The organism is Hymenobacter sp. BT559, assembly GCF_017571525.1.
GTDB lineage: Bacteria > Bacteroidota > Bacteroidia > Cytophagales > Hymenobacteraceae > Hymenobacter > Hymenobacter ginsengisoli.
In genome coordinates this window covers 115344-230686 of record NZ_JAGETY010000008.1, presented here as the reverse complement: position 1 = coordinate 230686, position 115343 = coordinate 115344, and the positions used below count along the sequence as shown (strand labels likewise).

Sequence of the window (115343 nt, the reverse complement as noted above, 5' to 3'; positions counted from 1 at the left end):
CGGTAGAGGATGCGGCCCGCCTGCTAGAGGTAATGGCTGGCCCCGATGGTTATGACAGCACAGCCAGCCAGGAGACTGTGCCCGCCTACAGCGAACTGCTCACCCCCGCCCCGCAATACCGTATTGGGTACATTGCCAACGCCATCGACCGGCCCGGCTTGCAGCCCGAGGTGCACGCTGCCTTAGAAGATACCCTAGCCACGCTACGCAGCCAGGGCCACGTAGTGGAGCCGGTTGAGTTTCCGATGCTGGAGGAGATGATTCCGACCTACTACATCCTCACCACGGCCGAAGCCAGCTCCAACCTTTCGCGCTTCGATGGGGTGAAGTACGGCTACCGCGCGCCCGATGTAACGGACCTCGAATCGCTGTATAAAAAAACCCGCGCCCAAGGCTTTGGGCCTGAAGTACAGCGCCGCATTATGCTGGGCACCTTCGTGTTGAGCGCTAGCTACTACGACGCCTACTATACCAAAGCACAACGCGTGCGCCGGCTTATCAAGGAGAAGACCGACGAGCTGCTGCGGCAATATGACTTCCTGGTGCTACCCACTACGCCCACCACAGCATTTAAGATTGGTGAGAAGCAAGACCCGGTGAGCATGTACCTGGCGGATATTTTTACGGTTCAGGCTTCGCTGGCCGGGGTACCGGCTATCTCTATTCCGGCCGGGGTTGACAATGAAGGCTTGCCAATTGGCTTGCAGATACTAAGTGGGGCTTTCCGGGAAGCTGATTTACTGGCTTTTGCCGGCTCGCTCACCGCCGTAGAGGCCGCCAATTAGGTTAGCCAGCGGCTTTAGTAAAGATGCAGGGGCGCAACAGTGCCGGCCAGTAGGCCGTACTGTTGCGCCCCTAGCGTTTGGTTAGGTAGTTCAGTAATTGTCATTTACCTTAGCCCTATGAAAGCTTTGCACCAACTGCCCGCGCCCGCCCCTAGCCCGCGCAAGCCGCGCCTCACGCGGCGGCTTTTAGTGCTAGCCCTCACGCTGGGGGCCGTGCCGGCAGTGGCGCAGCGAGTGCACCACCGCCATGAGGCAGCCCCGGCCCCACCGCCTTCCACGCTTATTCCGGGCGATACCATTCGGCAGGTGGTAGACCTACCGCCCGCCACGCTCGACTCGCTGGCGGCCGAGCCGCTGGAGGAGCCGGCTGTGGATTCGGCCCGCCTGGTATGGCTGCAAACGCCCGCCACGCTCTACGAAACGGTGAACGACCGCATGGGCTGCATCGAAACCCAGGCACCGCATCAGTTTAATGCGGCGGTGCTGGCTTATGTGCGGCTGTTTACGGAGCGGCAGCGCGGCTACACGCAACGTGTGCTGGAACGTGAGCAGTTTTACTTCCCAACGTTCGAAAAATACCTGGCGCAGTATAACTTACCGCTAGAGCTTAAGTATTTATCAGTCGTTGAGTCGGCCCTCATACCTACGGCCAAGTCGCCGGTGGGTGCAGTGGGCTTGTGGCAGTTTATGCCACCCACGGCCAACGACCTGCGCCTGAAGCGCGACGAGTGGGTGGATGAGCGCATGCACCCCGAAAAAGCCACCGAAGCCGCCTGCAAGCACCTACGCTACCTCTACGGCGTGTTTCACGACTGGGAGCTGGTGCTGGCGGCCTACAACTGGGGGGCGGGCAATATGCAGCGCGTGATGCGCAAAACCGGCAAGCGCAACTTCTGGGACCTCTACCCGCACCTGCCGGCCGAAACCCGCAACTACGTGCCCACCTTCACGGCAATTATGTACGCCATGAAGTACGCCAACGAGCACAGTCTCAATGACCAAACACTGCGCTACCAACGCTATGAGCCGCTCGATACGCTAAGCCTGCGCGGCCAGGCCCTCGACCTGCGCCGCCTCAGCCGCGCCCTGGGCTACGAAGATTCGCTTACGCTGGGCCGCTACAACCCCGAGGTGCGCCACGGCGGCCTGCCTGCCGGCTACCGGCCCTACGTGCTGCGCTACCCCAGCGCCGCCCGCGAGCACCTCGGTGATGTTGACCGGGCCACGCTGCTAGCCTACTGTCAGCCGCTGAATGAGCTGCCGCAGCCGCTGCCCACTCGCGTGGCTCGCTTAGCGGGCACTACGCCCTGGCCGAGCCACGATGAGCTAGCAGCCACTACGGGCCCGCGCGCCGAAGCCAGTGAGGCGGCCCCACGCCACCGCCGGGTTTACTACACGGTGCGCCGCGGCCAAACGGTAGCCAGCGTGGCCGAAAAGTTTGACGTGAGCCCTAGCCAGGTGCGCCGCTGGAATGAGCTGCCCAAGCACGCCACCCTACGCCCGGGCCGCGAGCTGGTTGTATTCGTGCCGCTGCCCCGGGCCGAGGCGCCAACTCCTGTAGCGGCTACTTCGTTGCCGGCGACTCCTCGCCGCATAGCGCCCGTAGATAGCGCTACCCAGACGCTGGCCGCTGCCAATGCCCGCTACGCGCGTGAGGCGCAAGCCCTCGCGCAGCGTGAAGCAGCGCAGGCTAAAGAGTTGCTACGGGCTCAAAAGCTACAGGCAGCCCGCATCGCGGCGCAGCAGCAACAGGCTATTTTCCGGGCAGCGGCGCTAGCCAAAGCGGCCGCGGCACAAGAGAAGGCCCAACGCTTAGCTGCTGAGGCCGCTGCTCGCCCCGCACCTACTACCGAGGCTAGCGAGGTTTTAGCCAGCGCTGATACGCTAACCCCGCCCGCTCCTACTCGCCGCAGCCGGGGCAAAGCGCTGGCGATAGCTTCCCACGAAGCTAGCACTCCCGACGTGGCTTCAACAGCCAAACCAGAGCCTAATGCAGCTTCGAAGACAGAGCTATACACCGTGCGGCCAGGCGATGACCTCACGCATATAGCGCGGACGCACAGCGTCACGGTAGCCCAGTTGCGCGAATGGAACCAGCTGCCTTCCGAAACGGTGCAAGCCGGGCAACACCTGCGCTTCAGCGGCTCGGCGGCCCTAGCGGTGGCTAGCCGCCCGGCACCCGGGGGCGCCACCGAGCGGCCCGAGCCACACCTCAGCACGCACACGGTGCAGGCCGGCGACACACTCTACAATATCTCGCGCCGCTTTAAAGTAAGCGTGCAGGAGCTGCGCCGCCTCAACCACCTCACTTCCGATGATGTGAAGCTGGGGCAGAAGCTGGTAGTGCAGGCCAGCTAGCCCCACTGCGGCGAGTCTGGCTGCTCTGATAAAGCTGGCAGCCACGCTGACACTACTAATTGGCTAGCCAATAGCATTTTACTTTAGCGAAGAGCTAAACCGGGCGGGCATGGGCGCCGGCAATCCGGCATTTTAGCCGGAACTTGCGGCCTCGTGCCCGATACTCTTTGCCCATTCCCATGCTCAAAATCAACCGAGAAGATGCCCTAGCCTACCACGAGCAAAGCCCGCAGGGCAAGATTGAGGTAGTGCCCACCAAGCCCGTCAGCACCCAGCTCGACCTGGCGCTGGCCTACTCGCCGGGCGTGGCCGAGCCCTGCAAGGAAATCGCCCAAAATCCCGACGACGTGTATAAATATACCGCCAAGGGCAACCTGGTGGCCGTTATCTCGAACGGCACGGCGGTGCTGGGGCTGGGCAACATCGGCCCCGCCGCCAGCAAGCCCGTGATGGAAGGCAAGGGGGTGCTGTTCAAGAAGTTCGCGGGCATCGACGTATTCGATATCGAAATCGACGCCACTGACCCCGACGAGTTTATTCGCATTGTGAAGGCGTTGGAGCCCACCTTCGGCGGCATCAACCTGGAAGATATCAAGGCACCCGAGTGCTTTCGTATCGAAACGGAGCTGCGCGAGAAGATGAACATCCCGCTGATGCACGACGACCAGCACGGCACGGCCATCATCTCGTCGGCCGCCCTGCTCAATGCCCTCGAAGTAGTGGGCAAGCGCATCGAAGACATTAAGCTGGTGGTGAGCGGCGCGGGCGCGGCGGCCATTTCATGCCTGCGGCTCTACGTGGCGCTAGGGCTGAAGAAAGAGAATGTGGTAGTCTTTGACAAAGACGGAGTTATCAACGCCCAGCGTACCAACCTAGCGTCCATTCAGATGCAGTTTGCCACCGAGCGTACCATTACCACGCTCGACGAGGCGATGGAAGGCGCCGACGTGTTTCTGGGCCTTTCGGCGGCCAAGGTGCTGCCGGCCGGCCTGTTGCTGCGCATGGCCAATGACCCCATCGTATTTGCGCTGGCCAACCCCGAGCCTGAAATCAGCTACGAGCTGGCCACCAGCACCCGGCCCGACCTGATTATGGCCACCGGCCGGTCGGACCATCCCAACCAGGTGAACAACGTGCTGGGCTTCCCCTACATTTTTCGGGGCGCGCTCGATGTGCGGGCTACCGAGATAAATGAGGCGATGAAGCTGGCCGCCGTGCGTGCGCTGGCCGAGCTGAGCAAAGAGCCCGTGCCCGACATCGTGAACAACGCCTACGGCGACAACACGCTGGCTTTCGGGCGCACCTACCTCATTCCTAAGCCGCTAGACCCCCGCCTCATTACCAGCCTCTCGCCGGCGGTAGCCAAGGCCGCTATGGAGAGCGGCGTGGCCCGCCGCCACATCACCGACTGGGTGGCCTACGAAGATGAGCTGCGCGCCCGCCTGGGCCTCGACCAGAAGCTGATGAACCGCATCACCTCGGCCGCGCGCCAGAGCCCGCGCCGGGTAGTGTTTGCCGAGGCCGATAACTACAAGGTTCTCAAGGCCGCGCAGCTTGTGCGCGATGAGGGCATTGCCTTCCCCATTCTGCTAGGGCAGCACGCCAAGATTCAGGCCATCGCCCAGGCCAATAACCTCGACCTAGAAGGCTGCGAGATTCTTGACATTCTAAAGGACGACGAGGGCCGCAACCGCTACGCCCAGCTGCTGTACCAGAAGCGTCAGCGCCGGGGTATCACGCTCTACGAGGGCAAGCGCCTGCTGCGCGAGCGCAACTACTACGCGGCCATGATGGTCGAAACCGGCGCCGCCGATGCCTGCATCACGGGCCTGACCAAGGACTATGGCAAGAGCCTCATTCCGAGCCTGCAGGTAATTGGGCCGGCCGAGGGCGTGCGCCGGGTGTCGTCGATGTACATCATTCAGACTAAGAAAGGGCCGTATTTCTTTGCCGATACTACCGTGAACATCGACCCCACGGCCGAGGAAATGGTGGAGATTATCGGTCTCACCGCTAGGGCCGTGCGCTTCTTCGATTCGGAGCCCCGGGTGGCCGTTATCAGCTACTCCAACTTCGGCTCCAACTCGGGGCCGCTGCCCGAAAAAACCCGCCGCGCCACCGAGCTGGCCAAGCAGCGCTACCCCGACCTGCTCATCGACGGCGAGATGCAGGCCAACGTGGCCCTGAACCTGCAGCTGCTGCAAGACAACTACGGCTTCTCGCCCCTGGCCGAGAAGGGCGCTAACACGCTGATTTTCCCCAACGTAGAGTCGGGCAACATTGCCTACAAAGTGATGCAGGAACTAGGCGGCGCCGAGGTAATCGGGCCGGTGCTGATGGGCATGCGCAAGCCGGTACATATTCTACAGCTCGGCGCTAGCGTGCGCGACATCGTGAACATGACCGCCATTGCGGTAGTGGACGCCCAGCGCGACGGCAAGGCGCTGTAGCTGCGGAGCTTGAAGGATGAAGTTTGAATGTTATTTTTGAAGAATTGAATGTGGCGGGCAAACAGCCGGAGCACCGTATCAGGATGCTCCGGTTGTTTGCCCACCCAACCTTCAACTAACGTGGGCTAGCCACTATTGGGCCAGCTGGTTTTCTATCTTCAGCCTATCTCTCCACATGATTGCCTACCTCGACGGTAAACTCGCTTATAAAGACCCCACCCAAGCCATTATCGACACCGGCGGCGTGGGCTACGAAGTAAAGATTTCGCTTGCCACCTACTCCAAGCTGCCCGGCGAAAACGACAAGGTGAAGGTGTACACTTACCAGCACATCAAGGAAGACGGGCAGACGCTCTACGGCTTTCTGGACCCCAACGAGAAGGCGCTGTTTCTGCACCTGATATCGGTGTCGGGCATCGGGCCGGGCACGGGCATCAACATGGTGAGCAGCATGGGCGTGGGCGAAATCCGCCAGGCCATCGTGAACGAAGATGTGCGCGCCATTCAGAGCATTAAGGGCGTGGGGCCCAAAACGGCCCAGCGCGTGATACTCGACCTGCGCGATAAGCTGCGCAAAGACGAGCTGCTGGCCAAAGCCGGGGTAGACACCGTGCCGCTAGCCCGCCAGCACAATACGCAGCGCCAGGAAGCGTTGCAGGCATTAGTCATGCTGGGTTTTGCCCGCGCCGCTGCTGAGAAAAATCTCGACCAGATTCAGCAGAAGCACGGCCAGGACCTGAGCGTGGAAGAGCTCATCAAGTTTGCGCTAAAGTCGCACTAGGGGCTGGCGGGGCTGCGATGCCTCACCGCTGCCTGTATGTGCAACGAAATGAGTTGCTGCTTTCTCCTCGTTTAAACTCCGGCCCCACTTTCGGGCGGCGGCCGCACCTGCTATCTGCTTGAAGTCTCTACTGTCTGCTGGTTCTAAACTCGCTACGCCGGGCACACTGCTGGCGGCGGCCGTGGTGTCGTCGGTGCTGCTGGCGGCCGTGTGGGCGCCGGCCGGCGCGGCGGGTCGCCGCTACCCGGCCGCGTGGTCTACGTGGGTGAGTCGGCTAGGGTTGACTATGCAGGGCCTGCCCACCCAGACCGTGCCCGGCGATACGGGGCGCTACCAGCCCAGCCGCCGGCCGCGCCTGCGCACCGTGCGCGACCGTGCCGGCAGCCGCTTTGGGCAGCGTGGGCGCCGCTCGCCGCTCATTTTGCCGCTGCCCAAAAACGTGCAGCTGCAAGTGACGCCTACCGGTGACAGCCTCAAGAGCTACGACGTGCGCGAAACGGTGGGCTCGCAGATTGACTACCGCGACCCCACCAGCATTTCGCAGGAAGAGCTGCTGAAGTTTCAGGAGCGCCAGGCCATCACCGACTACTACCGCCAGAAGGCGATGGGCGGCGTGGCCGGGGCGCCCGCCGCACCGGGCTCGCCGCAGGCCCAGCGCCTCATTCCAAAAATCTACCTCGGCCCCATTGCCGACCGCATTTTTGGCGGTTCCTACATCGATATCCGGCCGGCGGGCTCGCTCACGCTCAAGGCGGGGGCCAAGTTCAACGTGAACCGCAACCCGGCCCTGACGCTGCGCCAGCAGAGCGTGGGCGACTTCATTTTCGAGCAAAACATGAACCTGAGTTTGAGCGGCCAGGTCGGCACCAAGCTCAAGCTCACGTTCAACTACGATACCAAGGCGGCGTTCGACTTCGACAACCAGATGAAGTTTGACTACGCCGGCCAGCCCACCGACATCCTGCGCAAGCTGGACCTGGGCAACGTGAGCATGCCACTGAACAACTCGTTGATAACGGGCGGCTCTAACTTGTTCGGCATCAAGACCCAGCTGCAATTTGGCCGGCTAGGGGTCACGGCGGTGGCCGCCACACTGCGCGGCTCGCAAGACGAGGTGCGCGTGCAAAACGGTGCCCAGAGCCGCACTTTCGAGCTTAAGGCCAGCCAGTATGAAAAGGACCGGCACTACTTCCTGAGCCAGTTTTTCCGTGACCGCTACGACCAGGCCCTGCAGGGCCTGCCCACGGTGAAGAGCGGCTTCGAGATTCGGCGTCTCGAAGTGTGGGTGACGAACGACAACCGCACCACCGCCGACCTACGCAACGTGGTGGCCCTGCAAGACCTGGCCGAGCCGCGTAAGGAGCGCGTATACCGCCCGCAGTTTTACAACCAGGCTAGCCAGGCCACCGCGGCAACGGCCCCGCGCAACCAGGCCAACTTCCTCTACCAGACTCTGACGGCTGGCGGAGCTGCCGCCCGCGATAACCTGCAGGTAGAGAGCTTCCTGAGCAACTTATCAACGCCAGCACCCAACGGCCAGGTGTCGCTCATCAAAAACCTCGACTACGAGCGCCTGCGCGCCCGCAAACTGCAGCCTAACGAGTACACCTTCAACGCCCAGCTAGGCTACGTAAACCTGAATACGGCCCTGCTGCCCGACCAGGTGCTGGCCGTGAGCTATGAGTATCTCTACAACGGCAAGCCGTACACAGTAGGCGAAACCCAGACCGAGTACGCGGGTGCCCAGCCCGACCAGGTTATCTTCCTGAAGATGCTGAAGGCCACCAACCCCGGCGTGGGCACGGCCGACCCCGGCGTGAACCCGGCCAACCCTAACCTGCTGACCCACAACACGCCGACCTGGGATTTGATGATGAAAAACATCTATCCCCTGAACACCTCGCAGGTAAACCGCGACAATTTCCAGCTCCAGATTATCTACAAGGACGACATCACGGGCGTCGACCTGATTTCGCTAAAGGAAGGCGTCCGGATTCAGAATGTTCCACTTATTCAAGTGCTGGGGCTGGACCGGGTGAATGCCAACAACGACCGCAACGCCGACGGCAACTTCGACTATTTCCCCGGCATTACCATTGACCCCGAGCTGGGCAAAATTATTTTCCCCAATGTGCAGCCGTTTGGCTCGTACCTGCGGACGCAGTTTGATACGCTGAATGCCGACCCAACCATCGCGGCGGCTGAGCGGCGGCGCGCCCAGCAGTACGTGTACCAGGCGCTCTACAACCAGACCCAGAGCGACGCCCAGCAGCAGCAAACCAAGGATAAGTTTTTCCTGCGCGGGCGCTACCAGGGCGTGAGCACCGACGAGATAAACCTGCCCGGCATCGGGGTGGCGCAGGGCTCGGTGAAGGTGTACGCGGGTAGCACGCTGCTTACCGAGGGGGTTGACTACCAGGTTTTTTATGACCAGGCCAAGGTTAAGATTCTCAATCCGGCCTACCTCAACTCGGCCAATGAGTTGCGGGTGCAGTTTGAGAAAAACGCCCTGGTGCAGGTGCAGCCGCGCAAGCTGCTGGGCACCCGCCTCGACTACGCGCTCAGCAAAGACGTGCTGCTAGGGGCCACGGCCATGCACATCCTGGAAAACCAGGCGCCGGGCATCAACCGCGTAAATATTGGCGATGAGCCGGCCAACAATACCATCCTGGGGGCCGACCTGAGCCTGCGTAAGGACAGCCGCGTGCTCACCAAGCTCGTGGACGCCCTGCCCTTCGTGTCGACCAAGGAAACCTCGACGGTGGCCTTCACCGGCGAGGTGGCCAAGCTCATCGCGGGGCAGTCGCAGCTGGGGCGCGGCGAAAACGGCGTGAGCTACCTCGACGACTTTGAGAATGCCCGCACGCCCTACACGCTGGGGGGGCTAGCCGCCGTGCCGGCCTGGCGCCTGGCGGCCACGCCATCGCCCTTCGCAGGCAGCCTCACCGATGGGCTGGTCAATGGCTACCGCCGCGCCAAGCTGGCCTGGTACACCATCGACCAGAGCTACTACACCAATGGTCCCAATGTACCGGCGGGCATTGCCGCCAGCACCCTAGCCAACCACTACGTGCGGGGGGTGCCGCGTAACGAAGTGTTCCCGAACCGCGACCTCGGCGCGACGGGCAACGGCTTCGAGTACACCTTTGACATGGCTTACTTCCCGAATGAGCGCGGGCCATACAACTACACGCCTAATATTCAGCCGGGAGGGAAATTATTTTCGACAGGGCAGGGCTTGCCAGACGGCAATTTTGGCGGTATCTCGCGGGGCATCACGTTTGATACTGACTTCGATAACTCGAACGTGGAGTATTTGGAGTTCTGGCTGATGGACCCGTTTCTGAAAGTCACGAACCCCAATGCGGCGGCTTCGCGGGTGAATATTACAGACCAGGATGGCAACGACCAGGCCACCACCACCGGCGGCAACCTGGTACTGAACCTGGGCAACATCAGCGAAGACGTGCTACGCGACCAGGGCCAGCACGAGTTTGAGAACGGCCTGCCCGTGCCGGGCGGCCCGCCGGGCACAACGTCGCCTACTCCCTTTGGCGTCGTTACCAATCAGCAGTTTTTGCTGGATGCCTTTAATGCGACGCCCGGCGCCCGGGCCAGCCAGGACATCGGCCTCGACGGCCTAGCCGACCCCGACGAGCAGGTGTTTTTCAACCGTATTCCGGGCTACGGTGCGCTGGCCGACCCGTCGAACGATGACTTCCGCCACCACCTCGACCCTAGCTACGACGCGGCCAATGTGCAGATACTGGGCCGCTACAAGAACTACGACAACTACGAGGGCAACTCGCCCGAGAACTCGCAGCTCAGCTCCTCGGCTTACCCCGACAAGGAGGATTTGAACCGCGACAACGTCATTCAGACTACCGAGCAGTACTACGAGTACACGATGCCGCTGCAGCCGGGCCAGCTCAACGTGGGCGGCAGCAGCTACATCACCGATAAGGTAACCAACACGGTGAACGGCGACCAAGTGACATGGTACCAGTTCCGGATACCTATTCGGCAGCCTTCGCGCATTCAGGGTAATGGCGGCCAGCCGTTTGGCTTCAAGAACATCCGCTTTATGCGCCTGTACATGACGGGCTGGCGGCAGCCGGTGGTGCTGCGCATGGTGCAGCCGCAGTTTGTGGCCAACCAGTGGCGCCAGTACCTGAGCCGCATCGCCGACCCCAAGATTCAGGTGCCGGGCATTGGCACGGCTACCGACGCCGATGCCTTCAGCATTGCCACGGTGAGCATTGAGGAGAACGGGCCTTCGGCCGCCACGCCCACCGGCGCCATTCCGTATATCGTGCCGCCAAATATTACTCGCGATGTGGAGTACGGCTCCACGGCCGTGTCGCGCCAGCAAAACGAGCAGAGCCTGCGCCTGGCCGTGACCCGGCTGCGCGACGGCTATGGCAAGGCAGCTTACAAAAATCTGACTACCAACCTGCTGCGCTACAAGCGTCTGCGTATGTACTTCCACGCCGAGGCCAACAGCACCACCAAGCTGAGCGATGGCGACGTGCGGGGCTTTATCCGCATCGGCACCGACTACAGCCAGAACTACTACGAGTACTCGCTCCCGCTGAAAGTGACCCAGCCCGGGGCTACGCAACAGACCGATGTATGGCCCGATGTCAACAACGTGGATGTGGCCATGCAGGACTTCATCGATGCCAAAGCCGCCCGCAACCTGGATATGGCCAACGGCGTGCCCGGCGTGAGCTACACGGCGCCGTACACCTACAAGAAGGTTTACACCAACGGGGCTACCATCGTAATCATGGGTAACCCCGACTTTTCGCAGGTGCAGGGCAGCATGATAGGCGTGCTGAACCCGGCCGCCACCAACGTAGGCGCTGACACCGATGCCAGCGATAAGAGCGTAACTATCTGGGCCGACGAGTTCCGGGTCTTCGATTTCGACAACCAGGGCGGCTGGGCCGCCAACGCCCGCCTGAACGTGAAGCTGGCCGACCTGGCTAACATCACGGCCACGGGCTCGTTTATCGGGGTGGGCTTTGGCGGCTTGCAAGACAAAGCGCAGCAGCGCTCGACCAGCGACGTGCTGCGCGGCGACCTGAATGCCACCGTGGCCGCCGACAAGCTGCTGCCCCCGCAGCTGCATCTGCGGGTGCCGGTGCTGGTGCAGGCCGGCCGCCAGACCATCACGCCCCAGTATGACCCGCTAGACCCCGATACCAAGCTGGAGCAGAGCCTGCTGAAATTCAAGAACAGCGCCGACGCTACTGCCTACAAAAACCTGGTGGTAGACCGCACTACTACCCGTAGCGTGTCGGTGCTGAATGTGCGCAAGGAGCGCGCCCCGACCCAGACGAAAGTGCACCCCTGGGACGTGGAAAACCTGGCCGTGAGCTACGCCATCACCGAGCGCCTGCACACCGACATTAATACGCAGCGCGACTACACGCAGTCGTACACCGCCGCGCTGGCTTACATCTACCAGACCACTCCGCGCAACTACACCCCCCTAGCTAGCTGGAAGACGCTGGATAACCCCTACCTCAAGATTTTCCAGCAGGTCAACTTCACGCCGTTGCCCTCGCGCTTTTCGTTCCGCACCGACCTCGACCGGCGCTACAACGAGCGCTTTTTGCAGCGCGTGACCGAGCCCGGCCAATTGCCTACCACGGCGGGCATCGCGGGCGTGTTTTACAAGTCGTTCTACATCAACCGTATTTACGACCTGAGCTGGGCATTTACCAAGGCGCTGACCCTGGACTATACGGCTACCAACCGGGGCGTGATTGACGAAGGCGCGGGCCAAAGCATCGGCGACAGCCAAACGGCCCTGGACAACCGGGCCACGCAGTGGAGCAACCTGAAGCGCGGCGGCCGCACCACCAACTTCAACCAGAACATCGCCCTCGCTTACCGCCTGCCGCTCGACAAATTTCCGCTTACCGACTGGCTTTCGGCCGACACGCGCTACACGGCGCACTACACCTGGCAGGCGGCCTCTACGGCCTTGGGCATCCGCACACTGGCTAACCCTACCATCGCTGGCGATACCACCACGGTATTGGCTAACCTGGGCAATACTATCCAGAACAACCGCGAAATCAGCGCCAACGGCAAGATTGATTTGGTGAAGCTCTACAACAAAGTGCGCTTCCTGAACATCATCAACAACGCCCAGCCGGCTACCCCGCCGCGCCCCGCCCAGCCCGACCCCAACAACCCCAACGCCGCCCCCACCCGCCCCCAGCCTACTGCGCCCGATACGGCCCGCAAGGACCCGCTGCGCTTCGTGAAGGCCGTGCTGCGGGCCGTGATGACCGCGCGCAGCCTCAACTTCACGTATTCGCAGTCGAGCGGCACGCTGCTACCGGGCTACCTGCCGGCCACCAAATACCTAGGGCTCGACAACCGGTTTGGGGGGCTGTCACCGGGCATTCCGTTCATTCTTGGGCAGCAGTACACCACCGGCGAACTGTATAATCTGGCTAGCTCGAATGGCTGGTACACCGACCAAAGCCAGTACCTGAACACGCCGCTCTCTAACATTCTTACCGAAAACCTGACGGCCCGCACCACGCTCGAACCCTTCCGGGGCTTTAACATTCAACTTGACCTGGTGCGGCAGAAGGTGCGCAATAACGAGGCGTATTACCGCCGTGCCATCGACACGGCTAGCGTGGCCTATCTGAATAATGGCACCCTAACCCCATTCGGCGACGGCCGCCTCGCCAATACCCAGGCGCTGGGCACCGGCTCCTACACCGTGAGCACGATTACGGTGCAGACGCTCTTCGGCGACCTGGGGGCCAACGGCGAAACCAGCAAGGCCTTCGACCGCTTTGTGGCCAACCGCGCTATTGTGCAGCAGCGCCTGCAAGCCGCCAACCCCTCAGATTACCGCCAGGTGACAAGCACCATCGGCGGGGTGCCTACGACTATCAACCAGGCTACTCGTCTCTACAGCTATAACTCGCAGGATGTGCTGCTCCAGAGCTTCCTCGACGCTTACCACGGCAAGTCGTCGGATGGCTACACGGCCAAGGAGTTCAACCCCTTCTCCGTTATTCCGCTGCCCAACTGGATTATTCAGTACAACGGGCTAGCCGACCTGCCGGGCTTCCGCAACGTCTTCCGCTCGTTCTCGCTCAACCACGTGTACTCGTCAAAATACAACCTCGGCGGCTACACCACCTCCACGCTCTACGAGAGCGAGCCCGAGTTTGGGCCTGCCAGCTCTGTCAAAGTGCCGTTTGCCGTTAATGCCACGGGGCAGTACGTGCCTTACTACGTGATAGGGCAGGTAAGCATTATCGAGAGCATGGCCCCGCTGCTAGGCGTGCGCTTCCAGACGGTGAACAACGTGACCGGCAACGTGCAGTACAACACCGCCCGCGCCGTGGCCCTGAACATCACCAACGCCCAGATAACCGAGCTGCGCACTACCGAGTTGGTGATTGGGGTGGGGTATGCGGCTACGGGCTTCAAGCTGCCCTTCCGGGTGGGCGGCGAGCAAAAGGTGCTTAAGAATAACCTTAATGTGCGCCTCAACCTCAGCATCCGCGACAATGCTACCATCCAGCGCAGCATTCTGGGCTCGGTAGACCCCATTCCGGCCACCCCCACTACCCCGGCCACAGCCACCACACCGCTGATACCGGGCAGCGCCGCCGTGGCCGGCGACCCCGGCACGCCCACCAGCCAGATTACCAATGGCTCGCTGCAGATGCAGCTGAGCCCCACGGTCGACTACCTGCTGAATGCCCGCCTGAACCTGCAATTCTACTTCACCCAGAACATCACCCAGCCCCGCGTGAGCAATGCCTTCCGCAATGCCACTACCGAGGGCGGCATTCAGCTGCGCTATAGCCTGCAATAAGCCCGGCCGGGCTAGCGGGGCCTCTGCCGCCTCCGCCGTACTTTTGCCGGCAGTCAGTTTTCCTTCTTCTCCCCTACTCCATGAATATCCCTGCCACGCTGCACTACACCAAAGACCACGAGTGGATTAGCCTCGATGGTGACACGGCCACCATCGGCATCACCGACCACGCGCAGCGCGAGCTCGGCGATATCGTGTATGTGGACATCGATACTGTAGATAAGGACATTGCCCAGCACGACGTATTTGGCACCGTAGAAGCCGTAAAAACGGTTTCCGACCTGTTCAGCCCCATCAGCGGCACCGTGCTCGAAGTAAACCCCAAGCTGGCCGACGCCCCTGAAACGGTAAACTCGGACCCCTACGGCGACGGCTGGATTATTAAAATGAAAGTAGCCAACCAGGGCGAAGTAGCTGGCTTGCTCTCGGCCGAGGCCTACGGCGAGTTGGTGGGCGCCTAGCCCCTAGCGCGGCTCTTAGTACTTACTCGCATTCTCCTGTACAGAACGTCATGCTTCGCCCTGCGCAGCATGACGTTTTTTTTCTTCCTTTTCGTATGAAAGCCATCGTCCTACGCCTGGCCGGCCCGCTTACCTTGCTGTGGATGGCGGTCATGCTGGGGCTTACGCTCACGCCAGCCAAGGATATGCCGCGCACCCCCGAGTGGCAGCTATTGTCCTTCGACACAGCGGCTCATGCGGGCGTGTTTGCGGTGCTGGCAGGGCTGGCCTGGCTGTGGGCGCGGCCGCACCGACGCCACCCGGCCAGCATGGTTTTGCTAGGCAGCATTGCCTTCGGCGCCCTCATCGAAGTGCTGCAATACGCCATGCAGCTCGGCCGCCACGCCGAGTGGACCGACCTGCTAAGCGACACTATTGGGGCGGCCCTGGTGCTGGCCGGGGCTAGCCTGGCCGGGCGCCGGCGCGGGCTGGGCACCAGCGCAGGGCTAGCCCTGCTGCTACTGCTGCCCGGCCACGCGTCGGCCCAAGCAGCATCTACCGGCCCCGACCTGGCCCGCGCGCGGCGCACCATCGTGGAGCTCGCCTCCGAGAAAATGCACGGCCGGGGCTACGTGCAGCAAGGCGAGCACCAGGCAGCCGCCTACCTGCGTGGCCGCCTCCAGCAATTGGGCCTAGCCCCTCTGGCCCCCGACTACACCCAGCCGTTTACGCTGGACGTAAATACCTTTCCGGGAAAGATGGCCTTGACCGTAGCCGGAGAGCGCCTGCTACCCGGGCGCGATTTTATTGCGGCCCCGGCATCGGCGGCACAGCCACGCGCGCAGCACTATCGGTTAGAGCCGCTCGATACGCTGGTTTTCAGTGATACGACCATCGTGCGCCGCTACCTAGCCGGTTTGCGCGGCGTTATTCCCGGCGCTAAGGTCACTCCCTGGGTTACCGGCTACCTGCCCAGTGCCTGGGTGCTGCGCGCACGCGATGAGGCCCGGCTACCCACGCTGCCGCTGGCCCTGCAGCAGCTTCTCGCCGAAAGCGGCCCCCGGCTGGTGCTGATGCCCAAGCTCACGGCCTCACTCGCCAGCGCGAAAGCTGCCCAGGTGCGGCTGGAAGTCCTGGCGAGCCGTTGGGCCCAGCTCCCATCCGCTACCACGGCTACGATTCAGCTCGACGCCCGGCTCCGGCGCAGCTACCAAACCCAAAACCTGGCCGCTATGATAAAGGGGACTGCTCAACCCGACAGCTTCCTGGTGGTGTCGGCCCACTACGACCATCTGGGCATGATGGGCCGCACCACCTACTTTCCCGGCGCCAACGACAATGCCAGCGGTGTGGCCCTGCTACTGGAGCTGGCTGCCCACTATGCCCGCCCCGAAAACCGGCCCGCCTGCTCGGTTGTGTTTCTGCTTTTTGGGGCCGAGGAGGCGGGACTGGTGGGCTCCAGCTACTTTGTGCGGCACCCACTCGTGCCGTTGGCCAGCATCAAATTTTTGCTTAATCTCGACCTGCTGGGCACCGGTGAGGAAGGCGCCACCGTCGTCAATGGCCGGGTCTACGAACACGCTTTCACCCGCCTCACGGCTCTCAACGACGCCCATCACTACCTGCCGCGCCTCACCGCCCGCGGCCGCGCCGCCAATTCCGACCACTTTCCTTTTTCTGAAGCTGGCGTGCCCGCTTTCTTCCTGTACACGCGCGGCGGCAGCCAGGCTTATCACGACGTAAACGACCGTCCGGCCGCACTTTCGCTGGCCGGCTTTGCCGGCGCCTTCGGACTGGCCCGCGATTTTCTGGATGGCCTGGGCGCCCGCTAGCCCTCCGCAAACGGCAGTAAACACGGAGAGCCCCGGCTTAGTAGCCGGGGCTCTCCGTGTTTACTGCCGTTTGGACAGCTTATAGTTATTTATCGTCTACTAAATAAAACACCTGATATTGTAACTGATTTACGAGCGGAATACCCTTCTTAGCCGTTGGCTTTCAGGGAATTCAGGATTTTCTTGGCCAGGGGCTCCCACTCCGGCTTCTGGCGGTCGGCGCAGTTGAAGGTGCAAATGAGCAGCTTTCCCTGCACATCGGTGAAGAACACAAGCGTGTATACCTCGTGGCCCATCTCAGGCTTCATAAATTCGAGGTAGCCCACTTTGCGGGTACCTACTTCCTTCACGCCTTCGCCAAACCAGGTGGTTTTGCTGTATTGCTTGTGGTAAGCTTTAGCGAAGGTGGTTTCGTACACCGTTACCATATCCTGGTCGGCGTCGTTGTCCGAGTAATTAAAGGCCAGCGACACGAGGTTATTGTTCGTGAATACTACGCTGGGGCGGCTGCTGGCGTGGGCATACGCAAAATCCATCTGCTGCTCGGTCATTACCTCAAACCCCTTGGGAATGAGCACCTCCACGCGCTCGCTGAGCACACGCTTTTTTATCAGCTCAATCTCGGCGGCGGGGCGGGCGGCCATCAGCACGCTAGCGCAGCTGGTTAGCAGGAAGAGTACGAGTGTCTTCATGAGAAAATGCTAATTGTTATCGACCTGTAAGAAGTAATTGTCTTGTTTCGGGAACTAAGTTACATACAAAATGCAAACAATGTTCCGAAAACGTTTTAAGAGATTTTAGCAAGGTATCCTGCAGTAATTCAACCTTAGCAATTGTTTTAATCGCCTAACCTTTAGTTATTTATTACCCATATCTTAAAGCCATGTTTAGCACTTATAGCTAGAATATAGGTAAAAAATATTTTTTCTTTCGGCGAAAAATACAAATATGCCCAAGAATGGTACAGGACTTTTTGCGTTTTATTTACGGGGCTAGTGCTAATCTCGGATTGCGCTAAAGGATATTATTTAGTTGTTCTTTGATTTTTTCTAGCTCCTCTTTCATCCCTACTACTAGGTGCTGTACGGTAGCGTCATTGGCTTTCGACCCTATCGTATTGATTTCGCGGCCGATTTCCTGGGCCAGAAAGCCCAGCTTTTTGCCCACGGCCTCGTCGGGCTGGCGGGTGGCCAGCTCAAAATAATCGAGGTGAGCGGCTAAGCGTACCTTTTCCTCCGCAATGTCGAGTTTTTCGATGTAGTAAAGCACTTCCTGCTCGAAGCGCGTTTCGCTAAACTGCTCGTGCTGAGTGAGCTCGGCCAAGTGAGCGGCCAGCCGCTGGCGCACGTGGGCAATGCGCTGGGGGTCGTGCAGCTCCACGGCCGCCAGCTGCTGCCGAATGGTGTTGACGTAGCCCAGAATTTCCTGCTGTAGGGTCTGGCCCTCATCTTGCCGAAACTGCTGCATGGCGGCCAGCGCCTCAGTAAGCAGCGGCTGCAGCTCGGCCCAGGTGGGCTCGTCGGCGCCGGCCTCGGCCTGGCTGGCCTGGGCCGCCTCGGCAGCGGTGGGCACCACGCCGGGCAGGCGCAGGGCGGCCAGCAGCGTTTCCTCGCCCGCATTGATACCTAGTGAGTTAGCCACGGCTTGCAGCTCGTGGTAGGCGGCCAGCAGCGCTTCGCGGTTGAGGGTGGGGGCGGCGCTGGTGCCAGCCGGCCGGCTGAAATCGAAGTTAAAATTGACCTTGCCACGTAGCAGGGCCTTGGTGATTTGCTGACGGATTTCAACTTCGTGAGCTTGCAGAAAGCGGGGCAGGCGCAGCGTTAGGTCGAGAGTTTTGGAATTGAGCGAGCGCAGCTCGGCTGTGGCGGTGTAGCGGTCCGTATCGCGGTGGGCTTGGCCAAAGCCGGTCATGGAAAGCAGCATATAATCGAGGGGATGCGCCGCGCGGCAGCTAAAGGTGGACACAAAATTAGCCCCTGGCAAGTCGGCTTGGCGCTGGCTAGGGCCCTTTTTCGAGTAGTTTGGCGTTTAGCCATCTGTATTACTCGCTGACCTTGACTGATTAGGCGTTGAATTTTTGGCTCTGGCTTTTAGCGTGAGACTAGGCCTTGTTTCCAGCCTTGTGTTACGGCAACGTTACGGCCGCGCTTTATTACCAATGATTTGATAACTAAGAAGCTAGCCGGGGGGTAAAAATGCCGGGGGACCTTTGCGTTTGCATTGGCTTAACCCCCTTACTATGCGCACACTTACTAGTAACCGGACCGCGCTGCGGCTGGCAATTTTATTCTTTCTCTTGCTGCTGGGTCGGCTAGCTTCGGCCCAGGTCACGACTTCGGCGCTCGGCGGCAAAATCATTTCGGATAAAAACGAAGACCTGATTGGCGTGACGGTAGTGGCTACCCACGTGCCCACCGGCAGCAAGCGTGGCACCGCCACCGAGCCCGATGGCCGTTTCACCATCCCCAACTTGGCGCCCGGCGGACCTTATACTGTAACGGTAACCTACGTGGGCTATAAGGAGCAGACCATCAACAACGTATTCCTGACCCTGGGCAACACGACCCGCCTCAACTTTGTGCTGGCGGCCGAGGCCCAGGCCCTGAATGAGGTAGTGGTAGTAGGCAATACCCAGGCCACCAAAACCGGCGCCGGCACCAACGTGGGCCGTGAGGCTTTGCAGCAGCTGCCCACCATCTCGCGCAGTATCCAAGACTTTACCCGCCTCGACCCACGCAACTCGAATAACTCGTTTGCAGGCAGCTCGTTCCGCTACAATAATATTACCCTTGATGGCGCCGTAAACAACGACGCTATTGGATTTTCGCCCTCGCTAGGGGGCCAGGGCGGCACCAGCGGCCTGCCCGGCGGCTCGGCCCGCTCCAACCCGATTTCGCTCGATGCCATCCAGGAAATTCAGGCTTCGGTGGCACCCTACGATGTGAAGCTGGGCAACTTTACGGGCGGCTCGATTAACGCCGTAACGCGCTCGGGCACCAACGATTTCCACGGCTCGGTGTATGGCTACGGCCGCAACCAGGCCATCACGGGCAAGAGCATTGATGGCACGGATTCGAAAATCGGCTCTTCGTACCACGACTACCAGACGGGCTTCCGCCTGGGTGGGCCGATTATCAAGAACAAGCTGTTCTTCTTTACCAACGCCGAGATTGCGCGCCGCACCGAGCCGCAGTTTTACGCCGCTGGCACGCCCGGCTCGCCGGTGACGCTGGACCTGGCCCAGCAGATTACCAGCAAGCTCAACAACTATACTACCCGCAACGCCGATGGCACGCTGAGCACGGCCAACTACAGCGTGGGCGACTACGGCGACTATAATATCTACGCCAACAGCAACAAGATTTTTGGCCGCCTCGACTACAACCTCGACGACAAGACGAGCATTGCACTGCGCCACAACTTCATCAAGTCGGAGGCTACCAACCTGGAGCGCTCGGGCAGCTTGTTCAAGTTTGGCTCGCAGGACTTCCTGCAAACCAACGTGCAGAACTCGACGGTGCTGGAAGTGAAGTCGAACTTTTCGAGCCGCTTCGCTAACAACCTCATCCTGGGCTACACCAACATTCACGACTACCGCAACCTGCTCGGGGGCCAGGGCAACCTCTACCCCTCGGTGCAGATAAACAACGTGAGCACCGACCCAACTAAGAACTACGGCGGCGGCTCGAACCAGATTCTGCTAGGGTCGGACCGCGAGGCCAGCATCTTCAACACCCGCCAGAAGACGTTTGAATTGACCGACAACTTCACGTTCTACACCGGCGCGCACGCCCTGACCCTAGGTACGCACAACGAGTTTTACCACATTGACTATGGCTTCATCAACTCCTGGAACGGCCGCATCGAGTACAACAGCCCCAGCGACTTTTTGAACGACCTGCCGAGCCGCATCCGCGGTACTTATAACAACGGCACGGTGGGCAACAACTCGTATGACTACAACTACAACAACCCTTCGGCGGCGTTCAACATCAACTTCTTCAGCGGCTACCTGCAGGATGAATGGTCGGTAAACGACCGCCTGAAAGTGACGCCCGGCATCCGCTTCGACATTGCCTCGCTGCCCACCAAGCCGGCGCTGAACTCGGGCCTGGTGAACAACCCCACCAACGACGCCCGCACCCTGAACCAGACGTACTCGCACACGGCTTGGCAGGACCTCAACAATGGCTATCTGGGCCAGGTGCAGATTTCGCCCCGGCTAGGGTTCAACTACGATGTGCAGGGCGATGGCTTGGTAGTGGTGCGTGGTGGTACGGGCGTGTTTACCGGCCGGGTGCCCTTCGCCTGGTTTGGCTATGCCTACTACAACAACGGCGTGAATTTCAACTCGGTGGACTTGAACAACGTGCAAACCACGGCGGCCACGGCCGGCAAGTACTACCTCAGCCAGAACCCCGACAATATCTACGCCCAGCTGCCGGCCTCGGCCCGCAGCACCACCGAGGTGAACCTAGTGGACAACAACTTCAAGATGCCGCAAGTGTGGCGCTCGAACCTGGCCGTCGATTTTAAGCTGCCTACCGGCACCCGCTTCTCGGTAGAGGCTTTGTACACGAAGACCATCCAGGACGTGAAGTTCCAGAACATCAACCTGGCGGATAACGCGACTTACCTGGCTCAAGGGCCGACGTTTAGCCCGCGCTACGCAGCTGCTCCGTTTGGCACTAAGGTAAACGGCGGCTTCTCCAACGCCTTTTTGCTCACCAATACTCAGCAGGGCTACCGCTACCAGCTCACCGGCTCGGTGGGCCAGACGGTGAACAATCTGATTGACGCCAACGTGGCCTATACCTACGGCAAGAGCTACGACATCAGCAACGGCATCCGCAACTCGCCCCAGAGCAACTGGGAGCTGAACCCGGCCCTGAACATCAACGACCCGGGCCTGGCTTACTCCAACTTCGACCTGCGCCACCGCGTGGTGGCCAGCCTCAACCTGCACAAGACCTTCGCCCAGCGCTTTACGGGCTACTTCACCTCGGTGCTGACCTACCAGAGCGGCGCGCCTTATACCTGGGTGTACAACAACAACTTCCTGGGCAACGGCCAGCAGAATGTGCAGCTCGCCTTCATCCCCGGCTCGGCTTCGGACATCACGCTCGTGTCGCGGGCCAATAGCAACTCGCCCTACACGGTGGAGGCTAGCGGTGCCCAGTACGCGGCTCTCAACAGCTTCATCAGCAACGACCCCTACCTGAGCACTCGCCGCGGCCAATATGCCGAGCGCAACGGCGCCCGCACCCCCTGGAACAACCAGGCCGACGTGCGCTTTATGCTGGAAACCAAGCTGGGCAAGCTCGACGCCGACGCTACGGGCGCTGTTCCCTCGGCGCACACCATCCAGATTTCGTTTGACATCGTGAACGTGGGCAACCTGCTGAACAGCAGCTGGGGCCGTCAGTACTTCGTGCCCAACACGTTTAACTCGACCCTGGGCACCGGCCTCACGCAAGTGGCTTATGCTGATGCCAATGGCAACGTTTCGAACACCTACAGCGCCGGCCAGTACAACCGCCCGGCTTTCACCTTCGGCACGCCGGCTACCTACTCTATCGACCAGCTGGCCTCGCGCTGGCAGGGCCAGCTAGGGGTGCGCTACTCCTTCTAAAACAAGCTTAGCTACGCCTACCCAAAGCCGGCTGCCTCCTCAGGCAGCCGGCTTTCTGTTTAAGTACGCTGTGAATTCTTTGCTTACGCAGCGGTGTAGCGACGCCGCCTTGCGCCTTGTCGAGGCAAGAGGCTGCCCCGCGATGCAAATGACGAGACCCTAGCCCGGGGCGCGGCGGGCCAGCCACAGCTGCCCGGCCAGCCCCAGCCCCAGCAGGCCCGCCCCGGTCAGCAGCACGCTGCGCTCGGGCAGGCTGGCGGCCAGCAGTGCGTGCAGCGCTCCTAACCCCAACGCAGCCCCAAGCGCCTGCCCGACCCATGCCCGCCACGGCAGCAGCTGATACCAGGGTGCCCCTAGCAGCCGGGCCGTGTGCCGCAGGTAGTAGCCCGCTTGCCAATAAGTGCTGCTGACAAAAGCCAGCGCCACACCCGCCAGCCCCAGCAGCCGGTACAAGGGAAACATCAGCCCCAGCGCCAGCGCCAAATCGAGGAGCGCACCGCGTGTGATGATGCGCCCCTGGCCCTTGTGCTGCAAAAGGGCCGTGAAGTTGTAGGCCCGCAGCGGCACTACCAGCGAGGCAACCACAAACAGCGGCACCGCCGCATCGTAGCGGTGCGCAAACACCACCCCAAACAGCTCGCGCCGAAAAAACAGCAGAAAGAAAAACAACGGGAATACCAGCCGGCCCAACAGCTCGCCCGCCGCCCGCAGCAGGGCTAGCCGGTCGGCCTCGGTGCGCCGGGGCTCGCCAAAGTGCAGCAGCAGCGTGCTGCCCGCCGCCCCCAGTAGCAGCGGCAAAAAGGGAATATCAATGGTGCCATTGAAGTATAAGGCAAACAGCGCGGCCGGCAGCAGGAAGTTGAGCGCCAGCTTATCGGCCCACCGAAAGAGCACCTGCACCACGTCGTTGAGGGCCGTGTGTGCCCACAGGCTGCCAACCGAGGCTAGCGGCATGGCCACCGATGGAGCCTGCGCCGCCTGCGCCCGGCCCGTAAGGCCCGCCAGCGCCGCCAGGCGCAGGCCGCTGCCCACCAGCAGCCACGCCATAAGCTGCGGGCTGCTCAGGTGGTGGCCCACCAGCAGGGCGTGGCCAGCCACAAACCAGGCAGCATAGCCCCCACTCACCAGCGCCAGGGGCCGAAGCTGCCGCTGCCCCAGCACACAGGCTTCGAGTACGGCAATGGGCACATTAAGCAGCAGAAAAAGCCCCGCCGGCCCAGCCCCAAACGGTGCGCCGCGCCCCGTTTGCAGCCCGGCAAACAGCGCCGCCACCAGCAGCACCCACCCCACTAGCCCCGCTAGCTGCCAAGGCCGAACCCCTCGCGCCAGCCCCCGCACCTGAGCTGGCGCGTAGGTGAGCACCAGCGTGGGCAGGCCCAGGCAGGCCACCACGTGCAGTACCTGCCACTGCACCCAGAAGCTTTGGTAGCGCCCGTAGTAGGCCGGGCTGGTGGCGCGGGCCAGCCACACCAGCGCCACCACGCTGGCCAGCGTGGGCAGCAGCCGCACCAAGAAAATGGCCGCGCTAGTGCCGAGCAGCGTGCCGCGCGTAGGCGCTTCGGGCGTGGGCGTCACAGTCGTCGCGGTTTAGTTCTCGGAGCAGCCTGGCGGGGTTGCCGGCCAGCACGCAGTAGCCGGCCGGAAAGCTGCGCGTGACCACGGCCCCCGCTCCTACCACCGTAAAATCGCCCAGCTCGACGCCCGGCAGCACCACGGCGCCCATGCCGAGCCAGCAAAAATGGCCGATGCGCAGCGGCGGCGCGGCTAGCTGCCGGGCATTGTTCACGGGGTCGTGGTTGGCCGAAAGTAGCCCCACCTGCGGGCCAATGTTGGTAAAATCGCCTACTTCCACCCCATTATCAGCGTTGATGTACACGCCCGGCGAGTCGCCCGGAAACGACCCTAGCCCCGCCCGCAGCCGGGCCGGCGTTCGAATGGTGGCCGTATGGTGCACGGCCCAGCGCACACCCGCATTCTGGCGCAGCACTTTGCGAAACAGCCCGTCGAGCACGTAGAAGCTCAGCGGCACGTCGGGCCGCAGCCCCAGCACCTTCTTCACCCGTATTGATAGCCCGTTCGTCATGCTGCGTAGGGCTCGCGCCCGGCCGCCACCCGGTGGCCACAGCCCAAACTTAGCACGCGCCGGCGCTGCCGGGCGGGCCTAGCCCGCCTGGGCGGCTGGGGACCGTAGTTTTGTGGCAATGAATTTTCTCCGCTCGCTGCTCGAAGCGGCCGTTGTGATGGTCGTGCTGCTGGGCCTGGCCCGCTGGGCGCTGGGCGTTTTTGGTAAGAAGGCCACCTTATATCGGGCCACGCCCACCCGGCAGCTGGCGCAGCTCACATGGCCGCTGCTGGCAGTGGGCACCGGGCTAGCGGCCGCCGGCCCCGGCCTGGTAGCGCCCACAGCCTTCGAGCGCTGGCTGGCCTGGGCGCTGCTGCTGGCGGTGCTGGCGCTGGCGGCACCAGCGCTGCTGCTGCACCTGCGCTACTACACCCTCAACGCGGCTACTACGCTCATTTTCAACCCACTGGAAGGCCGCCTGCAAGTAACCCTCGACGAGGTGCTGGCCTATGACCCCGCCCGCCAGGGCTGGCCCGGCCCCGGCCCGGTAGAGTGGAGCCGCTGCCGCTGGCCCGGCGTATTCTGGCGGCGCTACGAATACCTACGCCTGCCGCTGCCGCAGGGCGACATTATCCTCACGAGCCTTGTGCTGCCCGATATGCACCTGCTGGTGCGCTACCTACGCCATTTTGGCGTAGAAGTGCACGAGCGCCGCCGCGCCTGGGCGTGGATTTAATATTCAGTGAATAGTTGGTAGTGAACAGTGAATCGTTTCTTTAGCAACTACCAACTGCTCCCCATTAACTGTATACTGTTCATTACCAATCGTTTGCTACTAATTTTTCACTGCTCACTATCAACTGTTCACTGAAAAAAATGCCCCTTCTGCACTACCTCGACCAGGGTGACCCTAGCGCCCGGTCGCTCGTCATTTTGCACGGCCTCTTCGGCACCCTCGACAACTGGCAGACCCTAGCCCGGCGCTGGGCCGAGGAGGCTGGCCTGCGCGTGGTGTCCGTCGATATGCGCAATCACGGGCGCTCGTTTCACTCGCCCGAGCACAGCTACGCCCTCATGGCCCAGGATGTGCTGGCCCTCTTCGACCACCTGGCCCTCGACCCCAGCCGCCTCACGCTGCTCGGCCACAGCATGGGCGGCAAGGTGGCCATGACCCTGGCCCTGGGCTACCCCGAGCGGCTGGCTCAGCTTATCGTGGCCGACATCGCGCCGCGCTTCTCCAACATGGAGCACCAGGACGATATTATCGCCGGCTTGCAGGCCGTGGACCTGAGCGCCATCCAGACGCGGCAGCAGGCCGAGGCGGCGCTGGCCCGCACCATTCCGCAGCCGGGCGTGCGGCAGTTTTTGCTCAAGAACCTGTACCGGCGCGAAGACAACTCCTTTGCCTGGCGCATCAACCTGCCCGCGCTGGTTGAGAACCTGGCCGCCGTGGGCGAAGAAATCACTGCGGCGCAGCCATTTATTAAGCCTACGCTGTTCTTGCGCGGCGGCAAGTCAGACTATATCACGCCCGAAGACAAGCTGACCGGCATTCCGGTGCTGTTTCCCAACTCGCAGGTAGTGACCGTGCCCGACGCCGGCCACTGGTTGCACGCCGAAAAGCCCGAGGAGGTATTTGGGCTGGTCAAAAACTTTGTATTGATGTAGCGCGGACTTTCAGTCCGCCTCCTCCATCGTCAAACGCGGACTAAAAGTCCGCGCTACTATCATGCTTTACCTCCTTCCTACCCCGCTGGCCGAGGGCACGGCGCCGCAGGTGCTGCCGCCGCAGGTAGTGGCGGCCGTGGCCCGGCTGCCCTACTTTCTGGTCGAAAACCTGCGCACTGCCCGCCGCTTCGTGAAAGAAGTGGCCCCGCACCGCGTCATCGAGGATATTCGCTTTGTGCTCATCGACAAAGACAGCACGGCCGCCCAGGTAAAAGCTGCGCTGGAGCCCTTGGTGAAGGAGAGAATCGAAGCCGGCGTGCTCTCCGAGGCGGGCTGCCCGGGCATCGCCGACCCTGGCGCGGCCCTGGCCCAGGAGGCGCACCGGCTGGGGCTAGCGGTGCGGCCACAGGTGGGGCCGTCGAGCATCTTACTGGCCCTCATGGGCTCAGGGCTGAATGGGCAGCGATTTGCCTTTCACGGGTACTTGCCCATCGAAAAGGCCGCCCGCATCACGGCTCTCAAAACCCTGGAAAAGGAGGCTAGCCAGCGCGACCAAAGCCAGCTGTTTATCGAAACGCCCTACCGCAACGACCAGCTGCTGGCCGACTTACTTACCCACCTCGGGCCTGGCACGCGCCTGTGCGTGGCCGCCGACCTCACCGCGCCCACCGAGTACCTACGCACGCTGGCCGTGGCCGACTGGCGCCGGCTGGCCGAGCTACCCAAGCTGCACAAGCGCCCGGCCGTGTTTGCGCTGGGCCGCTAGGCTACCTTCCCCAGCCAGGCTTCGGCATCGGCTTGGTCGTCGAAGAGGCGGTAGCTGAGGCTGGCGGCTTTGGCTTCGAGCACCAGCTGCGAGCTAGTGAGGCGCGCAAACACATCATGCGGCAGCAGCACGGCCCCGTGAAACGTGGTGCCGCGCGTGAGCCAGTGGTCCCGTATCCAGTCGCTCTCTTCGGGGCTATAGGGCTGCATGTTGCGCTGGTCGGCCAGCACCCGGTTCCAGCGGCGCTGGGTTAGCAGCTGCGCCAGCTGGGCCAGCAGGCCCTGCAAATCGGGCAGCTGGCGCGGGCCGGGCTGGTACTCCACCACCGCGTAGCCGTGCGGGTGCTCGAGCAAGCGGGCCACAGCATTCTGAAAATAAACGAGGTGCGCGGGCGAGGCGGCTGGCATGAGGCAGCGACAGAAGGTGTACTGGCCTCACCTACTGCCCGCGCCGCCAGATGGTTGCAGCGCCACCGTGAAGGCCGTGCGCCCGCTAGCCCCTGTTTCGAGCCGAAAAGCCCAACCGTGGGCCAGTAAAATATCGCGTACCAGTACTAAACCAATGCCCTGCCCGCCCGGCTTGGTGCTGAAAAAAGGCGTAAATAAGCGCTGGCTCACGGCGGGGCTAAGCGGCGGGCCATCGTTTTCGAGGGTAAGCGTGGGCGGCTGGGCGGTGGTACGCACCCACACGTTGCCCCCGCCCGGCCCGATGGCTTCGAGGGCATTCTTGGCCACGTTGAGCAGGGCCTGGGCCAGCTGCTGCGAGTCGGCGGGCACCAGCAGCGGGCCTTCGCTGGCCAGCTCCCAGTGCCAGGCCACGCCCTGAGCGGCGCTTTGGGGGGCTAGCAGGCGGCCGAGGTCGCGCAGCAGCGCGTGCACATCGGTGGCGTGCGGGGCGGGCGGCGGCAGTCGCACCAGCCGGGCGTAGCGCCCGATAAAGTCGGCCAGCTGGGTATTGCGGGCAATACTCACGGCGAGGCCCTGCTGGTAGTCGGCGCGGTCGTCGGGGGCTAGCTGCGGGGCGTAGTGCTGAAAGCTGCCCAGCAGCGAGTTGACGGCCCCAATGGAGTTATTGACCTCGTGCGACATCAGCCGGATGAGCTGCTCGTAGGTTTGCCTTTCCTGCTGGCGCAGCTCCTCCGTGAGCTCTTCCAGCACCACAAAGCGCCGCTGAAAGCCCCGGTCGAGAAAGTGCGCGGCGGCCGCGCGGTAGAGCTGGCCGCCCGGCAGCCGCACGGCCTGGGCTTGGCCGCCCGCCAGGCCCGCCAGCAAAGCTCCCCAGGGCGCGGGCAGGCCAGCCACCGGCTGCCCCACAAGCGCGGCGGCCGGCTGGCCCAGGGCGCGGGCCGCGGCCGCGTTGGCGCTGGCTATCTCATTAGCAAAGCTGAGAATGAGCACGCCGGCCGGCGAGGCGCCGATGAGGCGCTCGAGTAGCACGGCTTGCTCGTGCTGGCTCACCCGCTCCTGGCGCAGGGCGTCGAGCATCTGATTATACACGCCGATAAGGCGGTCGAGCTCGGGCTGGCCTACGGGCTTGAATTTCAGGTTAAAATCCTGGGCGGCCAGCGCGTCCGTACCCGCCTCGATGAGGCGCACCGGCTGCATCAGGCCCCGGTAGAGGCGCCAGGTGAGGAACGCGCTCGCCACAATCGTGCCCTCGCAGGCGATAAAAAGCACCGGCTGGCTGGTGCGCACCTGCGCCGCCAGGGCAATAAGCACGGCATACAGCGGCAGCAGAAACAGCAGGAGCCGAAAGCGGATGGTCATTTAGTAGGTCCAGACGCACCCCTGCGTCTCGTCGTTGAAAGAGGCCACCTAGCGAAGCAGACGACGAGACGCAGGGATGCGTCGCTATCTCCGTCTTGGTTATTGTTCACTATTGTACGGAATGCCAAACTTATCGAGCCGGCGGTAGAGCGCGCCGCGGCTCAGGCCCAGGGCCCGGGCCACGCGGCTGAGGTTGCCCTGGTAGTGGGCCACACTCTGGCGTATCATCTGCTCCTCGAGGGCTTCGAGGGTCATTGAGCCGGGGGCGGGCAGTTCGGCGGGGCTAGCGGCCGGGCGGGCGGCACCAGCGCCGGCCGGCACCTGAAAGTCGGCCGGCGTAAGCTCGTCGTGAGGCGTGGTGAGCACGGTGCGCTCCACCAGGTTTTTGAGCTCGCGGATGTTGCCGGGCAGCGGCTGCTCTTGCAGCCAGTGGGCGGCGGCCGGGCCTAGCCGTAGGCCGGGGCGCTGGTAGGCAGCTTGCAGCTGGGCCACGAAGTGCCGGGCCAGGGCCGGAATATCGGCGGGCCGCTCGCGCAGGGCGGGCAGGCGCAAGGTGATGAGATTGAGGCGGTAAAAGAGGTCTTCGCGAAAGCGGCCCTGGGCTACCAGCTCGGCCAGGTTTTTATTGGTGGCGGCCACCACGCGCAGGTCGAGGCGGCGGGGGCGGCTGTCGCCAAGCACCTCATAGGTGCGGTCTTGCAACACGCGCAGCAATTTTACCTGGCTGGCCAGTTCCAGCTCGCCGATTTCGTCGAGAAAGATGGTGCCGCCGTTGGCCAGCTCGAAGCGGCCCACGCGGTCGGCCCGGGCATCGGTGAAGGCGCCGCGCCGGTGGCCAAACATCTCGCTTTCAAACAGCGACGACGAAATGCCGCCCAGGTTCACCTTCACAAACGGCTGGCCGCGCCGCTTGCTGTTCTGGTGCAGGGCCTCGGCAATGAGCTCCTTGCCGGTGCCGCTTTCGCCTTCTATCAGCACCGAGGCATCGGTGGCGGCCACCTGGCCCACCTGGCGCAACACAGCCAGCAGGCTCGGGTCGTCGCCCACGATGTTGCCGAAGGCAAATTGCTTGTTGAGCGCCGCCCGCCCGGCGGGGCCCACCGAGGCCGCAGGCGCGTGCAGCTGCAAAAGCGTGCCGATGGTTTGAAGCAGCGCTTCATTCTGCCAGGGCTTGGTGATGAACTCGGCGGCGCCGGCCTTCATGCCGGCCACGGCCAGCGCAATGCTGCCCCAGCCCGTGAGTAGTACCACCGGCACCTGCGGCGCCAGCGCCTTGAGCTGCGCCAGCAGGGCTAGCCCGTCGGCCCCAGTGGTAGTGGCCGAGAAGTTCATGTCGAGCAAGATGAGGCGCGGAACCTCGGCGCGCACGGCGGCCAGCGCCTCGGCGGGGCCGGGCACGGCGCGCGTGGCGTAGCCGGCCTGCTTCAGCAGCAGCTGCAGGGAGGTGCGTACCGCCAGGTCATCGTCGACGAGGAGAATCATGTAAGCAGAAAATTACTTCTGTTTGTTTTTAAGCAGAACGTCATGCTGAGCTTGCCGAAGCATCTCTGTCGCGCCGCATGGATTAGTACCCTAGCGGCGCTGCAGAGATGCTTCGGCAAGCTCAGCATGACGTTCTGTTTTAATTCATAACTTAAGCACCCACCCTAGCGGCTGCTGATGGTGCCGCCGCCGCTCACGTTTTTAGTCACTTCGGGCGAGCCGTAGTACTTAATGCTGCTGCCGCCGCTGGCCTCGGCCATTAGCACTTCCTTCACGGCTAGCTTGATGACGCTGCCGCTGCTGGCCTCAATCTGGGCGCGGTTGGTGAGCAGCTTTTCGCCATTGAATACCGAGCCGCTCGTGATTTTGAGGTCGAAGCGCGGGGCCTGGCCGATGAGGTCGATGACGCTGCCGCCGTTCTGGCGCACGATGAGCACGCCCACGTTAAGGTCGGCCCGCACCGTAGCGCCGGACGAGATGTCGAGCTGAAAATCGGGGGTGGCGAAAGGGCCGCTGGCCGTGACGGCCGCGCCGCTGCTGGCCGCCAGCATGTGCAGCTGGTCGGCCGTGACGGCCACGCGCAGGTGGCGGTCACGGCGGGCCTTCTTCGAGTTGCTGTCGCGCTCGTCGGGGTTGTCGTAATGAATCCCCAACACCCCATCGCGCACCGTAGTCAGGATGTGCTCGCGCTGGTCGAGGGTGGTGGCGCTCACCTCCACCCGCTGGGTGTGGCCGGCCGTGAGCGTCAGCTCGATGCCCGTGCCCACGTTGATGGCGTTAAATTTTTCGAGCGGCCGCACCTGTGGGCCATTGGCCACCGGGGCGGTAGTGGTTTCGGTTTGAGCCAGGGCGGGCGCCAGGGCCAGCAGCCACAGCACGGCGGGCAGCAGGTAGTTTTTCATTAATTAAGAAAGGAAAGGCTATCAGGAGCGATGGATGGGCAAAGAAAGCCATGCCGACGATAGGAAGCAGAACCTCGCTCCCCTAGCCAAGCGCCACTAGCCAGCCAACGGCCGCAAGAGCACACCAGCTCGACCGAAATAGTACGGTCTACCGGGGGGCGCACAAGTACATTTTATTCGCCTCTGAATCCCAGATGGTAGTAAACTGGCTCAGGAAAGCATAGCCGACGGTAAGCAGGTTAGGCTCCTCTGTATAGCCCAGCGCTTTGTCCATAGCCGCATTGCGGGTAGAGGCGACATTCAGCGCGTGTAAATCTAGCTTGACGCCTCGCCCAAAATCGACCTGCCGGATGGTACAGAGGCTATCCGCGTCGTAGACTGGCAGCGGCACCAGCAGCTTTTTAGCCAGCAGCGCTTGGCGCACGGCTTTAGGAAGATAGAGCTGCCCCTGCTGCCCCGTATCGAAGCCACATAAAAAGCTGTAGCCCCCGATATTCACCCTCGCCACCACGTTGCCGGGGCGCCGCCGGGTTTCGATATCTAATACGGCTACTACATGCTCGCCGCGCAGAAAATCCTGGCTGGCCCGGCGGGCGGCCGTTTGCTTGTAGCAGGTGAGGCGGCGTTGGGTATAGTCGAGCTTGAGGATGTAGCCCGCGGTGTAGCCAAAGCCAATTTGCCCGATGCAATCGGGGGTAATACCTTCCAAAAAGTCCAGCGAGTTTCCTTCCACGCCGGGCAGCTTGGCGTAACGGAGGCCATTACTGAGCTGCATGCTGGCAATGGTATCGTACTGCGAGCGCGTATATGTCTGGCCGCTTCCTACTGAGCCGTGCCCCATTGACCGGCCAGCGGGCAGCTTTAGCAAATGACTGTTCAAACTAAGCGTGCCGGCGTTTCCAGTATCATACATCAACTTACCCGCCTGCCCATTTACCGACCCCTCAATGAATGGAAAGGCATCAATGAGGCGCAGTGGAAACGTTTGGATGTCGCCACTCAATCGAAAGCTAGCAGCTGGGACTGGTGACTGCGGGGGCGTAAAACCTACCCCTAAAACGCTGCCTAGCAGCAAGCACAGGCTTTTTTTGAACAACATGAATGATAAATTAGAATGCTAGCGGCCGCTTACGCTGCCGCCGCTGCTGGTGCGCTTGGTGAGCTGCGGCGAGCCCTTGTAGCTGATGCTGCCGCCGCTGCTGGCCTGGGCCACGAGGTCGTCTTTTACAGCCACGCGCACCGAGCTGCCGCTGCTGGCTTCGGCCCGGCAGCGCTCGGTTTGCAGGTCGGCCGCGTCGAAGCTGGCGCCGCTGCTGCTTTGCACATCGAGGCTAGTGGCGTGGCCGCTGAGGCTAGCGGTGCTGCCGCTGCTCTGGCGCACGGTGAGGGTGCGGGTGTCGAGGCCGGCCTTTACGGTGGCGCCCGACGATACATCGAGCTGAAACTCGGCGGCGTCGAAGTCGCCCGAGGTGTGCACCGACGAGCCGCTGCCCGCCGTGAGCGCCGTGAGCTGGTCGGCCGTCACGGCCACGCGCAGGTGCTTGTTGGTGCGGTCGTAGTTGTTGTGGCGGTTGTCATCGTTTTTGTAGCGCAACGTCAGCACCCCGTCGTTCACGGTGGTTTCGATGCGGTCGCGGTACTCATCGGTGGCGGCGCTCACCTCCACGCGCTGGCTGTGGCCGGCAGTCAGGCTTAGGTCGATGCCCGTACCCACGTTGATGGCATGAAAGGCTGGCACGTTGCGGGTTTGGGTGCTCTGGGCCAGGGCGGGGGCTAGCGAAGCGAGCGACAGCAGGGCGGGAAGCAGCAGGTTTTTCATGGCAAAAGAAGGAAAAAAGGAAATGGCGGTTTTGGTTGGATTCGCGGCGGATACCGGGCTAGCGGAGCGTTCGTTACGGGTAGCAACGGAAATAATTTAAGGCGCCTAACTAGCTGGCTGCCCGACCAGATGCCGCAAAGGTGAATTGGGTTGCCGGCAGCTGCCAGAATATTATCCCAACGGCTGCTACCCTTACTTCAACACTTGGCTGGCCGGCTTCGGCTACTCTTCGCGCAAGGCCACGGCGGGCTGAATGCGGGCCGCCAGCTGGCTCGGATAGAGTGCGCAGCCGGCCGCCAATGCGTAGAGGCCCACCGCCGCCAGCCCCATGGCCGCGAGGTATACCCCCGGCTTCACATCGAGCACGCCCAGCAGCGGAAACTGTGCCGCCACCACTAGCCCCAGCACCAGCCCGAAGGTGGTAAGCACTAGTATCTCGCCCAGCACCTGCCCGCTGATGGCCGCCCCGCTAGCCCCCAGCGCCCGGCGCACGCCCAGCTCGCTCCGGCGCTGATTGATGTTGAGCCAGAGCACGCCAAAGAGCCCGAGCGCCACGTTCACGAGCAGAAACACGCACACCACCCCAAGCACGATGGGCAGCGTGAGCAGCAGCTTGAGCTGCGTGAGGCGCTGTTCGGGCAGGCTCACGATAGAGCTGGCCCAGCCGCCGCTGGTGGTGCGAATGTCGTCTTGCAGGCGTTTTTCGAGGGCCGCCCCGCTGCCGGGCTGCACCCGCACCAGCAGGTCGAAAAGCGCCCTGGCCGTGTCCTGGGGGCTTACGTAGCTAAAATAACCGGGCTGGGGCTCGCTCAGCTCGCCCCCGGCGCGGTAAGGACCGGTCACGCCCACCACCTCATATTCCTTGTCCTTGTCTCCTTCAGATGTGCTGTGGATGGCTTTGCCCAGCGCTGACTCGCCGCCCGGAAACAGCTTCGCCTGCGCTAGCTCGGTGATAATGATGGGGCGGCGGTGACCAGCCGCCTCATCGCGGCGGTCGAACCAGCGGCCGGCTACCAGGCGCAGGCCCAGCACATCGCGCAGCTCGGGGCCCGCATCGTAAATGTCGCCGTACACCTTTGGATTGTTGGCACCAGCAGTGTACTCCGTCGTGTTGTTGCTGAACGCAAACGGGGTATTGTCTACGCTGCGTGAGGCCGTGACCACGCCCGGCGTGGCCCGCAGGCGCGCCAGCACGCGCTGCAGCGTGGCATACTGCTCGGCCCGCGGCTGGTTGCCGGGGTTCATATCAATCTCCCACACGTGCTCGTACTCGAAGCCGAGCGGCGCGCGGTAGTTGCTCCACAGGTATACTCCCGTGCTGCCCACTGCAAAGAGCACCACAAAGGCCAGAAAAATCTCCAGAACGAGCAGGCCATTGGCCCGCTTGCGGTTCCACATCAGGGTAAACAGGTGGCGTATCATGGTCCGGTAAGTAAAAGCGAGTAAGAAGGCGTGGCTAGCTACCCGTGTCGCCCTTTAGGGCCCGCACGGCATGTAGCTTCGATATTTTGTAGGCGGGGTACGCCCCCGACAGCACCCCAAAAAACAGCACGATGCCCAGCGCGACGCCAAACACCCGCTCATTTAGCCCCAGGTGCGCATAGGGCAGGAAATGGCTGCTATTGATGAGGGCCAGCACGCCCGCCGCCAGGGCTAGCCCCAGCACGCCACCCAACAGCGTCAGAAAAATATTTTCGACCAGAAACTGCCCCACCAGCCGCCCCGCCGTGGCGCCGAAGGCCTTGCGCACCCCTATTTCGGAGGCCCGCTCCAAGGTGCGGCTCACGTTAATATTGACCAGGTTGAGGGCAGGCAGCAACAAGAATAGCAACCCTAGCCCCAGCCCCATCTGCGTAAAACGCCCCACGCCGCCCTCGGCCGCCCCCTCATTGGTGAAGCGCGACGTGAGCGACGCCAGCACGGTGTGGGCATACGACTCGGTTTTGGCGAAGCGCTTGGGGTCGGGCACGGGCACGTGGGCCATCACCTGCTGGTACTCATCCTTGATGCGGTCCACATCGGCGGGCGAGCGCGCCAGCAAAATGGCCTGGTAGCGGCCGATGTATTCGGGGTTGCGGAGGTTGTCGGTGGTAGTGGTGATGGGTAGCCACACATCAGCATAGGAGTTAATGCGTGAAATGGCCACGTCGGCCACCACACCCACTACTTGGTACGGCACAGCATCGAGCACCACTTGGTGGCCCACTGCGCCGGCCACACTGCCAAAGTAGCGCCGGGCCGTGGTTTCGTTGAGCACGGCCACGTGAGCCGCATCGTGCACCTCGCGTGGGTTGTAAGGCCGGCCCGCCACGAAGTCAAAGTCAAGTACTTGCCAAAACTCGCCATCCGTGAATTTGCGGTCCAGCTTCAGGGTCTGGTTACCCACGTAGGCCACTACAGTGCTGAAGTTGCCCAGGCTGAGCGACACTTTCTCAGGGGTTTTCAGCGGGCGCACGTGCTGGTCGAGAAAAGCGTAGCCCATATTGCCGTTGCTAAGTCCGCCGTCGCGATACACGAGCTTCATACGCGTCACAAATAACAATCTATCTGTGCGCAATTCGGGCTGGTGCGGCCCCACCGTGTAGTCGAACAAGGCATACACCACCAGCAGTATCATCAGCGTGAAGCTGATGCCAAACAAGCTGATGGCGGTGAAGAACTTGCGCCGCAGCAAGACCTTCCAGGCGATTTTGAGATAAGAGAGGAGCATGATTTTCTAAGAATTAAGCCACCTGGCGGCCGTCGAAAAACCGGATGAGGCGCTGGGTCTTCAGGGCCTGCTGCTCGTCGTGGGTCACCATCACGAGGGTGGTGCCCTGGTCGCGGTTGAGGCCTAGTAGCAAATCCATTATCTCCTCCCCCATCACCGAGTCGAGGTTGCCGGTAGGCTCATCAGCCAAGATGATTTCGGGCCGGCCGGCCAGTGCGCGGGCAATGGCCACCCGCTGCCGCTGCCCACCCGAGAGCTGCGCCGGAAAGTGATTGGTGCGGGCATTGAGGCCCACCTGGTCGAGGGCCGCCAGGGCCCGCTTGCGGCGCTCGGCGCCACTAACGCCCGGACGGTAGAGCAGCGGCAGCTCCACGTTGTCGCGCACCGAGAGGTCGTTTATCAGGTGGTAGCTCTGAAAAACGAAGCCGATTTTGTGGTTGCGCAGCCCGGCCAGCTCTTTGTCAGAATAAGAAGTCACCGGCCGGCCATCAATCTCAATGGTGCCGCTGCTGGGCTCGTCGAGCAGGCCCATGAGGCTGAGCAAAGTTGATTTGCCGCAACCGCTAGGCCCCATCACCGACACAAATTCACCCCGAGCTATGCTGAGGTTGACTTCGCTGAGGGCGATGGTTTCGATGGTCTTGGTCTGGTAGACCTTTTCAATATTGGCCAGCCGGATAACGGGCGGCGTAGCGCCCGCAGGCGCAGTGAGGGGCGAATTGATGGGCGAAGGCTGCATGAGAAAGAAGTAGAAAAGGCGAGAAAAAAGCTACTCAGCCGCTAGGGCCTGCTGGGTTTCAAAATCAAATAAAGTGAGTCCGCGCAGGCTATAGTAAGCTACCCAGCCGGCGCGCAAGGCCAGGATGTAGCTGCGCCGCGCCACGTCCTTGGCCGCCGAGGCCAGGGTGAGGTCGGTGAGGCTGAGGCGGCCGGCCTCGTAAGTAGCGCGGGTGATGGCGTAGCGGCGCTGGGCTATGGTGTCGGCGCGGGCGGCCAGGCGCGCTTGGCTGGCCAGGGCCGGCACCTGGCGGGCCTGCGTAAGCACGGTTTGCTCGAAGCTGCGCTCGTCTTGGGTCACAGCGGCCTGAGTTTGGTCGCGGGCCAGCTCGGCGGTGCGCACCGTGGCGCGGCGCCGACCCCAGTCCACGAGTGGCAGCGAAAACGCTAGGGCCACCTGCTGCTGGTTTTGCAAGGCAGCGTAGCTATCGAGCAAGTAGGGCGCCTGATTTACGTAGCCGAAGTTGGCCGTGAGCGTGGCCAAAAAGCCGGTGGTTCCGCGCGCCTGGGCTACGTCGCGGGCCGCTTGCAGCTGCCGCCGGGCAAAGGCCAGCACGGCCGCCCGGTGCTGCCGGGCTTGGGCCAACGCCTCGGCGGGCACCACCGGCGGAGCTGGCGCGGCAGTAGGCACGGCCAGGGCCGGTGCGACGCTGGTTTCGGGGCTGGGCAGGGCACAGTAGGTGCGCAGGCTTACGGTGGCGGTTTCGGCATCGAGCAGCGCCTGGGTCTGGGCCTGCTGGGCATTGAGCAGGTTAAGCTCGAGCTGCAGCAGGTCGCTTTGGGAGAGGCGGCCCAGCGCGTATTTCTCGCGGCCCACGCGCAGCAGCTCGGCGGCGGCCTGGGCGTTTTGGCCCGCTACGGCGGCATTCACCTGCTGCAAGAGCACGTCGAAATACAGCTCCGTGACGCGCTGGGCAATGGCTTCGCGGTCTTCGAGGTACTGGCGCTGGCTTTCCTGATACAGCAGCGGCGCGATGCGACGGCCCCATTTCAGGCCATTGAAGTACCCTAGCGGCTGGGTCAGGCCCAGGGTAAAGGGCTGGTTATTGTAGCGCTTCTCGGTGCGAATAAAATCGTCGAAGCGCTGCACCTGCGAGCCAACCACTACCTGCCCGCCGGTAAGACCGATGTTTTGGGTCAAATTCACCGCTAGGGTCGAATTATTGTAACGCACCGACTGAAAAGCCGTGGTGCCATCGGGCTGCACCACCGGAATAATGGCCCGGCTGAAGCTTGGCACCACCCCTTGCAGCGCCAGCTGGGGCCGGTAGCTGGCCTGGTAGGCGCGGTAGGCCCAGTAGCCGCCCTCGCGGGCTGCGCGAGCCTGTTGGCTCGCCGCCGAGCTCGCCAGCGTTTGCTGAATGAGCGCGGGCAGGGTCAGCGCCTCCTGGGCGGCGGCGGGCAGGGCTAGCCAACTTCCGAGCAATAAAAATCCGTAACGCAGCGCTTTCATAGTTACTGGCTAATGGCTAGGGCCGGCGTGTCGGCGAAGGTTTTGGTGTCCGATACAATGATTTCGTCGCCGGGCTGTAAGCCGCTCAGCACCTGCACGTAGTCGGTGTTGCTGTCGCCGAAGCGCACCACCCGGCGCACGGCCCGGCCGCCGGCCAGCACAAACGCCGGCTGCTCCTGCCCGCCCTGGTAGAAGGGACCATTCTTGACACGCAGCACGCCCCGGTGAGCGCGGGTCACCACAAATACATCGGCACGCAGATTGGCGCGCAGGGCCGGGTAGTGGTCGTTGGCCAGGGTAGCGTAGAAGGTCACCACGCCCTTATCCACAGCAGGGCTGATGCTGGCTACGGTGCCGGGCAGGTCGGTGCCGGGGCCTAGCCGCACGCGCACCGCATCGCCGGGGTGCAGCTGGTCGGCGTAGGCATCGCTAATGGTGGCGCGCACCCGGTAACGGCTGAGGTCGGCTACCCGGGCCAGGGCATCGCCGGCCTGCACGGTGGCGCCCAGGTTGTCATTGACCCAGGTAAGCACGCCCGGCAGCTGGCTGCTGATGTCGGCCTGGCGCAGCTTGGCGGCCTGCTCGGCTATGCTGCGCTGCTGCATCGACACGGTGTAGCCCAGCTCGCGGCGGTCGGCGGCGCTGGACTGGCGCTGGTTGCTGAGCTGCTGGCGCAGGCGCTGGGCTTCGAGGCGGGCGGTGCGCAGGTTGAGCTCGGCCTGGCGCACGGCCTCGGCCGTGCCGCCGCCTATTTCGAGCAGATGCTGCTCGTCGCGCAGGGCCGATTGCAGGCTGCTCACTTTCAGGTCCTGGGCCTGCTGCTGGGCTTGCAGGTCGGTGAGGCTGCGAGCCAGGGCTAGCCCCAGCTGAGCGTTTTTGTTCTGGTTACGCAGCTGCTCGTCGTCTAGCTTGGCCAGCGTCGAAGCGGCCAGGTCTTTGTCGAGCTCCACAATGGTTTGGCCGGGCTGCACCCGGGCACCCACCGCCAGCGCCACCCGCCGCACCGTGCTTTGAATGGGGCTAGTGATGACTACCTCACGGCCCGGAATAACCGTACCGGCCGCCGTGAGCGTGGCATCCACATCGCCGGTTTCGACCGGGGCAGTGAGGATATCGACGCGCCGCAGGCTAGGCTGAATGAGGCTGCGCAGGCCCAGCGCAGCCGCCAGCAGCGCGACCAATGCGCCAACACCCAGCAGCCAGTAGCGAAGCTGGCGACGGTGCTGCGTAGCGGGGGAGATAACTCTGTCCATTGGTGGGCAGCTAGGGGGTAAGTTCCTACTACCTAAGCCAAGGCCCGTGCCATTTAAATAATCATTTGATTGTCAGATTTTTATTTAAAAATTACTAGTTAATGCACTGGCGAAACCTGTCCATTTCTGAACACCCTGCCCACGGCCGAACACCACCCCCGTATTTATACCTAGCATCTTTATGCTATTGCGCGCTGCCTGCTTCACGCCTGACCTTTGCCGGCACAATCACACTCTTTCTTTGCTATGTACAAGCTTACCTTCTTACTGCGGAGTGCCGCGCTGCTCGGCTTGCTGGCGGCAGCTCGCTACACATAGCGGGCTGCTGCCTCGGGCTTAGGTTCGGGGCTCACTCGGCACTCACTGCTTCATTGCCTTCCTTCTGCGGCGCGCTGCCGCGAAAGGGGGGCATTGTTGCTTCACCGGCGGCCGCCACGCCGCGCTGGCCCAGCACCCGGCCCGCCGTGCGCCACAAGATGCGCAGGTCGAGCGCCAGGCTTTCGTGGTCCACGTACCAATTATCCAGCTCAAATTTTTCTTCCCAGCTGATGGCGTTGCGGCCATTCACCTGGGCCCAGCCCGTAAGGCCGGGGCGCACCAAATGGCGGCGCGCCTGCCGGGGCGAATACAGCGGCAGGTACTGTGGCAGCAGCGGCCGGGGGCCCACCAGGCTCATATCACCGCGCACGATGTTCCAGAGCTGGGGCAGCTCATCGAGCGAGGTAGCGCGCAGCCAGCGGCCTAGCGGCGGCAGGCGCTGGGCATCGGGCAGCAGTTCGCCGGTAGCCGGGTCGCGGGCAGCGGTCATGGTTTGCAGCTTAAAGAGCGTGAAAAGCTGCCCGCCCAAGCCCGGCCGCGGCTGCCGAAACAGCCAAGGGCCGCCATTCTGGCCAGCGGCCAGTGCGGCACCCAGCGCCAGCAGCGGCGCCGTGAGCACCGCCAGGGGCAGGGCCACGGCCAGGTCGAGCAGGCGCTTGCCAGGGTACATAACAGCAGTGAGCAGTGAATAATGAACAGTGAGCAGTTCAGCCTGGAGCCAATAGCCTGCTTTTCTTTGCGCGAAGAAAAAGGGTATCCGGCCGACAGTCAAGTTGCTCACTGTTCATTATTCACTGCTCACTGTGCTTTCCTTCCCCAACGCCAAGCTCAACCTGGGCCTCTACGTGACGGCCAAGCGGCCCGACGGCTACCACGCGCTCGAAACCGTGTTTGTGCCCCTACCCTGGGCCGATGTGCTCGAAGTGCTGCCCGCCCCCAAAGGCCAGTTAGCCTCCGACCTCTTGCTCACCGGCCGGCCCATTCCCGGCGAGGTAGCTACCAACTTGTGTCTCAAGTCATACCAGCTGCTGAAAACTGATTTTCCCGCCTTGCCCGCCGTGCAAATGCAGCTGCACAAAATCGTGCCCATTGGTGCGGGCCTAGGCGGCGGCTCGGCCGATGCAGCGTTTGCCCTGCGCTCCCTAAACGACCTTTTCGGGTTGAATCTGACCACCGAACAGCTCGAAAGCTACGCCCGCCAGCTAGGGGCCGATTGCGCGTTTTTTATCCAAAACACGCCCCGGCTAGCCCTGGAAAAGGGCGACATATTCGAGCCCATCAACTTGAATTTGACCGGCACGGCTTGCATAGTCGTGTATCCGGGGCTGCACATCAGCACGGCGCAGGCCTTTGCGGGCATTGTGCCGCAGGCGCCGGCCCAGCCACTACGCGCGGCGCTGGCCGAGCCGATGGCCAGCTGGCGCACCACAGTCTTCAATGATTTCGAAAAATCGCTGGCCCCCACCTATCCGGTCCTGGCCGAACTAAAGCAGCAGCTTTATGCTGCCGGCGCTGCCTACGCTAGCCTTTCGGGCTCGGGCTCAGCAGTGTATGGCTTATTTCCGGGGCTAGCGGAGGCGCCGGCCTTGGCGTGGCCTAGCGAGTACCTGGTGTGGCGGGGTATGTTGTAAGATGCGGAACTGGCCCGTGCCCTAGGCAATGACATCTACTGCTTGCTTTCGGGCGCGGCGCTGGTTCCACTGGTCGAGCACCGGATGCACCAGCACACTGGCCAGGATGAGAATGGTGCCGATATAAAACCCACTCGACATTTTCTCCTGCCCAAAGCCCGGCACGCCCAGTACGAACATAATCTGCGCCAGCACGATGCCGTAAACGGGCTCCAAATTAATAGTCAGATTTACGACAAAAGCCGAGATACGCTTCATCAGCTCAACCGACGAGGAGAACGCGTACACCGTGCATACGCCAGCCAGCAGCAACAGCCAGAGCCAGTCGAGGCCGTGCCAGGCTAGCTGCAAACCCTGGCCGTGGGTGAAGTAGTTGCTGTAAATGGGGAAGAACAGCACGATGCTCACGCAGGCCCCCAGCATCTCATAAAACGTGAGCCGCACCGGCGCGTGGCGCTTCACCAACTGCGAGTTGAGCACGCTGAATAGCGCCGACAAGCCCGCCGACGCCACCGCCACCAGCAAGCCGGTAAGCTGCGTAAACTCGGCCTGCGAGATGAGGTAGAGGCCCAGCATGGCCAGCAGCCCCAGCCCCACCTCGTAGGGCCGCACGCGCCGCCACAGCAGCAGCGGCTCGAGCAGCGACGTCCAGAGCGCCAGCGTGGCTAGCCCCGCCAAGCACACACTAACGGAGGAAAGGCGCGCGGCCAGGAAAAACGTAATCCAGTGCGCCGCTACCAGCGCGCCCACGCCCAGCAGCTTCAACGCCTCGGCGGGCGCCACGCGCCAGCCCGTGCGCCGCGCCAGCAGCAAGCCCGCTAGCCCTGTGCTGGCCAGCAGCGTGCGCCAAAACACCAGCTCGACCGGCGGCACCGTGAGCAGCTTGCCCAAAATGGCCGTGAAGCCCCATAACAGGACGATGAAATGCAGCTTAAGGTAGTCTTTTAACATACTTCTGTCATGCTGAGCTTGCGAAGCATCTTATCACGTTCGCGTCGCTCGGGTTCGTAGTGCTGACGAAGGCAGCCGTGATAAGACGCGTCCTTCGTCAGCATGACAAACGGGTATTTTTTACTTTGGCACTACCCGATACAGGAAAAGCCCGATGACCGTGAACACCATGCCCGGCACCCAGGCCGCCAGCATGGGCGGCACCGAGCCCACCGAAGCCAGGTTGCGCGAGAGCATCACGAAAATGATGAAAATGAAGGCCAGCACGAAGCCCAGCGCGATTTGGCCGCCCACGCCGGCGCGGCTCTTGCGCGCGCTCAGTACCACCCCGATAAGCGTTAGAATGATGGTATCGAAGGGGTAAGCGTAGCGCTCGTACTTCACGCTCAGGTACTGCGCGGTGTCGGAGGCACCCCGAAATATCTTTTCCTTAATCAGCTCGTTGAGCTCGGGCGAAGTCAGGGTTTCGGCCAGGCGGTAGGTGCTGGCAAAGTCCTTGGGGTAGAGGTTGAGCGTGGTATCGCGCGGCGGAATAGTTTGCAGCGTTTCGCCGGTCTGGCCGTGAAAGGTGCGCACGGTCTGCTGCGTCAGCTTCCAGGCCTGCTTGGTCGAGTCCCAGGTAATGGCATCGGCCGTGAGGCGGCGGTGCAGAATGGTGCTGTCGATGGTTTCGAGCGCAAAATGGTAGCCCACGTTGTGGTCGGCGTCGTAGCTCTCCAGATAAGCATAAGTGCGCGGCCCGATTTTGACGTGAATGTTGCGGCCCTCGTATTTCCAGGGCTCCTGCACCACTCCATTCTCAAATTTCACTATCTGCTTAGTTCCCTTAGGGATAACCCAACTGATGAGCCCAAATGTGAACACCGCGATAATGCCGGCCCCTGCGGTGTAGGGCAGCAGCAGCCGCTCGAAGCTCATGCCGCTGGCCAGCATGGCCACCAGCTCGGTGCGCGCCGCCAGCCGCGAGGTCACGAACACCACCGCAATGAAGATGGTAATCGGGGCTAGCAGGTTGGCAAAATACGGAAACAGGAAGATGTAATAGTGCGTGAAAACATACCAGAACGAGAGACTATGGTGCAAAAAGTCGTCGTTCTTTTCCGTGTAGTCAATCACGCATATCACCGACACGAGCATGATGACCGTGAAGAAAAACGCGGTCAAAAACTTGCCAATGATGTATTTATCGAGAATTTTCATTCGGCTACCCAAATTTTCGGCGCAAAAAATCGTTTGTCCTTGCGAGCGCAACGAAGTGGAGCGCGGCAATCTTTCCTTGTCAGCTGCTTTATTCGCCAGGCTCCGTCAAATCCTTCCAGTAAGGATTATTCGCATTAATCAGTGCCAACTTCTTAGGCCGCGAACCAGCTTTCTGTTGCTTCTCACGTTCAATGGCAGCCATAATGCTAGGTGATTCTTCGAAATACATCAGCTTATCTACTTTGTACTTCTTTGTAAACCCTTCGTGCACAGCAGCCTTATGTTCGGCTACACGGCGCATCAGGTCGTTAGTTACTCCGATATAGAGTACGGTGTGGTTTTGGTTGGTGAGGATGTAGACATAGTAGACTTTCATGCGAGCGTCGTTTTTACACGAAGGAAAGATTGCCGCGCTCCACTTCGTTGCGCTCGCAAGGACAGGATATATTGTGCCGTCAGCCGGCTAGCCCTGCTTACAACCGCCGCATCAGCTTTTCCACCATCACCGCTTTCCACGCCGCAAACGTGCCGGCCACAATTTGCTTGCGGGCTTCTTTCACCAGCCACAGGTAAAAAGTGAGGTTATGCTGCGAGGCAATCTGGGCACCTAGTATTTCCTTCGAGTGAATGAGGTGGCGCAGATACGCCTTGCTGTAAAACGTGCTTACGTGCCCCCCTAGCGCTTCATCGATGGGCGAAAAGTCGTCGGCCCATTTCTTACTGCCCACATTGATAATGCCCTGCGTCGTAAAAAGCATGCCGTTGCGGGCGTTGCGGGTCGGCATCACGCAGTCGAACATATCGACCCCTAGCGCAATGTTTTCCAATATGTTAGCAGGCGTACCCACGCCCATGAGGTAGCGCGGCTTGTCTTTGGGCAGGATGTCGCAGACCAGCTCGGTCATCTCGTACATGAGCTCGGCGGGCTCGCCCACGCTCAGGCCGCCGATGGCGTTGCCGGCGCGGCCCTGCTCGGCAATGAACTCGGCCGACTGCTTGCGCAAATCCTTGAAAGTGCTGCCCTGCACAATAGGGAAAAGATTTTGCTCGTAGCCGTAGAGCGGCTCGGTGCTGTCGAGGCGCTGAATGCAGCGTTTGAGCCAGCGGTGCGTCATATCCAGCGAGCGGCGGGCATAGTCGTACTCACAGGGCCAGGGCGTGCACTCATCAAATGCCATGATGATATCGGCCCCGATGCGGCGCTGAATATCCATCACGCCTTCGGGCGAAAACAGGTGCTTACTCCCGTCGATGTGCGAGCGGAAGGTTACACCCTCTTCCTTAATCTTGCGGGTGCCGCTGAGCGAAAATACCTGGTAGCCGCCACTGTCGGTGAGGATGGGCCGGTCCCAGCCGTTGAATTTGTGCAGGCCGCCGGCGGCTTGCAGCACGTCGAGGCCCGGGCGCAGGTAGAGGTGGTAGGTATTGCCGAGGATAATCTGGGCCTGCACGTCCTGCTTCAGCTCGCGCTGGCCTACAGCCTTCACGGTGCCGGCCGTGCCGACGGGCATAAAAATGGGCGTTTCGATGGCGCCGTGGGCCGTGGTGAGGTGGCCGGCGCGGGCTTTGGTGCCGGAGTCGTGGGCTAGTACGTCAAACTTCATTCTGCCAAAATTACCGCCGGCTTACCTTTGCGGACTAGTCCCGTGTTGTTACCTCCGCTCCCGCATCTGCCTCCGGCCCTTCTGTTAGTACCCCTGCTGCTGGTGCAAGGGTGGTTTTGGGGTCGTTATTTTCGGCCTTTCGCGCGCCGGCCCGCCGAAACCGAGGCTAGCGAGCCCGGCCCCGACGCCGAGCCGGTGTCGCTTATCGTGTGTACCCACAATGAGTTAGAGAACCTGCGCGAGCTGGTGCCGCTGCTCCTGAGCCAGGACTACCCCGCCGGCTTCGAGCTCGTGCTCATCGACGACCGTAGCCAGGACGACACCTACCTCTACGCCCAGCAGCTGAGCCAATATTACCCCGGCCGCTTTCGGCTCGTGACGGTGAGCCACACGCCCGCCGGCTTTGCCCCCAAGAAATATGCCCTCACGCTGGGCATTAAAGCGGCCCGCTACGAGCGCCTGCTCTTCACTGACGCCGACTGCCGGCCTGTCAGCCTCGACTGGCTGCGCCTGATGCAGCGGGGCTTTGCCCAAAAAAATGGCGCCGATATCGTGCTAGGGTTCTCCGGCTACGCCGAGGCGCCGGGCCTGCTCAACCAGCTTATTCGCTACGAAACGCTGCTTACCGGCGCCCAATACCTGAGCTTTGCCTGGGCCGGCCGGCCTTATATGGGCGTGGGCCGTAACCTGGCCTATACCCGCGCTACCTTCAACAGTACCAAGGGTTTTGCCAGCCACATCCGCCGCCTGAGCGGCGACGACGACCTGCTGGTGCAAGACGCAGTGGCGGCCGGTGCCCGCGCCGCCGTGGTGGCCGACTACGAGGCCCAGACCTTGAGCCAGCCCGCCGAAACCTGGGGCGCGTGGTGGCGCCAAAAGCGGCGGCACCTCTCGGCAGGCAGCCGCTACCGGGCCGCCGACCGCCGCCGAATCGGCCTTTTTATGGGCAGCAACGCACTTTTTTACGTCCTGACACCCGCCGTTCTGGCAGTTGGATGGAATCGCGAAAACTTGGTATCTTTGGGAATAATCTGGTTGGCGCGAACATTGTTGGCCTTGCTTGTTTATGTACCTCTGGCGCGCCGCTTGCGTACCACGCTGCCGCCGCTGGCTTTGCCGGCGTTAGATTTTCTGTACTTCGCCCTCTATTGCGCCTGGGGTCTCTCCTTGCTCCGTCGCCGTCCGCTCCAATGGAAATAAATTCCGCCGATATCCAAAAACAGTTCTCGTCTAAGGCTAAGCATGACTTCAAGCTTATCCGGGCGGCCGTAGACCATGGCGACGAGAAGGCCTACGCCGAGCTGATGCACATCTACAAAAAGCCGGTGTTTCACGTCGTGCTCAAGATGGTGCGCAATCCCGACGATGCCGAGGACCTGACCATCGAGGCCTTCGCCAAGGCGTTTAAGAACCTGCATAAGTTCAACCCCGAGTTTGCGTTCAGCACCTGGCTGTTTCGCATTGCCACCAACAACTGCATCGACTTTATTCGCAAGAATAAAATCAAGACGATGAGCATCGACTCGGCCGTGAAAATGGGCGACGGCGACGAGATTCAGCTCGAATTCCGCGATAACGACCTTAACCCGGCCGACACGACGATTAAGAACCAGAAAATCGAAATCATGCGCCACGTCGTGTCGCGCCTGCCCGATAAATACCAGCGCCTCGTGAGCCTGCGCTACTTTGACGAGCTTAGCTACGAAGAAATCGCTACCGAGCTCAAAGCCCCGCTCGGCACCGTGAAGGCCCAGCTGCACCGCGCCCGCGAGCTGCTCTTCGACATGGTGAAGGACAAGAAAGAGTTTATTTAACGTATTGATAATAACAGCCTGACGCCATCTAAAACGTCATGCTGAACGCAGTGAAGCATCTCGCTCGCACCGCTAGGGTTAGTAATCCTGACGATTCGAATGAGATGCTTCACTGCGTTCAGCATGACGTTCTGCTTTTACCTTTGCCCGCCCCCGGCACCCGCTTATGTCGCTTCTCACCACCTACTTCCCCGACCTTACCAAGCACCAGCTAGCCCAGTTTGCGCGCCTCGAAACCGAGTTTAAGGCCTGGAACGCGCAGATAAACCTGGTGGCCCGCACCGATACCGACAACCTCATGGAGCGGCACATCCTGCATTCGCTGGGCATTGCCAAGGTGGTGCAGTTTCCGGCTGGCAGCGCGGTGCTCGATGTGGGCACGGGCGGCGGCCTGCCGGGCTTGCCTCTGGCAATTATGTTTCCGGAGGTGAAGTTTCACCTGGTCGATAGCATTGGCAAAAAGATTCGGGCTGTGCAGTTTATGGCCGCCGACCTCGGCCTGACCAACGTGACCGCCGAGCAAACCCGCGCCGAGCAGGTGCACGCCAAATTTGACTTTGTGGTGAGCCGCGCTGTGGCCCGGCTAGCCACCTTCCACCCCTGGATAGCCCACCGCTACAAAGCCAAGCCCGCGCCCGGTGCCGGCCTCTATTACCTCAAAGGCGGCGACCTGACCGAGGAAATCGCCGAAAGCGGCCTGGTGGCGCGCGAGGTCAATTTGTCGGATTTCTTCGAGCAAGAGTTTTTTGAGACGAAAAAGGTGGTAGTAGTTCCGGTGTGATTACTATTCAGTGATTTAGCGCCTGTCATTGCGAGCGTAACGAAGTGAAGAGCGGCAATCCTTCCTTTTCGCCAGGGATACTAACCCAACAATAAAGGAAAGATTGCCGCGCTGCGCTCGCAATGACAGACGGTTATTTTTTCGTTTCCTGCGTCGCAAAAAGCTGCTGCAGCTTCTCCATCAAGCGGTTGCGGGTAGCATCTTCCTGGCCGGGGGCAGTATAAGCGCGGAAGGCCACCGTCATGGTAGCACCGGGCTTGAGGCTGACAAGTACTACCTGCGGCGCGGGGTCGGGCAGCACCTGCTCATCGTGCCCTAGCAGCGGCAGCGCCTGTTGGCGCAGGGCATCGAGGTCGGTAGCAGCGTCGAGCTCCAACTGAATCTCGACCAGCGCCCGCTGGGGGTGCGCTTTGTTGACAATGACACCGTTGGAGGTAGCGCCGTTGGGCAGAATGACGGTATCGCCCTGGGGCGTGAGCAGCAGGGTATTAAAAATCTGGATGGCCTGCACGGTGCCGCTTTTGCCCTGGCTCTCGATGACGTCGCCCACGGTGAAGGGCTTGAAAATCAGAATCAAGACGCCGCCTGCAAAGTTGGCTAGGGTGCCTTGCAAAGCCAGGCCCACGGCCAAGCCCGCTGCGCCCAGAATGGCAACAAACGAGGTGGTTTCGAACCCAGCCATGCCGGCAGCCGAAATGAGCAGCAGCACCTTGAGCGTGATGCTGAACATGCTGCTGAGGAAGGAGCTCAGCGACACATCGAGCCGCGCCGTGGCCGCCGATACCAGCCGGCTAGCCCACCCAATAGCCCACCAGCCCACTACCAGCAGCAGCAAAGCCGACAGCAGCCGGGGCAAATACAGGACCACGAGGCTGGTGAGGCGCTCGGCGTAGATGCTGAGCTGAGAAATGGAAATAGGGGCAGCGAAGAGCATATAAAACGCGAGGTAAAGCCACGCCTGCTGGCGCGGCCTGGGCAAATATAATGGCCGCTAGCAGCCTAGCGGGCCGCTTTCAGCAGCTCGACGCGCAGCATGCGGTCGCCAATTTCGAGCTGCTGCACCACGCCCATGCCCTGCACCACCTGGGCAAAAATGGTGTAGCGGCCATCGAGGTGCGGCGTGGGCTGGTGCGTGAAAAAGAACTGGCAGCTCTCGGTATCCTTGCCAGCCGAGGCCAGGCCCACGGCCCCCGCGCCGTAAGTGAGCTGGCTGAACTCGGAGCGTAGGTTATACGGCGTGCTGCCCGAGCCGTCGCCGCGCGGGTCGCCGCCCTGGGCCACAAAATCGGGCACCACGCGGTGGAAATACAGCCCGTCGTAGAAATGCTGCCTGATAAGGCTCACGAAGCTGACTACCGAGCCAGGTGCCTCTACTACTTTCAATTCTAAAATGATAACACCTTTTGTGGTCGTCATTTGCACGCGCTGACCCACCGGGATGCTTTGCACCACGGCCCAGGCTATGGGATGCTGGCTAGCCGGACCGACGGGTGCGGGCGTGGGGGCTGGCCTCTTTTCCAGCTTATCCAGGGCCTGCTGCAAGCTTAGCCAGGCCTCGATTTCGCGGGGGAGCGTGAGCTTGCTCTGGGCCTGGCGCAGGGCGGCCAGGTCTTCGGGCTGGGGCGCGGGCACCAGGATGGGGCTAGCCAGGGCCTCGGCGGCGGTGGCGAGTTGGGCCACGTCGCCCCCGGCTAGGGCACGGCGTAATACAGCGGTGAAGTCGGCCTGGCGGGCAGCGGGGAAGCGCTTATTGCCACGCAGGCTCACCAGGGCCGCTACAGCCGAGCCAGGGACCACGGTCGGGCCGGTGGTGAGCGCGGCTTCTTTCGCTAGAAAATCGAACTGCGCCGGGTCTTCGCTGAGGGCGGTAAGCAAGGCGGCGCGCTCGTATTGGTTGGAGGTGCGCTCGTAGCGGCGCCGGATGGTGTCGGCAATAGCGGAGCGCTGCTCGGCCCTAGCGTGGCGCAGGGCCGCCTGCAGCAGCGTGGCCCGCGTGCGCCAGTGCCGGGCGGCCGTGGCTGAATATTCGATGCCCACCACGTAGCGTAGCCAATCCATCACGTTGTCGGAATTGGTCGTGTCGTGGGGCGTTTTCAAAAACCACTCGGCGGCGGTAAGCGACTCTTGCGGCAGGCGGGCGCCCAGGGCTCGACCCGCGCAGCGCACCCGCAAGCTGTCGGCTTCTCTGGTCTTGACTTGCAGAATTACCTCGTTGGCAGCTTTGCCGGGCCGCCGCGTGGCCGACACTACGGTAATAGGATTGGTGGGCAGAGCCCGCAGGGCCGCAATACGCACGCGGTGGTCGGGGTCTTTAGTGCCAGCAGCCAGCAGGGCTGCCAGGGCCACTGGCCGCGCCACTCGCCCTAGCGCCGACGCACAGTTTTCGCGCACGAAATAATCGGGGTCACTTCCTACTGCTTTCAGCAACACCGGCAGCGCCATCCTGGCCAGTACCGAATCTTGCCCGCGCATGCGGGTGAGCGCGGCCGAGGCACCCGCCCGCGCCGGGGCCAGCTTCGGGCCCGGCTGGCCCAGCAGCAGCACCGCTTGGCGCGCTACCTCGGGCGTGGCTAGCCCCCGTAGGCTGGCCCGGTACAGCGCCCAGGCCTGGCCGGGCGCAGCGGCCGAGTCGGGGCCGGGCGGCTTTAGGGTATACAGCTGGCTAACTGACGCTTTGGTAACGCAGCGGCCTAGCGCCTCATAGGTGGCGCGGCGGGCTAGCGGGCTGGCTTCCGGCTGGGCGAGGCGCTGGGCCAGCGCGGAAACGGCGGTGCTGTCGCCGGTTTGGCCCAGGGCGTAGGCGGCGGCGCGGCGCACAGCGGGGCTGGCATCTTGCAGCAGCGGCAGCAGGGCGGGCACGGCTTTTTTATCCTGCACCGAGGCGAGCGCCTCGGCAGCGGCGGCGCGGTAGGCGGCATTTTTGCTTTGCAAAAAAGGCAGCAGCGTGGCCGTCTGGCGCTCGTCCTGGGCAGTGGCAATGCGGCGGCGCGTGGCGTCGGCGTAGGGATGAGCGGGCGGTACGGCGGCCTGGCCTAGCAGCGGCAGCCCAGCCAGAAGAAACGTAGAAAGGCGCATAGAGCACGAGGTTGAGGCTGCAAGTAACGGGCGGCCCGACCTTTGCCGCTTCAAGCTGCCTTTTATGTCTACCTCTCCCGACCCGCACCAGCTCCGCATCCAGGATTTTCACTACGACCTGCCCGCCGAGCGTATCGCGCCCGAGCCCCTGCCCGACCGCGCTTCCAGCAAACTGTTGGTGAGCCGCCAGGGCGTTATCGAAGATAAAAGCTTCCGCGACCTGCCCGCCGAGCTGCCGGCCGATAGCCTCTTGATTTTCAACGATACGCGCGTGGTGCGGGCCCGGCTGCTGGCCCAGCGCCCCACCGGCGGCGTAGTCGAGCTGTTTTGCCTGGAGCCGGTGGCGCCGCACCGGGCCATTGAGCCGGCCCTGCAGCAAACTGCCGCCTGCACCTGGCGCTGCCTGGTGGGCAATGGCCGCCGCTGGAAAAGCGGCCCCGTCACGCTGGCGTTCAGCTTTGCGGGCCAGCCCGCCACGCTCACGGCCGTGCGCCAGGCGCATGAGGCTAGCGGCGAAAGCCTGATTGACTTCAGCTGGGAGCCTGCCTCACTGCCCTTTGCGGAGGTGCTGCGGGCGGCCGGCCACCTGCCGCTGCCCCCTTACCTGCACCGCTCCGACACTGCCGCTGACGCCGTGCGCTACCAAACCGTGTATGCCGCCCACGAGGGCGCAGTGGCGGCCCCCACCGCCGGCCTGCACTTCACCCCCGAGGTGCTGGCCGAGTTGGCCGCGCGCGGCATGGCCAGCGGCTACGTGACGCTACACGTGGGTGCCGGCACCTTCCAGCCCGTGAAGGCCGAGACCATGGCCGGCCACCCTATGCACGCCGAGCCGATAATCGTGCAGGCTAGCTTGCTGCGGCAGTTGCTAGGCCACCGGCCGCGCCCCGTCATCGCGGTGGGCACCACCAGCCTGCGCACCCTCGAAAGCCTGTACTGGCTAGGGGCCGCGCTGGCTAGCCAGCCAGCAGAGGCCGGCGCCGAGCTGCGCGTAGACCAGTGGCAGCCCTACGCCCCGCTAGCCCCCGGCCAGGCCGAAATAACGCCCGAAGCCGCCCTGCAAGCTCTGCTGGCCCACCTGGAGGCCAGCGGCTCGGCGGCCATTGAAGCCAGCACACAGCTGCTCATTGCGCCGGGCTACCGCTTTCGGCTGGTGCAGGGGCTGATTACCAACTTTCATCAGCCCGAAAGCACCTTGCTGCTGCTGGTATCCGCGCTGCTGGGGCCAGGTTGGCGCAAGGTCTACGACCATGCGCTGGGGAACGGCTACCGGTTTTTGAGCTACGGCGATTCGTCGCTGCTTTTACCCTAACGGTCGAGCTTTCAACAGGCTAGAGCGGGTTTGGCACGGGCTTTGAACATTTGTCAATAGCCTTGGCAACTCGCATGGAGCTGCCGCGTAAAAGGCCTCGAAAACACCACTCCCCTTTCTCTTTTGTCATGAAAAAAGTATTTTTGTTGCTCGCCGCCTGCGCTTTCACCACTGCCTCGTTTGCCCAAACCACGCCTACTACTGAAGTAAAGGTTCGTGACAACGGCACGGTGAAGGAAACCACCAAGACTGGCAAAACCAACGTAGGCCAGGCCATTGACAACACGGCCGATGCCGCTGGCAACGTGGCCAAGAAAACCGGCCGTAAAATCAAGCACGGCACCCAGAAGCTGGGCCGCAAAGTGAAGCACGGCACCCACAAGATGGAAGCCAAGACTGAGTAGTCTTCCCTCACATTAGCTTAAGTAAAAAGCCCTGGCCTAGCCAGGGCTTTTTTTGTGTCAGGCAAGTGGCTAGTTGCCTGCCGCTTCCGGGGCTGGCGTTTCGCGCAGCTCATGCAGCACGCGCTCTATGATGCTTTGGCCAAACAGGCTTACGCCGGCATTGAGCACTACCAGCGCGCCGGTGCCGGCTAGCACCCATCGGCCAGTTGGCTGGCCTTGCGTTTTGAGACTGCCGGCCCAGTCGACCAGGCTAGCGCCGGCTCCAATCAATAGCAAGCCCGCGGGGGCCAGCGTCAGCCATTTTTTTTTGTGGGTCATGGGAATGATAAGCAAGTGAACGGAGGGTAATACCCCGTTTCATACCCTTTTTGGCGGGCTATTGTTGCTGTCGCGGCAGGCAGCGAAACCGCAGGCCCGCCAATAACGCCCCTTACCATCCTAGGGTGTATCCTAAGATTACTAGATGATAACAAGCGAACACCTATTCTATTTGCAGGGCATTTCCTTATAATTTGGTTAAAATCGATGAAATAGCCTATCTTCGCCCAGGCCATTCGTTATTTTAGCTGATTATGTCGCGCAAACAACTGCTTGCCCGTCCCACGCTGCTGGTGTTGCTGGTGCTGGGCCTCTTAGCTGCCTTTATGCCCCACCACCACCCCGATGCGGCCCCCGATTCGCTCACGCTGAAGTCGGCCGACATTGCCTGGATGCTGGTATCGACGGCCCTGGTGCTGCTGATGACGCCGGGGCTGGCCTTCTTTTATGGCGGCATGGTAAACCGAGGCAATATCATCTCGACTATGCTTCAAAGCTTCATCTCGCTAGGGGTCATTTCGTTGCTTTGGTACGTGGTGGGCTTCTCGCTGGCCTTCGGCGACGACATTGGGGGCGTAATCGGCGACCCGCGCACGTTTTTCATGTTCAACAACGTGGGTACGGCCCCGCACCCCACGCTAGGGGCAGGGTTGCCGCTGGTGCTGTTTGCGGCGTTCCAGCTCAAATTCGCCATCATCACGCCGGCGCTCATCAGCGGCGGCTTTGCCGAGCGCATCCGGTTTTGGGGCTACCTGATTTTCATCTGCCTTTTCAGCCTGCTCATTTACTGCCCGCTGGCGCACTGGGCCTGGCACCCGCAGGGATTCCTGTTTAAGTGGGGCGTGCTCGACTTCGCGGGTGGCACGGTAGTGCACATTTCGGCGGGCTTTGCGGCCCTGGCGGGCGCGCTGGCCATTGGCCGCCGCCGGGTGCACCTCGATGGCCACGCCCACACCCCGGTTAATATCCCGTTTGTGATTCTGGGCACCGGGCTGTTGTGGTTTGGCTGGTTTGGCTTCAACGCCGGCTCGGCAATGGGCGCCAATGCCCAGGCCGTGCAGGCCTTCGTAACCACGCACTTCGCCTCGGCGGCCGCCATGCTCACCTGGATGGTGCTGGAGGCCGCCCGCGGGCAGCGGCCCTCGGCCATGGGCGCGGCAGTGGGTGCCGTGGTGGGGCTAGTAGCCATTACGCCGGCGGCGGGCTACGTGGCCTACGGCCCAGCCATTGCCATCGGCATACTGGCGTCGGGCGTAAGCTTCGGGGCCGTTATCCTCAAAAACCGCACTACGCTGGATGACACGCTCGATGTATTTCCGTGCCACGGCGTGGGCGGCATCGTGGGCATGCTGGCTACCTCGCTGTTTGCCCAAAAGGGCGGGCTGTTTACGGGCGGCGGGCCGGCGCTGCTGTATTCGCACCTGCTTACACTGGCCGTGGTGGGCGCCTTTACCTTCGGCGGCTCGTGGCTTCTGTATCGGGTCACTAACTTTATAGTGCCCATACGGGTAAATGCCGAGAACGAAACTCACGGCCTCGATACCAGCCAGCACGGCGAAACCCTGCTGGCCGCCTAACCCCCGCCTGGCAGCGCCCGGCGGCCGCTGCCCATGACCCAACTGTTTTTTTCGGACTTCGACCCCGACCCAGCCCTAGCCCCCCGGCCCCTCGCGATAGTGGGCGCCGGGGGGCTAGGCCGCGAAATAGCCATTCTGGTAGCCCAGCTCAACGAGGCCGGCGGCGCCTGGGACCTGCGCGGCTACTACGACGACCGCGCCCCCGCCACGCCCACCGTGGGTGGCCTCCCCTACCTCGGCACCGTGGCCGCCCTCAATGCCGTGGCTAGCCCCCTGGCGGTGGCCGTGGCCGTGGGCAGCAGCGCTAGCCGGGCCGCGGTGGTGGCGCGGCTCACCTCGCCGCAACTGTCGTTTCCGGCGCTGGTGCACCCGGCGGTGGCCCTGCGGCCCGAGCAGCGCGTGGCGCTGGGCGCGGGCTGCCTCGTGCAGCGCGGCTGCATCCTCACCTGCGATATCACGCTAGGCCGCTTTGTGCTCTTAAACCTGGGCTGCACCGTGGGCCACGATGCGGTGCTCGAAGACTTTTGCTCGCTGATGCCCCACGCCAACGTGGGCGGCGGGGCCCATCTCGCCACGGGGGTATACTTGGGCACCAATGCCACCGTTATTCAGCAAGTGCGGGTGGGCGAGCGCACCACCGTAGGCGCAGGCGCCGTGGTAGTGCGCGATTTACCGGCTGACTGCACCGCCGTAGGCGTACCGGCCAGGCCCGTCAACAGTCAGCAGTGAACAATTGCCGATTTTGTTTGGCTACTTACCAGCTGTTAGTGGCTCATTACTACCTGAAAACTTAGGACTTGGACCGTATTTATCTTTCGCCTCCCCACTTGGGCCGCCACGAGCTCAACTACCTACACAAAGCGATAGAGGATAATTGGGTTGCCCCCGTGGGACCCAACCTCGATGGCTTCGAGGCCGATATTTGCGCGGCGGTGGGCGTACCCTATTGCGTAGCGCTCACCTCGGGCACGGCGGCGCTGCACCTGGGGCTGCTGCTGCTGGGCGTGGGGCCCGGCGATGAAGTACTGTGCCCGTCGTTCACTTTCGTAGCCTCAGCCAATGCCATCACCTATTGCGGCGCCACGCCGGTATTTGTAGACAGCGAAGCCGAAACCTGGAATTTGTGCCCCCAGCGCCTGCGCGAGGCTATTGAAGACCGCCTTCGCTTAGGCAAAAAGCCCAAGGCCCTGCTGCTCGTGCACCTCTACGGCATGCCGGCCCGGCTCACCGAAATTCTGGCCCTAGCCCAGGAATTTGACTTGCCCGTGCTGGAAGACGCGGCCGAGGCGCTGGGCTCGCAGTGGCAGCACCAGCCGCTGGGCGGCTTCGGGCGCGTAGGCGTGTTTTCATTTAATGGCAATAAGATACTGACCACCAGCGGCGGCGGCGCCCTCGTGACCTACGACCGCGCGCTGGCCGAGCGGGCACGCTTTCTGGCCACGCAGGCCAAAGACCCGGCCCCCTACTACCAGCACTCGCAGGTGGGCTACAACTACCGCCTCAGCAACCTGCTGGCCGGCATCGGCCGGGGCCAGATGGAGCTGCTGCCCGACCGCGTGAAGCGTCGCCGCGAGATTTTCAACTGGTATAAGGAGCACCTGGCCGGCCTACCGGGCCTAGCCGTGGCGCCCGCCACCGAGCTGCCCGGCAGCCTCTCCAACCGCTGGCTTACCACTGTATTGCTCAACCCGGCCGAACTGCAGGACGGCGCAAGCCAAACTACCGCCACGCCCGAAACGGTGCGCCAGCACCTCGAAACGCGCCGCATCGAGAGCCGCCCGCTCTGGAAGCCGCTGCACCTACAGCCCCTCTTTTCCAGCGCGCCCATGTATGGCGGCGCAGTATGCGAAGACCTGTTTGCCCGCGGCCTATGCCTGCCCAGTGGCACCGCTATGGGCGATGAGGAGCTGCACCGCGTAGCCAAAGCCCTGCGCGAAGCGCTGTCTTAGCTGGAGTAGCGCGAAGTTTCTGCTGGCTACTCAGCTAGGCTAAGGCTAGCCAGCTCGAGCGCTATTTCCGTCAACGTCGGCCGCTGGGCTACCACGGGCTGCACGCAGCGCCGCTTCAAGTCGGCCAGCGCAGCTAGGGCTGCCGCATCGCCAGTCGGGCAGTGCGCCTGCAGCTCTTCGAGCAGGCAACCGAAAGCTCGCGCTTCGAGGCGCTGCAAAAGCGCAGCTTCCGGCGCAGCTCCATCGAAGAAGCTGGCTGCGCCAAAGTCGCCCAGCAGCGCCTCACCGGTAGGCTTGGCCAGGATATTATGGGCATATAAATCGCCGTGCAAAATGCCCTGTGTATGCAAGTGCGCGGCGGCCGAGGCAATGCCAAGGGCTAGCCGCACGGCCGCCGCCAGCGTGAAGGCGGTGCCCGGCGCATACACATCGCGGGTGCAGCTAGCCAGGCTAGGTGGCCCGGCCAGGTTGCCATAGGCGGGGTCAATGAGGTCGAGCACCAGGCCCTCGGCCCCGGCTGGGTGCTGGCTAATTTTGCCTTCTACCGCAATCAGGTTGGGGTGCGCGCCGGCGCCGATGCAGGCTAGCATCTCGCTGTGCGGCAGGCCGTCGCTGGTCACGGCGCCTTTAAAAATTTTCACAGCTACCTCTTTAGCCGGCTGGCCGGCTCGCTGCCATTGCGCCCGGTAAATAACTCCCGAGGCGCCTTCACCCAGCTGCTGCCCTAGTGCCAGCTCGGGCCAGGCAATGCTGCCGATGGGGTGCCGGGCCACCACCGCGGCCTCCGCTTCGGCGTCGAAGGGGTTGCCAGCGTAGGCTAGCCAGCTCAGGCGTGGCAGGGCCAGCAGCCAGGTAGGCAATGCGGTGAACTGGTTGGCGGCGATACGCAGCAATTCGAGCCGGGTGCAGTGGGCTAGCTCGGCGGGCAGCGCCGTGAGCTGATTACCGGCCAGCATCAGCTTTTGCAAGTCGGCGCAGCGGCCTATTTCGGGCGGCAGGCCTTCTATCTCATTATCAGTCAGGATAAGCCATCGCAAACGGGGCGGCAGCGCAGCGGCCGGCACAGTGCGGATTTTATTGGCCTTGAAGCCCACCATCGTAAGCTGCGGGCACTGGCCCAGCACCTCGGGCAGGCTGGCAAACTGATTATCGGAGCAAAAAATAATTTGCAGCCGGCGCAGCCGGCCCAGGTTGGGCGGCAGCGCCGAGAGCCGGTTGCCCGACAAGTTCAGGACTTCGAGCGAGTCGGCGAGCGCAAATATTTCTTGGGGAAACTCGGTGAGGCCCGCCGCCAAGTCGAGGCGGCGCGCGCCGGCTAGCTTACCGGCCCGCAGGTCTTCTAGGTTGTGCATCGGGGCAAAGGTCGGCACCCGCGCCCGGGCGGGCCTAGTGGTCGTGATGTTCTTCCTCCGGTGGCGGGGGCAGCGCGGCGGCCGCACGGTAGAGTAGCGCCGTGGGCACGCGCGGGTAGTGGTGGTGCAGGTGGTGGAAGGCAAATGACGCCGTGATGGGCGTCCAGGCTTGGGCCACGGCCGCCGCAGCGCGCCCCACCGGGTTGCGCGACGACACGTGGTGCGGCACGTAGGAGGCCCAGATGGGCATCGTCGCGCTCATCCCAAAAGCCACGCCCCAGTACGCTAGGCCCACCATCGAGCCCGTAGCCCAGTACAGCCCCACAAAGCCCCCTAGTAAAACCAGCGTCAGCGCAGTTTCGAGCAGCTGAATGTGCCTGGTGCCCGGCGCAATGCGCAACGACTCGCGGCGCAGCATCAAGGTGTGCCAAGGTCCCTGCCACAGCACGCGCCCAAAGCTCCAGTTGACGGGCGCGCCCTCGGGGTCGGCCTCGGTGAGGCAGCGGCCGTGGTGGCGTAAGTGCGTCACTTGCAGGCCGTGGCCGCTTTTGAGAATAAGCAGGCCGCTGAGGGTAAGGATGCGTTTGTTGGCTTTCTTACTTAGCCCTAGCGAGTTGTGCATGGCATCGTGCATCTGCACGAAAGCCGCCAGGCACACCACTACCGCCAGCGGCACGGCCAGCCACCACCAGCCGGCCAGCGCTGCTGCCACGTAGCCCAGTAGCAAGACCCAGGGTCTAGCAAGCTCGACGCGCCGCTGGGCCGGGGTTAATGTAAAATCGTTTGCCATTGCTTTTGCCTGATAGTGAAGCTGCTTAGAAGCAGCTCGGTTGTCGTTGTACCGGTCGAACCGCTTTTAACGGTCCGACCGGTCGTCGCCCGGACCGCACCCAACGACCTCCAACGGCCACCGGTCGGACCGCTAAGAGCGGTCCAACCAGTTCGACCGACTTTTTAAACAGCTTTGGTAATTTAGTTAAAACGCCTCACCACGTCATTTTGAGCTTGCTCTAAATCTCGCTCAATAGTAAGTTAACCCTCTGCTTACTCCCGGCTTTCGTGGCGCACAGGCAGTGCGTAAGCCGGAATGTCCTGGGGTGCCACTTCGCGCCAAGCGGGCTGAAAGGAGCCATGATATCCGAAGAGCTTGCCAAACAGCTTATTGCGCACTTCTACCTGAATGCGATAGCAGCCGGCCGCGTCGTCGTACCATTCTTCCACGTCGGCCAGGCCCGAAAACAGCATCGGAAACTTAAACTTGAGCCAGCCTTCGTAGAAGCGCTGCTCGCCCGAGCGCAGGCGCAGTCCGCCGCGCTCGGTCACAGCCAGGTCAATATCTACCGCCAGGTGTTGGTGCGTGCCCAGGTAGTCCACGATGCGGTCGCGCGCTTCGCTGCGAATCATGGTGGCGTCGAAGCAGCGCACGTGGCGCGGAAAGGTAAAGCGTCGAATCCAGGTCACGGTTTCGCGGCCCAGCGGGTCGCGGTAGGCGTAGTTTTCGATGCGAAACGGCACGTGCTGGCCCGCCTCCGGAAACATGATATTGCGCAGCAGCCCGATGCGCAAAAACGGCTGGGTATAAAACGGCCCGTGCCACACGCGCTCCATGGTGCCCTCGCCCACAAAGGCGCGGTTGTCATCGCTGGCAAAGGCCAGCCGCTCCTGAATACGCGGGTGCAGCTTCGCAAAATCGGGGCCTAGCTGCTGCTGGTAGATGGAGGGCATAAGCGGCAAAGGGTAAGTGAAAAACAGGAAATTAAGCCAGTTGCTGAATGAGCGGCGCCGGCGAGGCGGTCACCGTCACCGGCGAACTAGCCGGCGGCTGGCGCAGGCAGCGCGCAGCGCTAGGCACGATGTCTTCGGGCAACAGCAGGCGCCCGGCCGCCAGGGCCATCAGGGCCACGTTGAGCGTGAGGGGATTGAAGGGTGCCACAAACACAGCCGGCTGGCTAAAGAGCGCACCCACCCCCAGCCCTAGCAGCCCGATGCTATGCAGCCAGTATACTGGTCGCAGCCGCTGCGCGGGCAGCAAAAAGAACAGCAGGCCAAACAAGATTTCGCCCACGCCCACACTGGCTGCCACGCGGTGTGCCGCCGCAGCCGAAAAGCCTGCGCCCTGTAAAATGCTGAGCTCGCCGGTATCGGGAAATAGTAGCTTGGGCACCACCCCCTGGTACACCCACACTGCCCCTAGCGTGGCGCGCGTGAGCCAATCGAAGAGGCCTAGCCGCCGCGACACGGCCGGGCGCTGCCCCGTTTCGAGCCATAGGCGCAGGCAGTCGAAGCTCCAGGCCGTAGCCCAACCAATGAGCGGCCGGAAGGCCAACCTATCGAGCCACTGCCCTAGCTGGCCGAAGCGCGTTTGGTAGTCGTATTTGGTGAAGAACCGCAGGCCGTCCGGGGTCGGCACGTATTTCCAGAAGCCGGCGCCCTCGCGGATGAGCGACACCCACTCCTCAGACCAAAACTTGAGCACCGAGGTGCGCTCACAGTTTTTCTCTTTGGTGCCCAGGCTCTCGCCCCGGCCCGCCACCCCTAGCCCAAAGCCGATGCGCGTGGCGTACAGAAACTGCTGGGGTGCGGCTTCTGAGGGGCGCGGCAGGTAGGTTATTTCCGTAAAGCGCAAATCCCATTGCTGGTGCAGCTCGGGCTGCTGGGTGTGCTGCCACAGGACATCCATTGAGCACCGGATGCGGGCTTCCACGTAGATGGGCGGGTTTTTCATAACACGCGCGAAAGGTACTGTTGGCCCTAGCAAAAACCTAGCTTGCCAGTTAGTTAATGCCGACTTTAGCCGCGCCGCGCGGCTGGCTTTCGCCCACTAGGCACCCCTAGCCGTTAAGAAGCGTAAAACTTCAGGTTGGCCTGTTTCTTGAATAGACCAGCGTCAGCCTCATTTTTGTTGCTACACTACCATTCGCCTTACTGCTCACTCCTTCGTTATATGACACGCTTTTCCTGGCTGGCCGCGTTGGCCGTAGCGGCGCCCCTGTGCGCGGCTGCCCAAACCAAACCTACCGCCGCCAAGCCCACCGCCACCACTACTTCGACCAAGCCTGCTACGCAGGAGGTCAAGGAGACCGTGGAGGAGCTCGACCCGGCTACCGGCAAGGTTATCCGGCGCACCACCCGCACCTACAATGTGCCAGCCGGCACTGCTGCCTCGGGAGGCGCTACCACCACGGCTAGCCCTGCCAGCCCAAGCTCCTCGAGCTCGCGCACGGAAGACACCGCCAGCACGCCACCCGCCAGCGACACGGCCGTATCGGCCTTTTTGCGCGAGAAAGTGGTGGTAGGTACAACCACGGCCCCGCAGCTGCTGCGCCTCTACAAAGAGTTTATTGAAACCGTGCGCGAAGAGCGCAGCGGCTGGAAGCCGGCCGACTGGGAGCGGGCCGCCGCCGTGCTCAGCAGCCTCAATGCCCGCTACGACCAGCTGCGCAGCTCGTTTTCGCTCGATGACAAGCTGACTATCCGCTCGCAGCAGGGCGAGTTTCAAACCCTGCGCACCGCCCGCCAGCTTTCCGACCAGATTTCGAATAAGCTATAAGGCTGGCGTTTACGCTACAAACCCCGCAATACGGTCTGCCTGAGTGGTCAGGCAGACCGTATTGCGGGGTTTGTTCGGTTTGGGAGTAGGCGGCGGGCTAGCCCTGACCCAGCGCGTGCTCCAAGTCCACGAGCAGGTCGGCTACTTCCTCGATGCCCACGCTCAGGCGCAGCACGCCGGGCGTGATGCCGAGCTGCGCCCGCTGCGCCTCAGTGAGGCCGCGGTGCGAAGTAGCCGCCGGATACGAGCACGACGATGACACCCCGGCCAGCGAGGGGGCTAGCGGAAACAGCTTGGTTTTCTGAATAAAGGCATCGACGGCTGCGGCTGAGTCGTCGGCCAGCCGGATGCTGAGCATGCCACCATACAGGCCCCCTAGCAGCTGGTGCGCCGCCAGGTCGTGGCCGGGGTGGCTTTCGAGGCCGGGGTAAAATACCTGCGACACGGCTGGGTTATCGGCCAGGAAGCGCGCCAGGGTCATGGCATTTTCGGAGTGCTGGCGCATGCGTAGGCGCAGGGTTTTGAGGCCGCGCACGGCTAGCCAGCTTTCCAGCGGCGCCAGCATCAGGCCGAGGTTCGTGGCCAGGCGGCGCAGGTTTTTGGCGATAGCCGGGTCGCGAGCCACCACGATGCCAGCCGTCACGTCGGAGTGGCCGGCCAAGTACTTGGTGGCCGAGTGCCATACCATATCGGCGCCCCAGCTCAGCGGCTGCGTGAGCATAGGCGAAGTAAACGAGCTGTCGATGAGCAGCAGAATACCCTCAGCCTGACAGGCCTGCGCTAGGCGCGGCCCGTCGAGCACGGTCAGCAGCGGGTTGCTGAGCACCTCAGCCAGCACCAGCTTGGTGTTGGGGCGGCGGTGGCTAGCCACATCATAGAGTTGCGCCAGCGGTACGTAGCTGGTTTCAATTCCTAACCGGCTCAGTTCATTGGAGAGCAGCACCACCGAGCCGCCGTAGAGCTCGGCGGGGCACAGCACGTGGTCGCCGGTTTGGCACACGGCCAGCACGGCGGCCAGCAGCCCGGCCAGGCCGGCGCCGGTGGCTACGCCCCCGCCGCTAGCCCCTTCGAGGCGGGCTACCTCAGCCACCAGCTCGTCGGAGTTGGGGTGCTCGGAGCGCGAGTAGCCATACATGCCGCCGTGGTCGGGGCTGGTATAGTAGGTTTCAAGCTCGGCCAGCGAATTGAATTTGAAGACCGAGGTCTGGTAAATCGGGGTAACTTTCGGGTGAATCGGGGTCAGGTCCATGAAGTGATAAGGGCAGTTGCCAGTGCGAAGTAAACAACTAGCCTAAGAACACCCGGACCGGCCAAGCGTTGCGTTGAGTTTCCCGGCGGCTCACGGCTAGGCCTTGCGGCGGTGCTCGGCGGCTTGCAGCGCCTGTGCGGCGATGTCTTCGGCCAGCTCTACTTGCGCCAAGAGGCCCTGCTGCGGCATCAGATGCTGCATCAATTGGTTTTCGCGGGCAAATACCCGCGCCAGCACAATAAAATATGAAAGCAATAGTGGCCCTATAACGAGCCCAACAATGCCGAAAATCTCTACCCCAAGCGTGAGGCCCACCAGCGTTACCCAGGGGTGAATATTGCCCATGTACTTGGCCAGCCAAATGCGCAACAAGTTGTCAACGTTAATAATAACGATGACGCCAACCAGCAGAATCCCTATGCCCTGCCCATTGTGCCCCTGCGCAAACTGATAGGCCGCCGCCGGGCCCCACACCAGCGGCGTGCCCAACACCGGAATAAACGCCATGAAAAAGGCGACTATCGTCCAGAACATGGCATCGGGTACCCCAAAGAAAAAGAGGGTGGCGCCGGTCAATATTCCCTGCACCAAGGCTACGATGCCTTGCCCCAGCACATTGGAATTAACGTTGTTTTTAAGGGAGATACTTAGTTCATCCAGTGTCTTTTCGCGAAACGGGAGGTAGCGGTGCAAGCCTGCCAAAAAAGCTTCCTCCTGCATGAAAAGGTAGTACATCGTGAAGAGCATCAAGCCTACTATCACGATGACATTGAGCACGCTGCTGGCTAGGGTGGGTATCCACTGGCTCACACGGGCAGCACCTTGCTGCAGCAGCTGGCGCACCTGGTTTTCCTGGGTCACTTGCATTCCCACTTTGCGCTCCACGGTTTGCACCGCCGCCAAAATCTGCTCGGGCTGGTGGGCAAGGTCCGTTACGCGGTCGATGAGCAACGACGAAAGGGCAAAAAATGGAATTACCAGCACTACCACGGCGAAAAGCAGCAGCAGCACCGTTACAAACGTGCGGTTCCAGTGGTGCTTATGCACTAGCGCCGTGAACCACGGCCGCAGCACTACATACAAAATACCTGCCCCTAGAAAGGCCGTTAAGTACTGCAGCAAGCCGAACAGGGCAAGTAGGCCTAGCAATATCAGCGTGATAATCAGCAGCGTGAAGCGCTGGCGGGGCGAGTAAATATTAGTCTCAGCAGATTGCGGCATAGCGCAGGTAAGCAGGCAAGAAAGTGAATGAATACCTGATGAACGAAAATTTTTCGCAAACAGCTAGTCGGCTGCTTGCTTTAGCGCCATAAAAAAGCGCCCGCACCGACCAAAGTCAGTGCGGGCGCTTGCTGCGTTCGAAAACGAGCCTATGCAGAGGCCGACTCGGCCAGCACAATTACGTTGTTGCGCAGCACCTCCACGATGCCACCGCTGATGTGAAACGTGCCGCCACCGGCTCCTGTCACTGTCACATCGCCGGCCTTGAGGGCGGCAATCAGCGGGGCGTGGTTGTTGAGCACTTCAAACGAGCCATCGGTGCCCGGAAACCGCACCGCTGTAGCTTCGCCCTGATATACTTTCCGGTCGGGGGTGATGATTTCTAAGTGCATTGTTTTGAGCTGTTAGCTGTTAGCTGTTGGCTATTAGCTGTCAGCTTGTAAAAGGCGAACAGCTAATAGCCAACAGCTAACAGCTCAAAAATTACTTGGCTTCTGCCATCAGGCGCTCGCCTTTGGCTACGGCATCTTCGATGTTACCCACCAGGTTGAAGGCCGACTCCGGAAGGTGGTCGTACTTGCCGTCGATGATTTCGTTGAAGCCTTTGATGGTGTCCTTGATGTCAACCAGCACACCTTGCAGGCCGGTGAACTGCTCGGCCACGAAGAAGGGCTGCGACAGGAAGCGCTGCACACGACGGGCGCGGTTCACGGTCTGCTTATCCTCTTCGCTGAGTTCGTCCATACCCAGGATAGCAATGATGTCTTGCAGTTCCTTGTAGCGCTGCAGAATCTCCTTCACGCGCTGGGCGGTGTTGTAGTGCTCGTCGCCGAGAATGGTGGCATCGAGGATGCGCGAGGTCGAGTCCAGCGGGTCAACGGCTGGGTAGATGCCTAGCTCGGCGATTTTGCGGCTCAGTACCGTCGTGGCATCCAAGTGAGCAAACGTGTTGGCCGGGGCCGGGTCAGTCAAGTCGTCGGCGGGCACATACACGGCCTGCACCGAGATAATCGAGCCGCGCTTGGTCGAGGTGATACGCTCCTGCATGGCACCCATTTCGGTGGCTAGGGTAGGCTGGTAACCTACGGCCGACGGCATACGGCCCAGCAGAGCCGATACTTCCGAACCCGCCTGCGTGAAGCGGAAGATGTTGTCGATAAAGAACAGAATGTCGCGGCCAGCACCGGTGCCGTCGCCATCGCGGAAGCTTTCAGCAATGGTCAAGCCCGACAGGGCCACGCGGGCGCGGGCTCCGGGGGGCTCGTTCATCTGGCCGAACACGAGGGTAGCCTGCGATTTTTCCATCTCGGCCATGTCCACTTTGCTCAGGTCCCAGCCGCCCTCTTCCATCGAGTGCTTGAAGGCCTCGCCGTAGCGAATGATGTTAGCCTCGATGAATTCGCGCAGCAAGTCGTTGCCCTCGCGGGTACGCTCACCTACGCCGGCAAATACCGACAGGCCCGAGTAGGCCTTGGCTACGTTGTTGATAAGCTCTTGAATCAGAACGGTTTTACCCACACCTGCACCACCAAACAGACCAATCTTGCCACCCTTTACATAAGGGGCTAGCAAGTCGATTACTTTAATGCCGGTGAAGAATACTTCCGACGAAGTAGCCAAGTCCTCAAATGCCGGGGCGTGGCGGTGAATGGGCAGGCCGCCGGTGCTTACCGGCTGCGGAATGCCGTCAATAGCCTGGCCGATAACGTTGAAGAGGCGGCCTTTTACACCGTCGCCGGTAGGCATCGTGATGGCGTGGCCCAGGCTGCGCACTTCGGCGCCGCGGGTCAGGCCCTCGGTCGAGTCCATGGCGATGGTGCGCACCCGGTCTTCGCCCAGGTGCTGCTGGCACTCCAGCATCACCACCTGGCCGTTGTCTTTGGTTACTTCCAGGGCATCGAAGATGTTGGGGAGGTCACCTTCGCCCGCGAAGCTTACGTCCACCACGGGGCCGATAACCTGGGTGATTTTGCCCGAATTCGCCATTTGGTTTTGTTTTATGAAATTTTGATATCCTTTTGAGGGTGCAAAAGTACGATTCAAACCCCTCTTTTCAAAGCTGAAGCCCGAATGAACACGGCCCCTTCCCTAGCAGCTCCGAAAGCGCCCTGCAGACCCAGCCTGCACACTTTTTTGAAAAATTTTTGCCACAGCTCTTGCCTCGTATTATTCCCGTTGTACCTTTGCAGCCCCGAACGGCACACCGCCACCCGGGAACTTGTCCGATGGTGTAACTGGCAACACGCTTGATTTTGATTCAAGAAAGTCCAGGTTCGAGCCCTGGTCGGACAACGATGATACTGCTCGACAGTTATAAAGGCGCTGACTTATCCCCGCAGGGAGTAAGTCGGCGCCTTTTAGTTTTTCCTTCCGCCTTTGTTTTTCGGCCTGCTGGCCTGCATTATGCAGGCTAGCAGGCTTTTTTGCTTTTATCCCCCTCATGGACCCGCACGTTAAATTATTTGCCGGCAGCGCCTCGCAGGAGCTGGGCCGCAAAATCGCCGCCGCCTATGGCCAACCGCTCGGCGACCTTACCCTGCAACGCTTTGCCGACGATGAGCTCGGCCCGAGCTTCGACGAGAGCGTGCGCGGCTGCGAGGTATTTCTCATCCAGAGCACCTTCCCCCCTAGCGAGCACCTCATGGAGCTGATGCTGATGGTGGACGCCTGCAAGCGCGCCTCAGCCCATAAGGTCAACATCGTGATGCCCTACATGGGTTATGCCCGGCAAGACCGCAAAGACAAGCCGCGCGTGAGCATCGGCGCCAAGGTGGTAGCCAACATTATTCAGAGCGTGGGCACCGACCGCCTGATGACCTGCGACTTGCACGCCGGCCAGATTCAGGGCTTCTTCGACATTCCCGTCGACCACCTCGACGGGGCCACCGTCACGGCGCCCTATATCAAGTCGCTAGGGTTGAAGAACCTCATTTTTGCCTCGCCCGATGTGGGCGGCGTAGTGCGCACGCGGGCCTTCGCCAAAAAATTCGGGGCTGAAATCGTAGTGTGCGACAAGATGCGTTTGCGGGCCAACGAGATTGCCTCGATGCAGGTAATCGGCGACGTAAAGGGCATGGACGTGGTGTTTGTGGATGACATGGTGGACACGGCCGGCACCATCTGCAAGGCGGCCGACCTCGTGATGGAGCGCGGCGCCAACTCGGTGCGCGCCGTTATTACGCACCCGCTGCTGAGCGGGCCGGCGCACAGCCGCATTCGGGCCTCGGCGCTCACCGAGTTGATTACGACCGACACCATTCCGCAGCGCGAGGAGAATGATAAAATCCGGGTTATCTCAATGGCCCCACTCTTCGCTGCGGCCATCAATAATGTGGTGACGCACGAGAGCATCAGCTCGCTGTTTAGCTAGGGGTTGGATTTGCCACCCGCTAGCCGTACCTTTGCGGCCCGTTTCGGCAAGGGTTGCCGGTCGGCTAATTCATTCCAATTCAACTTCTTTTATGAAAAGCCTGGAGATTGTAGGGTTTAAAAGAGCGAATCTCGGCAAGACGGACGCCAAGGCGCTGCGCCTCGACGCCCAAGTGCCTTGCGTACTGTACGGCGGCCAAGACACGGTGCACTTCTCGGTGCCCGCTATCCTGTTCCGCGAATTGCTGTACACCCCGGAGGCCCACATCGTGGACCTGAACGTGGAAGGCACGCACTACCGCGCCATCGTGCAGGATGCTCAGTTTCACCCCGTGAACGAGATGTTGCTGCACGTGGACTTCCTCGAATTGCAGGAAGGCAAAGAAGTGAAAATGGATATCCCCGTGAAATACGTGGGCGTATCGCCGGGCGTACTCGCCGGTGGCAAGCTGGCTAGCAAGCTGCGCAAGCTGAAGGTGAAGGCTACGGCCGAAAACCTGCCCGACTACGTGGAAGTTGACATCAGCACCCTCGAACTGGGTAAGTCGGTGAAAGTTGGCGCGGTAAAACCCAACAACTACACCATCCTGACCAACGCCCAGGCTCCTATTGCTACCGTTACCATCCCGCGCGCCCTCAAAGGCGAGATGGCTGCTAACCGCTAAGTCTGAACCACGGATTAGCTCCGCTGAACTTCGTTTCGTCCGGATTTTTTCGGATGAATCGGATTTCGTAGACGTAAAAGGCCGACCAAGTAAATTGGTCGGCCTTTTTTTGTAAGCAGAATATTCCGCCCGAACTCTCTTATTTCATACACCTTCAAAATCCGCGTAATCCGGAAAATCCGGATGTTCAGACAATGAAATTTCTGGTTCTCTGCTTGGGCAATATTGGCCCCGAATACGCCGACACGCGCCATAATATTGGGTTTATGGTGGCCGACTACCTAGCCAAAAAATTCGATGCCCCGCGCTTCGAGCTAGGCCGCCACGCCTTCACTACCGAGTTTAAAAGCAAAGGCCACACCTACGTACTGGTAAAGCCGACCACCTTTATGAACCTTAGTGGCAAAGCGGCCGCGCACTGGCTGAGTACGTTGAAAATACCGGTCGAAAATATGCTGGTCGTGACCGACGACCTGGCGCTGCCCTTCGGCAAATTGCGCCTGAAAGGCCAGGGCTCGGCGGGCGGCCACAATGGGCTCAAGGATATTCAGGCCACGCTTGGCACCGATGTATATGCCCGGCTGCGCTTCGGCGTGGATGCCAATTTTCCGAAGGGCCGGCAGGTCGACTACGTATTAAATCCATTTTCACCCGATGAGCAAATTGACTTGCCCCTGCGCATCGAGAAGGCGGGTGAGGCTGTGCTGGCATTTGGCTCGCTAGGCCTCGAAAGGGCTATGAATAGCGTAAACGTCAAATAAAAACCCGGCGCTGCGTGCAGCGCCGGGTTTTTATTTGACGCGAATTAACAGCTTACAAAATTGGGCTGCCGTTGCGCACGGCACTGCCGGGCTGCATCAGGGCTAGGCTGCCGTCGGCATTTTCGGCCAGCAACAGCATTCCCTGGCTCTGAATACCTTTTATTTCGCGGGGTGCCAGGTTTAGCAGTACCATGGCTTGTTGGCCAATAAGGGCCTCAGGAATAAATGCTTCCGCAATGCCACTGACGATGGTACGCTGGTCGAGGCCAGTATCAATAGTCAGCTTAAGCAATTTCTTGGTTTTGGCGACTTTCTCGGCGGCGATAATGGTGCCGACGCGCAAATCCATTTTGCCAAATTCATCGAAGCTGACGTTTTCCTTGGCGGCCGTCACGGGTGTAGCGGCCAGGGCATTGGCTTGCTTGGTATCGAGCAATTTCTGCACCTGCGTATGCACTACAGCGTCATCAATTTTTGCAAATAGCAGGGCCGGCTCCTGCAATTGATGGCCAGCGAGCAACTGCTCGGCGCGGGCCGCGCTAGCCCAGTCGCCAGGCGTAAAATCAAGCATAGCAGCCAGCTGGGCGGCCGACTCGGGCAGGAAGGGCGTGAGCAGCGGCACCAGCGCGGCAGCTACCTGCAAGGCTACGTGTAATACCGTGCCCGTGCGCACCGCATCGGTTTTGATAAGGTGCCAGGGCTGGGTATCGGCCAGGTATTTATTGCCGAGGCGCGCCAGGTTCATTACTTCCGCTAGGGCATCGCGGAAGCGGTAATTTTCGATAAGCTCGCCGACGCGCGTCGGGAAATCGGCCAACTGCCGAAATACCTCTTCGTCAATTTCCTGCAGCTCTCCCCTAACCGGTACTTTGCCCTCAAAAAACTTCTGCGTAAGTACGGCCGCGCGGTTTACAAAATTACCCAGCGTGGCTACCAGTTCATTATTATTGCGTGCCTGGAAATCCTTCCAGGTGAAGTCATTATCCTTGGTTTCGGGGGCGTTGGCGCACAGCACGTAGCGTAGCACATCGGCTTGGCCCGGAAAATCGGCCAGGTATTCGTGCAACCACACGGCCCAGTTGCGCGAGGTGCTGATTTTATCGCCTTCCAGATTTAAAAATTCGTTGGCAGGCACGTTGTCGGGTAAAATATAATTGCCGTGCGCCTTCAGCATTACCGGAAAAATAATGCAGTGAAATACGATATTATCCTTGCCGATAAAATGCACCAGTTTGGTGTCGGGGTCCTGCCAGTATTTCTCCCACTCGTCGGGAAATCCTTCTTTGGTGGCCGAGATGTAGCCAATGGGCGCATCAAACCACACGTACAGCACTTTACCTTCGGCGCCGGGCACGGGCACGGGCACGCCCCAGTCGAGGTCACGCGTCACGGCGCGGGGGTGCAGGCCCTGGTCAATCCACGACTTGCACTGGCCGTAGACGTTGGTTTTCCAGTCGTTTTTGTGGCCTTCGATTATCCATTCACGCAGCCAAGGCTCGTACTGGTCGAGGGGCAAAAACCAGTGCTTGGTATCGCGCAGCACGGGCGTATTGCCGCTCAGCATGGAGCGCGGATTAATTAATTCAGTGGGGCTGAGCGAAGTGCCGCAGCGCTCGCACTGGTCGCCATAGGCATTTTCGTTGCCACAATTAGGACAAGTACCTACCACATAGCGGTCGGCCAGAAATTGGCCGGCCTGCTCATCGTAGAGCTGCTGCGTGGTTTGCTCAATGAATTTGCCGTCTTCGTATAATTTCTTGAAAAATTCGCTCGAAACCTCGGCGTGGGTTTTGGAAGACGTGCGCGAATACACGTCGAACGACACGTTAAATTCCTTGAATGAGTCGCGAATAATAGCATGGTATTTATCAACTACCTGCTGCGGCGTAATACCTTCTTTCTGAGCACGAATAGTGATGGGCACGCCATGCTCATCGGAGCCGCAAATAAATTTTACGTCGCGGTTTTGGGCCCGCAGGTAGCGCACGTAAATATCGGCCGGCAGATATACCCCGGCCAGGTGGCCGATGTGCACCGGGCCATTGGCGTAAGGCAGGGCGGCCGTTACGGTGTAGCGCTTTGGTTGTGAAGTCATTGCAAATAGAAAAAATCACTGATTTACCTAGGCCTGCCTGGCGGCACTAGGCCAGCTTGCTTATAGATAAAGCGCGAAGAAAAATTAATTAGCAGAAATTGACGGTAAACACGTCAGGTTTTTTAACAAAAAAGAGCAAAGTCCGTTTGCCAAATAATTAGCTGGTTACTTAGCGCACAGATGTGGCGGCTAGCTACTTACTTTACTTCCTGTCTTTCCAAAACCCTTTCACTCATGTCGAAAAAAAACAGTGCGGAGGCACCGGCTGCGGCCGCTCCTGCCAAACGCACGCCCGAAGAAAAAGCGCAGCGCAAAGCCGATAAAGCCGGTCGCCGCGCCACCAAGTCGCTCGCCGACGACCGGGCCGAAAAGAAGGCTAGCCAGAAACAAACCCTGAAATCGGCCGCCAAGCAGCTGCAAAAGGAGCTGGACGCGCGCATGAGCGAAGTGGTGGACCGCATCCGCAAAGAAACGAAAGCCAAGCTGAAAGAAGTAGTAAAGGAGGCCACACGCCGCCTCGACGTCGATACCGAGCGCATGTTTGAGCAAGCACTGCACACCATAGTGCGTCACTACGACTCTATTGCGCCGGGCCGCACTACCGATATCAACCTGCCCGCCCCTAGCCCGGCCGCTGAAGAGAGTTCGGCTAGCGCTGGTGGTAAGCATCGCCCCGCAGGCAAGTCCAGCGCCTCCCGCAAAGCGCCGGCCGCCGAGGCAACCACTGCACTTAAGCGCGCTGGCCGCCCAACTGGCAGCACTAGCAAGCCTAGCAGTGCCGGCCGGGGCCCCGGCCGCCCCAAGCGTCAATCTACGCCCGATACTGATGCGGCAGCTGCCGTTAGTACCCCAGAGGCTACAGCCAACGATAGCGTAGCCGTAGACAACGCATAAGAATACCTGCCAGCGGTACTCAACGAAAAGGCCATTCCCACCCGTGGAACGGCCTTTTCGTTGAGTACCGCTGGCTAAGGGCGACGCAGCGTATCCGGAATGCCTTGGTCGAGGCGCTGCAAGCGGGTTTCGTTGGTCGTCGTATTAGGGTCGTTGGTATTGAGCGATTCGGGGCGCTTGAGGCGGTTGATATCGGAAGCCTGCTCGCCGAGGCGGAGGGTATTGGGGGTGGCATCAGGCACAGCCGCGGCGGGCGCGGTGCCGCGCGTGGTATTAGCGTTGTAGATGGCGCGGCGGTCAGCATCGGTTGTAACCTCGGTGGGTACGGCGCGCGGAGCCGAAGTTTCGGCGGTGCGCTCGGAGGCCGAGCAGGCCGCCAAGGCTAGCGGCAGGGCGAGGCTAGCGGCGCGAATAAGAAATCGAAAAGGCATGAATCACATTAAAAAAGGCAGCCCGGAGCGGGCCGCCTTCTTCTAACGAATTGCGGGGGCGGTAGTTGGCTGCTATTTCTTTGGCTCAAAGAGCAGCGCGTTGCCGTCCATGCAGTAGCGCTGGCCGGTGGGCTTGGGGCCGTCGTCGAAAACGTGGCCGAGGTGGCCACCGCACTTGGCGCACACTATCTCATCGCGGCTCATGCCGAAGCTTTCGTCCGACTTCACTTTGACGCTGGCCACCGTGGCCGGGGCATAAAAGCTCGGCCAGCCGGTGCCCGACTCAAACTTAGTATCGCTGGAAAACAGCAGGTTGTGGTCGGCAGCGCAGTAGTAAGTACCGGCCGCGTGGTTGTCGTGGTACTTGCCGGTGAAGGGCCGCTCGGTGCCCTCCTCACGTAAGATATAGTACTGGTCAGGGGTGAGCAGCTTTTTCCACTCAGCATCGGTATGCTGCACCGGAAACTCGCCGGGCTTGCCCGTTACGGGCTGGGGCTGCGGATACTTGGCCGTGGTGACGCTAGCCCCGTGCGGACCCGCGGGCACCACGCCAGCTATTGGTTTGGCCGGCTTTGATTGGTCGGCGTGGCTTTGCGAGCAGGCGGGCGAGAAAGCAACCACGCTCAGCAAAAGCGGAAGCAGGGAAAGACGCATGGCGAAAGAAATTCGGGGGTAGGTTACTGGCTTAACAAACGTAAAAGCCAGGTCGTTCGGATGCACTGCGGAAGGGGCTAGCCGGGGCGCCAGCCGTTAAAACTCTCGGTTTCAGCCGGAACGTTTGAGGGGTGAGCTAGCGTTGCGTTTGCGCATCATAAAAAGGCAACTCGGTTTTCTGCCTGAAAATCCGTACCTTTGCGGCCGCAAAAACATACGTATGACCCAGAACATTCGGAATATCGCCATCATTGCCCACGTTGACCACGGCAAGACGACTTTGGTGGATAAGATTATCCACGCCTCCAAGATTTTCGACGCCCACCAGCACTTCGACGACCTCATCCTCGACGATAACCCCCTGGAGCGCGAGCGCGGCATTACCATCGTGTCGAAGAACGTGTCGGTGCGCTACAACGGCGTGAAAATCAACATCATCGACACCCCTGGTCACGCCGACTTCGGCGGTGAGGTAGAGCGCGTGCTGAAGATGGCCGACGGCGTGTTGCTACTCGTGGACGCCTTCGAGGGTGCCATGCCGCAGACCCGCTTCGTGCTCGGCAAGGCCCTGGGCCTGGGCCTGAAACCCATCGTGGTAGTGAACAAGGTGGACAAGGAAAACTGCCGCCCCGACGAGGTGCACGAGCAGGTTTTCGACCTCATGTTCAACCTCGGCGCTACGGAAGACCAGCTTGATTTCGTGACCTTGTACGGTTCGAGCAAGCAGGGCTGGATGAGCACCGACTGGAAAGTGAAGACCGACAACATCATTCCGCTGCTCGACGCGGTGGTGGCCTCGATTCCGCCCGCGCCGGTGCTGGAAGGCACCCCGCAGATGCAGGTGACTTCGCTCGACTACTCGTCGTTCGTGGGCCGCATCGCCATCGGTCGCGTGCACCGCGGCACTCTGAAAGAGGGCGCCAACATGAGCCTGATGAAGGCTGATGGTAGCATCAAAAAAGTGAAAATCCGCGAGCTGCACGTGTTTGAAGGCCTCGGCCGCAACAAGGTGGAGGAAGTGAGCAGCGGCGAAATCTGCGCTGTGTCGGGCATCGAAGGCTTCGACATTGGCGATACCCTAGCCGACGCCGAGAACCCCGAGGCACTGCCCCGCATCAGCATCGACGAGCCGACGATGAACATGCTGTTCACCATCAACAACTCGCCGTTCTTCGGTAAGGAAGGTAAGTTTGTGACTTCGCGCCACTTGCGTGACCGTCTTTTCAAGGAAACCGAGAAAAACCTGGCCCTGCGCGTCCAGACCACCGATAAGGAAGACACTTTCCTGGTGTTTGGCCGCGGCATTCTGCACTTGTCGGTGCTCATTGAAACGATGCGCCGCGAGGGCTACGAGCTGCAAGTGGGCCAGCCCCAAGTGCTGTTCAAGGAGGATGACAACGGCAACCGCCTGGAGCCGGTAGAATTGCTCGTAGTAGACGTGCCAGAGGAAACCGCTGGCAAGGTTATCGAGCTGGTGAGCATGCGCAAAGGCGAAATGACCATCATGGAGCCGAAGGGCGACCTACAGCACCTGGAGTTCAGCATCCCGAGCCGCGGCCTTATCGGCCTGCGTAACAACGTGTTGACTGCCACTGCTGGCGAGGCCATCATGAACCACCGCTTTGCTGCCTACGAGCCCCACAAAGGCCCGATTCCTGGCCGTATCGCTGGTTCGCTGATTTCGCTTGAGACCGGCCCCGGCACCGCCTACACCATCGACAAGATGCAGGACCGCGGCTCGTTCTTCGTGGACCCGGGCGAGGAAGTGTACGCTGGCCAGGTTATCGGCGAGCACACCCGCCCCAACGACTTGACCATCAACATTCAGAAGGGCAAGAAGCTGACCAACATGCGCGCCTCGGGCTCGGATGAGAACGCCAAAATTGTTCCCAAGCGTCAGTTCTCGCTCGAAGAAGCCATGGAATACATTCAGAAGGATGAGTACTTGGAAGTAACGCCGAAGTCGGTGCGCATGCGCAAGATTCTGCTCGACGAGAACGAGCGCCTGCGTTACGCCAAGACGGCCGAATAAACCACGGCTTTACGGATTTCGCAGTTGCGACCGTACGTTTTTAGAAAAGGGCGCGGCGTTGGTCGCGCCCTTTTTCTTTTTTTATTTGAATCTTGCTCAGCTTTTATTTATGAATCAAGAAAATCTGACCCGATTTATTCAGCTTTTTACCCTGGCCAATGAGGAGGCTAGCCAGCGCCTCACCGAGCGGCTGGCGCTGGTGCTCAGCGACCCGGCTGCCTACCAAACCGAATACGCCGAGGAGCTAGCCGAGCGCGGTATCGAAACGACACTAGCGGCGCAGGAGCTACGCGATGTAGCGCTGCTCGATGGCCTGCTGTGGGAAGAATTGCTATGGGAAGCCGACTGGACCGACCCGGTGGCCGACTTGGTAGAAGGCCTCAATGAAACCCTAGCCCAACAAGAGCGCCCCGAGCGGCTGCCCGCGCCGCCCCTGGCACGGCGCGCCGCCACTGGCCCCGAAGCCCTCGACGCGCTGCAAGAGCTACTAGAACCGCTAGGGCTGGCCCTGGTGCTATTGCCGCTGGATAGCGATGCCCATGCGCTGAGCGTGGTAGCCGAAGCAGAGGTAGAAGGGCTGCGGAGCCTGGCCAAGCAGCTAGGCTTTGGCTTAGTAGTGTACTAGCCCTGGCGCTGGCGCACGGCCTCGAAGGTGAGCACGGCGGCGGCTACGCTCACGTTAAGCGAGTCGAGCACGCCGCGCATAGGAATGATAACGGTTTCGTCGCAGGCCTGGCGGGTGGCGGGCGTGAGGCCGTCGGCCTCGGTGCCGAGCACTAGGGCCGTGGGGCCGTCAAAGCGACTGGCGGTGTAGGGTTTGGCCTCGTCGGCCAGGGCGGCGGCGAAGGTGCGAATTCCTTTCTCCTGCAAGAAGGCTAGCACCTCGGGCATGGGTGCGGCCACGGTAGGCACGGTGAAAATGCCGCCGAGGCTGGCCCGAATGACGTTGGGATTATACAGGTCGGTGCGCGGGTCGCCTACCAGAACAGCGTGGGCGGGCGCAGCGTCGGCAGTGCGCAGAATGGCGCCGAGGTTGCCGGGCTTTTCTACGGCTTCGAGCACGATAATGAGCGGGTTGGCAGGCAGCACCAGGTCGGCCAGGGTGCGGCGCGGGGTGTGCAGCACGGCCAGCACGCCATCGGAGCGTTCGCGCACGGCCAGCTTGGCAAACACGGCGGTGCTCACGGGCAGGTACTCGTAGGGGCGCGGCACGAGGCGGGCAGGTTCGGCGAGCTCCTGGGTGATGGCTGCGCCGGCCAACTCTTCGCACACGAAGAGAGTGGCCACGGCCCAGCCGGCCTGCCGGGCATTGGTAAGCTCGCGGTAGCCCTCCACGAGGGTAAGGCCCTGGCGGCGGCGCTCGGCCGACTTTTCCTGCAAGCGCAGCACCTCTTTGATGCGCGGGTTGTGCAGGCTGGTAATGCGGTCGGGCTGGGCTGGGCGAGCGGCGTACATGCCACGAAGGTACGCGCAGGGCCGCCGCCAGCAGCCCCAACCCAGGTGTTTGCATCAGGCAGCTTTTAGCAGGCTATCCTTCTATTACGAGCCCTAGCGGTGGCCACACCAATTGGCTGAATAAGCATGATAAGACGCCGGAGTTTTTAACCTGTTGTGGCTAGTCAGCATTTAATCTCAGTGCTAAGTCAAAATAAATTTTTCGATTAAATTACTAACAATAAGCGGCTTGTATTTATCAACATACAGACTGATTGTGCATTTGCGGGCATCCTTTCAGCGGGGCACTTTTGGGGAGGGCGGCGGCGTTAGCAGGCCACTGGCCGCAGTTGGCCGGCATCGCTTTTATTTGCCTGCATGAAACTTCCGTTCGTTGCGGTGCTGGGCCTGGGGCTGAGCGCCGCCTGGGTGCCGGCCTCGGCGCAAGATGCTCCTCGCCAGCTGGGCGGCGCCCCCGTAGTGCCCGCCCCGGCCCCGCGCCAGGCAGCCCCGCCCCCCCGGCAGCTCGACGCCGTGCCCGCCGATAGCCCCACCCCCACCCTGGCGGCCGACTCGACCCGCCCGGCCCCGGTGGCTACCAGCCCGGCTGCTAGCCCTGCCCCGGCGGCGCAGCCCGCACAAGCCGGCTCCAGCCCCTTCAACCGGCCCTACATCATGGGTGGCTCGACGCAGCCCGCCCGCTACCAGGTGGGGCTCAAGAACGGCGCGGTGTACAATGCCTACGATGTGGAAGTGAAGCAGCCGCTGTTTGGGCGCAACTTTCTGCTGCTTGATGGCCAGCGCCGCGTGGAGCTGAGCGAGGTGGGTTTCTACGAAAACGAAACCGGCCACTACGTGCGCACCACCTTGCCACGCTCGTCGCGCGAGGCTACCCTGCGCCGCGAAAAAACCGGCCGCATTAGCCTCTACGCCACTTACAATACGAGCTACTCGCCGGGCGGCTACGGCATGCCCGGCTTTGGCTACGGCGGCTTCGGCTATGGGGGCTTTGGGGGCTACCCCTACGGCGGCTACCGCACCACCAAGACCGAGTATTTCTCGAAAGACAACGGCCCGATTCAGAACCTGAACGCCCGCAACCTGGCCCTGGCCACCGCCGACAATGCCGGCGTCCAGGAGCTGCTAGCCCAGGCCCGGCGCTACCAGACCTCTTCTACCATTGCCTACGTGGCCGGGGCCGGCCTGCTGGCCTATGGCCTGCTGCAATCATTTCAGGCTAATAGCACTGGCATTTCGCCCATTACCTACGCGGCCATTCCGGTGCTCATCGTGCCGCTGATATTGCAAAGCAAGCAGGCTTCGGCGCAACGCCAGGCCATTGCCCTGTATAACAGCGGTGGGCTGCGCTAAGCGGCAACAGAACGCATCACGCTTGGCAAAGGGGAGAATCGCCGCGAGGGTGATTCTCCCCTTTGCCTTTTACTGAACCTCAGCGGCCGGTTTGCAGTACCCTAGCGCATGCCTTCCTCCCGCCCGGCGCCCGCCGATGCTCCCGACTTTGTGGCCCGCCAGGCGCTGGCACTGCTAGCCCACCAGCGGCTGTGCGCCGAGTATGGGGCGCCATTTCTTTTTTTTAGCGACAAAGACCCGCTGAGCGAGCTCATTAGTGCGCTGCTCTCGCACCGCACCAAGAATGCCGACTCGCACCGCGCCTTTCAGCAGCTGCGGGCTACTTTTCCGACCTGGGAGGACGTGCGCGACGCGCCCACCATCGACGTGCAGCGTGCCTTAAGCGCCTGCACTTGGCCCGAGCAAAAGGCACCCCGCATTCAGGAGGTGCTGCGCGAAATAAGCCGCCGCTGCGGCGACGAAAACCTGCCGCCCTGCTCGCTCGATTTCCTGGCCGAGCGGCCCATTGCCGAGGCTAGGGCCTGGCTCGAAAGCATTAGCGGCGTAGGGCCCAAGACCAGCGCAGCCACGCTGCTGTTCAGCAAGCTGCGCCTGCCGGCCATGCCCGTCGACAGTCACCATCACCGCGTGGCGCAGCGGCTAGGCCTCATCGGGCCCAAGGTGGGCGAAGGGCCGGCCCATGCCCTGCTAGCCGCGCTGCTGCCGCCCGACTGGACAGCCCAGCAGGTGTATGACCACCACGAAGCGCTTATGTATCACGGCCAGAAATGCTGCTACTACCACCGGCCCGCCTGCCAGCGCTGCGTGATGCTCGATGTGTGCCCGGTGGGGCAGGCGACAGTGCACCCTGGCTCATGACCCTACACCTGCACGCCAAGCCCAATGCCCGGCGCACCGAGCTGCTGCCCGGCCCCGACGGCCGCTGGCTGGTGCGCCTGGCCGCGCCGCCCCACGATGGGCAGGCCAATGCCGTACTGCTGGCTTTTCTGGCCGAGCTATTTGGCGTGCCCAAGCGCGATGTGCAGCTGCTGAGCGGCCACACGGCCCCCTTTAAAAAAGTAGAGATAAGCGGGCTGACCGACGAGGCTGGCGCGCTGCTACTAGCCCGCTACCAAGCGCGGCATTAGCTACTTTTTCCGCTTCCAGCGGTAGTAGCGACGGTACCACGGCGCGGTTTTCTTGAACAGGCTGCTCGCTGACTCGTGCGGGAACATATTGACGCGAAAAATCTCCATACGGTCGTCTTCGAGGTGCATGCCGCCGCTATCGGTGGCCACGGCATAGGTAAAGCCCGCCTCGGCCGCCAGGCGCTTGGTTTCGGCGCTGAGGTCGCCGTAGGGGTAGGCAAAAGAAATGACCTCAATACCCAGCCGCCGCTCTAGCTCGGCTTTGCTCTGGGCCAGTTCGTGGGCGGCCTCGGTGGCGGGCAGGCTAGCCAGGCGCGGGTGCGAAAGCGTATGCGCCCCGATTTCCCAACCCGCCGCCACAAAGGCTTGCTTCTGGGCTTCGCTCATGAGGTCGGCGCGGGGCTCGGTGGGGTCTTGGGCGAGGTCCCACTGGTTGTAGCGCACGTCAAAATCGCCCAGCAGATAGAGCACGCCCCGGTAGCCGTACTGCTGCATGAGGGGCAGCAGGTTGGTGTAATTGTCGAGGTAGCCGTCGTCAAACGTCAGGATGAGGGGGCGGCGCGGAAATTCCTGCAGCGGGCGGCGGCCACTGGCAAACGCCTGGTAGTCCTGAAAGGTGATGGGCGTGAGCCTGTGTGCTTTAAAGTACGCCAAGTGCTTGGCGAAATTCTCTTTCGTGACGAAAATCTGGTGCCTAGTGGCAAGGGGCGCATCCGGAATCTTATGGTACATGAGCACCGGGATAAAGCCCGGCGCGGCCAGCGCCATGCGCGCCGACTCGTACACGCCCAGCACCCGCTGGGCCACGCGGGCCAGGTCGTAGTCGTGGCGCACTTGCTGGGCCAGGGCCGGCGCCACGCGGTGCGGCCGGGCCAAAAACGCCCGCGCATCGGCCAGCACCGGGCCTGGGTCGAAGGCCCTGGCTTCAGCCAGGCGGGCCGTGATATCGCCAAAGTTGGAGGCCGCTACATCGGGGTAATTTTCCAGCGACACCGGGCCGGCGTAGAGCGCCTCGCCCAGGGCCAGCACGGCGCGGCCCTCCCCTAGCGCCTCCATAGCCACGCGCCCGGCCCCGATAACGAGGTCGGTGCGGCGCAGCCAGCCCGCTACATCGTCGGTGAAGCCAATTACCTCGACCCGCTCGCCGTACTGGCTTTGCAGCTGCGTCAGGGCCGCTTTGCCCGCTTCGGGCAGCTGCTCCAATTCGCCGCCGATAAGCGCTACCCGCAGTTGGGTAAACTCTTGCAGCAGCGCCGGAAACACGTGTTGCAGCAGCGCCGCGGCCCGCTCGCCCTTGGGCCCGTTGAAACGGCCGATAAAGGCTAGGCGAGGAGCAGTAAAACTGGGCTCTGCGGAAATAGCCGCGGCAGCAGCGCCCGTTTTTACTTCCTCATTCTTGCTTCCTGCCTTTTCTGCTCGGAACCCCACACCATTGGGCACGACGACGATTTTAGTCGGCGCCATTTTCACTTCTTCGCGCAGGTGCTCGGCCAGGTTTTCGCAAATGGCGATGACCTTCTGCCCGTAAATGTCAAACAGTGAAGTAGAGGTATGCAGGTGCTGGCGGCCGTGCACCGTGCTCACCAGCGGCACCCCTAGCCCACGCAGCGCAAAGTAGCTGACCCAGCTAGCGGCCCGCGAGTGGGCATGCACCACCTCAATGCTGTGCTGGCGCACCAGCGCCCGCAAGGCCCGGATGTTGCGCAGCCGCTGCCCATACTTGCGCTGGCTGATAGGCAGCTGCACCTGCGCCGCCACGGTGGGCAGCGCTGCCGCATCGGAGGCCAGCCACACCTGATGGCCCTCGCGGTGGTGGGCTTCGGCCAGGGCCACGGCATAGGCCACCGAGCCAGCAAAGAAATTGGCGGACAGAACGTGCAGAATGCGCATAGGCGCAAAGGTATCGGGCAGGCAGTAGCGCACCGCTTCCGCCTCATGCACGACCCTAGTGCCCATGTTCGCTGCGCTCGCGCACGAAGCGGAAGCGGCGCGCTACTGCGCTAGGCCCAGGCGCGGCCGGCTACGTTGCTCATGTACTTCTGGCCGCTGCCGGTATTGAGGAGCAGGATGCGTTCGTCGGCGTGCAGCCAGCCATCGGCCAGCAGGCGGCGGGCGGCCATCCACACGGCGGCGCCCTCGGGGGCTACAAACAGGCCCTCGTGGTTGCCGAGCTCGCGCATGCCCTCCAGCATCCCTTCTTCACTGATGGCCACTACGGTGCCATTCGACTCGCGCAGCACCTCCAGCATCAGGGGCTCGCCCAGCGGGCGGGGCACGGCCAGGCCATTGGCCAGCGTGGGGCGGCCGTTGTAGCTATGGCAGTTAACCTGGTGGCCGAGGTAGGTTTCGAGCAGCGGGCAGCAGTTTTCGGCCTGCACGGCTACCATGCGGGGCAGCTTGGTTTCGGGGGCTAGCCAGCCCAGCTTTTTCATTTCCTGAAAGGCTTTCCAGATGCCGATGAGGCCGGTGCCGCCGCCGGCCGGGTAAAGTAGTACGTCGGGCAGCTCCCAGTTGAGCTGCTCAGCTATCTCGTAGCCCATTGTTTTCTTGCCTTCGAGGCGGTAGGGCTCCTTAAGCGTCGAAATATCAAGCAGCTCGCCACCGGCATTGAGCTGGCGCACCCGCGCCGCGCAGTCGTTGATGAGGCCATCGACCAGCTCCACCTGCGCCCCGTACCAATAGCATTCCTCCTTAAAGGCCTCGGGCGTATGGCGCGGCATCACCACGGTAGCGCTCAGGCCGCCGCGGGCGCAGTAGGCGGCCATCGCCACCCCGGCGTTGCCGGCCGTGGGAATAATGCAGCCTCGCACGCCCAGCTCCTTCGCCTTGGATAGGGCCATGCTCAGGCCGCGCGCCTTGAACGAGCCGGTCGGGTTCTGGCCTTCGTCTTTGAGGATGAGCGAGCGGAGGCCGTAGCGAGCGGCTAGCTGAGGCAGCGCAAGCACGGGCGTGAAGCCCTCGCCCAGCGACACCTTGTTGGCTTCGTCGAGCAGCGGCAGCAGCGCGCCGTAGCGCCACATCGAGCTGTCGGCCTGGTCGATACCTTTCGCCCGGCTCAGGGGCCGGCGCAGGCTATAATCGGCTATTAGCGGCTGCTGGCAGCAGGCCGACACGCCTTGCAGCTCGAAGGGCGAATAAGCAGTACCGCAATTGGCGCAGTGCAGGGCATGCATCCGCGAGGTAGGCATCGTGGCGACGGAGTTCATAGGACAAAGTTGTGGCTGCCCTATACGCGTTGCTATGCCCTAGCGAAATGGAGTTTTGGCATAGCCTATTCCCTGTTGGAATAATAGCGCTGCGTAAATCGCAGAAAATCGCGGTAAGGTCCGCTGTTTTCCGTGCCCTTGCGCTGAATGAAATTGAACTTGCGCTTTAGGTACAAATCCTTGATTTTTACCTCCACCAGCTCGCCGCTGGCCAGCTCCTTCAGCACAGCCTGGCGGGGCAAGAAGGCCAGGCAGGTAGCCTCTACGCGCACAAAGTTTTTGAGGGCCTCGGTGCCGCCCAGGCGTACCCGCACGGGCAGCGTAGCCAGCCGGATTTGGTGCTGCTCCAGTGCTTCTTCGAGCACGGCCAGGGTGCCCGAGCCCACCTCACGCAGGGCGAGCGGAATGCTAAGCAGGTCGCCCACGGCCAGCGCACGGCGGGCCAGCGGGTTGGCCGCCGCGCACACGGCCACTACCTCATCGGTGAGCAGCGGGGTGTAGGTAACGTTGCTGACTTTATGAATGCCCTCAATGATGCCCAGCTCTATCTCGTGCTCAAGTAAGGCCTTGAGAATGTTGTCGCTGTTGCGGTTTTTGAGGCTGAGCTGGTGCTGCGGGTGCTGGTGCAGCCAGGCCGCCACCACCGGCGGCAGCACGTAGAGCGAGATAGTTGTGCTAGCCCCGATGAGCAGGTGCACGGCCGGCGCAAAGGCCGGGCTAAGCTCGCTCATTTCCTGCTGCAATTCTTGCTGCAGCTGCTTGGCCGCTAACAGCTTTTGGTAGAGCTTCTGGCCCGCAGCGGTTAGCTGCACGCTAGCGCCCAGCCGCTCAAACAGGCCGGTTTTGTAGTGCTCTTCGAGCGCTTTCACTTGCTTGCTCACGGCCGACTGGCTGATAAACAGCGCCTGGCTGGCCTTGGTAAAGCTCAGGCGCTGGGCTACTTCAAGAAAGATTTCGTGGGCGTGGGAAAGCATAGCGCAAAGGTGCATCGTTTGTCGGGAGCAACCACCGAAACACGCCTTGCTAGATGGAGAGCAGTGGCCCGCCAGCTTCAGTAAGAGCTGCCCTAGCAGCAAGAACAAAACGACGTGCCGCGCTCAGCCTAACCAGCTTTCAACAGAAAATGCTCAGTTTTTCCGGCCGACGCTGCCTACCTTTCCACGCCGATTATCACCGGCCTTTCTATGCGCCAACGCTACCTGCTGCCGCTACTTTTCCTGGCCCTGACGGCCACCTTCTCCTGCTCTAAGAATACCAGCCAAGACCAAGCCGACGCCGCCACAGCTCAGGCTGCAGGCGAGGAAATCGACCCTAGCCAGAATTTAGTTTTCAGCTTCGATGAGCCAGTGGTGGCCGCCACCCAGGCCGGCCGCTGGGACACCACGCGCTACGTGCAGTTTGAGCCCGCCATCCGGGGCAAATTTAAGTGGACGAATGACGGCCGCGAGCTGGTGTTTTCACCCTTGGAGCCGTTTCGGCCGAGCACCACGTTTGCCGCCAGCCTGCGCACGGCCGCGCTGCCTTCGGGCAAGCAAAAGCTGACGCTCAGCCGCACCAAGTTTCACACGCCGTTTCTGGAGTTGAAGGCTGCGCAGGCTTTTTACGGACGCAGCAACCGGGCTGCGGGCACGACCGAGATGCGCGCCAATGTGCGCTTCAACTACCCCGTGCGGCCCGCCGACCTGCGCCCGCGGCTGCGCCTCAGCCAGGGCGGCAAGCCGGTGGCCTTCACCCTCACCGCCGCCGAGCCCGACCGCACGCTGGCTCTCACCCTCAACCAGGCCGTAGAGCCCGGCCAGCCGCTGCACTTCGAGATTGAGCCCGGCTTGGCTGCGGTGGCTGGCAGCCAGCCCACCGCTAGCCCCCTGGTGGCCGACGCCGAGGTGCCCGACCAGCAAACCCTGCAAGTGCGTGAGCTAACCCGCCAGGTGCTCAACGGCCAGGCCGTGGTAACGCTGCTCACCAACCAGCCGGTGTCAGTGGCTGATATTCAGCCGCTGCTGAAGGTAGAGCCGGCCGTGCCCTACGAGCTAGAGGCGCTGGAAAGCGGTTTGCTGCTGCGCGGCAGCTTTGAGGTGGGCAAAGATTATCAGGTGAGCATCACACCGGGCCTGCGCGGGGCGCTCGGCGGCCAGTTGGCCGAGGCCTTCAACCAAACCGTGAGCTTTGGCACCAGCGAGCCCAGCATCAGCTTTGCCAGCACTGATAAAGCGATGTACCTGGGCGCCAACGGCACGCGTAATCTGGGCCTGCGTCTCAATGAGGTGGAGAAAGTGCAGGTGACCATCGCGAAGGTCTACGCCAGCAACATCCAGGAAATTTTGCGCGCCGACAAGCAGGACGGCTACGAAAGCGATGATGACGGCGAAAACAGCGAAGAGGATGGCGGCTACGACGAAGGCCACAGCTACCAGTACTACGACCTCGAAAAACGGGGCGACGTGCTGTTTACCCGCTCCTACACCACGGCGGGCCTAGCGAAGGAAAATGGCCTGCACCTACTCAACCTCAGCCTCAAAGACCTTGAATTTTCGGGGCCTCTTAAGGGCCTCTACGTGGTGCGCGTGCAGGATGCCGAGCACCTATGGCTGCGCGAAGAAAAGCTGGTGACGCTCACCGACCTCGGCGTAATTGCCAAGCAAAACGCCAGCGGCGAGGCCGTAGTGTTCCTCAACTCGCTGCGCGCGGCGCGGCCGGTTGCCGGGGCCACCGTGCGCTTCATCAGCACCAACAACCAGCTCATGGGCACCGCCACCACCAATGGCCAGGGCGTAGCCCGCTACGATAGCGTGATGGGCAGCCGCCTCAAGCTGGGCATGATAACGGCGACTCAAGGCGACGATTTCACCTTCCTGAGCCTACCCAAGAGCCGGGTCGAAACCTCGCGCTTTGAGGTGGGCGGACTGACTAGCAACGCGGCGCACTACCAGGCGTTTCTGTACGGCGACCGCGACCTGTACCGGCCCGGCGATACCATCCACACCAACGTGGTGGTGCGCACTGATGATTGGCGCACGCCCCCCGCCGGCCTGCCCGTGAAGGTGCGCCTGCTGCTGCCCACCGGCAAGGAATACGCCAGCCTCGGCGAGAAGCTGAGCGCCACTGGCGCCGTCGAGTCGCGCTTCATTTTGCCCGCTACCGTGATGACGGGCCTCTACTCGTTGGAAGTACTGACGGGCAATGATATTCTATTGACTTCCAAGCAGGTGAGCGTGGAAGAGTTTATTCCCGACCGCCTGAAGGTGAGCGTGACGGCCGCGCCCGCCGTGGTGCGCCCGGCCCAGACTGTGACGGCCAACATCTTGGCCCAAAACCTCTTCGGCCCGCCGGCGGCCGGGCGCAAGTTTGAGGTCGAATTCTCCTTGAAAGAAAAGACTTTTTCGGCCCCGAAATACCCCGATTATTCCTTCCAACTGCGTACGGGCACCGGCCGCAATGCCTCTACAGTGTCGGGCATTGCCGAGCGTTTTCAGAAGGAGGTGCGCGAGGGTGAAACCGACCCTAGCGGGCGCGGCACCGCCGCCTACGCCCTGCCCGATGTGCGCGACCTCGGCACGCTGGAGGGCGTAGCCTTCGCCACCATCTTCGACGAAACCGGCCGGCCCGTGAACCGGCTAGCTACCTTCGAGGTGCAAACCCAGGCCGTAATGTTCGGCATTCAGCAGGTGAGCGACCTAGTGAGCACGCGGCAGGCGGTGCCCATCAAGCTCATCGCCCTCACCCCTAGCGGCAAGCCCACGAGCGCCCCGGCGCAGGTGCAAATCGTGCGCCTGCTCTGGGAAACCGTGCTGGAGCGTCAGGGCGGACGCTTGGTGTATAACTCGCAGAAGCGCGAGCAGGTGCTGCAAAACGAGTCGCTGACGGTGAGCGCCAACAGTGCGCTGTCCTTCACGCCAACCTACTCGGGCGAGTATGAAATCCGGCTATTCCGGCCCGGCGCGGCGAGCTACGTGGCTAGCCATTTCTACGCCTACGGCAGCGGCGACACGGCCGGTAACTCTTTCGAGGTCAATACCGAAGGCGAGGTAACCATCGAGGCCGACAAGCCGAAGTACGAGCCCGGCGAAACGGCCCAGCTGCTGCTCAAAACGCCCTTTCCCGGCCGCGTGCTCGTGACGGTGGAGCGCAACCGCGTGCTCGACCATTTCTACGTCGATACCGACCAGAAATCGGCTAGGGTCAGCGTGCCCATCCGGACCGGCTACACGCCCACTATCTACGTCACGGCCACCGCCATCCGGCCCATCACCGACAACTCGCTGCCGCTCACCGTGGCCAGGGGCTTCGTGCCGCTGACGGTGGAGAAACCCGGCACGCACCTGGCCGTGAACCTGAAAGCGGCCAGCCTCAGCCGCTCGCAAACCTTCCAGACCATCGAGGTGCGCACCGCGCCTAAGGCCCAGGTGACCCTAGCGGTGGTCGATGAGGGCATTTTGCAGCGCAAGGACTACCGCACGCCCGACCCCTACGGCTACTTCTACCAGAAGCGGGCGCTCGAAGTGAGCGCCTTCGACATCTACCCCTTCCTGCTGCCCGAGCTGGGCACCAGCAGCAGCGGCGGCGACGCGGCCGACCTGGCCCGCCGCACCTCGCCCGTGCCCAGCCGCCGCGTGAAGCTCGTGGCCAAGTGGAGCGGCCTGCTCACCGCCGATGCCAACGGCCTCGTGCGCTACCGGGTGCGCGTGCCGCAGTTCAGCGGGGCGCTGCGCGTGATGGCCGTGGCCTACAAAGACGACGCCTTCGGCAACGCCGAGCAAACGATGAAGGTGGCCGACCCGGTGGTAATTAGCACGGCGCTGCCGCGCTTCGCTAGCCCCGGCGATACGCTAGATGTGCCAGTTACGCTGACGAATACGACGAAATTTCCTATAACTGGCCGCTTAGTTGTATTGCCCAGCATACCAGGAAAGCCTAAGTGGTGGGTAGATAGCACTTTCTTAAAAGTATCCCTCAATGGGAAAACATCAATTACCGTAAAAGGAGCCAATACAAATCCCTATGCCATTGTAAAACTTTTACCAGGAATAGAAAAGCGGGTTACTTTTAAAGCCACTGCTAGCGCTGTAGGCAATACACTTGTTCATTCCTATTTCCTTTACGAAGAACCTGGCAAAAAAGACCCTTCGACAATCGGCAGCGATGAAACCATAGAACTGCCCATCCGCCCGGCCGCGCCGCTCGAAAAGCGCACCGGCAGCGGCGAAGTCACGGCCGGCGCGCCCGCCACGCTCAACCTGCGTACCGACTTCCTGCCCACTGGCCAGCGTTCGCGGCTGATGCTGAGCCGCTCGCCGCTCACGCAGTTTTCCAAGGACCTGAGCTACCTGCTCGAATACCCCTACGGCTGCCTGGAGCAAACCGTGTCGGCCGCGTTTCCGCAGCTGTACTTCGGCGACCTCGCGGCCACGCTGCGCCAGAAAACGGGGGCTAGCCCGAAGGCCCAGCGCTACAACCCCAACTACAACGTGCAGGAGGCCATCCGCAAAATAGAGGCGATGCAGCTCTACAACGGCAGCCTCAGCTACTGGCCGGGCGGCGACTACGACAACTGGTGGGCCACCGCCTACGCCGCCCATTTCCTGCTCGAAGCCAAGCAAGCCGGCTTCGCCGTGAACCAGAGCACCCTCGATAAGGTGCTGCGCTACTTGCAGTTCCGTCTCAAAAAGCGCGAAACCGAGCCCTACCAGTATTTCACGGCCGACGGGCTAGCCCGCCAGCGCATTATCGCCAAGCGCGAAATCACCTACTCGCTCTACGTGCTGGCCTTGGCCGGCCGCCAGGATGCCGTGGCCCTCAACTACTACAAGGCCAACCGGCCGCTGCTCACCTCCGATGCGCGCTTCCTGCTGGCTTGCACCTACGCGCTGGGCGGCCAGCAGCGGGCCTTCCGCGAGGTGCTGCCCACGCAGTTCACACCCGAGCGCTCGGCCCGCGAGTTGGGCGATTCCTTCTCCTCGCCCATCCGCGACGAGGCGCTGGCCCTCAACGCCTTGCTCGAAGCCGACCCTACCAATCCGCAGGTCACCAGCATCGCCCGGCAGCTGAGCCGGCAGGTGCGCCAGGCTGGCTACCTCAATACCCAGGAGCGCGCCTTCGCCCTGCTGGCTTTAGGTAAAATCGCCCGCAAAAGCCAGGCTAGCACCGCCACCGCCAGCATCTCAGCCGGCGGCAAGGTGCTAGGCCAGTTCGATGGCAAAGACCTTACGGTGAACAACGTGGCCAACTACCAGCTGCTGCTGAAGGCTAGCGGCGCGGGCGCCCTCTATTACTTCTGGGAGGCCGAAGGCATCTCGGCCGGCGGCCGGGTGCGCGAAGAAGACAGCTACCTAAAAGTGCGCCGCCAGTTCCTGACCCGCACCGGGCAGCCGGTAGGCGCGGCCACTTTCCGTCAGAACGACCTAGTGGTGGTGAAGCTCACTATCCAAGCCGCCGACGCGGTGGGCGAGGTTAAGAACGTGGCCATCACCGACCTGCTGCCGGCGGGCCTCGAAATCGAAAACCCGCGCCTGGGCGTAACCCGCGAAATCGGCTTCGTGGCCAACGCCGACCAGCCCGACTACCTCGACGTGCGCGACGACCGCCTCAACCTCTTCACCACCGCAACGCCCAAACCCAAGACCTTCTACTACCTGGCCCGGGCCGTGAGCAAGGGCACCTTCAAGCTCGGGCCGGTGAGCGCCGATGCCATGTACAATGCTGAATACCACTCCTATAACGGGGCCGGCGTGGTGCGCGTGCGCTAGCCTGGCTGTGCAAAGGCTTGTACAAACCGCCTAGCGTGAAAAAAGCATGCTCTTACCAATCTCAGGCAGGTAGTCGGGGCCGAGGGCTGGAGGCCGCCAATTTGTCGGGGTGGGCGACGTATTATTTCCTGCCTAACGCAACCCCTAGTTCAAGGCGGGTATCGTTGCGAGGCCAGCCGAAGTGCCCCGCCGTGCTTAAGTCCCTGATAATCGGTCTGCCGAGTAAGGCCGGGCGTTGGCCGATAGAAAAGCCCGGTTCGGAAACTTATACACCCGGCACGGTGCTTGTTCATTAGCAACTCACTGGCTAGCCCTTACTTTTGAATCGGCGGCTCGTTTAATCCCACCTCTGTTACCCCTACGCTCATGCGCCTTGCTACTCGTTTGTTGACGCTCTTTTTGGCCGGGCTGGCCTTGCTGCCCGCTGCTGCCACCACCTACGGGGCACACCAAGGGGCTTTTACGGCAGTAGCGGCCACCCCGCCGCTTACTGAAGCCTATGGCATCGAAGCCGGCAGCCTGCTTTGGGCGCTAGGCACCCCAGCCCCTGGCCTGCCGGGCCTCTCGGCTGCGAAACCGGCTACCACCACGGGCTTGTTTACGCCACCTTCCCTGCACGCGGCCCTGGCTAGCATGCCGTCTCAGACGGGCGCTCCACTGCTGAGCGTATTCCCAAACCCTGCCCGCGGCCTGCTCACGGTGCAGCTCACGGCCCAGCACGGCCCCGACTATAAAATGCGCCTCAGCAATGTGCTGGGCCGCGAAGTGCGCCTGCTGCCGCTGCCGCTAGCCACCGCCGCCACTGGCTTGCCCCTCGACGTAACGGGGCTGCCCGCCGGGCTGTATTTCTGCTCGCTGCTGGTAAATGATAAGGCTGTGAGCACCAACCGCCTGACGCTATTGTAAGTATTCTCCGCTATACTTTAAAAGCCGCTTCTACTCAGGAGCGGCTTTTTTTAGTCCCTAGCTGAGCCTCGACGCAACCCTCGCCGGTTGTTGCCTACTTTTGGGGGCTTGTTGCCAAGTGGCAACAGTTTAGCTATACCGGAATTTTCCTCTGGCTGGGCAGTGGCTGCTTTTAGCAGCCGCGGCCGGCTTTTTTTGCCCCGTATGCGTTCTTTTCAACGGTTGAACAACATAGTCGGCTGGGTGGTGTTTGCCATCGCTACCGTCGTCTTCCTGCTCACGCTCGAGCCCACCGCCCCGTTCTGGGACTGCGGCGAGTTTACGGCCTGCGCCTACAAGCTGCTGGTGCCCCACCCCCCGGGGGCGCCTACGTTCCTGATTCTGGGCCGCTTGATGTCACTTTTCAGCTTCGGTGACACTACCAAAGTGCCAGTGCTGGTGAATGCTTTGTCGGCCCTGAGCAGCTCATTTACCGTGCTGTTTCTGTTCTGGATTATCACCCGCATGGGCCGCAAGCTGCTGGTGGCCCGCAACGAGTTTGAAACCGAAACGCCCGAGCCGACCAGCTTCCAAACGCTGCTCATTCTGGGTGCGGGCGTAGTAGGCGCGCTCTCGTTCGCCTTCTCCGACTCGTTCTGGTTCAACGCCGAGGAAAGCGAAGTGTACGCTATGTCGAGCCTCTGCACCGCCGCCGTAGTCTGGATTATGATGAAGTGGGAAGAGCATGCCAGCGACCCCGACTCGGATAAGTGGCTCATCCTCATCGCTTACGTTATCGGCCTCAGCATCGGGGTGCACTTGCTCAACTTGCTGGCCGTGCCGGCCCTGGCATTCATCTACTACTACCGCCGCTCGAAGAATCCCAATATGGTGGGCGGCATTATCACGCTGGTTGTCAGCCTCATTATCGTGGGTTCGGTGCTGGTGGGTATTATTCCCGGCCTGCCGACCCTAGCGGGCTGGTTTGAGGTGTTCTTCGTTAATAACCTGGGCCTGCCGTTCGACTCGGGCCTGATTATCTTCCTGCTGCTGTTTGTCGGCCTGATTTGGTTTGGCTTCCGCCTCTCGTACCAGCGCCGCAGCCAGCTCCTGAACACGGCTATGCTGTGCTTCACGTTCATCCTCATCGGGTACTCGACCTACCTGATTGTGCCCATCCGCTCGTCGTTTCACCCCACCATCAACGAAAACGACCCCGAGGATGTACTGAGCTTCGTGAGCTACCTCAAGCGTGAGCAGTACGGCTCGCGTCCGCTGCTCTACGGCCCGCAGTTCAACGCCCAGCCCGACCACTACGAGGAAGGCGCCCCGCGCTACAAGCGCGAAAATGGTAAGTACGTCGAGATTCTGCCCCGCGCCCAGGAGCCCGGCTACGCCGACGCCGATAAGATGCTGCTGCCGCGCCTCTACAGCTACGACCCCAACCACATTCAGGAGTATAAGAAGTGGGTGCCCGACTTGCAGGAAGGGGTGAAGCCCACGATGGGCCAGAACCTGGGCTTCCTGTTCCGCTACCAGATTGGGCACATGTTCTGGCGCTACTTCTTCTGGAACTACGTGGGGCGCGAGTCCGACATTCAGCAGTCGGGCACGCTCACGCCCTTCAGCCCGGCCGCCTCGGCCCTACCCGACCGCATCGGCAAGAGCTTTGCGCACAATAACTTCTACGCGATTCCGCTCATTCTGGGCCTCATTGGCTTGTTTGTGCAGATTCGCCGGCGCGGGCACGACGCCCTGATTGTGGGTCTGCTGTTCCTGTTCACCGGTATTGCCATTGTGGTGTACCTGAACCAGCCGCCCATCGAGCCGCGCGAGCGCGACTACACGTTCTGCGGCGCCACGTTTGCCTACGCCATCTGGATTGGACTTGGGGTCATTGGCCTGGGCCAGCTGCTAGCCGCCGCACTTAAGGCGGAAAATGCCCGCGCCAGCGTGGCCATTCTGCTAGGGCTTATTTCGCCCACCATCCTGCTCGCCCAGGGCTGGAACGACCACAACCGCTCGGGCCGCTACAACTCGGTCGACTCGGCCAAGAACCTGCTCAACTCGTGCGCCCCGAACGCCATCCTGTTCACCAACGGCGATAACGATACCTTCCCGCTCTGGTACGCCCAGGAGGTGGAAGGCTTCCGCACCGATGTGCGCGTGGCGGTGCTTTCGTACCTGAACACCGACTGGTACATCCAGCAGATGAAGCGCCGGGCCTATAAGTCGGAGGGCTTGCCCATCGCGATGAGCGACGCGACCTACGTGCAAGGCAACAACGACATGCTGCCCTTCTCGCCCAATCCGGCCGTAGATAGCCTTGACCTCAAGCAGTTTATCAGCCTGGTAGGCCAGGGCAGCCCCCTGCTCAAGTACACCGAGGGCAACTACTCCACGATGACCTTCCCCACGCCCAAGTTCTTCCTGAACGTGGATACGGCGGCCGTGAAAGCGCTGGGCATCATCCCGAAAGACCGTCAGAACCAACTGGTCAGCCACATGGAATGGAGCATGGGCAAGCGTGCCATCGAGAAGAAAAACCTGGTGATTCTGGACATGATTGCGACCAACAACTGGAAGCGCCCCATCTACTTCAGCTCCACGGTGGCCCCTAGCGACTACATGAACCTGCAGCCGTATTTCCAGCTCGAAGGCATGGCCTACCGCCTGCTGCCGCTGCGCGACCCGAACTACGACCGGCGCGGCGACGAAGGCTACGTGGAGAAATCCATCTGCTACGATGAGCTGATGCACAAATTCAGCTACCGCGGCCTGAACAACGCCAACGTATTCTACGACGAGAACAACCTGCGTTTCCCGGCCAACTACCGCGACAAGTTTGCCCGCCTCGCCAATGCCTACGCCGCCAGCGGCGACCTGGCCAAAGCCAAGGAAGTAGCCGACAAGTGTCTCGACGTGATGCCCGACGCGGCCGTGCCGTTCGACTTCTACACCCCGCAGCTGGTGCCGGTGCTCTACGCCGTGGGCGAAAAGGACCGCGCCAACGCCATCCTGGACAAGCTCACCACGCGCAGCATCAACACCCTGAGCTACTACCAGACCCACGACGGCGCCCTCTTCGACGATGCCCAGCGCGCCTACCTGCTCACGCTGCAGAGCGTGTACCAGGCCGCCGCGCAGGTCAAAGACGAGGCCCGGGCCAAGAAGGCCTATGAAGTGCTAGCCCCCTACTTGCAGCAGCAAGGCCAGTAAGCCAGCCTAGTATTACGACAACGCCCCGCCGACACTGTGTCGGCGGGGCGTTGTGCTTTCTGGCAGGTTCTACTCGCTAAAATTTAGGTGCTTTATGCCGCAGTGCAGTAGCCACGGCCTGCTCCAGCAGCGGCTCCATCACCCGGTAGCCAGCCAACGTAGGGTGTACTTCGTCTTTGGCGAGCGCCGGGGGCAGGCCCTGCCGGCTGTCGGCCATTGCCGCATGGTAGTCGAGGTAGGTGCACTTGCGCTCGGCGGCATAGGCTTGCAGCTGCTGGTTGAGGGCCACTATTTTGGGAGCCGGCGCTAGCCCCTTGCGCCACGGAAAGTCATAGGCCGGCAGCACCGAGCACAGCACCACCCGAATGCCGTGCGCCTGCGCCAGCTCGGTCATCGACTTGATATTGTTGAGCGTGGCAGCCGGGTCGTAGGGTCCGGTATTTTGGGCAATGTCATTGATGCCCGCCAGCATAACTACCACGGCCGGGTGCAAATCGAGCACATCCTGCCGGAAGCGCACTAGCATCTGGGGCGACGTTTGCCCGCTGATGCCGCGCCCCACGAGCTCGTAGCGGCTGCCGGCAAAAAACGCCGAGTCGGCTTTCGGCCAGCTATCGGTTATCGAATTGCCTAGCAGCACTACGCGCGGCCGGCTCGCCTGCGGGGCAGGCATGGCACGGTTGGCAGCGGCGTAGCGCAGCAGGCCATCGCGGTCGGCGGGGGCCTGCGCCGTGGCCGTCAGTGCCCCAGCGCTGCAAGCCAGCAGGGCTAGCAAAAACTTCTTCATGCGTATCATTTTTTTAACTCGTAGCCCGCAAAGTCTTTGCGGAGCTGCGTCTTAAGCAATTTGCCAGTGGCCGTGTGAGGTAGGCTATCCACAAATTCAACGGCATCGGGGCGCCACCAGGGCGCGATTTTGCCATCGAGAAAGGCCAGCAGCTCTTCGGCGCTGAGGTCGTGGCCGGGCTTGCGCACGGCTATCAAAAGCGGGCGCTCGCTCCACTTGGGGTGCGGCACACCAATAACGGCCGCCTCGGAGATGCTGGGATGGGCCACGGCCAGGTTTTCGAGGTCGATGCTCGAAATCCACTCGCCACCCGATTTTATCACATCCTTCGAGCGGTCGGTAATGTTCATGAAGCCATCGGGGTCGATGGTAGCCACGTCGCCAGTGCGAAACCAGCCATCGGCCGTGAGCTGGCCGGGGCTAGCCCCCTTAAAATAGTCGCTCACCACAAACGGCCCGCGCACCAGCAGGTCGCCGAAGGCCACGCCATCGTGCGGCAAGGGCTGGCCTTCGCCATCCACAATTTCCATGTCGATGCCAAAAATGGCACGGCCCTGCTTGATTTTCAAGAAGAACTGTGCCTCTTCGGGTAGCTCCAGCTGGCTGGCCTTGAGGGTGCTCACGGTGCCAAGCGGCGAGGTTTCGCTCATGCCCCAGGCGTGGCGAATTTCGACCCCTAGCTCTTCGCCAAAGGCACGCAGCAGGGCCGGTGGGCACGAGGCGCCACCCACTATCATTTTGCGCAGTGTGGAGAATTGGCGGTGGCCCTCGCGCATATAGGTCAGGAGCCCAAACCAGATGGTGGGCACGCCGGCCGAAAACGTAACCTTTTCACTTTCAAATAGCTCGTAGAGGCTGGCCGCATCGAGCGCCGGGCCGGGCAGCACCAGCTTGCAGCCGTTGAGCGGGGCCATGTAGGGCACGCCCCAGGCATTGACGTGAAACATGGGCACGACGGGCAAAATCACGTCGCGGGCGCCGCAGTTGAAGCAGTCGGGCAGCGAGGCGGCGTAGCTATGCAGCAGCGTGGAGCGGTGCGAGTAAAGCACTCCCTTGGGCTCGTCGGTGGTGCCCGAGGTGTAGCAGAGCGAGGAGGCCGTGTTTTCATCAAACACCGGCCACTCAAACTCGGCGCTTTCGGCGGCCAGCAGGCTTTCGTAGCTGGCTAGGCCCGGTAGGGCCAACTCGGCCGGCAGGTGCTCGTCGCCCGCCAGCAGTATCCATTTCTCGACCGTGGGGCAGTGCGGCGCCAGCTTGGTAACCAGGGGCAAAAAGGTAAGGTCGAAGAACAGCAGCCGGTCCTGGGCGTGGTTGATGATATACACCAACTGCTCGAAAAACAGCCTTGGGTTGATGGTATGGCACACCGCCGCGATGCCCGAAATACCATAGTACAGCTCCAGGTGCCGGTGCGTGTTCCAGGCCAGCGTGCCCACGCGGTCACCATTTTGGACGCCCAGTCGGGTAAGGGCATTGGCCAGCTGCTTGGCCCGGCCGTGGGCCTCGGCGTAGGTGTAGCGGTGCAGCGGGCCACCCTCGGGCAGGCGCGACACGATTTCGGTGGTGCCGTGCCACTTGGCCGCGTGTTCGATAAGCCCCGCAATGCGCAGGGGCTGGTGCATCATGAGTCCGAGCATATTCGGGGCAGGGTGGGAAACCTAGAAGATTAAAGGCTGAAAGCACAAGATACGCGCCCATTTCGACGTCTAACGTAACCGATACCACAAACCTGTCCCTAGTTCTTCATAGCCTACCACTCCTACTCCCTTAGCATACCAAATCTGGCTAATAATTCGCTGGCGTGGAGCCGGATATACTACATAAGCCCGCTTGATTCTTAAGGTTGGCCCATAGGAAATACCTCCCAAGGTGATTGAGGGAAGTAATTCAACATTTCCGCTAACCGACAGTGGCTGGTTTGTAGTTACAGCTTGCAACTGGGGATTACCAATAAACCAATGGTCCCAGCCAACTTCTGAAAGCAATATTGTAGTCGAGGGGTCGGCTCTAGGCATGTATTTCTGCAGGTCTAAGAAGGTGTCAACTGCCCGGGCTGAATCGCGCGGGTTGGCAAAGCCAACTGGAGTATAAATTACTGAGTCGGTGCGGTACCCTTTAACCGTGATATGCTGATACCTCGGCAGTTTCCCCTGAACGGGTGTTATCCAAACCGATTGATACTGCTCTTCCAATCGGTCATCGACCTCGACAATAAGATAAGTACGCACCTGCGAACTGCCTGCGCGGCTAAAGCGTAGTTGCTGCCCTTGCTGGTAGCCTTGCCAGGCCTTTTCTTCAGCCGTAAGCTGATAGACCGGCCCCGGCATATTGGACTTGTCACAGCTTGTGAAAACCAAGCTGTAAGCTGCGCTTACTGCGCTCAGGAGAAGAATTTTGCGCATGGTGGGAGCCTACTATTGTCGGCACTTCCGAAAAATACTCGCTTATCACGGTAAAAGCTTTTTTGATAGACAAGCTGTTAAAGTCTGTTTCTGCGTTCAAAAAAGTTGCTGTACTGTAGTATCAGCCATGCCTTTTAATTTGGCTTGCTGCATAAACCTGCTGTCGTAAAGTCCCAAACGCTAAACATTATTTCTACAAACTCTACCGTATCGCTTCAATCGCCACCTGCTGAATCTGCGTCCGCACGTTGAGCTCACTCAGCTTATTGTTGCGCCGCGAAGGGTTGAGGCGATTGGTGAGCACCACGACTACCAGCTCCTGCTCCGGGTCGACCCAGAAATAAGTACCCGTGAAGCCCGAGTGCCCAAAGCTGCTTGCCGAGGCCCCGGGTGCGGTGTTGCCGACCGGGGGGCTAGCGGGCCGGTCGAAGGCCAGCGCACGGCGGTTGCCGGCAAACTGCGGGCGCGTCCAATCGGCCAGGATGTCTTTGCTGAATAGCTGCTGGCCGCCGTAGCGCCCGCCCCAGGCGTAGGCCTGCGCTAGCTGGGCCACATCATTAGCCGAGCCAAACAGGCCCGCATGGCCCGAAATGCCCCCTAGCAGGGCCGCCCCCTCGTCGTCGACGTAGCCGTGCAACAACTGGCGCCGAAACAGCGAGTCGTACTCAGTGGGCGCAATGCGGCTGAGCGGTGCGTGGTGCAAGGGCTGAAAGTGCAGCCCCGACCCTAGCGGCCGATACACCTGCTTCGCCAAAAACTGCTCGAACGGCTGCCCTGTGCGGCGCTGCACCAACTCGGGGTATAGGTAAAATGACAAGTCGGAGTACACGTAGCCGGGCTTGGCGTTGAGCAGCGCGGCCCCAATGCGCTCGTAGAGGTAGGCTGGCAGCTTCTTGCGCCCCCACAGCCCGCGCGCCACCGGCAGCGGAAAGCGCGCCGACGAGTCTGCCCGAAACCAGCGGCGGCGCAACGTGCCGTCGGCCTTGGCAAAATCTTTCCAAAACGGAATCCAGGCGGGCAGGCCGGCTTGGTGGGTGAGCACATCGCGCATCTTCAAGCCGGCCTTATTCGTCTTGCGCAGGAAGGGAAAGAACTGCCCTAGCGTGCTGTCGGGGCTGAATTTACCTTGCTCTTGCAGCTTTAACAGGGCCGGCGTCGCGGCCAGCACCTTCGTGAGCGAAGCCAGGTCGTACACGTCAGTGTTCTGAACCGGGCGCGCCGCCAGCGCCTTGTTACTGGCTGGCAGCTGGCCGGGCTGGCTAGCTGTGGCGCTGGTCGGCTCGCTGCCAAAGTTGCCGGCCGCCGAGGCTACGCTGGCGCTAGGTCCCGCCAACACGGGCACAGGTTCGCTGCCCGTTTGGGCTTGGTAGCCGTAGCTTTTGCGCAGCACCACCACCCCGCGCCGGGCAATAAGTACCTGCCCGCCCGGCGTGGCACCCGCCGCCAGCGCCTGGGCCATGATGCTATCCACGCGCGCTTCCAGGCGGGGGCTCATGCCAGCATCTTCGGGGTGGGCGTAAGCTAGCCGCAGGCCGGGCCGGGTGCTGAGGCCGAAGCCGGCGGGCAGATTACTGGCCACCGACACCGGCAGCTTGCCTCGCGCCCCGATGCCGCCAAAAATGAGCTGCGCGGCCAAGGTCTGGGCGTCGGCGCTTTCCTGGTAGGCCATCACCACCGCGCTGGCCCGGTCGAAGTCGCGCACCTTGGCTGCCGCGTAGGCCGAGCCGAAGATGCTGAGAATGACGCGCTGGCCGGGCTTGGTGAGCTCGCGCAGCAGCAGCTGACTCTCGGGCGCAATGCCGAAGCTCGTGGCGGGCAGGCGCCCTAGCCCTTGCAGCGCCACCAGCACCATATCATACCCAAAGAGCTTGGCTCGCATGTCTTCCAGCTCATCCATAGTAGGCGTGGTGGGCAGATGAAAGTGCGCGACCTGGGCGTCGTAGCTGGCCACGGCCTGTTGAAAATCGGTAGTATCGCTAGGGTTGCCGCCGAGCACGAGCGTGGCTAGCCGCAGGGTATCGAGGCGCTGCAGGGGCAGCATATTGCCCTGGTTGCGCAGCAGCGTGATGCTGTGCTCGCTGAGGCGGTGGCTGAGGTAGCGGGCGTGAGCGGGGTTGAGGTCGGCCACGATATTTTGCTCGCGCACCGGCTGGGCTTTGCGCAGGCCGGCCCACTGCTTGAGGGCTAGCACGCGGCGGCAGCTCTCGTCGATGCGCGCCTGCGAGATGCGGCCGCTATCTACGGCCGCCAGCACGGTGGTGAGGGCTATCGGCACGTTTTTGCTAAACTCCAGAATATCGTTGCCAGCCAGGATGGCGCGCACCTCGGCCTCGCCGGTGGGCGTCACTTTCATCACGCCCGCCATGTTCATGGCATCGGTAAAGACCACGCCTTTAAAGCCGAGCTGCTGGCGCAGCAGGCCGGTCACGGTGGGCTTCGAAAGCGTACTAGGGCCGCGGGCTGTGTCGAGGGCCGGCACGTCGAGGTGGGCCACCATCATGCCGCCGATGCCATTGGCAATCATGCTTTTGAAAGGCGGCAGCTCGAGCGAGTCGAGCCGGCCGCGGTCTACACGCACCAGCGGCAGGGCCAGGTGCGAGTCGGCATCGACGTCGCCGTGGCCGGGAAAGTGCTTGGCTACGGCCAGCACGCCCGCATCCTGCATCCCCTTCATATACAAGCGGCTGAGGCGCGACACGGCCGCCGGGTTTTCGCCCCACGAGCGGAAACCGATAACCGGGTTGGCGGGGTTGTTATTGACATCAACCACCGGCGCGAAGTTGACCTGCATACCCAGGCGCTTGAACTGCCGCGCCACCTCGCGGCCCATGTCGTAGATGAGGGCCGAATCGGCGGTGGGCACCGCGCCCAGGCTCATCTGGTACGGGAAGCGCAGGATGCTGTCGAGGCGCATGCCGGCACCCCATTCGCCATCCATGGCCACGAGCAGCGGCACTTTGCTTTCGCGCTGAAAACGGTTGAGCAGCCGAGCCTGTCGCACCGGCCCGCCCTGGAAAAATATCAGCCCGCCGATACCGTAGTTCTTTATCAGCGTGGAGATAGAGTCCTGGTAAATGGCGGGACGATTGGAGTAAGCGGCCACCATAAACAGCTGCGCCACCCGCTGCCGGGGCGTGAGCGTGCGCATCAGGCTATCGACCCACGACGAGTGCATATACCGCAAAAAGCCAGGCACTTGGCCGCTGGCTACGGTCTTCTTGGGCGGAGCTACTTTTTTGGGGCTGGTGGCGGCCCGCTTGGCAAGGGGCCGGGCGGCGGGGCGGCGCTGGGCAGGGGCTAGCAGCGGGCCAGCCAGCAGCAGTAAAAACAGGAAATATTTTTTAGCAGACAAGCGAGGGCGGGGCAAAATGACGAGCCGCAAAAGTCGGCCGGAATTTATTATTCCGCGCCCCGGGCTCTGCGCAAGTTTCCCGGCCAAGGCAAGCACTGCAAGCACGCCGCCCGTGCTAGGCCGGCAGCAGGTCGCAGTACCAGAAGCCGGCGGCAAAGGGGCCGTCGGCAGCGGAGGCGGGGTTAGCGGCAGCGCCGGCCGCGGGCGCATAGGTGCGGCGCACAAGCTCGCCCTTGGCAAAGGCAATGGGCGCACTGAAATACGGGGCGTCGAAGACGAAGCTGTGGTACTCGCCGTTCTCACCGCAGGGGTCTACGCCGGGCGGCAGGTCGCGCACAAAATCCTCATCCAACAGACGCCCGCAAAAGCTGGCGTCGAGGTAGCGGTCGTTCACGCACACCACAATGGCTTGAAAGCCCAGCGCCCAAAAATCGCGCAGTATCTGCAGGCTAGCCCGCCGCCACAGCGGAAACTCGCCCCGCAGCCCGGCCCGCGCCAGCTGCGCCTCGCGGTAAGCGCGTAGGTCTTCCAAAAAAATATCACCGTACACGGCCGTCGTTACGCCCGCCTCGCGCAGCGTGGCCAGGCTAGCGAGCAGCGCCTGGTCGTATTCGGCCATGCCGGGCATTTCGGGCAGCCGTATTTGCGTGAGTGGCAGGCCGATGCGGCTGGCCTGGGCTTCGAGCAGCGCCACCCGCACGCCATGCATCGACACCCGCTCGTAGTGCGCATTCACACTCGTAAGCAAGTGCGCCACGCGGTAGCGCGGGTCGTGCAGGGCGTAGTGCAGGGCCAGCGCTGAGTCTTTGCCGCCGCTCCAGCTCACCAAAGCATCTGTCATCGTAGTCATAAATCACTAAAAAAGCGGCCTGCCACCACCAGGCGACAGGCCGTTATCACAGTTGCGTAGTCAGCCCGCTTCAGCCGGCGTAACTGCAAAATTTATTCAATCCGTTTGAAACGAAGTTCAGCGAAGCTAATCTGCGGTCTATTTTAGGGTAAACGTCGTTTTACCCATCAAGGCGCCGCCTTCGTACAGCTCCACGGTGTGCTGGCCGATTTTATAGTCGCCGCCCTTGGCATACACGAAGTTCAGGGCCTGCCGGGTGTTGTCAAACACCACATCCTGCTTCATAGTATAGAAAGCCTCCTGGCCATCTACGGTGAAGGTGCCGCCGCCCGTGCTCAGGTTGTAGAGCGCGGCGCCGTCGGGCTCCAGAATGCGCATGTAGATGGTCTTCGTATCCTTGGGCGTCACGTCGTTGCGGCTCAGGTTAAAGGCTACCTTCACGCGGTCCACCTTGCGGGCCTTAAATTCTTCCTTGTCGTCATCCGTTTCCTTATCCTTCTTATTGAGGATACTTACGTGGATATTATCGGCTTGAATGCGAGAAGCCACCGTTACTTTATCGCTCAGGTCGCGGTTGGTTTTGGCGATGGTGCTGATGGTATCGGTCAGCTTGTTCTGACGCTCTTTCAGCGTGGCAGTTTCGGTGTACAGCGTCTCGTTCGACTTCTTGAGGTCAGCAATCTGGTCGTCTTTCTTCTTCAACTGGCTTTCGAGGTTGAGGGCGCGCTGCTTGAAGCGCTGCTGCTCGACCAGTGAAAAGGAGCCCGCCTTAAATGAGCGCAGCTTCAGCAGGTCGGCGTTGATGCTGGCGATGCGTGCCTGCAGCGAGTCGTTGTTGAGGCCTAGCTTTTGCAGGTCTTGGCTCTGGCGCTCGTAGCTGGCCTTCAGGTCTTCGTATTCTTTGATTTGAGCTTGCAGCTTGGTGTCTTTGGCTTGCACCTGGGTGGTTAGCTGCTCGTTTTCGTTCTTTTTCTGCGAATTCAGGTAAAACAAGACCCCGTTGATACCTAGCAGCACGAGGACGAGCGCCACCCAGAGGAGGACGCGGCTGTTGTTCTGGCGGGGTTCGGGATATTCCTGTTGAGGCTCCATAGAAGGGGGCGGGGGGATGAAAGTGGCAGAAAAAGGTGGGTGGGCCGGGCCATTCCCTACCTTTGTGGCGGGTAAAAATAGGCGAAATTTCCAGTTGGCTCCGGCCTGCGTTATACTTGGCTCTCATGCAAACGGTTTCTTCGGCCTTCGATGCGGCCTATTGGCAGGCGCGCTACGCCACCCCCGGCCGCGCCGGCTGGGACGCCGGCCGCACCACGCCGCCGCTCCGCGCCTACTTCGACCAACTGCCTGTGGCTCAGCAGCCGCGCATCCTCATTCCGGGGGCGGGCCGCGCCTACGAAGCCGAGTACCTGCATCAGTTAGGCTTCAGACATGTAGTGGTAGCCGACCTGGCCCCCGAGCCCCTAGCCGAGCTTGCTGCCCGCGTGCCTGATTTTCCGAAAGAAAACCTCTGGCTCGCCGATTTTTTCGCGCTAGCCCCCGCCGAGCCGTTCGATTTGCTCATCGAGCAAACCTTCTTTTGTGCCATAGCCCCTGGCCAGCGGCCGGCCTATGCCCAGCAGTGCGCTGCGCTGCTGCGGCCGGGCGGCAAGCTGGTGGGCTTGCTCTTCGATACCGAATTTGCCGGGGCTAGCGAGCCGCCGTTCGGCGGCAGCCGCGAAGAATACCGCGCCTACTTTGCGCCGTATTTCAACTTCCTTCACTTCGACACAGCCTATAATTCGCTCAAGGCGCGCGCCGGCCGCGAGCTGTTTATTTGCCTGCAAAAGCCGTAGCCCGCTTGGCTCGGCAGCCTTATACCACTGACTTACAGCACCTTCTCATGCTCACCTCCCTCGCTCAGGCCCTCCCCCACTTCCGTAATACCAATTCTGGTCAGTTTTTCCTGATGGCCGGGCCCTGCGTTATCGAGGGCGAGGATATGGCCCTGCGCATTGCCGAGCGCGTGAAGCACATCACCGATAAGCTCCAGATTCCCTACATTTTTAAGGGCTCGTACCGCAAGGCCAACCGCTCGCGCCTCGACTCCTTTACCGGTATCGGCGACGAAACGGCGCTGCGCATCTTGCAGAAAGTGGGGCGCGAAATCGGCGTGCCGACCGTCACCGACATCCACGAATCGGACGAGGCTGCCTTTGCGGCTGAGTATGTCGATGTGCTGCAGATTCCGGCCTTCCTCTGCCGTCAAACCGAGCTGCTGGTGGCCGCCGCCAAAACCGGCAAGGTGGTCAATATCAAGAAAGGCCAGTTCCTGAACGGGGAGGCCATGCGCTGGGCCATGGACAAGGTACAGGGCGCCGGCAACCCCCACGTCATCCTCACCGACCGCGGCAACTCGTTCGGCTACAGCGACCTGGTAGTTGATTTTCGCAACCTGCCCACCATGCGCAGCTTCGGCGTGCCCGTGGTCATGGATGTGACGCACTCCTTGCAGCAGCCCAACCAGGCTAGCGGCGTCACGGGCGGCCAGCCGGCTCTCATCGAAACCATCGCCAAGGCAGCTATTGCGGTGGGCGCCGATGGCCTATTTATCGAGACGCACCCCACGCCCGCCACTGCCCTATCGGACGGCGCCAACATGCTGCAGCTCGACAAGCTGGAGGGCTTGCTACAGCGCCTCACCCGCGTGCGCGAGGCCGTGCGGCCCAGCGGCGACATCGACCCGCAGGGGCTGGACGCGTAGGTTAACGGCCTACTTCAGCTTTTCTCGCAACAAATCGAAGAGCTGGTCGAAGCGCTGGTCAACGGCCTCAAACCGTTCATTAATTTCCTGTTTCAGGCTTGCCTGACCGTCTGCTAGCTTCGCCTGACCTTCTTCCAGCTTCGCCTGACCGTCTGCTAGCTTAGTTGTCTTTTCAAGTAAAAACGAGATATTATCGCTTTGCGAAGAAATAGAAGTCGTGACAACCAGCGTCAGCTGGCGTACTTGGGCTGAAACGCGTTCAACTTTGGCGGCAGTTTCATCTAGCCTAGCCAGCATTTCGCTGATTACGGGTTCTAACTGGTCGAGGCGCTGGTCGGCGGTGGGCATGAGCGAAGCAACTATGAGAGCACTATAAACGAAGTTACGACTAACTGACACCAGCCTCAATACCGCAGCCAGAAATCCTGCTGGGGCTGCTTTTTGCGAAAAAATACCAGCCCGACGTAGAATAAGTCGACAGTCACCGTCACGCTAGGGTGCGCCTTAATGGCGGCCCAGGCACGCTCCATCTCGGCCGACCAGTGGATATCGTCGAGCACGAACACGCTGTTTTCGTGCGCTTTAGCCAGGCATTGCTCAAAGTAGCGCAGCGTGGGCTCGTAGCGGTGGTTGCCGTCGAAGAATACGAAGTCGAGCGGCTGGGGCAGGCTAGCCAGCGTGGCGGGCAGCGTGTGGTCGAGGTTGCCTTCTACCAGACGCACATTCTTGATAGCCAGCTCTTCAAACGTTTGGCGGGCTACGGCGGCCGTGTTGGGGCAGCCCTCGAAGGTGACAAGCTGCTGGCGCGACTTGGCTAGGGCCAGGTAAGCCGTGGTAAGGCCCAGCGAGGTGCCCAGCTCCAGGGTAGTAGCGGGCTGAAAATGATTGACCAGCCGAAACAGCAGCTGCGCTAGGCGCGGGGCTTTGGCCGCGTGGCGGGCAATGTCGCGCACCGAGCGCCGACGACCACCCGCACCCGCCACCTGCGAGCCGGCCCCGAAATCGGTGACCTCGATTACCTGGTCGCTGGCGAGCAGCTCCTGGCGGCGCTTTTCGATGCGGGCGTAGGCGCCGAACTGGCCCGTGTGGCGGATAACGGTAGTGTAAAGGCCAAACACGAATGGCGAATGCAGCCCGTGCGCGTTGCCCGAGCGCAGCCAGTAGCGGAGGTAGGCGAATAGTTGAAACAAGCTGATAATCAGTTCATCCGGAACGGCACAATCAGCGTAAATTCCGGGATATTAACCTGAAAATGCTCGCCGCTGGCCAGGCGCTCCATAAGGTAGGTGCCGCGCATTTTGCCCAGGCCCGACTTGAGATTGCAGCCGCTCACGTACTGGTGAGCCTCGCCGGGCTCAAGCACAGGCTGGCGGCCCACCACGCCTTCGCCCTCTACCTCGCGCAGGCCGGCGCCCACGTCGGAGATATACCAATGGCGGCGCAAGAGCTTGATAGTGAATTCGCTGTCGTTGCGAATATCAATGCGGTAGGCAAACACGAAGTGCTCCTGCGCAGGACTGGAATAATCGGGCAAGTAGTTGGTCGTAACCGTAACGGTTACGCCCTGCGTAGTGGTAGTTGGCATAGCGACGGCCGGCAAAATTACGCTACCGGGGCAACAGTCGCCCCGCAAGTGTAGTAGTGAGCCCTGAACGCCGCGCCGCGCCGATTAGTTGTGCCTCGCTTTCTTCTTTTACATTCCCTTCCTTATGGTCAAAATTGCTGAAAGCTGGCGGCCCGTACTCGCCGACGAGTTTGAGAAGCCCTATTTTCAAAAGCTCACGGCCTGGGTGCGCGGCGAGTATGCCACCACCACGGTATACCCGCTAGGCTCGCAGATTTTTCATGCCTTCGACGCCTGCCCCTTCGACCAGGTGAAGGTTGTCATTTTGGGCCAGGACCCCTACCACGGCAAAAACCAGGCGCACGGCCTCGCCTTCTCCGTGAACGAAGGCGTACGCACACCGCCCTCGCTGCAAAATATTTTCAAGGAGCTGCAAGACGACATTCCGGGCACCCCCGCGCCCGCCAATGGCAACCTCGACCGCTGGGCGCAGCAGGGCGTGCTGCTACTCAATGCCACGCTCACGGTGCGGGCCGCCACGCCCGGCTCGCACCAGAAAAAAGGCTGGGAAGAGTTTACCGACGCCGTTATCCGCAAAGTATCGGAGGGCCGGCCGCACGTGGTATTCATCCTCTGGGGCGCCTACGCCCAGAAGAAGGAAGAGCTCATTGACGCTGGCAAACACTTGGTTTTGAAGGCGGCGCACCCCTCGCCTTATTCCGCCGACCGCGGCTTTTTCGGCTCCAAGCCCTTCAGCCAGACCAATGCGTGGCTGGAAAAGCACGGCGAAGAGCCGATAGTGTGGTAGCCATCCCAAAATAGTTTGTCATTGCGAGCAACGCGAAGCAATCGCACAAAACTCACGTCGGTCCTTCTGCTAGGGTCGTTCTAGTGCGGTTGCTTCGCAGGCTCGCAAGGACAAACGACAAAACGCAATTACAACAACCGCTTAATCAGCCGCAGCTTGTGGCTGTATTTCTGGCGCTCGCGGTTGAAGATGCCGTGGTGGTCGAGCGGGTCGAGGCGCACCTCGCCTGAGGCGTGCAGTATCATCCCGTCATCCTGCACTACCCCCACGTGCACAATGGCACCGTCGGCATTATCGAAAAAAGCCAGGTCGCCGGCTTTGGCCTGGGTCACAAAATCGACGGGCTCGCCGAGGGCAATCTGCTGCTTGGCATCGCGCGGCAGCTGAATGCCGATAAGACCAAACAGCGTCTGCATCAGGCCCGAGCAGTCGATGCCGAACAGGTTTTTGCCGCCCCACACGTAAGGCGCCTGCCTGAACTGCTGGCCCATCTTGCGCAGCAGGGCTAGCTGGCGCTCGGGCTGGCTACTGTGGGCCAGATTGGTAGCCGTGCCATTGTAAAACAGCACGTTATCATCGCCCATTTTCAGGGTCATGCCATCGAAGAACGGCAAACGGCACCCCAGCGTGATGGGCTGGCGCGTGGTGGCGCTCGATACCACCTGCACCACATCGAGCACACGCGGGTGGTCCTGGGCGCACCAGGCCTGGAAGTAGGTATCACTCACCGGGCGGTGCTGCTTGAAGTCAATCCAGCCCAGGTAAGTATCGGCAGCGGTTTCGATGCGCAGCCAGTTGCCTTGGGTTTGCAGCACCGTGTAGCACTCGCCAAATAGCAATTCGGTGACTAGCTCGGCGCGGTCGGTAGGCTCGGCGCGGACGGGAACGGCGCTGAGCGCGCAAATACCGTGGTTCAAAGGTTTACAAAAAAGTAGTTCGGGCTACAAAGAACGCCACGCAACGCCCTAGCGGTAGCGCTCCATCTCACGCTGCTGGTCTTTGGCCTTCAGGTCTTCGCGCTTGTCGAACAGCTTCTTGCCCTGAGCCAGCGCGATTTCGAGCTTGGCAAAGCCGCGGTCGGTGACGAACAGGCGCAGCGGAATGATGGTGAGGCCGGCGTCCATTTTGCCAGCCAGCTGCTTTAGCTCGCGCTTATTGAGCAGCAGCTTGCGGGGGCGCATGGCATCGTGGTTGTTGTAAGTACCTAACGAGTAAGGCGCTATGCGAACGCTGTGCACCCAGAGGTCGCCCTTATGGTCGAAGGTGCAGTAGCCGTCTTGCAGGTTTACCTCTGCGGCGCGCACGCTTTTTATTTCGGTGCCTTGCAGCATCAGGCCCGCGTCGTACTTCGCCAGAAACGTGTATTCGTGGCTGGCGCGGCGGTTCTTGATGTTGATGTTGGCGGGGGTCTTATCTTTCATGGAAGTACTGCTTACGCAGAAGTACGCCGTGAGGCTTCGTTGGCTAGCCCGGTGGCGTCGGCATAAAGGTATCAGGCTCTACGCTAGCTTGAGGCGCGGGTCGGGGCTGGTGAGCTGGCTGGCGAAGTCGCCGGCTTCGTATTGGAAAATGGCCGCCTGGCCCACCATGGCCGCGTTGTCGGTGCAAAACTGGAAGTCGGGGATAAAGAAGTCCCAGCCTTCGGCCTCGGCTAAGGCCTGCACGCCCTGGCGCAGGCCCGAGTTGGCGGCGACGCCGCCGGCTACGGCCACCTGGCGCAGGCCGGTGGCCTGGGCGGCTTTTTTGAGCTGGCGCAGCAGCGTTTGCACGATGGTGTGCTGGATGCTGGCGCAGAGGTCGGCCAGGTTTTCCTGAATGAAGTTGGGGTTGGCGGCGGTTTCCTTTTTCAGGAAATACAGCACCGACGTTTTCAGGCCGCTGAAGGAGAAGTTGTAGCCTTCGAGCGCGCCCATCGGAAACTCGAAGCGGTGCGGGTTGCCGGTTTGGGCCAGCTTGTCGAGACGCGGGCCGCCGGGATACGGTAGGCCCAGCAGCTTGGCCGTTTTGTCGAAGGCCTCACCGGCCGCGTCGTCGATGGTCTGCCCCAATATTTCCATATCCAAGGCCGAGCGCACCACTACCAGCTGCGTGTGACCGCCGCTCACGGTGAGGCACAAAAACGGAAACGCCGGCTTGGGGTCTTTAATAAAGTGCGCCAGAATGTGGGCCCGCATGTGGTTGACGGCCAGCAGCGGCTTGCCCAGTGCCAGCGCCAGGCTCTTGGCAAAGAGGTTGCCCACCAATAAGGACCCTAGCAGGCCGGGGCCCTGGGTCACGGCCACGGCGTCGAGGTCGTCTTTGGTAAGGCCGGCCTGGCGCAGTGCCGCCGTGACTACCGGCAGCAAATGCTGCTGGTGTGCCCGCGAGGCCAGTTCGGGCACCACACCGCCGTATTGCTCGTGCACGGCCTGGCCGGCCACCACGTTGCTGAGCAGCTGGCCGTTTTGAAACACCGCCGCGCCGGTATCGTCGCAGCTCGACTCGATGGCTAGTAGGTTCATTATTCTTTTAACTAATAAGTAATTACAAAACTCGTTTGTCCTTGCGAGCGCAGCGCGGCAATCTTTCCTTCACGCTAGGGGTGCTAAACTTAGTGAAGCCAACTACCAGGAAAGATTGCCGCGCTGCGCTCGCAAGGACAGGTGCTCGCTGTGTTTCTGCGTGCGGCGAAACCGCAAAGTTCGGGCGAACCTGGGCTAACCCTTATGCGTTGGCGCGATTGATGCGCGCGAAATGCCGCACCTTTGCGTTATATCCGGCTCGCTAGGGCTTTAGCTTAACCTGCATTCGCTGTCTTTCGTGCGTCGCGTCCTCCGTATTCTGCTCCGAATCTTGCTAGGGCTGGCCATTGCGCTGGTGCTGGTGCTAGGCGGGGCATTGCTGGCGCTGCGCCTGCCGGGCGTACAAACGCGGCTAGCCCAGCGCGCGGCCGAAACCCTAAGCAGCAAGCTAGGGCAGCGCGTAGAGGTGGGCAGCGTTGATATCCGGCCGTTTTCGCACGTGCTGCTCGAAGGCATTCGGGTGCTCGACCGGCGGGGCGGCGAGCTGTTTGGCGTGGGCCAGGCCGATGCCGACATCAAGCTCTTTTCGGTGTTTGACCCGCGCCACCTGCACGTGGGCACCCTCACCCTCACCGAGCCGCGCTTTGTGCTGCGCGACGTAGCCGGCCAGCCCGACTCAACTACCCTTGACCAGTTTTTGAGCGCCATCAAGCGCCTGAGCGGCCCGCCCGACACCACTAAGTCGGCGCCGTTCGACTTTCAGCTCCACGACATCGCCATTCGCAACGGCCACTTTGCCCTGGAGCGGCCCGACCGGCCCCGCGAGAAATACTACGGCCGCAGCATCGACTACAATCACCTGATAGCCGACAGCATCTACGCCGATATCTCGAACCTCAACTGGCAGAGCGACACCCTGCGCGCCCGCATCGCGGGCCTGCGCACCGTGGAAACCCCTAGCCAGACGCACCTGCGCGAGCTCACGGCCGACATTGCGTATAACCAGCACTTCTGGGAATTCAACAACCTGACCTTGCGGGTTGGCCGCAGCGAGCTGCGCAAGTACGTGCGCTTTGAGTACAAGCGCTTCGGCAATTTTTCGGACTTCAACGACTCGATGCGGGTGGTGACGCAGCTGCGCGGCGCCAAGGTCTACACCGACGACATCGCCAAGTTTGCGCCTCAGCTGGCGTCGCTGAAAGACTCCGTTTTCCTGTCGGGCGATGCCAAGGGCTACGTGCGCGACTTCCAGATTAAGAACCTGGATGTGCGCTACGGCCGCCACACGCACATCGTGGCTACCCGCGCCCACGCCGACAACCTGCCCCGCTGGCGCGAAAGCCTGATTGACCTGCGCCTGCAGCCCTCGCAGGTCGATGCCGCCGACCTGCGCAAGTTTCTGCCGGCTTCGGCCAACAAGCTGGTGCAGCGGCTAGGCCTGGTGAAGCTCGACGGGCAGTTCATTGGCTTCTACAATGACTTTGTGGGCAAGGCCAATTTTGCTACAGCGCTAGGGTCGGTTTCGACCGACGTAAACCTCAAGACCAAGAGCGACTTCGACCACGCCGTGTACGAGGGCACCGTGCGCAGCACGGCCTTCAACCTGGGCAAGTTTATTGGCGATGAGTCGATTATCCGCGACGTGACGCTCAATGGCAAGGTGGAGGGCACGGGCTTTGTGCCTCCCATTGCCAAGGGCCACGCCGTGGTGACGGTGCCGGCCATCTGGCTGAGCGGCTACCGCTACCACAACCTCAGCCTCGACGGCGACTTTGCGGGCCAAGGCTTCAAGGGCAAGGTGACGGCCGACGACCCCGCCGTGCGCCTCACGGCCAACGGCGACTTCAACCTCGACCCTAAGCACCAGCACATCAATGTGCAGGCTACTATTGCCCACGCCAACCTCGCCACGCTCGGCCTGCTAGGGGTGCCGCTCACGGTGAGCACTACGGCGCGCGTGAACCTGCGCGGCACCCAGCTCGACTCGCTGCTGGGCACGGCGCAGCTGCGCGGCTCGCACTTTGCGCTGCGCGGCCAGAGCCTCGACCTCGACACCCTCGACGTGCGCAGCACCCGCAGCAGCCGCGGCCAGCGGCAGGTAATGCTGCGCTCGGAGCTGGCTGACCTCACGGCAAACGGGGCGTTTGAGTTTGCGACGGTGGTGCGCGACTTGCAAACGCTCTGGCACGAGTACCGGCTCAACTTTGAGAGCAATGCCGCCGCCACGGCCGCCTACTACCACCGCAAGCGCCAGGTGCGCCTGCCAGTGTACGCCATTGAGCTGGATGTGAATCTCAAGCACATCAACCCGGTGCTGAACCTGTTTATGCCCGATTTGCAGATTGCCGACCGCAGCCACCTCGACGGCTCGTTTCGGCAGGGCGAAACGTCGATTTTGCAGCTGGGGGGCAAGTTTGACAGCATCTGGTATGGGCCGGTGCACACTATCAGCACCGAGTTCGACTTCACTACCTCCAAGCTACCTTACCAGCCCGAGGTACTGGCCCAGGCCAGCCTCACCTCCGAGCGCCAGCTCGTGCCTGCGGTGGGGCGCACCGAGAAATTTGTGGTGGAAGGCGTGTGGGACCAGCAGCGCATCAACTTCTCGACCTCGCTCGCCCAGAGCGGCACCACCAACCGCGCCACCATCAATGGTGCGCTGAGTTTCCTGCCGCGGGCGGTGCAGGTGGTATTTCGGCGCAGCAGCCTCAATCTGCTGAACCAGGAATACGTGATTGCGGCCGACAACTCGGTGAAAATAAGTGGTGGCGGCAAGGAGTTTGACATTCAGAACTTTGTCATCAGCCACGGCAACGAGCGGCTGAGTGCCCAGGGCGTCATCTCACCCGACCCGCGCCTGCCACCGCTCAAGCTCGACATTGCCAACTTTGACCTGGCCACCCTCACCTCCGTTATCGGCCAGCGGCTAGGGGGCCGCCTGAACATGCAGGCTGCCGTAAGCGGCGTCTATAACCAGCTGGCTATCAACAGCACCCTGGCCGTCGATTCCCTGGTGTACGAAGGCGTGCCTATCGGGCAGGTGGCGGGCCGGGGCGACTGGGACAACCCCAGCAGCCAGCTGCGTCTCAGCCTCGATGTGGCCCGCCAGCAGCAGCGCGTGCTCACCGTAACGGGCTACCTGGCACCGCGCTCTACCACCCAGCAGCTCAACCTAACCGGCGAGCTCAACGACGCGCCCATCGTGCTGGCGCAGCCCTTTTTGGGCAGCATTCTGCAAAACCTGGGCGGCACCGGGCGCGGCCAGCTGCAGCTAGGGGGCATGTTTAGCGCCCCTACCCTGGCTGGCGCGGTCGATGTCACGGATGGCCGCTTCACCTTCGGCTACCTAGGCACTACGTATAAGTTTGCCGACCGCATCAGCTTCACCACTAGCTCGATAGCCTTTAGCAACGTGCAGCTGCGTGATGCGCAGGGCAACCTGGGCACCGTGACTGGCCTCATCCGGCACCAAGGCTTCCAGAATATGACGCTCGATATGAGCGCCAATTTCCGCAAGTTTCAGGTGCTGCACACCACCCGGCGCGACAACGAACTGTACTTTGGCACGGCCTACGCCACCGGCACGGCCACCGTGCGCGGCCCGGTCGATGACCTGGTGGTGAACGTGACGGCCACTTCGGAGGCCGGCACCCGGCTAGCCCTGCCCCTCGACAACGCCGCCAAGGCCGAGCAGGCCAGCTACATCCGGTTTGTAAATCGCAACCTGCCCGACTCGGTGCGCCGCCGCCAGGCCCGGCAGGCGGCCATCATTGCCGAGCAAAGTAAGGTCGATTTATCAGGTATTCAGCTCAATATGAACCTGACGGTGACGCCCGACGCCTACCTGGAGATTTTGCTGGATGAAAGCACCGGCGACGTAATCCGGGGTTCGGCCACCGGGCAGCTGCGCTTGGCCATCGATACGCGCGGCGATTTTAATATGTATGGCCAGGTCGAGATTGTGCGCGGCGCCTACAACTTCACGCTGCAAGGCCTTGTCAACAAAGAGTTTGTGGTGCAGCCCGGCGGTATTATCACCTGGAACGGCGACCCGCTCGACGGCCAGATGAATGTCACGGCCACTTACACGCAACGCACCTCACTAGCCCCCATCTTGTCGAGCACCGGCACGGGCACGAGCGCGGCGGTGGTGCCCGTCACGGCCGTGATGAACCTGACCGGACCGCTGCTGCTACCGGTTATCAAGCTGGCGCTGGAGTTTGACGATGCTCCCAGCTCGCTGCAAAACGACCTGGCGGCGTTCATCGCGCTGCTGCGCAACGACGAGCAAGAACTGAACCGGCAGGTATTCAGCCTGCTTGTTTTCAGAACGTTATCACCGCAGAACAGCAATAGTTTCAGTGGCATTTCGCTCACGGGGCAGGGCAATGCGGTGCAGAACAGCCTGGGCCAGATTATCTCCTCGCAGCTCGGCCTGCTCACCTCGCAGATAGACCGAAACCTGGAAATCGACTTTAATATCAACGGCCTCACGGCCGACCAGCTGCAGGCCTTGCAAGTGCGCCTGAGCTACTCCTTCCTCGGTGGCCGGCTGCGCCTGACTCGCGAGGGCGGCATCAGCAATTCGACTTCGTCGGCCATCAACCCCAACACCGGCCTGCCCTACTCAGCTACGCAGTCGTCGCTCATCGGCGACTTTAGCTTGGAATATTTCCTGCGGCCCGATGGAAAATTCCGGGCCAAGCTGCGCTACGAAACCACTCCGCGCGACAACATTGTGACCACCGTGAACCAGCCGCGCGCCGGTATTTCACTATTGCACACCAAGGAATTTAACAACCTGCGCGAGCTCTTTGGCCGCGAAAACCCGAGCCGCCGCCAGCGCGGCACCCAGCGCGCCCGCGAGGTGCTGACGGTAGAGGAAGACAAGCGCACGAGCTTGTAAAGCGCTCTTACCGCCTGTCATTGCGAGCCTGCGAAGCAATCTTTCCTTATCGCTAGGGCTACTAATTCAACGAAGCGAACGAAAAGGAAGGATTGCTTCGCGTTGCTCGCAATGACAAAGGGTAGTTTGGCGTCATTCTACTTAAAGCCACGCGTACCTTTGCCGCTCTATGGCCCGGCCCCACAAAAAGAAACTCGGCTCCTACCCTACGCTGCTGGTGGTATTCAGCATCACGCTGGCGCTTACCGTCATTGGGTTGTTTGGCCTGCTGCTGCTGCACGCCCACAAGTTGAGCGAGCAGGTACGCGAAAACCTGGAAGTGCAGGTGTACCTGGAGCGCAACCTGCCCGAAACCGAGCTGCTGCGCCTGCAACAGGACCTGGAGCACCAGCCCTACGTGGCCGAGCTCAATGGCCAGCCCCAGGTGCGCTTCGTGAGCAAGGAGGAGGGCGCCCGGCAGCTGCTCGAAACCACCGGCGAAGACTTTCACAACTTCCTGGATGACAATCCGCTGCGTGATGCTTACGCCCTCAAGATAAAACCCGAATACACCGACACTACCCACCTGCGCCTGCTAGGCCGCAGCCTGAGCCAGCAGCGCGGCGTATTTGAAGTGCAGTACCCCAAGAGCCTGTTTACCAGCATCAACCAAAACCTGGCTCGGGTGAGCCTGCTGCTGCTGGGCTTTGCGGCGGTGCTCGTGCTAGTGGTGGTGATTTTGATTAACAATACTATTAAGCTGGCTATGTTTTCGCAGCGGCTGCTCATCCGCTCGATGCAACTGGTGGGCGCCACGCGGTTCTTTATCCGGCAGCCCTTCATCCGGCGGGCCACCTGGCAGGGGCTAGCCAGCGGGTTTTTGGCTGCGCTGGTCTTGCTGAGCTTACTGCAATATGCCTACCTCGAAATCGCGCAGCTGCGCCTGTTGCGCGACGACCACCTCATCGGCCTGCTGCTGCTGGGCGTGCTGGGCCTGGGCACGGCCATTGGCTTTCTCAGCTCTTATTGGGCCGTGAATAAATACCTGAACGTATCGCTCGACGAGCTTTATTAACCTGCTATGCAACCAACTACTCCGGCCCCGCGCTTCGCCTTTGGCCCCCGCAACTTTCGACTGATGTGGCTCGGCCTGGCCGTATTGGCCGTGGGCTTCATCACGATGATGCTCGACGGGGCCGACTACGGCGAGGGCTTTCTGGGCCTCACGCTCGGGCCCATTCTGCTGTTTGTGGGCTTCGGAATTGAGTTTGCGGCCATTATGGTGCGCAGCAACCCGGGCGAAGAGGTGCCGGTGGCGCCCGCTCCTACGCCCCTGGCCGAAGCTGCCCAACCCCTGACCCAGCCGGTAGCTAGCATGCCTGCTCCGCCCACGGCCCCCGTGGCGCCGCGCCCGGCCAAGCCCGCCTACAAGCGCCCTAGCTAGGGCCTATTTACCCTTTCTTATCAGTGCGAGCCTGCGAAGTAATCGCATCAGAACGAGCCGTCAGGACTTCGTCCGGGTGCAATTGCTTCGCAGGCTCGCACTGACAGTACCTATACTACACCAACTAACACCGAACCAATGACTTACTGGCAGGCCCTTTTGCTGGCCATCGTGGAAGGAATCACCGAGTTCCTACCCGTTTCCAGCACCGGCCACATGATTATCGCCTCCAAGCTGCTGGGCATCACGGCAACGCCGTTTGTAAAACTGTTTTTAGTAGTAATTCAGCTCGGCGCTATTCTATCGGTGCTAGTGGTGTACTTCAAGCGCTTTTTCCAGAGCTTCGATTTTTACCTCAAATTACTGGTGGCTTTCCTACCCATCGTGGTAGTAGGGCTAGCCCTCAAAAAGCACATCGACGCGTTGCTCGAATCGGTGACGACGGTGGCCGTGATGCTGCTGCTCGGCGGCATCGTGCTGCTGTTTGTCGATAAGTGGTTTCCGCAGGAAGACCCGCAGCACGGCGGCCACCCGGTTACGAACCCTAGCTGGAAGGAAGCTTTCGTGATTGGCCTGTTTCAGTGCCTGGCAGTAGTGCCGGGCGTGAGCCGCTCGGCGGCCACCATCATCGGCGGCCTCACGCAGAAGCTCACGCGCCGGGCGGCGGCCGAGTTTGCGTTCTTCCTGGCCATGCCCACAATGGCCGCGGCAGCCGTAAAGGACATTTACGATTATTATAAAGAAGCGCACGCGCAAGGCATTACGCTAGGGCACTTGTTTTCGGGCGAGGAAGTGAAGCTGTTGGTGCTCGGCAACGTGGTGGCCTTTGTAGTGGCGCTGCTGGCCATCCGGCTCTTCGTAGGATTTGTGGCGAAATATGGCTTCCGCGCTTTTGGTATCTACCGCATCATTGTGGGCGGGCTGCTGCTCCTGATGCTGGCGCTGGGCCTTAACCTGCAACTGGTATGAGTGAAAAGAAACAGCTGGCTGACTTCGACTTCGAAAAAGGTGAAGTGCTGCTGCTCGATAAGCCGCTGACCTGGACATCGTTCGACGTGGTGCGCAAGGTGAAAAACACGCTGCGCCCGCGCAAAATCGGCCACGCCGGCACCCTCGACCCGTTGGCTACCGGCCTGCTCATTCTCTGCACTGGCAAGAAAACCAAGGAGATAGACCAGATTCAGGCGCAAGAAAAGGAATACGAAGGCACGTTCCGGCTAGGCCAGACCACGCCGAGCTTCGACCTCGAAACCGCCGTAGACAGCGAGCAGCCCTATGCGCACCTCACAGAGGAAGTGATAAAGGCAGCCGCCGCCACATTCTTAGGAAAGATTGAGCAGACGCCACCGCGGTTCTCGGCCGTGAAGGTCGATGGCCAGCGCGCCTACGAGTTGGCCCGCAAGGGTGAGGAGGCCGTTATCAAGTCGAAAACCGTTGAAATCAAATCGTTCGAGCTGACGCGCATCGCGCTGCCCGAGGTTGATTTTCGGGTGGTGTGCTCGAAGGGTACTTACATCCGCAGCCTGGCCCGCGACCTGGGCCTGGCGCTGGGTTGCGGCGCCCACCTTACGCGCCTGGTGCGCACCCGCATCGGCGCGTACCGCCTGGCCGACGCTTGGACGGTGGCCGAGGTGCAGGCCCTGCGCCCGCCCCGCCCCACCGCCGAAGGTCCCGCTAGCCCCACCGAGCGCCCGCGCCGCGAGCGCACCCGCGTGGCCCGCGCCGGCCTCGACTACTACGCCGCCCAGCAGGCGAGCGCGGCAGACCCAACCCCATCGCAGCCAGCAGAATCTGCGTAATCCCAAAATCTGCGTCAATCTGCGATTCATGGTAGTTATTACTGACCCCGCCGAGTTTCCGGCCCTGGCCAATGCCGTGGTGACAAGCGGTACCTTCGATGGGGTGCACCGGGGGCACCAGCGCATTTTGGCGCGGCTGCGGCAGGTGGCCGACGCCGTGGGCGGGCCGGCTGTGGTCATTACCTACTGGCCGCACCCGCGCCTGGTACTGGGCCCGCCGCC

At 61.7% G+C, this 115343-nt stretch carries 92 protein-coding genes and 1 tRNA gene (2 of these 93 cut by a window edge); 43 read left to right on the top strand and 50 right to left on the bottom strand.

The window, feature by feature from the left end; translation table 11 throughout:
- From gatA to J4D99_RS13075, 7 genes are all read left to right on the top strand, one after another.
- Window positions 1-785, top strand: the 3' portion of a protein-coding gene (gene gatA, locus J4D99_RS13105; RefSeq protein WP_208132165.1) for an Asp-tRNA(Asn)/Glu-tRNA(Gln) amidotransferase subunit GatA. The gene continues 652 nt to the left of window position 1, outside the view; only the last 785 of its 1437 coding nucleotides appear in the window; its start codon lies beyond the left edge, outside the window; the stop codon is at window positions 783-785.
- 117 nt (window positions 786-902) lie between these two features.
- Window positions 903-3143 (top strand): LysM peptidoglycan-binding domain-containing protein, encoded by a 2241-nt coding sequence (locus J4D99_RS13100; RefSeq protein ID WP_208132164.1) that lies wholly within the window; start codon window positions 903-905, stop codon window positions 3141-3143.
- A gap of 179 nt (window positions 3144-3322) precedes the next feature.
- On the top strand, window positions 3323-5593 hold the full coding sequence (locus J4D99_RS13095) for an NADP-dependent malic enzyme (RefSeq protein WP_208132163.1): 2271 nt from the start codon (window positions 3323-3325) through the stop codon (window positions 5591-5593).
- Between the two features lie 175 nt (window positions 5594-5768).
- The gene (ruvA, locus tag J4D99_RS13090) at window positions 5769-6374 is read left to right on the top strand and encodes a Holliday junction branch migration protein RuvA (RefSeq protein ID WP_208132162.1); all 606 of its coding nucleotides are present in this window, start codon (window positions 5769-5771) and stop codon (window positions 6372-6374) included.
- A gap of 118 nt (window positions 6375-6492) precedes the next feature.
- Window positions 6493-14238 carry a T9SS outer membrane translocon Sov/SprA gene (gene sov / locus J4D99_RS13085; protein ID WP_236018646.1) on the top strand — a complete coding sequence of 2582 codons (7746 nt, stop codon included), beginning with the start codon at window positions 6493-6495 and terminating at the stop codon, window positions 14236-14238.
- An 80-nt stretch (window positions 14239-14318) separates the two neighbouring features.
- Window positions 14319-14699 (top strand): glycine cleavage system protein GcvH, encoded by a 381-nt coding sequence (gene gcvH, locus J4D99_RS13080; RefSeq protein ID WP_208132161.1) that lies wholly within the window; start codon window positions 14319-14321, stop codon window positions 14697-14699.
- A gap of 95 nt (window positions 14700-14794) precedes the next feature.
- A complete protein-coding gene (locus J4D99_RS13075) occupies window positions 14795-16510 on the top strand; it encodes a VanZ family protein (RefSeq protein WP_208132160.1) in 1716 nt (571 codons plus the stop codon).
- A gap of 149 nt (window positions 16511-16659) precedes the next feature.
- Here the strand turns inward: J4D99_RS13075 and J4D99_RS13070 are convergent, their stop codons facing one another.
- Together J4D99_RS13070 and J4D99_RS13065 are read right to left on the bottom strand one after the other, a co-directional pair.
- Window positions 16660-17202 carry a hypothetical protein gene (locus J4D99_RS13070; protein ID WP_208132159.1) on the bottom strand — a complete coding sequence of 181 codons (543 nt, stop codon included), beginning with the start codon at window positions 17200-17202 and terminating at the stop codon, window positions 16660-16662.
- A gap of 322 nt (window positions 17203-17524) precedes the next feature.
- Entirely contained in the window at window positions 17525-18433 is a 909-nt protein-coding gene (locus J4D99_RS13065) for a YicC/YloC family endoribonuclease (RefSeq protein WP_208132158.1), read from the bottom strand.
- A gap of 316 nt (window positions 18434-18749) precedes the next feature.
- Here J4D99_RS13065 and J4D99_RS13060 point away from each other — a divergent pair, with 316 nt between their 5' ends.
- Complete coding sequence (locus J4D99_RS13060; RefSeq protein ID WP_208132157.1) at window positions 18750-22142, top strand: TonB-dependent receptor; 3393 nt, start codon at window positions 18750-18752, stop codon at window positions 22140-22142.
- A gap of 159 nt (window positions 22143-22301) precedes the next feature.
- On the opposite strand, the gene J4D99_RS13055 is transcribed toward J4D99_RS13060, so the two are convergent.
- Window positions 22302-23717, bottom strand: coding sequence for a polysaccharide biosynthesis protein (locus tag J4D99_RS13055; RefSeq protein ID WP_208132156.1), 1416 nt, complete (start codon window positions 23715-23717; stop codon window positions 22302-22304).
- Entirely contained in the window at window positions 23668-24225 is a 558-nt protein-coding gene (locus J4D99_RS13050; protein WP_208132155.1) for an acyltransferase, read from the bottom strand. Before J4D99_RS13050 ends, J4D99_RS13055 begins: the two co-directional genes overlap by 50 nt.
- A 118-nt stretch (window positions 24226-24343) precedes the next feature.
- On the opposite strand from J4D99_RS13050, the gene J4D99_RS13045 reads away from it, so the two are divergent.
- From J4D99_RS13045 to J4D99_RS13035, 3 genes are all read left to right on the top strand, one after another.
- Window positions 24344-24940 carry a PH domain-containing protein gene (locus J4D99_RS13045; RefSeq protein ID WP_208132154.1) on the top strand — a complete coding sequence of 199 codons (597 nt, stop codon included), beginning with the start codon at window positions 24344-24346 and terminating at the stop codon, window positions 24938-24940.
- A gap of 140 nt (window positions 24941-25080) precedes the next feature.
- The gene (locus J4D99_RS13040; protein ID WP_208132153.1) at window positions 25081-25872 is read left to right on the top strand and encodes an alpha/beta fold hydrolase; all 792 of its coding nucleotides are present in this window, start codon (window positions 25081-25083) and stop codon (window positions 25870-25872) included.
- A 61-nt stretch (window positions 25873-25933) separates the two neighbouring features.
- The gene (locus tag J4D99_RS13035) at window positions 25934-26638 is read left to right on the top strand and encodes an SAM-dependent methyltransferase (RefSeq protein WP_208132152.1); all 705 of its coding nucleotides are present in this window, start codon (window positions 25934-25936) and stop codon (window positions 26636-26638) included.
- On the opposite strand, the gene J4D99_RS13030 is transcribed toward J4D99_RS13035, so the two are convergent.
- The 12 genes from J4D99_RS13030 to J4D99_RS12975 form a co-directional block, all read right to left on the bottom strand.
- The gene (locus J4D99_RS13030) at window positions 26635-27045 is read right to left on the bottom strand and encodes a hypothetical protein (protein ID WP_208132151.1); all 411 of its coding nucleotides are present in this window, start codon (window positions 27043-27045) and stop codon (window positions 26635-26637) included. The two genes, J4D99_RS13035 and J4D99_RS13030, sit on opposite strands and share 4 nt — an antisense overlap.
- A 27-nt stretch (window positions 27046-27072) precedes the next feature.
- Complete coding sequence (locus J4D99_RS13025) at window positions 27073-28404, bottom strand: sensor histidine kinase (RefSeq protein WP_208132150.1); 1332 nt, start codon at window positions 28402-28404, stop codon at window positions 27073-27075.
- 99 nt (window positions 28405-28503) lie between these two features.
- The gene (locus tag J4D99_RS13020; RefSeq protein WP_208132149.1) at window positions 28504-29886 is read right to left on the bottom strand and encodes a sigma-54-dependent transcriptional regulator; all 1383 of its coding nucleotides are present in this window, start codon (window positions 29884-29886) and stop codon (window positions 28504-28506) included.
- 164 nt (window positions 29887-30050) lie between these two features.
- Entirely contained in the window at window positions 30051-30788 is a 738-nt protein-coding gene (locus tag J4D99_RS13015; protein WP_208132148.1) for a head GIN domain-containing protein, read from the bottom strand.
- 148 nt (window positions 30789-30936) lie between these two features.
- On the bottom strand, window positions 30937-31701 hold the full coding sequence (locus tag J4D99_RS13010; protein ID WP_208132147.1) for a hypothetical protein: 765 nt from the start codon (window positions 31699-31701) through the stop codon (window positions 30937-30939).
- Window positions 31702-31905: 204 nt separating this feature from the next.
- Complete coding sequence (locus tag J4D99_RS13005) at window positions 31906-32607, bottom strand: head GIN domain-containing protein (protein WP_208132146.1); 702 nt, start codon at window positions 32605-32607, stop codon at window positions 31906-31908.
- A 222-nt stretch (window positions 32608-32829) separates the two neighbouring features.
- Window positions 32830-34029 (bottom strand): FtsX-like permease family protein, encoded by a 1200-nt coding sequence (locus J4D99_RS13000; protein WP_208132145.1) that lies wholly within the window; start codon window positions 34027-34029, stop codon window positions 32830-32832.
- A gap of 34 nt (window positions 34030-34063) precedes the next feature.
- Window positions 34064-35317: an ABC transporter permease gene (locus J4D99_RS12995; RefSeq protein WP_208132144.1), complete on the bottom strand. Its 1254-nt coding sequence runs from the start codon at window positions 35315-35317 to the stop codon at window positions 34064-34066.
- 13 nt (window positions 35318-35330) lie between these two features.
- Complete coding sequence (locus J4D99_RS12990) at window positions 35331-36056, bottom strand: ABC transporter ATP-binding protein (protein WP_208132143.1); 726 nt, start codon at window positions 36054-36056, stop codon at window positions 35331-35333.
- Window positions 36057-36086: 30 nt separating this feature from the next.
- Window positions 36087-37547, bottom strand: coding sequence for a TolC family protein (locus tag J4D99_RS12985; protein ID WP_208132142.1), 1461 nt, complete (start codon window positions 37545-37547; stop codon window positions 36087-36089).
- A 2-nt stretch (window positions 37548-37549) separates the two neighbouring features.
- Window positions 37550-38800, bottom strand: coding sequence for an efflux RND transporter periplasmic adaptor subunit (locus J4D99_RS12980; RefSeq protein ID WP_208132141.1), 1251 nt, complete (start codon window positions 38798-38800; stop codon window positions 37550-37552).
- Window positions 38801-39149: 349 nt separating this feature from the next.
- Window positions 39150-39788, bottom strand: coding sequence for a sugar transferase (locus J4D99_RS12975; protein WP_208132140.1), 639 nt, complete (start codon window positions 39786-39788; stop codon window positions 39150-39152).
- Window positions 39789-39921: 133 nt separating this feature from the next.
- Here J4D99_RS12975 and ispE point away from each other — a divergent pair, with 133 nt between their 5' ends.
- Window positions 39922-40749 (top strand): 4-(cytidine 5'-diphospho)-2-C-methyl-D-erythritol kinase, encoded by an 828-nt coding sequence (gene ispE / locus J4D99_RS12970; RefSeq protein ID WP_208132139.1) that lies wholly within the window; start codon window positions 39922-39924, stop codon window positions 40747-40749.
- Between the two features lie 21 nt (window positions 40750-40770).
- Here ispE and J4D99_RS12965 read toward each other — a convergent pair whose 3' ends face one another.
- The 4 genes from J4D99_RS12965 to tgt form a co-directional block, all read right to left on the bottom strand.
- The gene (locus J4D99_RS12965) at window positions 40771-41700 is read right to left on the bottom strand and encodes a DMT family transporter (protein WP_208132138.1); all 930 of its coding nucleotides are present in this window, start codon (window positions 41698-41700) and stop codon (window positions 40771-40773) included.
- A gap of 120 nt (window positions 41701-41820) precedes the next feature.
- The gene (locus J4D99_RS12960; protein ID WP_208132137.1) at window positions 41821-42900 is read right to left on the bottom strand and encodes an LptF/LptG family permease; all 1080 of its coding nucleotides are present in this window, start codon (window positions 42898-42900) and stop codon (window positions 41821-41823) included.
- Between the two features lie 88 nt (window positions 42901-42988).
- Entirely contained in the window at window positions 42989-43276 is a 288-nt protein-coding gene (locus J4D99_RS12955) for a GIY-YIG nuclease family protein (protein WP_208132136.1), read from the bottom strand.
- Between the two features lie 97 nt (window positions 43277-43373).
- Window positions 43374-44504 carry a tRNA guanosine(34) transglycosylase Tgt gene (gene tgt / locus J4D99_RS12950; RefSeq protein ID WP_208132135.1) on the bottom strand — a complete coding sequence of 377 codons (1131 nt, stop codon included), beginning with the start codon at window positions 44502-44504 and terminating at the stop codon, window positions 43374-43376.
- A 45-nt stretch (window positions 44505-44549) separates the two neighbouring features.
- Between tgt and J4D99_RS12945 the strand changes: the two genes are divergently transcribed.
- From J4D99_RS12945 to rsmG, 3 genes are all read left to right on the top strand, one after another.
- Window positions 44550-45704 (top strand): glycosyltransferase, encoded by a 1155-nt coding sequence (locus J4D99_RS12945; RefSeq protein WP_208132134.1) that lies wholly within the window; start codon window positions 44550-44552, stop codon window positions 45702-45704.
- A complete protein-coding gene (locus J4D99_RS12940) occupies window positions 45695-46318 on the top strand; it encodes an RNA polymerase sigma factor (RefSeq protein ID WP_208132133.1) in 624 nt (207 codons plus the stop codon). Before J4D99_RS12945 ends, J4D99_RS12940 begins: the two co-directional genes overlap by 10 nt.
- A 166-nt stretch (window positions 46319-46484) precedes the next feature.
- A complete protein-coding gene (gene rsmG / locus J4D99_RS12935; protein ID WP_208132132.1) occupies window positions 46485-47099 on the top strand; it encodes a 16S rRNA (guanine(527)-N(7))-methyltransferase RsmG in 615 nt (204 codons plus the stop codon).
- Window positions 47100-47232: 133 nt separating this feature from the next.
- Here the strand turns inward: rsmG and J4D99_RS12930 are convergent, their stop codons facing one another.
- Window positions 47233-48033 (bottom strand): mechanosensitive ion channel family protein, encoded by an 801-nt coding sequence (locus tag J4D99_RS12930; RefSeq protein WP_208132131.1) that lies wholly within the window; start codon window positions 48031-48033, stop codon window positions 47233-47235.
- A 65-nt stretch (window positions 48034-48098) separates the two neighbouring features.
- Window positions 48099-50174 carry a peptidylprolyl isomerase gene (locus J4D99_RS12925; RefSeq protein WP_208132130.1) on the bottom strand — a complete coding sequence of 692 codons (2076 nt, stop codon included), beginning with the start codon at window positions 50172-50174 and terminating at the stop codon, window positions 48099-48101.
- 64 nt (window positions 50175-50238) lie between these two features.
- Here J4D99_RS12925 and J4D99_RS12920 point away from each other — a divergent pair, with 64 nt between their 5' ends.
- A complete protein-coding gene (locus J4D99_RS12920) occupies window positions 50239-51486 on the top strand; it encodes an S-adenosylmethionine:tRNA ribosyltransferase-isomerase (RefSeq protein ID WP_208132129.1) in 1248 nt (415 codons plus the stop codon).
- A 128-nt stretch (window positions 51487-51614) separates the two neighbouring features.
- On the top strand, window positions 51615-51890 hold the full coding sequence (locus tag J4D99_RS12915) for a hypothetical protein (protein ID WP_208132128.1): 276 nt from the start codon (window positions 51615-51617) through the stop codon (window positions 51888-51890).
- Window positions 51891-51959: 69 nt separating this feature from the next.
- Here J4D99_RS12915 and J4D99_RS12910 read toward each other — a convergent pair whose 3' ends face one another.
- Window positions 51960-52208 carry a hypothetical protein gene (locus tag J4D99_RS12910; protein WP_208132127.1) on the bottom strand — a complete coding sequence of 83 codons (249 nt, stop codon included), beginning with the start codon at window positions 52206-52208 and terminating at the stop codon, window positions 51960-51962.
- A gap of 254 nt (window positions 52209-52462) precedes the next feature.
- On the opposite strand from J4D99_RS12910, the gene J4D99_RS12905 reads away from it, so the two are divergent.
- From J4D99_RS12905 to J4D99_RS12895, 3 genes are all read left to right on the top strand, one after another.
- Window positions 52463-53785, top strand: a complete 1323-nt coding sequence (locus J4D99_RS12905) for an ammonium transporter (protein WP_208132126.1) — start codon at window positions 52463-52465, stop codon at window positions 53783-53785.
- 33 nt (window positions 53786-53818) lie between these two features.
- Entirely contained in the window at window positions 53819-54514 is a 696-nt protein-coding gene (locus J4D99_RS12900) for an acetyltransferase (RefSeq protein WP_208132125.1), read from the top strand.
- A gap of 68 nt (window positions 54515-54582) precedes the next feature.
- Entirely contained in the window at window positions 54583-55734 is a 1152-nt protein-coding gene (locus J4D99_RS12895) for a DegT/DnrJ/EryC1/StrS family aminotransferase (protein WP_208132124.1), read from the top strand.
- A gap of 26 nt (window positions 55735-55760) precedes the next feature.
- On the opposite strand, the gene J4D99_RS12890 is transcribed toward J4D99_RS12895, so the two are convergent.
- The 4 genes from J4D99_RS12890 to J4D99_RS12875 form a co-directional block, all read right to left on the bottom strand.
- On the bottom strand, window positions 55761-57086 hold the full coding sequence (locus tag J4D99_RS12890) for a leucine-rich repeat-containing protein kinase family protein (protein ID WP_208132123.1): 1326 nt from the start codon (window positions 57084-57086) through the stop codon (window positions 55761-55763).
- A 34-nt stretch (window positions 57087-57120) separates the two neighbouring features.
- A complete protein-coding gene (locus J4D99_RS12885; RefSeq protein WP_208132122.1) occupies window positions 57121-57876 on the bottom strand; it encodes a fatty acid desaturase in 756 nt (251 codons plus the stop codon).
- 254 nt (window positions 57877-58130) lie between these two features.
- A complete protein-coding gene (locus J4D99_RS12880; RefSeq protein WP_208132121.1) occupies window positions 58131-58811 on the bottom strand; it encodes a DUF4166 domain-containing protein in 681 nt (226 codons plus the stop codon).
- Window positions 58812-58842: 31 nt separating this feature from the next.
- Window positions 58843-59811, bottom strand: coding sequence for a DoxX-like family protein (locus tag J4D99_RS12875; RefSeq protein WP_208132120.1), 969 nt, complete (start codon window positions 59809-59811; stop codon window positions 58843-58845).
- Between the two features lie 219 nt (window positions 59812-60030).
- On the opposite strand from J4D99_RS12875, the gene J4D99_RS12870 reads away from it, so the two are divergent.
- Window positions 60031-60636, top strand: a complete 606-nt coding sequence (locus tag J4D99_RS12870; RefSeq protein ID WP_208132119.1) for a hypothetical protein — start codon at window positions 60031-60033, stop codon at window positions 60634-60636.
- 97 nt (window positions 60637-60733) lie between these two features.
- On the opposite strand, the gene J4D99_RS12865 is transcribed toward J4D99_RS12870, so the two are convergent.
- From J4D99_RS12865 to atpD, 4 genes are all read right to left on the bottom strand, one after another.
- Window positions 60734-61885, bottom strand: coding sequence for a trans-sulfuration enzyme family protein (locus J4D99_RS12865; protein WP_208132118.1), 1152 nt, complete (start codon window positions 61883-61885; stop codon window positions 60734-60736).
- 96 nt (window positions 61886-61981) lie between these two features.
- A complete protein-coding gene (locus J4D99_RS12860; protein ID WP_208132117.1) occupies window positions 61982-63106 on the bottom strand; it encodes an AI-2E family transporter in 1125 nt (374 codons plus the stop codon).
- A 149-nt stretch (window positions 63107-63255) separates the two neighbouring features.
- The gene (gene atpC / locus J4D99_RS12855; RefSeq protein ID WP_208132116.1) at window positions 63256-63498 is read right to left on the bottom strand and encodes an ATP synthase F1 subunit epsilon; all 243 of its coding nucleotides are present in this window, start codon (window positions 63496-63498) and stop codon (window positions 63256-63258) included.
- Window positions 63499-63589: 91 nt separating this feature from the next.
- Window positions 63590-65092 carry a F0F1 ATP synthase subunit beta gene (gene atpD, locus J4D99_RS12850; RefSeq protein WP_208132115.1) on the bottom strand — a complete coding sequence of 501 codons (1503 nt, stop codon included), beginning with the start codon at window positions 65090-65092 and terminating at the stop codon, window positions 63590-63592.
- A 233-nt stretch (window positions 65093-65325) separates the two neighbouring features.
- Here atpD and J4D99_RS12845 point away from each other — a divergent pair.
- The 4 genes from J4D99_RS12845 (at window position 65326) to pth (ending at window position 67901) form a co-directional block, all read left to right on the top strand.
- Window positions 65326-65398 (top strand) — tRNA-Gln (locus tag J4D99_RS12845).
- Window positions 65399-65546: 148 nt separating this feature from the next.
- Window positions 65547-66476, top strand: coding sequence for a ribose-phosphate pyrophosphokinase (locus tag J4D99_RS12840; RefSeq protein WP_208132114.1), 930 nt, complete (start codon window positions 65547-65549; stop codon window positions 66474-66476).
- Window positions 66477-66567: 91 nt separating this feature from the next.
- A complete protein-coding gene (locus tag J4D99_RS12835; protein WP_208132113.1) occupies window positions 66568-67140 on the top strand; it encodes a 50S ribosomal protein L25/general stress protein Ctc in 573 nt (190 codons plus the stop codon).
- Between the two features lie 194 nt (window positions 67141-67334).
- Window positions 67335-67901 carry an aminoacyl-tRNA hydrolase gene (gene pth / locus J4D99_RS12830; RefSeq protein ID WP_208132112.1) on the top strand — a complete coding sequence of 189 codons (567 nt, stop codon included), beginning with the start codon at window positions 67335-67337 and terminating at the stop codon, window positions 67899-67901.
- 52 nt (window positions 67902-67953) lie between these two features.
- Here pth and metG read toward each other — a convergent pair whose 3' ends face one another.
- Window positions 67954-69996: a methionine--tRNA ligase gene (gene metG / locus J4D99_RS12825; RefSeq protein ID WP_208132111.1), complete on the bottom strand. Its 2043-nt coding sequence runs from the start codon at window positions 69994-69996 to the stop codon at window positions 67954-67956.
- A 234-nt stretch (window positions 69997-70230) separates the two neighbouring features.
- On the opposite strand from metG, the gene J4D99_RS12820 reads away from it, so the two are divergent.
- Complete coding sequence (locus J4D99_RS12820) at window positions 70231-70890, top strand: hypothetical protein (RefSeq protein ID WP_208132110.1); 660 nt, start codon at window positions 70231-70233, stop codon at window positions 70888-70890.
- A 74-nt stretch (window positions 70891-70964) separates the two neighbouring features.
- On the opposite strand, the gene J4D99_RS12815 is transcribed toward J4D99_RS12820, so the two are convergent.
- Together J4D99_RS12815 and msrB are read right to left on the bottom strand one after the other, a co-directional pair.
- Window positions 70965-71321 carry a hypothetical protein gene (locus J4D99_RS12815; protein WP_208132109.1) on the bottom strand — a complete coding sequence of 119 codons (357 nt, stop codon included), beginning with the start codon at window positions 71319-71321 and terminating at the stop codon, window positions 70965-70967.
- Window positions 71322-71393: 72 nt separating this feature from the next.
- Window positions 71394-71975: a peptide-methionine (R)-S-oxide reductase MsrB gene (gene msrB / locus J4D99_RS12810; RefSeq protein ID WP_208132108.1), complete on the bottom strand. Its 582-nt coding sequence runs from the start codon at window positions 71973-71975 to the stop codon at window positions 71394-71396.
- A gap of 220 nt (window positions 71976-72195) precedes the next feature.
- Between msrB and typA the strand changes: the two genes are divergently transcribed.
- Together typA and J4D99_RS12800 are read left to right on the top strand one after the other, a co-directional pair.
- Window positions 72196-74007 (top strand): translational GTPase TypA, encoded by a 1812-nt coding sequence (gene typA / locus J4D99_RS12805; RefSeq protein ID WP_208132107.1) that lies wholly within the window; start codon window positions 72196-72198, stop codon window positions 74005-74007.
- A gap of 109 nt (window positions 74008-74116) precedes the next feature.
- Complete coding sequence (locus tag J4D99_RS12800; RefSeq protein ID WP_208132106.1) at window positions 74117-74632, top strand: DUF6630 family protein; 516 nt, start codon at window positions 74117-74119, stop codon at window positions 74630-74632.
- Here J4D99_RS12800 and J4D99_RS12795 read toward each other — a convergent pair.
- Window positions 74629-75462 (bottom strand): TrmH family RNA methyltransferase, encoded by an 834-nt coding sequence (locus tag J4D99_RS12795; protein ID WP_208132105.1) that lies wholly within the window; start codon window positions 75460-75462, stop codon window positions 74629-74631. The genes J4D99_RS12800 and J4D99_RS12795 overlap by 4 nt on opposite strands.
- 357 nt (window positions 75463-75819) lie before the next feature.
- On the opposite strand from J4D99_RS12795, the gene J4D99_RS12790 reads away from it, so the two are divergent.
- The 3 genes from J4D99_RS12790 to J4D99_RS12780 all read left to right on the top strand — a co-directional run bounded on the left by J4D99_RS12790 (window position 75820) and on the right by J4D99_RS12780 (window position 77939).
- Window positions 75820-76812 (top strand): hypothetical protein, encoded by a 993-nt coding sequence (locus tag J4D99_RS12790; RefSeq protein WP_208132104.1) that lies wholly within the window; start codon window positions 75820-75822, stop codon window positions 76810-76812.
- A gap of 108 nt (window positions 76813-76920) precedes the next feature.
- The gene (locus J4D99_RS12785) at window positions 76921-77670 is read left to right on the top strand and encodes an endonuclease III domain-containing protein (RefSeq protein ID WP_236018645.1); all 750 of its coding nucleotides are present in this window, start codon (window positions 76921-76923) and stop codon (window positions 77668-77670) included.
- Window positions 77667-77939, top strand: a complete 273-nt coding sequence (locus J4D99_RS12780) for a DUF167 domain-containing protein (protein WP_208132103.1) — start codon at window positions 77667-77669, stop codon at window positions 77937-77939. The genes J4D99_RS12785 and J4D99_RS12780 overlap by 4 nt, the downstream gene beginning before the upstream one ends.
- Here J4D99_RS12780 and J4D99_RS12775 read toward each other — a convergent pair whose 3' ends face one another.
- The 3 genes from J4D99_RS12775 to J4D99_RS12765 form a co-directional block, all read right to left on the bottom strand.
- On the bottom strand, window positions 77940-79895 hold the full coding sequence (locus J4D99_RS12775; protein ID WP_208132102.1) for a polysaccharide deacetylase family protein: 1956 nt from the start codon (window positions 79893-79895) through the stop codon (window positions 77940-77942).
- A 44-nt stretch (window positions 79896-79939) separates the two neighbouring features.
- The gene (locus tag J4D99_RS12770; RefSeq protein ID WP_208132101.1) at window positions 79940-81145 is read right to left on the bottom strand and encodes a threonine synthase; all 1206 of its coding nucleotides are present in this window, start codon (window positions 81143-81145) and stop codon (window positions 79940-79942) included.
- Between the two features lie 65 nt (window positions 81146-81210).
- Complete coding sequence (locus J4D99_RS12765; protein ID WP_208132100.1) at window positions 81211-82119, bottom strand: LysR family transcriptional regulator; 909 nt, start codon at window positions 82117-82119, stop codon at window positions 81211-81213.
- Between the two features lie 210 nt (window positions 82120-82329).
- Here J4D99_RS12765 and J4D99_RS12760 point away from each other — a divergent pair, with 210 nt between their 5' ends.
- From J4D99_RS12760 to J4D99_RS12750, 3 genes are all read left to right on the top strand, one after another.
- Window positions 82330-87888: an alpha-2-macroglobulin family protein gene (locus J4D99_RS12760; RefSeq protein WP_208132099.1), complete on the top strand. Its 5559-nt coding sequence runs from the start codon at window positions 82330-82332 to the stop codon at window positions 87886-87888.
- Between the two features lie 366 nt (window positions 87889-88254).
- The gene (locus tag J4D99_RS12755) at window positions 88255-88794 is read left to right on the top strand and encodes a T9SS type A sorting domain-containing protein (protein WP_208132098.1); all 540 of its coding nucleotides are present in this window, start codon (window positions 88255-88257) and stop codon (window positions 88792-88794) included.
- Between the two features lie 204 nt (window positions 88795-88998).
- On the top strand, window positions 88999-91992 hold the full coding sequence (locus J4D99_RS12750; RefSeq protein ID WP_208132097.1) for a glycosyltransferase family 117 protein: 2994 nt from the start codon (window positions 88999-89001) through the stop codon (window positions 91990-91992).
- A gap of 76 nt (window positions 91993-92068) precedes the next feature.
- On the opposite strand, the gene J4D99_RS12745 is transcribed toward J4D99_RS12750, so the two are convergent.
- The 6 genes from J4D99_RS12745 to J4D99_RS12720 all read right to left on the bottom strand — a co-directional run bounded on the left by J4D99_RS12745 (window position 92069) and on the right by J4D99_RS12720 (window position 100475).
- Window positions 92069-92779, bottom strand: coding sequence for an SGNH/GDSL hydrolase family protein (locus J4D99_RS12745; protein WP_208132096.1), 711 nt, complete (start codon window positions 92777-92779; stop codon window positions 92069-92071).
- A gap of 5 nt (window positions 92780-92784) precedes the next feature.
- Window positions 92785-94416 (bottom strand): 3-(methylthio)propionyl-CoA ligase, encoded by a 1632-nt coding sequence (locus J4D99_RS12740; RefSeq protein ID WP_208132095.1) that lies wholly within the window; start codon window positions 94414-94416, stop codon window positions 92785-92787.
- A 69-nt stretch (window positions 94417-94485) separates the two neighbouring features.
- Window positions 94486-95181 (bottom strand): hypothetical protein, encoded by a 696-nt coding sequence (locus J4D99_RS12735; protein ID WP_208132094.1) that lies wholly within the window; start codon window positions 95179-95181, stop codon window positions 94486-94488.
- 202 nt (window positions 95182-95383) lie between these two features.
- Entirely contained in the window at window positions 95384-98533 is a 3150-nt protein-coding gene (locus J4D99_RS12730) for a serine hydrolase domain-containing protein (RefSeq protein ID WP_208132093.1), read from the bottom strand.
- 115 nt (window positions 98534-98648) lie between these two features.
- A complete protein-coding gene (locus J4D99_RS12725; protein WP_213019563.1) occupies window positions 98649-99374 on the bottom strand; it encodes a Dph6-related ATP pyrophosphatase in 726 nt (241 codons plus the stop codon).
- A 147-nt stretch (window positions 99375-99521) separates the two neighbouring features.
- The gene (locus J4D99_RS12720) at window positions 99522-100475 is read right to left on the bottom strand and encodes a DUF8428 domain-containing protein (RefSeq protein WP_208132092.1); all 954 of its coding nucleotides are present in this window, start codon (window positions 100473-100475) and stop codon (window positions 99522-99524) included.
- A gap of 125 nt (window positions 100476-100600) precedes the next feature.
- Here J4D99_RS12720 and J4D99_RS12715 point away from each other — a divergent pair, with 125 nt between their 5' ends.
- Both J4D99_RS12715 and kdsA read left to right on the top strand, forming a co-directional pair.
- Entirely contained in the window at window positions 100601-101212 is a 612-nt protein-coding gene (locus tag J4D99_RS12715; protein WP_208132091.1) for a methyltransferase domain-containing protein, read from the top strand.
- Between the two features lie 47 nt (window positions 101213-101259).
- Entirely contained in the window at window positions 101260-102120 is an 861-nt protein-coding gene (gene kdsA / locus J4D99_RS12710) for a 3-deoxy-8-phosphooctulonate synthase (protein ID WP_208132090.1), read from the top strand.
- A gap of 9 nt (window positions 102121-102129) precedes the next feature.
- Here kdsA and J4D99_RS12705 read toward each other — a convergent pair whose 3' ends face one another.
- From J4D99_RS12705 to apaG, 3 genes are read right to left on the bottom strand one after another with little or no spacing between them, the layout of a single operon-like run.
- Window positions 102130-102468: a hypothetical protein gene (locus J4D99_RS12705; RefSeq protein WP_208132089.1), complete on the bottom strand. Its 339-nt coding sequence runs from the start codon at window positions 102466-102468 to the stop codon at window positions 102130-102132.
- Window positions 102469-102524: 56 nt separating this feature from the next.
- On the bottom strand, window positions 102525-103310 hold the full coding sequence (locus J4D99_RS12700; protein WP_208132088.1) for an O-methyltransferase: 786 nt from the start codon (window positions 103308-103310) through the stop codon (window positions 102525-102527).
- An 8-nt stretch (window positions 103311-103318) separates the two neighbouring features.
- Window positions 103319-103705, bottom strand: coding sequence for a Co2+/Mg2+ efflux facilitator ApaG/CorD (gene apaG / locus J4D99_RS12695; RefSeq protein WP_208132087.1), 387 nt, complete (start codon window positions 103703-103705; stop codon window positions 103319-103321).
- Window positions 103706-103829: 124 nt separating this feature from the next.
- Here apaG and J4D99_RS12690 point away from each other — a divergent pair, with 124 nt between their 5' ends.
- Window positions 103830-104492 carry a uracil-DNA glycosylase gene (locus tag J4D99_RS12690; protein ID WP_208132086.1) on the top strand — a complete coding sequence of 221 codons (663 nt, stop codon included), beginning with the start codon at window positions 103830-103832 and terminating at the stop codon, window positions 104490-104492.
- Window positions 104493-104620: 128 nt separating this feature from the next.
- Here the strand turns inward: J4D99_RS12690 and J4D99_RS12685 are convergent, their stop codons facing one another.
- The 3 genes from J4D99_RS12685 to tsaD all read right to left on the bottom strand — a co-directional run bounded on the left by J4D99_RS12685 (window position 104621) and on the right by tsaD (window position 106993).
- Window positions 104621-105409: a C40 family peptidase gene (locus tag J4D99_RS12685; RefSeq protein ID WP_213019562.1), complete on the bottom strand. Its 789-nt coding sequence runs from the start codon at window positions 105407-105409 to the stop codon at window positions 104621-104623.
- Window positions 105410-105457: 48 nt separating this feature from the next.
- Window positions 105458-105913 carry an SsrA-binding protein SmpB gene (smpB, locus tag J4D99_RS12680; protein ID WP_208132085.1) on the bottom strand — a complete coding sequence of 152 codons (456 nt, stop codon included), beginning with the start codon at window positions 105911-105913 and terminating at the stop codon, window positions 105458-105460.
- A 78-nt stretch (window positions 105914-105991) separates the two neighbouring features.
- Complete coding sequence (gene tsaD / locus J4D99_RS12675; RefSeq protein WP_208132084.1) at window positions 105992-106993, bottom strand: tRNA (adenosine(37)-N6)-threonylcarbamoyltransferase complex transferase subunit TsaD; 1002 nt, start codon at window positions 106991-106993, stop codon at window positions 105992-105994.
- Window positions 106994-107291: 298 nt separating this feature from the next.
- Here tsaD and J4D99_RS22210 point away from each other — a divergent pair, with 298 nt between their 5' ends.
- The 6 genes from J4D99_RS22210 to J4D99_RS12645 form a co-directional block, all read left to right on the top strand.
- Window positions 107292-111899, top strand: a complete 4608-nt coding sequence (locus J4D99_RS22210) for a translocation/assembly module TamB domain-containing protein (RefSeq protein WP_208132083.1) — start codon at window positions 107292-107294, stop codon at window positions 111897-111899.
- Window positions 111900-112068: 169 nt separating this feature from the next.
- A complete protein-coding gene (locus J4D99_RS12665) occupies window positions 112069-112953 on the top strand; it encodes a cell division protein FtsX (RefSeq protein ID WP_208132082.1) in 885 nt (294 codons plus the stop codon).
- A gap of 6 nt (window positions 112954-112959) precedes the next feature.
- Complete coding sequence (locus J4D99_RS12660) at window positions 112960-113322, top strand: DUF3098 domain-containing protein (protein WP_208132081.1); 363 nt, start codon at window positions 112960-112962, stop codon at window positions 113320-113322.
- A gap of 138 nt (window positions 113323-113460) precedes the next feature.
- Window positions 113461-114291 (top strand): undecaprenyl-diphosphate phosphatase, encoded by an 831-nt coding sequence (locus J4D99_RS12655; protein WP_208132080.1) that lies wholly within the window; start codon window positions 113461-113463, stop codon window positions 114289-114291.
- On the top strand, window positions 114288-115121 hold the full coding sequence (gene truB, locus J4D99_RS12650; RefSeq protein WP_208132079.1) for a tRNA pseudouridine(55) synthase TruB: 834 nt from the start codon (window positions 114288-114290) through the stop codon (window positions 115119-115121). The genes J4D99_RS12655 and truB overlap by 4 nt, the downstream gene beginning before the upstream one ends.
- 28 nt (window positions 115122-115149) lie before the next feature.
- Window positions 115150-115343 carry the 5' portion of a bifunctional riboflavin kinase/FAD synthetase gene (locus J4D99_RS12645; protein WP_208132078.1) on the top strand. The gene runs 757 nt beyond the window's last position, so the window shows 194 of its 951 coding nt (coding positions 1-194); the start codon lies at window positions 115150-115152; its stop codon lies beyond the right edge, outside the window.

Coding starts and splice junctions, on each gene's coding strand:
- J4D99_RS12875 (WP_208132120.1), bottom strand. CDS start 59,811: ATGAAAAACCCGCCCATCTACGTGGAAGCCCGCATCCGGTGCTCAATG.
- J4D99_RS12965 (WP_208132138.1), bottom strand. CDS start 41,700: ATGTTAAAAGACTACCTTAAGCTGCATTTCATCGTCCTGTTATGGGGC.
- J4D99_RS13015 (WP_208132148.1), bottom strand. CDS start 30,788: ATGAAAAACTACCTGCTGCCCGCCGTGCTGTGGCTGCTGGCCCTGGCG.
- atpD (WP_208132115.1), bottom strand. CDS start 65,092: ATGGCGAATTCGGGCAAAATCACCCAGGTTATCGGCCCCGTGGTGGAC.
- J4D99_RS13020 (WP_208132149.1), bottom strand. CDS start 29,886: ATGATTCTCCTCGTCGACGATGACCTGGCGGTACGCACCTCCCTGCAG.
- pth (WP_208132112.1), top strand. CDS start 67,335: ATGAAATTTCTGGTTCTCTGCTTGGGCAATATTGGCCCCGAATACGCC.
- J4D99_RS13040 (WP_208132153.1), top strand. CDS start 25,081: ATGCCCCTTCTGCACTACCTCGACCAGGGTGACCCTAGCGCCCGGTCG.
- J4D99_RS12905 (WP_208132126.1), top strand. CDS start 52,463: ATGTCGCGCAAACAACTGCTTGCCCGTCCCACGCTGCTGGTGTTGCTG.
- J4D99_RS12880 (WP_208132121.1), bottom strand. CDS start 58,811: ATGCCCTCCATCTACCAGCAGCAGCTAGGCCCCGATTTTGCGAAGCTG.
- J4D99_RS12655 (WP_208132080.1), top strand. CDS start 113,461: ATGACTTACTGGCAGGCCCTTTTGCTGGCCATCGTGGAAGGAATCACC.
- J4D99_RS12725 (WP_213019563.1), bottom strand. CDS start 99,374: ATGACAGATGCTTTGGTGAGCTGGAGCGGCGGCAAAGACTCAGCGCTG.
- J4D99_RS12940 (WP_208132133.1), top strand. CDS start 45,695: ATGGAAATAAATTCCGCCGATATCCAAAAACAGTTCTCGTCTAAGGCT.
- J4D99_RS12690 (WP_208132086.1), top strand. CDS start 103,830: ATGGTCAAAATTGCTGAAAGCTGGCGGCCCGTACTCGCCGACGAGTTT.
- J4D99_RS12865 (WP_208132118.1), bottom strand. CDS start 61,885: ATGGACCTGACCCCGATTCACCCGAAAGTTACCCCGATTTACCAGACC.
- J4D99_RS13030 (WP_208132151.1), bottom strand. CDS start 27,045: ATGCCAGCCGCCTCGCCCGCGCACCTCGTTTATTTTCAGAATGCTGTG.
- J4D99_RS13100 (WP_208132164.1), top strand. CDS start 903: ATGAAAGCTTTGCACCAACTGCCCGCGCCCGCCCCTAGCCCGCGCAAG.
- J4D99_RS12885 (WP_208132122.1), bottom strand. CDS start 57,876: ATGGCAAACGATTTTACATTAACCCCGGCCCAGCGGCGCGTCGAGCTT.
- tsaD (WP_208132084.1), bottom strand. CDS start 106,993: ATGAACCTACTAGCCATCGAGTCGAGCTGCGACGATACCGGCGCGGCG.
- ruvA (WP_208132162.1), top strand. CDS start 5,769: ATGATTGCCTACCTCGACGGTAAACTCGCTTATAAAGACCCCACCCAA.
- metG (WP_208132111.1), bottom strand. CDS start 69,996: ATGACTTCACAACCAAAGCGCTACACCGTAACGGCCGCCCTGCCTTAC.
- J4D99_RS12740 (WP_208132095.1), bottom strand. CDS start 94,416: ATGCTCGGACTCATGATGCACCAGCCCCTGCGCATTGCGGGGCTTATC.
- J4D99_RS12745 (WP_208132096.1), bottom strand. CDS start 92,779: ATGAAGAAGTTTTTGCTAGCCCTGCTGGCTTGCAGCGCTGGGGCACTG.
- J4D99_RS13000 (WP_208132145.1), bottom strand. CDS start 34,029: ATGATACGCCACCTGTTTACCCTGATGTGGAACCGCAAGCGGGCCAAT.
- J4D99_RS13045 (WP_208132154.1), top strand. CDS start 24,344: ATGAATTTTCTCCGCTCGCTGCTCGAAGCGGCCGTTGTGATGGTCGTG.
- gcvH (WP_208132161.1), top strand. CDS start 14,319: ATGAATATCCCTGCCACGCTGCACTACACCAAAGACCACGAGTGGATT.
- tgt (WP_208132135.1), bottom strand. CDS start 44,504: ATGAAGTTTGACGTACTAGCCCACGACTCCGGCACCAAAGCCCGCGCC.
- J4D99_RS12720 (WP_208132092.1), bottom strand. CDS start 100,475: ATGGAGCCTCAACAGGAATATCCCGAACCCCGCCAGAACAACAGCCGC.
- J4D99_RS12735 (WP_208132094.1), bottom strand. CDS start 95,181: ATGCGCAAAATTCTTCTCCTGAGCGCAGTAAGCGCAGCTTACAGCTTG.
- truB (WP_208132079.1), top strand. CDS start 114,288: ATGAGTGAAAAGAAACAGCTGGCTGACTTCGACTTCGAAAAAGGTGAA.
- J4D99_RS12835 (WP_208132113.1), top strand. CDS start 66,568: ATGAAAAGCCTGGAGATTGTAGGGTTTAAAAGAGCGAATCTCGGCAAG.
- J4D99_RS13075 (WP_208132160.1), top strand. CDS start 14,795: ATGAAAGCCATCGTCCTACGCCTGGCCGGCCCGCTTACCTTGCTGTGG.
- J4D99_RS12800 (WP_208132106.1), top strand. CDS start 74,117: ATGAATCAAGAAAATCTGACCCGATTTATTCAGCTTTTTACCCTGGCC.
- J4D99_RS12975 (WP_208132140.1), bottom strand. CDS start 39,788: ATGTACCCTGGCAAGCGCCTGCTCGACCTGGCCGTGGCCCTGCCCCTG.
- kdsA (WP_208132090.1), top strand. CDS start 101,260: ATGCTCACCTCCCTCGCTCAGGCCCTCCCCCACTTCCGTAATACCAAT.
- J4D99_RS13060 (WP_208132157.1), top strand. CDS start 18,750: ATGCGCACACTTACTAGTAACCGGACCGCGCTGCGGCTGGCAATTTTA.
- J4D99_RS12980 (WP_208132141.1), bottom strand. CDS start 38,800: ATGGACAGAGTTATCTCCCCCGCTACGCAGCACCGTCGCCAGCTTCGC.
- J4D99_RS12795 (WP_208132105.1), bottom strand. CDS start 75,462: ATGTACGCCGCTCGCCCAGCCCAGCCCGACCGCATTACCAGCCTGCAC.
- J4D99_RS13025 (WP_208132150.1), bottom strand. CDS start 28,404: ATGACCATCCGCTTTCGGCTCCTGCTGTTTCTGCTGCCGCTGTATGCC.
- J4D99_RS12990 (WP_208132143.1), bottom strand. CDS start 36,056: ATGCAGCCTTCGCCCATCAATTCGCCCCTCACTGCGCCTGCGGGCGCT.
- J4D99_RS12925 (WP_208132130.1), bottom strand. CDS start 50,174: ATGCGCCTTTCTACGTTTCTTCTGGCTGGGCTGCCGCTGCTAGGCCAG.
- J4D99_RS12820 (WP_208132110.1), top strand. CDS start 70,231: ATGTCGAAAAAAAACAGTGCGGAGGCACCGGCTGCGGCCGCTCCTGCC.
- smpB (WP_208132085.1), bottom strand. CDS start 105,913: ATGAAAGATAAGACCCCCGCCAACATCAACATCAAGAACCGCCGCGCC.
- J4D99_RS12705 (WP_208132089.1), bottom strand. CDS start 102,468: ATGCCCACCGCCGACCAGCGCCTCGACCAGTTAGAACCCGTAATCAGC.
- J4D99_RS12765 (WP_208132100.1), bottom strand. CDS start 82,119: ATGCTTTCCCACGCCCACGAAATCTTTCTTGAAGTAGCCCAGCGCCTG.
- apaG (WP_208132087.1), bottom strand. CDS start 103,705: ATGCCAACTACCACTACGCAGGGCGTAACCGTTACGGTTACGACCAAC.
- J4D99_RS12715 (WP_208132091.1), top strand. CDS start 100,601: ATGCAAACGGTTTCTTCGGCCTTCGATGCGGCCTATTGGCAGGCGCGC.
- rsmG (WP_208132132.1), top strand. CDS start 46,485: ATGTCGCTTCTCACCACCTACTTCCCCGACCTTACCAAGCACCAGCTA.
- J4D99_RS12790 (WP_208132104.1), top strand. CDS start 75,820: ATGAAACTTCCGTTCGTTGCGGTGCTGGGCCTGGGGCTGAGCGCCGCC.
- J4D99_RS12755 (WP_208132098.1), top strand. CDS start 88,255: ATGCGCCTTGCTACTCGTTTGTTGACGCTCTTTTTGGCCGGGCTGGCC.
- typA (WP_208132107.1), top strand. CDS start 72,196: ATGACCCAGAACATTCGGAATATCGCCATCATTGCCCACGTTGACCAC.
- J4D99_RS12860 (WP_208132117.1), bottom strand. CDS start 63,106: ATGCCGCAATCTGCTGAGACTAATATTTACTCGCCCCGCCAGCGCTTC.
- J4D99_RS12960 (WP_208132137.1), bottom strand. CDS start 42,900: ATGAAAATTCTCGATAAATACATCATTGGCAAGTTTTTGACCGCGTTT.
- J4D99_RS13050 (WP_208132155.1), bottom strand. CDS start 24,225: ATGACGAACGGGCTATCAATACGGGTGAAGAAGGTGCTGGGGCTGCGG.
- J4D99_RS13095 (WP_208132163.1), top strand. CDS start 3,323: ATGCTCAAAATCAACCGAGAAGATGCCCTAGCCTACCACGAGCAAAGC.
- J4D99_RS12890 (WP_208132123.1), bottom strand. CDS start 57,086: ATGCACAACCTAGAAGACCTGCGGGCCGGTAAGCTAGCCGGCGCGCGC.
- J4D99_RS12665 (WP_208132082.1), top strand. CDS start 112,069: ATGGCCCGGCCCCACAAAAAGAAACTCGGCTCCTACCCTACGCTGCTG.
- J4D99_RS12840 (WP_208132114.1), top strand. CDS start 65,547: ATGGACCCGCACGTTAAATTATTTGCCGGCAGCGCCTCGCAGGAGCTG.
- J4D99_RS12660 (WP_208132081.1), top strand. CDS start 112,960: ATGCAACCAACTACTCCGGCCCCGCGCTTCGCCTTTGGCCCCCGCAAC.
- J4D99_RS13035 (WP_208132152.1), top strand. CDS start 25,934: ATGCTTTACCTCCTTCCTACCCCGCTGGCCGAGGGCACGGCGCCGCAG.
- J4D99_RS12910 (WP_208132127.1), bottom strand. CDS start 52,208: ATGACCCACAAAAAAAAATGGCTGACGCTGGCCCCCGCGGGCTTGCTA.
- J4D99_RS13065 (WP_208132158.1), bottom strand. CDS start 18,433: ATGCTGCTTTCCATGACCGGCTTTGGCCAAGCCCACCGCGATACGGAC.
- J4D99_RS12870 (WP_208132119.1), top strand. CDS start 60,031: ATGACACGCTTTTCCTGGCTGGCCGCGTTGGCCGTAGCGGCGCCCCTG.
- J4D99_RS12930 (WP_208132131.1), bottom strand. CDS start 48,033: ATGCTCTTCGCTGCCCCTATTTCCATTTCTCAGCTCAGCATCTACGCC.
- atpC (WP_208132116.1), bottom strand. CDS start 63,498: ATGCACTTAGAAATCATCACCCCCGACCGGAAAGTATATCAGGGCGAA.
- J4D99_RS12915 (WP_208132128.1), top strand. CDS start 51,615: ATGAAAAAAGTATTTTTGTTGCTCGCCGCCTGCGCTTTCACCACTGCC.
- J4D99_RS13070 (WP_208132159.1), bottom strand. CDS start 17,202: ATGAAGACACTCGTACTCTTCCTGCTAACCAGCTGCGCTAGCGTGCTG.
- msrB (WP_208132108.1), bottom strand. CDS start 71,975: ATGCGTCTTTCCCTGCTTCCGCTTTTGCTGAGCGTGGTTGCTTTCTCG.
- J4D99_RS12985 (WP_208132142.1), bottom strand. CDS start 37,547: ATGAAAGCGCTGCGTTACGGATTTTTATTGCTCGGAAGTTGGCTAGCC.
- J4D99_RS12900 (WP_208132125.1), top strand. CDS start 53,819: ATGACCCAACTGTTTTTTTCGGACTTCGACCCCGACCCAGCCCTAGCC.
- J4D99_RS12785 (WP_236018645.1), top strand. CDS start 76,921: ATGCCTTCCTCCCGCCCGGCGCCCGCCGATGCTCCCGACTTTGTGGCC.
- J4D99_RS12750 (WP_208132097.1), top strand. CDS start 88,999: ATGCGTTCTTTTCAACGGTTGAACAACATAGTCGGCTGGGTGGTGTTT.
- J4D99_RS12815 (WP_208132109.1), bottom strand. CDS start 71,321: ATGCCTTTTCGATTTCTTATTCGCGCCGCTAGCCTCGCCCTGCCGCTA.
- J4D99_RS12775 (WP_208132102.1), bottom strand. CDS start 79,895: ATGGGCACTAGGGTCGTGCATGAGGCGGAAGCGGTGCGCTACTGCCTG.
- J4D99_RS12920 (WP_208132129.1), top strand. CDS start 50,239: ATGTCTACCTCTCCCGACCCGCACCAGCTCCGCATCCAGGATTTTCAC.
- J4D99_RS12760 (WP_208132099.1), top strand. CDS start 82,330: ATGCGCCAACGCTACCTGCTGCCGCTACTTTTCCTGGCCCTGACGGCC.
- J4D99_RS12995 (WP_208132144.1), bottom strand. CDS start 35,317: ATGCTCCTCTCTTATCTCAAAATCGCCTGGAAGGTCTTGCTGCGGCGC.
- J4D99_RS12955 (WP_208132136.1), bottom strand. CDS start 43,276: ATGAAAGTCTACTATGTCTACATCCTCACCAACCAAAACCACACCGTA.
- J4D99_RS13005 (WP_208132146.1), bottom strand. CDS start 32,607: ATGAAAAACCTGCTGCTTCCCGCCCTGCTGTCGCTCGCTTCGCTAGCC.
- J4D99_RS13010 (WP_208132147.1), bottom strand. CDS start 31,701: ATGTATGATACTGGAAACGCCGGCACGCTTAGTTTGAACAGTCATTTG.
- J4D99_RS12780 (WP_208132103.1), top strand. CDS start 77,667: ATGACCCTACACCTGCACGCCAAGCCCAATGCCCGGCGCACCGAGCTG.
- J4D99_RS12770 (WP_208132101.1), bottom strand. CDS start 81,145: ATGAACTCCGTCGCCACGATGCCTACCTCGCGGATGCATGCCCTGCAC.